The sequence below is a fragment of the Pseudomonas sp. MWU318 genome (genome assembly GCF_016756945.1).
GTDB lineage: Bacteria > Pseudomonadota > Gammaproteobacteria > Pseudomonadales > Pseudomonadaceae > Aquipseudomonas > Aquipseudomonas putida_A.
Genome location: NZ_JAESJL010000008.1, coordinates 114,015 through 221,434, shown reverse-complemented (window position 1 = coordinate 221,434; position 107,420 = coordinate 114,015). Strand labels below are relative to the sequence as shown.

The 107,420-nt window shown below is 59.4% G+C and carries 128 protein-coding genes and 10 tRNA genes (2 of these 138 cut by a window edge); 95 read left to right on the top strand and 43 right to left on the bottom strand.

The annotated features are described in order from the left end of the window. Positions 1–192 carry the 3' portion of an arylamine N-acetyltransferase family protein gene (locus tag JN524_RS19800; RefSeq protein WP_202370426.1) on the top strand. Its footprint begins 636 nt before the window's first position, so 192 of the gene's 828 nt are visible here — the last part of the coding sequence; its start codon lies off the left edge, out of view; the stop codon is at positions 190–192. Positions 193–194: 2 nt separating this feature from the next. Here the strand turns inward: JN524_RS19800 and JN524_RS19795 are convergent, their stop codons facing one another. After that, positions 195–527, bottom strand: coding sequence for a BrnA antitoxin family protein (locus tag JN524_RS19795; RefSeq protein WP_202370425.1), 333 nt, complete (start codon positions 525–527; stop codon positions 195–197). 3 nt (positions 528–530) lie between these two features. Continuing rightward, positions 531–815: a BrnT family toxin gene (locus tag JN524_RS19790; RefSeq protein ID WP_027611518.1), complete on the bottom strand. Its 285-nt coding sequence runs from the start codon at positions 813–815 to the stop codon at positions 531–533. A gap of 253 nt (positions 816–1,068) precedes the next feature. On the opposite strand from JN524_RS19790, the gene JN524_RS19785 reads away from it, so the two are divergent. Further along, positions 1,069–2,592, top strand: coding sequence for a nucleobase:cation symporter-2 family protein (locus JN524_RS19785; protein ID WP_202370424.1), 1,524 nt, complete (start codon positions 1,069–1,071; stop codon positions 2,590–2,592). Positions 2,593–2,783: 191 nt separating this feature from the next. On the opposite strand, the gene JN524_RS19780 is transcribed toward JN524_RS19785, so the two are convergent. Next, positions 2,784–2,859: transfer RNA gene (locus JN524_RS19780), tRNA-Asn, on the bottom strand. A 219-nt stretch (positions 2,860–3,078) separates the two neighbouring features. Here JN524_RS19780 and JN524_RS19775 point away from each other — a divergent pair. Then, positions 3,079–3,309, top strand: a complete 231-nt coding sequence (locus JN524_RS19775; protein ID WP_145595033.1) for a hypothetical protein — start codon at positions 3,079–3,081, stop codon at positions 3,307–3,309. Here JN524_RS19775 and JN524_RS19770 read toward each other — a convergent pair. Together JN524_RS19770 and JN524_RS19765 are read right to left on the bottom strand one after the other, a co-directional pair. Further along, positions 3,306–3,506: a hypothetical protein gene (locus JN524_RS19770; RefSeq protein WP_202370423.1), complete on the bottom strand. Its 201-nt coding sequence runs from the start codon at positions 3,504–3,506 to the stop codon at positions 3,306–3,308. The genes JN524_RS19775 and JN524_RS19770 overlap by 4 nt on opposite strands. 225 nt (positions 3,507–3,731) lie before the next feature. Next, positions 3,732–4,928, bottom strand: a complete 1,197-nt coding sequence (locus tag JN524_RS19765) for an amino acid aminotransferase (RefSeq protein WP_115986966.1) — start codon at positions 4,926–4,928, stop codon at positions 3,732–3,734. A 337-nt stretch (positions 4,929–5,265) separates the two neighbouring features. On the opposite strand from JN524_RS19765, the gene uvrB reads away from it, so the two are divergent. Beyond that, complete coding sequence (gene uvrB / locus JN524_RS19760; RefSeq protein WP_007969222.1) at positions 5,266–7,281, top strand: excinuclease ABC subunit UvrB; 2,016 nt, start codon at positions 5,266–5,268, stop codon at positions 7,279–7,281. Positions 7,282–7,396: 115 nt separating this feature from the next. On the opposite strand, the gene JN524_RS19755 is transcribed toward uvrB, so the two are convergent. Together JN524_RS19755 and JN524_RS19750 are read right to left on the bottom strand one after the other, a co-directional pair. Continuing rightward, positions 7,397–8,947, bottom strand: coding sequence for an MDR family MFS transporter (locus tag JN524_RS19755; protein ID WP_202370422.1), 1,551 nt, complete (start codon positions 8,945–8,947; stop codon positions 7,397–7,399). Further along, positions 8,937–9,986 (bottom strand): HlyD family secretion protein, encoded by a 1,050-nt coding sequence (locus JN524_RS19750; RefSeq protein WP_202370421.1) that lies wholly within the window; start codon positions 9,984–9,986, stop codon positions 8,937–8,939. Before JN524_RS19750 ends, JN524_RS19755 begins: the two co-directional genes overlap by 11 nt. 229 nt (positions 9,987–10,215) lie before the next feature. Here JN524_RS19750 and gltX point away from each other — a divergent pair, with 229 nt between their 5' ends. The 10 genes from gltX (at position 10,216) to JN524_RS19700 (ending at position 16,230) form a co-directional block, all read left to right on the top strand. Further along, positions 10,216–11,697 carry a glutamate--tRNA ligase gene (gene gltX / locus JN524_RS19745; RefSeq protein WP_097088657.1) on the top strand — a complete coding sequence of 494 codons (1,482 nt, stop codon included), beginning with the start codon at positions 10,216–10,218 and terminating at the stop codon, positions 11,695–11,697. Positions 11,698–11,954: 257 nt separating this feature from the next. After that, a tRNA-Ala gene (locus JN524_RS19740) sits at positions 11,955–12,030 on the top strand. A 79-nt stretch (positions 12,031–12,109) separates the two neighbouring features. Next, positions 12,110–12,185 (top strand) — tRNA-Glu (locus JN524_RS19735). 53 nt (positions 12,186–12,238) lie between these two features. Further along, positions 12,239–12,314, top strand: a tRNA-Ala gene (locus JN524_RS19730). An 81-nt stretch (positions 12,315–12,395) separates the two neighbouring features. Then, positions 12,396–12,471, top strand: a tRNA-Glu gene (locus JN524_RS19725). 181 nt (positions 12,472–12,652) lie between these two features. Beyond that, positions 12,653–13,192 (top strand): TetR/AcrR family transcriptional regulator, encoded by a 540-nt coding sequence (locus JN524_RS19720; protein ID WP_007969225.1) that lies wholly within the window; start codon positions 12,653–12,655, stop codon positions 13,190–13,192. A 30-nt stretch (positions 13,193–13,222) separates the two neighbouring features. Then, positions 13,223–14,056, top strand: a complete 834-nt coding sequence (locus JN524_RS19715) for an alpha/beta fold hydrolase (RefSeq protein ID WP_139055557.1) — start codon at positions 13,223–13,225, stop codon at positions 14,054–14,056. A 46-nt stretch (positions 14,057–14,102) separates the two neighbouring features. Continuing rightward, positions 14,103–14,540, top strand: coding sequence for an acyl-CoA thioesterase (locus tag JN524_RS19710; RefSeq protein WP_202370420.1), 438 nt, complete (start codon positions 14,103–14,105; stop codon positions 14,538–14,540). A gap of 165 nt (positions 14,541–14,705) precedes the next feature. Then, entirely contained in the window at positions 14,706–15,665 is a 960-nt protein-coding gene (locus JN524_RS19705; protein ID WP_003226441.1) for a tRNA dihydrouridine synthase, read from the top strand. 121 nt (positions 15,666–15,786) lie between these two features. Then, positions 15,787–16,230 carry an Hsp20 family protein gene (locus JN524_RS19700; protein WP_007969230.1) on the top strand — a complete coding sequence of 148 codons (444 nt, stop codon included), beginning with the start codon at positions 15,787–15,789 and terminating at the stop codon, positions 16,228–16,230. Between the two features lie 48 nt (positions 16,231–16,278). Here the strand turns inward: JN524_RS19700 and JN524_RS19695 are convergent, their stop codons facing one another. Both JN524_RS19695 and JN524_RS19690 read right to left on the bottom strand, forming a co-directional pair. Beyond that, complete coding sequence (locus tag JN524_RS19695) at positions 16,279–19,557, bottom strand: sensor domain-containing protein (protein ID WP_202370419.1); 3,279 nt, start codon at positions 19,555–19,557, stop codon at positions 16,279–16,281. A gap of 68 nt (positions 19,558–19,625) precedes the next feature. Beyond that, complete coding sequence (locus tag JN524_RS19690) at positions 19,626–20,516, bottom strand: LysR family transcriptional regulator (protein WP_202370418.1); 891 nt, start codon at positions 20,514–20,516, stop codon at positions 19,626–19,628. A gap of 141 nt (positions 20,517–20,657) precedes the next feature. Between JN524_RS19690 and leuC the strand changes: the two genes are divergently transcribed. The 23 genes from leuC (at position 20,658) to JN524_RS19575 (ending at position 45,814) form a co-directional block, all read left to right on the top strand. Beyond that, positions 20,658–22,076 carry a 3-isopropylmalate dehydratase large subunit gene (gene leuC, locus JN524_RS19685; protein WP_027611528.1) on the top strand — a complete coding sequence of 473 codons (1,419 nt, stop codon included), beginning with the start codon at positions 20,658–20,660 and terminating at the stop codon, positions 22,074–22,076. A gap of 12 nt (positions 22,077–22,088) precedes the next feature. After that, entirely contained in the window at positions 22,089–22,733 is a 645-nt protein-coding gene (gene leuD / locus JN524_RS19680) for a 3-isopropylmalate dehydratase small subunit (RefSeq protein ID WP_007969234.1), read from the top strand. A gap of 119 nt (positions 22,734–22,852) precedes the next feature. Then, positions 22,853–23,620 (top strand): class I SAM-dependent methyltransferase, encoded by a 768-nt coding sequence (locus JN524_RS19675; protein WP_202370417.1) that lies wholly within the window; start codon positions 22,853–22,855, stop codon positions 23,618–23,620. A 55-nt stretch (positions 23,621–23,675) separates the two neighbouring features. Continuing rightward, entirely contained in the window at positions 23,676–24,758 is a 1,083-nt protein-coding gene (gene leuB / locus JN524_RS19670) for a 3-isopropylmalate dehydrogenase (protein ID WP_202370416.1), read from the top strand. A 66-nt stretch (positions 24,759–24,824) separates the two neighbouring features. After that, on the top strand, positions 24,825–25,937 hold the full coding sequence (asd, locus tag JN524_RS19665) for an aspartate-semialdehyde dehydrogenase (RefSeq protein WP_003226428.1): 1,113 nt from the start codon (positions 24,825–24,827) through the stop codon (positions 25,935–25,937). 272 nt (positions 25,938–26,209) lie between these two features. Then, positions 26,210–27,220: an aspartate-semialdehyde dehydrogenase gene (locus JN524_RS19660; protein ID WP_202370415.1), complete on the top strand. Its 1,011-nt coding sequence runs from the start codon at positions 26,210–26,212 to the stop codon at positions 27,218–27,220. A gap of 209 nt (positions 27,221–27,429) precedes the next feature. Beyond that, entirely contained in the window at positions 27,430–30,069 is a 2,640-nt protein-coding gene (locus JN524_RS19655; RefSeq protein WP_202370414.1) for a FimV family protein, read from the top strand. A 248-nt stretch (positions 30,070–30,317) separates the two neighbouring features. After that, positions 30,318–31,142, top strand: a complete 825-nt coding sequence (gene truA, locus JN524_RS19650) for a tRNA pseudouridine(38-40) synthase TruA (protein WP_047600206.1) — start codon at positions 30,318–30,320, stop codon at positions 31,140–31,142. A gap of 64 nt (positions 31,143–31,206) precedes the next feature. After that, complete coding sequence (locus JN524_RS19645) at positions 31,207–31,851, top strand: phosphoribosylanthranilate isomerase (RefSeq protein ID WP_202370413.1); 645 nt, start codon at positions 31,207–31,209, stop codon at positions 31,849–31,851. A 200-nt stretch (positions 31,852–32,051) separates the two neighbouring features. Next, positions 32,052–32,972 carry an acetyl-CoA carboxylase, carboxyltransferase subunit beta gene (gene accD, locus JN524_RS19640; protein ID WP_027611535.1) on the top strand — a complete coding sequence of 307 codons (921 nt, stop codon included), beginning with the start codon at positions 32,052–32,054 and terminating at the stop codon, positions 32,970–32,972. Then, a complete protein-coding gene (gene folC / locus JN524_RS19635; RefSeq protein WP_202370412.1) occupies positions 32,969–34,276 on the top strand; it encodes a bifunctional tetrahydrofolate synthase/dihydrofolate synthase in 1,308 nt (435 codons plus the stop codon). Before accD ends, folC begins: the two co-directional genes overlap by 4 nt. Further along, entirely contained in the window at positions 34,260–34,919 is a 660-nt protein-coding gene (locus JN524_RS19630) for an SPOR domain-containing protein (protein ID WP_202370411.1), read from the top strand. Before folC ends, JN524_RS19630 begins: the two co-directional genes overlap by 17 nt. A gap of 98 nt (positions 34,920–35,017) precedes the next feature. After that, on the top strand, positions 35,018–35,578 hold the full coding sequence (locus JN524_RS19625) for a CvpA family protein (protein WP_045122548.1): 561 nt from the start codon (positions 35,018–35,020) through the stop codon (positions 35,576–35,578). Positions 35,579–35,619: 41 nt separating this feature from the next. Further along, entirely contained in the window at positions 35,620–37,125 is a 1,506-nt protein-coding gene (purF, locus tag JN524_RS19620) for an amidophosphoribosyltransferase (protein WP_003226416.1), read from the top strand. A 73-nt stretch (positions 37,126–37,198) separates the two neighbouring features. Continuing rightward, the gene (locus JN524_RS19615; protein WP_202370410.1) at positions 37,199–38,410 is read left to right on the top strand and encodes an O-succinylhomoserine sulfhydrylase; all 1,212 of its coding nucleotides are present in this window, start codon (positions 37,199–37,201) and stop codon (positions 38,408–38,410) included. Further along, positions 38,407–39,183 carry an SDR family oxidoreductase gene (locus JN524_RS19610; RefSeq protein ID WP_202370409.1) on the top strand — a complete coding sequence of 259 codons (777 nt, stop codon included), beginning with the start codon at positions 38,407–38,409 and terminating at the stop codon, positions 39,181–39,183. Before JN524_RS19615 ends, JN524_RS19610 begins: the two co-directional genes overlap by 4 nt. Positions 39,184–39,351: 168 nt before the next feature. Next, positions 39,352–39,427, top strand: a tRNA-Val gene (locus tag JN524_RS19605). 55 nt (positions 39,428–39,482) lie between these two features. After that, a tRNA-Asp gene (locus JN524_RS19600) sits at positions 39,483–39,559 on the top strand. A gap of 94 nt (positions 39,560–39,653) precedes the next feature. Continuing rightward, positions 39,654–39,730: transfer RNA gene (locus tag JN524_RS19595), tRNA-Asp, on the top strand. Positions 39,731–40,239: 509 nt separating this feature from the next. Further along, positions 40,240–43,071: a xanthine dehydrogenase family protein molybdopterin-binding subunit gene (locus JN524_RS19590; protein WP_202370408.1), complete on the top strand. Its 2,832-nt coding sequence runs from the start codon at positions 40,240–40,242 to the stop codon at positions 43,069–43,071. Then, positions 43,064–43,603, top strand: coding sequence for a (2Fe-2S)-binding protein (locus JN524_RS19585; RefSeq protein ID WP_003226408.1), 540 nt, complete (start codon positions 43,064–43,066; stop codon positions 43,601–43,603). The genes JN524_RS19590 and JN524_RS19585 overlap by 8 nt, the downstream gene beginning before the upstream one ends. Positions 43,604–43,605: 2 nt before the next feature. Continuing rightward, positions 43,606–44,841 (top strand): c-type cytochrome, encoded by a 1,236-nt coding sequence (locus tag JN524_RS19580; protein WP_202370407.1) that lies wholly within the window; start codon positions 43,606–43,608, stop codon positions 44,839–44,841. Between the two features lies 1 nt (position 44,842). After that, positions 44,843–45,814: an XdhC family protein gene (locus tag JN524_RS19575; protein ID WP_202370406.1), complete on the top strand. Its 972-nt coding sequence runs from the start codon at positions 44,843–44,845 to the stop codon at positions 45,812–45,814. A gap of 144 nt (positions 45,815–45,958) precedes the next feature. Here the strand turns inward: JN524_RS19575 and JN524_RS19570 are convergent, their stop codons facing one another. Then, complete coding sequence (locus JN524_RS19570) at positions 45,959–47,242, bottom strand: NAD(P)/FAD-dependent oxidoreductase (RefSeq protein WP_202370405.1); 1,284 nt, start codon at positions 47,240–47,242, stop codon at positions 45,959–45,961. A 184-nt stretch (positions 47,243–47,426) separates the two neighbouring features. Between JN524_RS19570 and JN524_RS19565 the strand changes: the two genes are divergently transcribed. From JN524_RS19565 to JN524_RS19555, 3 genes are all read left to right on the top strand, one after another. Then, positions 47,427–47,503: transfer RNA gene (locus JN524_RS19565), tRNA-Val, on the top strand. 202 nt (positions 47,504–47,705) lie between these two features. Further along, positions 47,706–47,969 carry a hypothetical protein gene (locus JN524_RS19560; protein WP_202370404.1) on the top strand — a complete coding sequence of 88 codons (264 nt, stop codon included), beginning with the start codon at positions 47,706–47,708 and terminating at the stop codon, positions 47,967–47,969. Positions 47,970–48,006: 37 nt separating this feature from the next. Then, complete coding sequence (locus JN524_RS19555; protein WP_202370403.1) at positions 48,007–48,462, top strand: DUF2214 family protein; 456 nt, start codon at positions 48,007–48,009, stop codon at positions 48,460–48,462. Between the two features lie 213 nt (positions 48,463–48,675). On the opposite strand, the gene csrA is transcribed toward JN524_RS19555, so the two are convergent. Then, complete coding sequence (gene csrA, locus JN524_RS19550; protein ID WP_003179932.1) at positions 48,676–48,870, bottom strand: carbon storage regulator CsrA; 195 nt, start codon at positions 48,868–48,870, stop codon at positions 48,676–48,678. A gap of 250 nt (positions 48,871–49,120) precedes the next feature. Here csrA and JN524_RS19545 point away from each other — a divergent pair, with 250 nt between their 5' ends. Continuing rightward, a complete protein-coding gene (locus JN524_RS19545) occupies positions 49,121–49,489 on the top strand; it encodes an SPOR domain-containing protein (protein ID WP_202370402.1) in 369 nt (122 codons plus the stop codon). Between the two features lie 86 nt (positions 49,490–49,575). Beyond that, positions 49,576–50,487 carry a siderophore-interacting protein gene (locus JN524_RS19540; protein ID WP_202370401.1) on the top strand — a complete coding sequence of 304 codons (912 nt, stop codon included), beginning with the start codon at positions 49,576–49,578 and terminating at the stop codon, positions 50,485–50,487. Positions 50,488–50,542: 55 nt separating this feature from the next. Here the strand turns inward: JN524_RS19540 and JN524_RS19535 are convergent, their stop codons facing one another. The 3 genes from JN524_RS19535 to JN524_RS19525 all read right to left on the bottom strand — a co-directional run bounded on the left by JN524_RS19535 (position 50,543) and on the right by JN524_RS19525 (position 52,793). Continuing rightward, a complete protein-coding gene (locus tag JN524_RS19535; RefSeq protein ID WP_064588319.1) occupies positions 50,543–51,232 on the bottom strand; it encodes an endonuclease in 690 nt (229 codons plus the stop codon). Positions 51,233–51,236: 4 nt separating this feature from the next. Further along, the gene (locus JN524_RS19530; protein ID WP_003226395.1) at positions 51,237–51,527 is read right to left on the bottom strand and encodes a DUF1654 domain-containing protein; all 291 of its coding nucleotides are present in this window, start codon (positions 51,525–51,527) and stop codon (positions 51,237–51,239) included. Positions 51,528–51,704: 177 nt separating this feature from the next. Next, a complete protein-coding gene (locus tag JN524_RS19525; protein WP_027611548.1) occupies positions 51,705–52,793 on the bottom strand; it encodes an asparaginase in 1,089 nt (362 codons plus the stop codon). Positions 52,794–53,142: 349 nt separating this feature from the next. On the opposite strand from JN524_RS19525, the gene JN524_RS19520 reads away from it, so the two are divergent. The 8 genes from JN524_RS19520 to JN524_RS19485 all read left to right on the top strand — a co-directional run bounded on the left by JN524_RS19520 (position 53,143) and on the right by JN524_RS19485 (position 60,782). Then, the gene (locus JN524_RS19520) at positions 53,143–53,598 is read left to right on the top strand and encodes a hypothetical protein (protein ID WP_027611549.1); all 456 of its coding nucleotides are present in this window, start codon (positions 53,143–53,145) and stop codon (positions 53,596–53,598) included. Positions 53,599–53,800: 202 nt separating this feature from the next. Beyond that, positions 53,801–54,757 (top strand): sugar ABC transporter substrate-binding protein, encoded by a 957-nt coding sequence (locus JN524_RS19515; protein WP_202370400.1) that lies wholly within the window; start codon positions 53,801–53,803, stop codon positions 54,755–54,757. Positions 54,758–54,814: 57 nt separating this feature from the next. Beyond that, complete coding sequence (locus JN524_RS19510; protein WP_202370399.1) at positions 54,815–56,368, top strand: sugar ABC transporter ATP-binding protein; 1,554 nt, start codon at positions 54,815–54,817, stop codon at positions 56,366–56,368. Next, positions 56,365–57,342: an ABC transporter permease gene (locus JN524_RS19505; protein ID WP_007961238.1), complete on the top strand. Its 978-nt coding sequence runs from the start codon at positions 56,365–56,367 to the stop codon at positions 57,340–57,342. The genes JN524_RS19510 and JN524_RS19505 overlap by 4 nt, the downstream gene beginning before the upstream one ends. A gap of 3 nt (positions 57,343–57,345) precedes the next feature. Continuing rightward, positions 57,346–58,365 carry a LacI family DNA-binding transcriptional regulator gene (locus JN524_RS19500; protein ID WP_027611551.1) on the top strand — a complete coding sequence of 340 codons (1,020 nt, stop codon included), beginning with the start codon at positions 57,346–57,348 and terminating at the stop codon, positions 58,363–58,365. Positions 58,366–58,389: 24 nt separating this feature from the next. Then, on the top strand, positions 58,390–59,307 hold the full coding sequence (rbsK, locus tag JN524_RS19495; RefSeq protein WP_202370398.1) for a ribokinase: 918 nt from the start codon (positions 58,390–58,392) through the stop codon (positions 59,305–59,307). Next, positions 59,304–59,708 (top strand): D-ribose pyranase, encoded by a 405-nt coding sequence (gene rbsD, locus JN524_RS19490; RefSeq protein WP_027611553.1) that lies wholly within the window; start codon positions 59,304–59,306, stop codon positions 59,706–59,708. Before rbsK ends, rbsD begins: the two co-directional genes overlap by 4 nt. Positions 59,709–59,753: 45 nt before the next feature. Further along, positions 59,754–60,782 (top strand): nucleoside hydrolase, encoded by a 1,029-nt coding sequence (locus tag JN524_RS19485; RefSeq protein ID WP_202370397.1) that lies wholly within the window; start codon positions 59,754–59,756, stop codon positions 60,780–60,782. A 33-nt stretch (positions 60,783–60,815) separates the two neighbouring features. Here JN524_RS19485 and JN524_RS19480 read toward each other — a convergent pair whose 3' ends face one another. Next, a complete protein-coding gene (locus JN524_RS19480) occupies positions 60,816–61,028 on the bottom strand; it encodes a hypothetical protein (RefSeq protein ID WP_202370396.1) in 213 nt (70 codons plus the stop codon). Between the two features lie 132 nt (positions 61,029–61,160). Here JN524_RS19480 and JN524_RS19475 point away from each other — a divergent pair, with 132 nt between their 5' ends. Both JN524_RS19475 and JN524_RS19470 read left to right on the top strand, forming a co-directional pair. Continuing rightward, positions 61,161–61,466, top strand: coding sequence for a hypothetical protein (locus JN524_RS19475; RefSeq protein WP_096796177.1), 306 nt, complete (start codon positions 61,161–61,163; stop codon positions 61,464–61,466). A 168-nt stretch (positions 61,467–61,634) separates the two neighbouring features. Then, positions 61,635–61,952, top strand: a complete 318-nt coding sequence (locus JN524_RS19470; protein ID WP_007961248.1) for an I78 family peptidase inhibitor — start codon at positions 61,635–61,637, stop codon at positions 61,950–61,952. 72 nt (positions 61,953–62,024) lie between these two features. On the opposite strand, the gene JN524_RS19465 is transcribed toward JN524_RS19470, so the two are convergent. Together JN524_RS19465 and JN524_RS19460 are read right to left on the bottom strand one after the other, a co-directional pair. Next, positions 62,025–62,237 carry a cold-shock protein gene (locus JN524_RS19465; protein ID WP_003179963.1) on the bottom strand — a complete coding sequence of 71 codons (213 nt, stop codon included), beginning with the start codon at positions 62,235–62,237 and terminating at the stop codon, positions 62,025–62,027. 292 nt (positions 62,238–62,529) lie between these two features. Continuing rightward, the gene (locus JN524_RS19460) at positions 62,530–62,829 is read right to left on the bottom strand and encodes a hypothetical protein (RefSeq protein ID WP_139055543.1); all 300 of its coding nucleotides are present in this window, start codon (positions 62,827–62,829) and stop codon (positions 62,530–62,532) included. A gap of 382 nt (positions 62,830–63,211) precedes the next feature. Between JN524_RS19460 and thrS the strand changes: the two genes are divergently transcribed. The 9 genes from thrS (at position 63,212) to JN524_RS19415 (ending at position 70,664) form a co-directional block, all read left to right on the top strand. Then, positions 63,212–65,134 (top strand): threonine--tRNA ligase, encoded by a 1,923-nt coding sequence (thrS, locus tag JN524_RS19455; RefSeq protein ID WP_003226368.1) that lies wholly within the window; start codon positions 63,212–63,214, stop codon positions 65,132–65,134. Further along, positions 65,134–65,685, top strand: a complete 552-nt coding sequence (gene infC / locus JN524_RS19450) for a translation initiation factor IF-3 (protein WP_170929410.1) — start codon at positions 65,134–65,136, stop codon at positions 65,683–65,685. Before thrS ends, infC begins: the two co-directional genes overlap by 1 nt. Before the next feature lie 60 nt (positions 65,686–65,745). Then, a complete protein-coding gene (rpmI, locus tag JN524_RS19445) occupies positions 65,746–65,940 on the top strand; it encodes a 50S ribosomal protein L35 (protein WP_002553160.1) in 195 nt (64 codons plus the stop codon). Positions 65,941–65,968: 28 nt separating this feature from the next. Next, entirely contained in the window at positions 65,969–66,325 is a 357-nt protein-coding gene (gene rplT, locus JN524_RS19440; RefSeq protein ID WP_002553161.1) for a 50S ribosomal protein L20, read from the top strand. A gap of 109 nt (positions 66,326–66,434) precedes the next feature. Continuing rightward, entirely contained in the window at positions 66,435–67,451 is a 1,017-nt protein-coding gene (gene pheS / locus JN524_RS19435; protein ID WP_003226365.1) for a phenylalanine--tRNA ligase subunit alpha, read from the top strand. Between the two features lie 26 nt (positions 67,452–67,477). Then, a complete protein-coding gene (gene pheT, locus JN524_RS19430; RefSeq protein WP_202370395.1) occupies positions 67,478–69,856 on the top strand; it encodes a phenylalanine--tRNA ligase subunit beta in 2,379 nt (792 codons plus the stop codon). A 3-nt stretch (positions 69,857–69,859) separates the two neighbouring features. Next, positions 69,860–70,162, top strand: coding sequence for an integration host factor subunit alpha (gene ihfA / locus JN524_RS19425; RefSeq protein WP_002553164.1), 303 nt, complete (start codon positions 69,860–69,862; stop codon positions 70,160–70,162). Beyond that, positions 70,143–70,499 (top strand): MerR family transcriptional regulator, encoded by a 357-nt coding sequence (locus JN524_RS19420; RefSeq protein WP_003179985.1) that lies wholly within the window; start codon positions 70,143–70,145, stop codon positions 70,497–70,499. The genes ihfA and JN524_RS19420 overlap by 20 nt, the downstream gene beginning before the upstream one ends. An 88-nt stretch (positions 70,500–70,587) precedes the next feature. Beyond that, a tRNA-Pro gene (locus JN524_RS19415) sits at positions 70,588–70,664 on the top strand. Positions 70,665–70,753: 89 nt separating this feature from the next. On the opposite strand, the gene JN524_RS19410 is transcribed toward JN524_RS19415, so the two are convergent. From JN524_RS19410 to JN524_RS19360, 11 genes are all read right to left on the bottom strand, one after another. Further along, complete coding sequence (locus JN524_RS19410) at positions 70,754–71,866, bottom strand: tyrosine-type recombinase/integrase (protein ID WP_202370492.1); 1,113 nt, start codon at positions 71,864–71,866, stop codon at positions 70,754–70,756. Further along, positions 71,866–72,078: a hypothetical protein gene (locus tag JN524_RS19405; RefSeq protein ID WP_202370394.1), complete on the bottom strand. Its 213-nt coding sequence runs from the start codon at positions 72,076–72,078 to the stop codon at positions 71,866–71,868. Before JN524_RS19405 ends, JN524_RS19410 begins: the two co-directional genes overlap by 1 nt. Before the next feature lie 40 nt (positions 72,079–72,118). Then, entirely contained in the window at positions 72,119–72,484 is a 366-nt protein-coding gene (locus JN524_RS19400) for a hypothetical protein (RefSeq protein ID WP_202370393.1), read from the bottom strand. A 51-nt stretch (positions 72,485–72,535) separates the two neighbouring features. Further along, a complete protein-coding gene (locus tag JN524_RS19395) occupies positions 72,536–73,261 on the bottom strand; it encodes a hypothetical protein (protein ID WP_202370392.1) in 726 nt (241 codons plus the stop codon). Continuing rightward, a complete protein-coding gene (locus JN524_RS19390; RefSeq protein ID WP_202370491.1) occupies positions 73,258–73,503 on the bottom strand; it encodes a hypothetical protein in 246 nt (81 codons plus the stop codon). The genes JN524_RS19395 and JN524_RS19390 overlap by 4 nt, the downstream gene beginning before the upstream one ends. A 49-nt stretch (positions 73,504–73,552) precedes the next feature. Then, complete coding sequence (locus JN524_RS19385; protein WP_202370391.1) at positions 73,553–74,323, bottom strand: hypothetical protein; 771 nt, start codon at positions 74,321–74,323, stop codon at positions 73,553–73,555. Beyond that, positions 74,320–75,102, bottom strand: a complete 783-nt coding sequence (locus JN524_RS19380) for a hypothetical protein (protein ID WP_202370390.1) — start codon at positions 75,100–75,102, stop codon at positions 74,320–74,322. Before JN524_RS19380 ends, JN524_RS19385 begins: the two co-directional genes overlap by 4 nt. Positions 75,103–75,148: 46 nt before the next feature. Next, complete coding sequence (locus tag JN524_RS19375) at positions 75,149–75,724, bottom strand: hypothetical protein (RefSeq protein ID WP_202370496.1); 576 nt, start codon at positions 75,722–75,724, stop codon at positions 75,149–75,151. Beyond that, positions 75,721–76,035, bottom strand: coding sequence for a DUF4406 domain-containing protein (locus tag JN524_RS19370; RefSeq protein ID WP_202370389.1), 315 nt, complete (start codon positions 76,033–76,035; stop codon positions 75,721–75,723). The genes JN524_RS19375 and JN524_RS19370 overlap by 4 nt, the downstream gene beginning before the upstream one ends. Continuing rightward, on the bottom strand, positions 76,032–76,619 hold the full coding sequence (locus tag JN524_RS19365; protein ID WP_202370388.1) for a hypothetical protein: 588 nt from the start codon (positions 76,617–76,619) through the stop codon (positions 76,032–76,034). The genes JN524_RS19370 and JN524_RS19365 overlap by 4 nt, the downstream gene beginning before the upstream one ends. 225 nt (positions 76,620–76,844) lie before the next feature. Continuing rightward, on the bottom strand, positions 76,845–77,768 hold the full coding sequence (locus JN524_RS19360) for a DNA cytosine methyltransferase (protein WP_202370387.1): 924 nt from the start codon (positions 77,766–77,768) through the stop codon (positions 76,845–76,847). An 81-nt stretch (positions 77,769–77,849) separates the two neighbouring features. Here JN524_RS19360 and JN524_RS19355 point away from each other — a divergent pair, with 81 nt between their 5' ends. After that, positions 77,850–78,029 (top strand): hypothetical protein, encoded by a 180-nt coding sequence (locus JN524_RS19355; RefSeq protein WP_202370386.1) that lies wholly within the window; start codon positions 77,850–77,852, stop codon positions 78,027–78,029. A gap of 66 nt (positions 78,030–78,095) precedes the next feature. Continuing rightward, positions 78,096–78,692: a DUF6338 family protein gene (locus JN524_RS19350; RefSeq protein ID WP_202370385.1), complete on the top strand. Its 597-nt coding sequence runs from the start codon at positions 78,096–78,098 to the stop codon at positions 78,690–78,692. Positions 78,693–78,825: 133 nt separating this feature from the next. On the opposite strand, the gene JN524_RS19345 is transcribed toward JN524_RS19350, so the two are convergent. From JN524_RS19345 to JN524_RS19305, 10 genes are all read right to left on the bottom strand, one after another. After that, positions 78,826–79,200: a hypothetical protein gene (locus tag JN524_RS19345; RefSeq protein ID WP_202370384.1), complete on the bottom strand. Its 375-nt coding sequence runs from the start codon at positions 79,198–79,200 to the stop codon at positions 78,826–78,828. Between the two features lie 81 nt (positions 79,201–79,281). After that, entirely contained in the window at positions 79,282–79,746 is a 465-nt protein-coding gene (locus JN524_RS19340) for a hypothetical protein (RefSeq protein WP_202370383.1), read from the bottom strand. Then, on the bottom strand, positions 79,743–79,985 hold the full coding sequence (locus JN524_RS19335) for a hypothetical protein (RefSeq protein ID WP_047297523.1): 243 nt from the start codon (positions 79,983–79,985) through the stop codon (positions 79,743–79,745). Before JN524_RS19335 ends, JN524_RS19340 begins: the two co-directional genes overlap by 4 nt. After that, positions 79,982–81,604: a YqaJ viral recombinase family protein gene (locus tag JN524_RS19330; protein ID WP_202370382.1), complete on the bottom strand. Its 1,623-nt coding sequence runs from the start codon at positions 81,602–81,604 to the stop codon at positions 79,982–79,984. The genes JN524_RS19335 and JN524_RS19330 overlap by 4 nt, the downstream gene beginning before the upstream one ends. Next, positions 81,601–82,404, bottom strand: coding sequence for a phage recombination protein Bet (gene bet / locus JN524_RS19325; protein ID WP_202370490.1), 804 nt, complete (start codon positions 82,402–82,404; stop codon positions 81,601–81,603). Before bet ends, JN524_RS19330 begins: the two co-directional genes overlap by 4 nt. Before the next feature lie 168 nt (positions 82,405–82,572). Continuing rightward, positions 82,573–82,698 carry a hypothetical protein gene (locus tag JN524_RS27355; protein ID WP_272929691.1) on the bottom strand — a complete coding sequence of 42 codons (126 nt, stop codon included), beginning with the start codon at positions 82,696–82,698 and terminating at the stop codon, positions 82,573–82,575. Continuing rightward, the gene (locus JN524_RS19320) at positions 82,695–82,898 is read right to left on the bottom strand and encodes a hypothetical protein (protein ID WP_202370381.1); all 204 of its coding nucleotides are present in this window, start codon (positions 82,896–82,898) and stop codon (positions 82,695–82,697) included. The genes JN524_RS27355 and JN524_RS19320 overlap by 4 nt, the downstream gene beginning before the upstream one ends. Further along, positions 82,895–83,128: a hypothetical protein gene (locus tag JN524_RS19315; protein WP_202370380.1), complete on the bottom strand. Its 234-nt coding sequence runs from the start codon at positions 83,126–83,128 to the stop codon at positions 82,895–82,897. The genes JN524_RS19320 and JN524_RS19315 overlap by 4 nt, the downstream gene beginning before the upstream one ends. Further along, positions 83,125–83,361 carry a hypothetical protein gene (locus tag JN524_RS19310; RefSeq protein WP_202370379.1) on the bottom strand — a complete coding sequence of 79 codons (237 nt, stop codon included), beginning with the start codon at positions 83,359–83,361 and terminating at the stop codon, positions 83,125–83,127. The genes JN524_RS19315 and JN524_RS19310 overlap by 4 nt, the downstream gene beginning before the upstream one ends. Before the next feature lie 540 nt (positions 83,362–83,901). Then, positions 83,902–84,444, bottom strand: a complete 543-nt coding sequence (locus JN524_RS19305) for a hypothetical protein (protein ID WP_202370378.1) — start codon at positions 84,442–84,444, stop codon at positions 83,902–83,904. A 411-nt stretch (positions 84,445–84,855) separates the two neighbouring features. Here JN524_RS19305 and JN524_RS19300 point away from each other — a divergent pair, with 411 nt between their 5' ends. Beyond that, positions 84,856–85,179 carry a DUF1654 domain-containing protein gene (locus JN524_RS19300; RefSeq protein ID WP_202370377.1) on the top strand — a complete coding sequence of 108 codons (324 nt, stop codon included), beginning with the start codon at positions 84,856–84,858 and terminating at the stop codon, positions 85,177–85,179. 58 nt (positions 85,180–85,237) lie between these two features. Here the strand turns inward: JN524_RS19300 and JN524_RS19295 are convergent, their stop codons facing one another. The 4 genes from JN524_RS19295 to JN524_RS19280 all read right to left on the bottom strand — a co-directional run bounded on the left by JN524_RS19295 (position 85,238) and on the right by JN524_RS19280 (position 87,494). Continuing rightward, a complete protein-coding gene (locus JN524_RS19295) occupies positions 85,238–85,675 on the bottom strand; it encodes a DUF6941 family protein (protein WP_202370376.1) in 438 nt (145 codons plus the stop codon). Beyond that, positions 85,672–86,055: a helix-turn-helix domain-containing protein gene (locus tag JN524_RS19290; RefSeq protein WP_202370375.1), complete on the bottom strand. Its 384-nt coding sequence runs from the start codon at positions 86,053–86,055 to the stop codon at positions 85,672–85,674. Before JN524_RS19290 ends, JN524_RS19295 begins: the two co-directional genes overlap by 4 nt. A 28-nt stretch (positions 86,056–86,083) precedes the next feature. Continuing rightward, on the bottom strand, positions 86,084–86,506 hold the full coding sequence (locus JN524_RS19285; RefSeq protein ID WP_202370374.1) for a hypothetical protein: 423 nt from the start codon (positions 86,504–86,506) through the stop codon (positions 86,084–86,086). Between the two features lie 133 nt (positions 86,507–86,639). Further along, positions 86,640–87,494 (bottom strand): XRE family transcriptional regulator, encoded by an 855-nt coding sequence (locus JN524_RS19280; RefSeq protein ID WP_202370373.1) that lies wholly within the window; start codon positions 87,492–87,494, stop codon positions 86,640–86,642. 88 nt (positions 87,495–87,582) lie between these two features. On the opposite strand from JN524_RS19280, the gene JN524_RS19275 reads away from it, so the two are divergent. From JN524_RS19275 to JN524_RS19135, 28 genes are all read left to right on the top strand, one after another. Beyond that, entirely contained in the window at positions 87,583–87,759 is a 177-nt protein-coding gene (locus tag JN524_RS19275; RefSeq protein WP_009048019.1) for a Cro/CI family transcriptional regulator, read from the top strand. Positions 87,760–87,821: 62 nt separating this feature from the next. Then, a complete protein-coding gene (locus JN524_RS19270; protein ID WP_237143817.1) occupies positions 87,822–88,016 on the top strand; it encodes a hypothetical protein in 195 nt (64 codons plus the stop codon). A 315-nt stretch (positions 88,017–88,331) separates the two neighbouring features. Then, complete coding sequence (locus JN524_RS19265; RefSeq protein WP_202370372.1) at positions 88,332–89,093, top strand: phage antirepressor KilAC domain-containing protein; 762 nt, start codon at positions 88,332–88,334, stop codon at positions 89,091–89,093. Further along, a complete protein-coding gene (locus JN524_RS27275) occupies positions 89,093–89,875 on the top strand; it encodes a DNA replication domain protein (RefSeq protein ID WP_112997837.1) in 783 nt (260 codons plus the stop codon). The genes JN524_RS19265 and JN524_RS27275 overlap by 1 nt, the downstream gene beginning before the upstream one ends. After that, positions 89,865–90,671 (top strand): ATP-binding protein, encoded by an 807-nt coding sequence (locus JN524_RS19250; protein ID WP_202370371.1) that lies wholly within the window; start codon positions 89,865–89,867, stop codon positions 90,669–90,671. The genes JN524_RS27275 and JN524_RS19250 overlap by 11 nt, the downstream gene beginning before the upstream one ends. A 1-nt stretch (position 90,672) precedes the next feature. After that, positions 90,673–91,110 carry a hypothetical protein gene (locus JN524_RS19245; RefSeq protein ID WP_202370370.1) on the top strand — a complete coding sequence of 146 codons (438 nt, stop codon included), beginning with the start codon at positions 90,673–90,675 and terminating at the stop codon, positions 91,108–91,110. Next, complete coding sequence (locus JN524_RS19240; protein WP_202370369.1) at positions 91,107–91,577, top strand: hypothetical protein; 471 nt, start codon at positions 91,107–91,109, stop codon at positions 91,575–91,577. Before JN524_RS19245 ends, JN524_RS19240 begins: the two co-directional genes overlap by 4 nt. Then, a complete protein-coding gene (locus JN524_RS19235) occupies positions 91,574–92,179 on the top strand; it encodes a recombination protein NinG (RefSeq protein WP_202370368.1) in 606 nt (201 codons plus the stop codon). The genes JN524_RS19240 and JN524_RS19235 overlap by 4 nt, the downstream gene beginning before the upstream one ends. Continuing rightward, positions 92,176–92,853, top strand: coding sequence for a hypothetical protein (locus JN524_RS19230; RefSeq protein WP_202370367.1), 678 nt, complete (start codon positions 92,176–92,178; stop codon positions 92,851–92,853). The genes JN524_RS19235 and JN524_RS19230 overlap by 4 nt, the downstream gene beginning before the upstream one ends. A 550-nt stretch (positions 92,854–93,403) precedes the next feature. Then, positions 93,404–93,586: a Com family DNA-binding transcriptional regulator gene (locus JN524_RS19225; protein WP_083368582.1), complete on the top strand. Its 183-nt coding sequence runs from the start codon at positions 93,404–93,406 to the stop codon at positions 93,584–93,586. 11 nt (positions 93,587–93,597) lie between these two features. Then, positions 93,598–93,924, top strand: a complete 327-nt coding sequence (locus JN524_RS19220) for a hypothetical protein (RefSeq protein WP_202370366.1) — start codon at positions 93,598–93,600, stop codon at positions 93,922–93,924. 121 nt (positions 93,925–94,045) lie between these two features. Continuing rightward, positions 94,046–94,918: a putidacin L1 family lectin-like bacteriocin gene (locus tag JN524_RS19215; protein WP_202370365.1), complete on the top strand. Its 873-nt coding sequence runs from the start codon at positions 94,046–94,048 to the stop codon at positions 94,916–94,918. 236 nt (positions 94,919–95,154) lie between these two features. Further along, positions 95,155–95,493, top strand: coding sequence for a hypothetical protein (locus JN524_RS19210; protein WP_025110102.1), 339 nt, complete (start codon positions 95,155–95,157; stop codon positions 95,491–95,493). After that, positions 95,490–95,837 (top strand): hypothetical protein, encoded by a 348-nt coding sequence (locus tag JN524_RS19205; protein WP_202370364.1) that lies wholly within the window; start codon positions 95,490–95,492, stop codon positions 95,835–95,837. The genes JN524_RS19210 and JN524_RS19205 overlap by 4 nt, the downstream gene beginning before the upstream one ends. Before the next feature lie 52 nt (positions 95,838–95,889). Then, complete coding sequence (locus JN524_RS19200; RefSeq protein ID WP_202370363.1) at positions 95,890–96,081, top strand: hypothetical protein; 192 nt, start codon at positions 95,890–95,892, stop codon at positions 96,079–96,081. After that, a complete protein-coding gene (locus JN524_RS19195) occupies positions 96,078–96,329 on the top strand; it encodes a hypothetical protein (RefSeq protein ID WP_202370362.1) in 252 nt (83 codons plus the stop codon). The genes JN524_RS19200 and JN524_RS19195 overlap by 4 nt, the downstream gene beginning before the upstream one ends. A 9-nt stretch (positions 96,330–96,338) precedes the next feature. Next, positions 96,339–96,863, top strand: a complete 525-nt coding sequence (locus tag JN524_RS19190; RefSeq protein WP_202370361.1) for a hypothetical protein — start codon at positions 96,339–96,341, stop codon at positions 96,861–96,863. 1 nt (position 96,864) lies between these two features. Beyond that, positions 96,865–98,352 carry a terminase gene (locus JN524_RS19185; protein ID WP_202370360.1) on the top strand — a complete coding sequence of 496 codons (1,488 nt, stop codon included), beginning with the start codon at positions 96,865–96,867 and terminating at the stop codon, positions 98,350–98,352. Between the two features lie 8 nt (positions 98,353–98,360). Beyond that, positions 98,361–99,776, top strand: a complete 1,416-nt coding sequence (locus JN524_RS19180; protein WP_202370359.1) for a DUF4055 domain-containing protein — start codon at positions 98,361–98,363, stop codon at positions 99,774–99,776. After that, positions 99,769–100,812 (top strand): phage head morphogenesis protein, encoded by a 1,044-nt coding sequence (locus JN524_RS19175; RefSeq protein ID WP_202370358.1) that lies wholly within the window; start codon positions 99,769–99,771, stop codon positions 100,810–100,812. Before JN524_RS19180 ends, JN524_RS19175 begins: the two co-directional genes overlap by 8 nt. A 44-nt stretch (positions 100,813–100,856) precedes the next feature. Then, positions 100,857–101,138 (top strand): hypothetical protein, encoded by a 282-nt coding sequence (locus JN524_RS19170; protein WP_202370357.1) that lies wholly within the window; start codon positions 100,857–100,859, stop codon positions 101,136–101,138. Positions 101,139–101,227: 89 nt separating this feature from the next. Then, a complete protein-coding gene (locus JN524_RS19165; protein ID WP_127650549.1) occupies positions 101,228–101,938 on the top strand; it encodes a hypothetical protein in 711 nt (236 codons plus the stop codon). Positions 101,939–101,950: 12 nt separating this feature from the next. Further along, positions 101,951–102,919, top strand: coding sequence for a major capsid protein (locus tag JN524_RS19160; protein ID WP_047297589.1), 969 nt, complete (start codon positions 101,951–101,953; stop codon positions 102,917–102,919). Between the two features lie 50 nt (positions 102,920–102,969). Further along, positions 102,970–103,554, top strand: a complete 585-nt coding sequence (locus JN524_RS19155) for a hypothetical protein (protein WP_202370356.1) — start codon at positions 102,970–102,972, stop codon at positions 103,552–103,554. 40 nt (positions 103,555–103,594) lie between these two features. Beyond that, positions 103,595–103,984 carry a protein singed gene (locus tag JN524_RS19150; protein WP_202370355.1) on the top strand — a complete coding sequence of 130 codons (390 nt, stop codon included), beginning with the start codon at positions 103,595–103,597 and terminating at the stop codon, positions 103,982–103,984. Positions 103,985–103,987: 3 nt separating this feature from the next. Beyond that, on the top strand, positions 103,988–104,347 hold the full coding sequence (locus tag JN524_RS19145) for a hypothetical protein (RefSeq protein ID WP_202370354.1): 360 nt from the start codon (positions 103,988–103,990) through the stop codon (positions 104,345–104,347). After that, on the top strand, positions 104,347–104,922 hold the full coding sequence (locus tag JN524_RS19140) for an HK97 gp10 family phage protein (protein WP_202370353.1): 576 nt from the start codon (positions 104,347–104,349) through the stop codon (positions 104,920–104,922). Before JN524_RS19145 ends, JN524_RS19140 begins: the two co-directional genes overlap by 1 nt. After that, the gene (locus JN524_RS19135) at positions 104,919–105,314 is read left to right on the top strand and encodes a phage tail terminator-like protein (RefSeq protein WP_202370352.1); all 396 of its coding nucleotides are present in this window, start codon (positions 104,919–104,921) and stop codon (positions 105,312–105,314) included. Before JN524_RS19140 ends, JN524_RS19135 begins: the two co-directional genes overlap by 4 nt. A 2-nt stretch (positions 105,315–105,316) precedes the next feature. Here the strand turns inward: JN524_RS19135 and JN524_RS19130 are convergent, their stop codons facing one another. Next, on the bottom strand, positions 105,317–105,526 hold the full coding sequence (locus tag JN524_RS19130) for a hypothetical protein (RefSeq protein WP_202370351.1): 210 nt from the start codon (positions 105,524–105,526) through the stop codon (positions 105,317–105,319). A gap of 70 nt (positions 105,527–105,596) precedes the next feature. On the opposite strand from JN524_RS19130, the gene JN524_RS19125 reads away from it, so the two are divergent. From JN524_RS19125 to JN524_RS19115, 3 genes are all read left to right on the top strand, one after another. Next, positions 105,597–106,757 carry a phage tail tube protein gene (locus tag JN524_RS19125; RefSeq protein ID WP_202370350.1) on the top strand — a complete coding sequence of 387 codons (1,161 nt, stop codon included), beginning with the start codon at positions 105,597–105,599 and terminating at the stop codon, positions 106,755–106,757. Positions 106,758–106,837: 80 nt separating this feature from the next. Beyond that, on the top strand, positions 106,838–107,323 hold the full coding sequence (locus JN524_RS19120) for a hypothetical protein (protein WP_202370349.1): 486 nt from the start codon (positions 106,838–106,840) through the stop codon (positions 107,321–107,323). Between the two features lie 2 nt (positions 107,324–107,325). Next, positions 107,326–107,420, top strand: the 5' portion of a protein-coding gene (locus tag JN524_RS19115) for a hypothetical protein (RefSeq protein WP_202370489.1). The gene runs 145 nt beyond the window's last position; 95 of the gene's 240 nt are visible here — the first part of the coding sequence; its start codon is at positions 107,326–107,328; the stop codon falls past the right edge of the window.

Below are 107,420 nucleotides of genomic sequence, written 5' to 3'. Positions count from 1 at the left end.
ACTGGCGATGGCTGGCGGCGGACCCTGAACAACGGCAGCTTCGCGATTCATCATATGGGCGCCGACAGCGAGCGCCGCGAGGTGGCGGATGTCGATGAGCTGATTGCGCTGCTGGAGCAGGAGTTCAATCTGCGCCTGCCTGACCAGCCGCATGTGCGCCAGTCGCTGGCGCGGATGCTTGTACCGGCCTGATCTCAGGGCTTGGCCTCCGGTTCCAGTACCCGGCGGATTTCCCCGACCGCCGCCGACAGCTTTTTTTCCAGGCTCTTGAGGTCGGCGGCGGTGATGCCTGTCTTGAATTGCCCGGAGTGGTGCGGCTCGACGTCTTGCGTTTTGCTGCCAGCCTCCAGCAGGGCATGGCGCAGAGTGTTGTTGATCACCGTCTGATAACCGAAGCCTTCGTTTTCCGCCACGCTGCGGGCGGCTTCGATGACCGCGTCATCAAGCATGATGGTGATGCGGGTCTTGCCCTTGGCGGGCGCCAAGGCACCGCGCTTGCCGCGCGAGAAATCGTATTCGTCTTTCATTGATCAAGCCTCCAGAAAATATGCGCGACGTTCGCTCGGTGTGGCGACACGTGCGGAAATGATTCGTACGACGTTGGCCTCGCGATAACTGTACGCAACCACCAGCAAACGCCCTTTGCCGTCGAGGCCGAGGGTGATCCAGCGCTGTTCGTCATGGTCGTTGTCCTCGATCGTCAGCGCGCGTTCGTCATGAAAGACCGGCTCGGTCTCGGCAAGGCTGACGCCCCTGTGCTTGAGTTTGTTGGCTGCGTTCTTGCTTTTGTCGTACTGAATTTCGAATGACTTCATTATGCATACTTTATATGTATAAAAAAGAGCGCCAGTGCACCGCTGGTCGCCATGAACAATTCAGCCTAGTGCGATAAAAACCGGGGGCAGGAGGGGATGTGTTGCCGGATTTGTGGGAGATGGAGGTGGCGAGATAGAAGCTTGGGTGGCTACCTATCCATTATGTGACTGATAAGTTGTATACAACTCTATGGACATTTGTCACGAGTATTGAATACAGTGTGCGCATAACAAAAACCAGGGAACCCCCCACATGAAAACGCCCCATGTTTCACACCAACGGCCCGAGGACGAAAATCTCGGGGTCGGCGCGAATATGGCTTACGGCCTGCAACATGTTCTGACCATGTACGGCGGTATCGTTGCGGTGCCACTGATCATCGGCCAGGCGGCCGGGCTGTCGCCGGCGGACATTGGTTTGTTGATTGCTGCTTCATTGTTTGCGGGGGGGCTGGCGACACTGCTGCAAACCCTGGGTCTACCGTTTTTTGGCTGTCAGTTGCCGCTGGTGCAGGGCGTGTCGTTCTCCGGTGTGGCGACCATGGTCGCGATCGTCAGCAGTGGCGGGGAGGGCGGCTTTCAGTCGGTGCTGGGGGCGGTGATTGCCGCATCGTTGATCGGCTTGCTGATCACCCCGGTGTTCTCGCGAATCACCAAGTTTTTCCCTCCACTGGTCACCGGCATCGTGATCACTACCATCGGCCTGACGCTGATGCCGGTGGCTGCGCGCTGGGCCATGGGCGGCAACAGCCATGCGCCGGACTTCGGCAGCATGCAGAACATCGGTCTGGCGGCCGTGACGCTGGTGCTGGTGTTGCTGCTGAGCAAGGTCGGCAGCTCGACCATCTCGCGTCTGTCGATCCTGTTGGCCATGGTGATCGGCACGGTGCTGGCGGTATTTCTCGGCATGGCGGATTTCTCCGGTGTCACCCAAGGGCCGATGTTCGGCTTCCCGACGCCGTTCCACTTTGGCATGCCGACCTTCCACTTCGCCGCGATCCTGTCGATGTGCATCGTGGTCATGGTGACCCTGGTGGAAACCTCGGCGGACATTCTGGCGGTCGGTGAGATCATCGGCACCAAGGTCGACTCCAAACGCCTGGGCAACGGTCTGCGCGCGGACATGCTGTCGAGCATGTTTGCCCCTATCTTCGGTTCGTTCACCCAGAGCGCCTTCGCGCAGAACGTCGGGCTGGTGGCGGTGACCGGGATCAAGAGCCGTTTCGTGGTGGCCACAGGCGGTATCTTCCTGGTGATTCTCGGTCTGCTGCCGTTCATGGGCCGGGTGATCGCAGCAGTGCCGACGTCGGTGCTGGGCGGCGCCGGTATCGTGCTGTTCGGTACGGTGGCGGCGAGCGGGATTCGCACGCTGTCGAAGGTCGATTACCGCAATAACGTCAACCTGATCATCGTCGCCACCTCGATCGGCTTCGGCATGATCCCGATTGCCGCGCCGAACTTCTACGATCATTTCCCGAGCTGGTTCGCGACCATTTTCCACTCGGGCATCAGCTCGTCGGCGATCATGGCGATTGTGCTGAACCTGACCTTCAACCACTTCACTGCCGGCAATTCGGACCAGCAGTCGGTGTTTGCCGCCGCGGAAGAGCGCACCCTGCGTTATCGCGACCTGGCGGCGCTGCGTGAGGGCGATTACTTCAGTGACGGCAAGCTGCACGATTGCGATGGCAAGGAAGTGCCGGTGATCGAGCCTGATGATCACGATCATGGGCATGGTGCGCCGAAGACCCAGATGAAGAGCAGCGAACACGTTTGATCGCTGATTGAGTAAAAAAGGCCGAACTGTAGTTCGGCCTTTTCGTTTGAAGATCAAAAGATCGCAGCCTTCGGCAGCTCCTGCAGGGGAACGCATTCCACATGTAGGAGCTGCCGCAGGCTGCGATCTTTTGACTTTTCGAGCGCCCACAAAAAAGCCCCTGAATCTTTCAATTCAGGGGCTTTGCTATTTGGCTCCACAACCTGGACTCGAACCAGGGACCCAATGATTAACAGTCATTTGCTCTACCAACTGAGCTATTGCGGAATTGGTGCGTATGTTACTGATTCAAAAAGAGAAGTCAAGCAATGGATGTAAATTTTCTGGTGTGGGCAGGACGGACGGTGATTTGTCAGTGATTGGCGGTTACCAGAAAACCATCGGCGGTCTACCATGGGGCCCCGGAAGTGGTCACACGCGCTGCCGGCCATTCGCCGAAAAGGTATGCGCCATGAAGCCTGCAATCCGCAACAACGAGGTGCTCGCATGAGCATCGCGCAAATCAGTCTGCCCAAGGGCGTTGGCCCCCACGCCGAGAAACTCTTCGACGCAATCACTCAGGCCGGTACAGCTGAGGAACTCAATCGCGCTGGCGGCAAGGCCGAAGGTTTCGTGCTCGGCCTGGAAAGCACCAAGGCGATCAAAAGCCAGATCGCCGAATCGCTGTACGTCGTGTATGACGATGCCGCGAGTCAGCGCGCGAGCGAACTGGCTTAACTGCCGAAGGTAATCGTTCCGAGCAGCAATTTGGCGTACGCCGCGGTGGCCGCCAGTTGCACCAGCCACAGGGCGAAACCGCCGAGAAACACCCCGGCGGCGACTTGCAGCACCAGGCTTTTTTCGCGTTTGGCCGGGGCGCGGGGGATGAAGTCATCCAGGTCGTCACGGTCGGCGCGCAGGTTGTCGTTTTTCATTTGGGTTCTCATAAAATTCTTGGATAAACACAAAACTCTGTAGGAGTGAGCCTGCTCGCGATAGCGTCTTGTCAGCCTAAGCATCATTGCTTGATCCACCGCTATCGCGAGCAGGCTCACTCCTACAGGTTGATTTGTGTGCAGTCTAGAGGGTGTGGACATCATTCCGGGACAAATAAAAAACGGGAAGCCCCAAGGCTTCCCGTTTTTCATTGCCAGGCGAAATCAGATGACCTGAACGATCGCATCCGTTACCGCTTTGATGTTGCTCTGGTTCAGTGCCGCGACGCAGATGCGGCCGGTGTCCAGGGCGTAGATGCCGAACTCGTTACGCAGGCGGTGCACCTGTTCGGTGGTCAGGCCGGAGTAGGAGAACATGCCGCGTTGACGGCCAACGAAGCTGAAGTCACGCTGCGGGGCTTTCTCGGCCAACAGGGCAACCATCTGCTCGCGCATGCCGCGAATGCGCAGGCGCATTTCTGCCAGTTCCGCTTCCCACTGGGCGCGCAGTTCCGGGCTGTTCAACACAGCGGCGACGATGCTTGCACCGTGGGTCGGCGGGTTGGAGTAGTTGGTGCGGATCACACGCTTGACCTGCGACAGCACGCGCGCGCTTTCTTCTTTCGATTCGCTGACGATCGACAATGCACCAACGCGCTCGCCGTACAGCGAGAACGACTTGGAGAACGAGCTCGAAACGAAGAAGGTCAGGCCCGATTCAGCGAACAGACGCACAGCCGCGGCGTCTTCGTCGATGCCGTCACCGAAACCCTGGTAAGCCATGTCGAGGAACGGCACGTGACCTTTGGTCTTGACCACGTCCAGCACGTTTTTCCAGTCGGCCGGGGTCAGGTCGACGCCGGTCGGGTTGTGGCAGCAGGCGTGCAACACAACGATCGAGCCGTTCGGCAGGGCGTTGAGGTCGTCGAGCATGCCGGCACGGTTCACGTCATGGGTGGCGGCGTCGTAGTAACGGTAGTTCTGCACCGGGAAGCCAGCGGTTTCGAACAGCGCGCGGTGGTTTTCCCAGCTCGGGTCGCTGATCGCCACGACGGCGTTCGGCAGCAGTTGCTTGAGGAAGTCGGCACCGATTTTCAGCGCGCCGGTACCGCCGACGGCCTGAGTGGTGACGATGCGACCGGCAGCGATCAGTGGCGAGTCGTTACCGAACAGCAGCTTTTGCACCGCCTGGTCGTAGGCCGCGATGCCGTCGATCGGCAGGTAGCCACGGGAGGCGTGCTGGGCAGCGCGAATGGTTTCGGCTTCGATCACCGCGCGCAGCAGGGGAATTCGCCCCTCTTCGTTGCAGTAAACACCTACACCCAGGTTGACCTTGGTGGTCCGGGTATCGGCGTTGAATGCTTCGTTGAGGCCCAGGATTGGATCGCGGGGTGCCATTTCGACAGCGGAGAACAGGCTCATTATTACGGCGGCTCTGAATGGAGAGTGGAGGGACGTGTCGCGCTCCAGCCGAATGCACTAGAGCGGTGCACAAACGGGGAGCTAGTATAGAGGCCATCACTGAGCAATGGCGACAGGCGATTCAGCTTTTCAGGCAAGTTTTTCCGATTATTTCTTGACCGTTAGTCGATTGACTCTGTCAGAGACTTTACCGGATGTAGGACGTTTGCCTTGAAAGGCGAGGCAATCGGCTCCACATTGAGCACAATCTTCGTTTTTCCTTGAGCGACAACGGTCGTTTGCGGTCATCCCCGCGGCTCGGCTGTTTTCTGCGCGAGCCGCGATCCCAGAGGTGTGTATGTCCGAATTCCAGCTAGTCACCCGCTTCGAGCCCGCCGGCGATCAGCCAGAAGCGATCCGCCAATTGGTCGAGGGCATCGAAGCCGGGCTGGCGCACCAGACGCTGCTCGGTGTGACCGGCTCGGGCAAGACCTTCAGCATCGCCAACGTCATCTCGCAGGTACAACGCCCGACGCTGGTGCTGGCGCCGAACAAGACCCTCGCCGCGCAACTGTATGGCGAGTTCAAGGCGTTCTTCCCGAATAACGCGGTCGAGTATTTCGTTTCCTACTACGACTACTATCAGCCCGAAGCCTATGTGCCGTCGTCCGACACCTTCATCGAGAAGGACGCGTCGATCAACGACCACATCGAGCAGATGCGCTTGTCCGCGACTAAGGCGTTGCTCGAGCGCAAGGACGCGATCATCGTCACCACGGTGTCGTGCATCTACGGTCTTGGTAGTCCGGAAACCTATTTGAAGATGGTGCTGCACGTCGATCGCGGCGACAAACTCGATCAGCGCGCCTTGCTGCGGCGTCTGGCCGACCTGCAATACACCCGCAACGACATGGATTTTGCCCGGGCGACTTTCCGCGTGCGCGGCGACGTGATCGACATCTATCCGGCGGAGTCCGATCTGGAGGCGATCCGCATTGAGCTGTTCGATGACGAGGTCGAGAGCATCTCCGCGTTCGACCCGCTGACCGGCGAAGTCATCCGCAAGATGCCGCGCTTCACCTTCTACCCGAAGAGTCACTACGTGACGCCGCGCGAGACCCTGCTCGACGCCATCGAACACATCAAAGTCGAATTGCAGGAACGCCTCGAATACCTGCGCAGCAACAACAAACTGGTCGAGGCCCAGCGCCTCGAACAGCGCACCCGTTTCGACCTGGAAATGATCCTCGAACTGGGTTATTGCAACGGCATCGAAAACTACTCGCGCTACCTGTCCGGACGTCCGGCCGGTGCCGCGCCGCCGACGCTGTACGACTATCTGCCAGCCGACGCCTTGCTGGTGATCGACGAATCCCACGTCAGCGTGCCGCAAGTCGGCGCGATGTATAAGGGCGATCGTTCGCGTAAAGAAACCCTGGTCGAATACGGCTTCCGCCTGCCGTCGGCGCTGGACAACCGGCCGATGCGCTTTGACGAGTGGGAAGGGGTCAGCCCGCAGACCATTTTCGTCTCGGCGACGCCGGGCAACTACGAGGCCGAGCATGCCGGACGTGTGGTCGAGCAAGTGGTGCGTCCGACCGGTCTGGTCGACCCGCAAGTCGAGGTGCGTCCGGCGCTGACCCAGGTCGATGACCTGCTCTCGGAAATCACCAAACGCGTGGCGGTCGAGGAGCGGGTGCTGGTCACCACGCTGACCAAACGCATGGCCGAAGACCTCACTGATTATCTCGCCGACCACGGCGTGCGCGTGCGTTACTTGCACTCGGACATCGACACCGTCGAACGGGTCGAGATCATCCGCGACCTGCGTCTGGGCACCTTCGATGTGCTGGTGGGGATCAACCTGCTGCGTGAAGGTCTGGACATGCCGGAAGTGTCGCTGGTGGCGATTCTCGATGCCGACAAGGAAGGCTTCCTGCGTTCCGAGCGCTCGCTGATCCAGACCATCGGCCGGGCCGCGCGGAACCTCAATGGCCGGGCGATTCTCTACGCCGACCGCATCACCGGCTCGATGGAACGGGCGATTGGCGAGACCGAGCGTCGTCGCGACAAGCAGATCGCCTTCAACCTGGAAAACGGCATCACCCCGAAAGGCGTATTCAAGGACGTCGCCGACATCATGGAGGGCGCCACCGTACCTGGCTCGCGCAGCAAGAAGCGCAAGGGCATGGCCAAGGCTGCCGAAGAAAACGCCAAGTACGAAGCCGAACTGCGCTCACCGAGCGAAATCACCAAACGCATTCGCGCGCTGGAAGAGAAGATGTACCAGTTGGCGCGGGATCTTGAGTTCGAAGCGGCGGCGCAGATGCGCGATGAGATTGCCAAACTTCGCGAGCGGCTGTTGGCGGTCTGATGCCTGATGTTAAACCTGTAGGAGCTGCCGAAGGCTGCGATCTTTTGATCTTGTTTTTTACAATCAAAAGCAAAAGATCGCAGCCTTCGGCAGCTCCTACAGGGTGGTGTTCAGTTTAATGCGCTTCCCCAGCCTTCAGCCCTTGCGGCAATTTCCTGGTCAACAAGATCGCCAGCATGCTGACCCCCAGCGCAATCCCGACGAAATGAAACGCGTCGTTGTAGGCCATGATCAACGCCTGCTGATGCACGATCTCACTCAACTTGCCGAGCGCCGCCGTGTCACTGCCAAAGCGGTCGGTCATTGATGCCAGTCGCTCGGCCACTTGCGGATTGGTCGGCACCACCGCTTCACGCAAATAATCGAAGTAAGTCTTGGTGCGTGCATCCAATAGCGTGGCGAGCAGGGCGATGCCGATCGCGCCCCCCAGGTTGCGCAGGATGTTGAACAGGCTCGATGCCGACCCCGCGTCCTGCGGCAGGATGTACGCGGTGGCGATCAGCGAAATGGTCACCATGATCAGCGGCTGGCCCAGTGCCCGGATGATCTGGATCTGATTGAACTGCGGCCCGGCGAAATCCGGGTTGAGCACCCCCGACGAAAAACTCGCCAGCCCGAACAACCCGAAGCCCAGGGTGCACAGCCACTTCGGCGAAACGAACTTCATCAGCTTCGGCACCAGCGGAATCAGGAACAGCTGCGGCACGCCCATCCACATGATCACTTCGCCGATCTGCAGGGCGTTGTAGTTCTGGATCTGCGCCAGGTACAGCGGCAGCAGATAAATCGAGCCATACAAGCCGACGCCCATGCCCAGGCTGGAAATGCTCGACAGGCCGAAGTTGCGATTGCGCAGGATGCCGAGGTTGATCAGCGGGTTGGGTTTGGAAATCTGCACGATGACGAAGGTGATCAGGCTCAGCAGGGCAATGCTGCCCAGGGTCACGATCAGGTTCGATTCGAGCCAGTCCTTGCGGTGGCCTTCTTCGAGAAAGACTTGCAGGCAGCCGAGGCCGACACCCAGTGTGAGAATTCCGGTGTAGTCGGTGCTTTTCAGCAGCTCCCAGTGCGCTTCTTTCTTCTCCAGTCCGTACATCAGTCCGGCGATCATGATCAGCCCCGGCGGGATGTTGATGTAGAAGATGTATTCCCAGCCCCAGTTTTCCGTGAGCCAGCCGCCAAGGGTCGGGCCGATGGAGGGGGCGAAGGTCGCGGTCATGGCGAACATCGCCATGCCTTTGGCGCGGTGGTGTTCGGGGAGTTTGATCAGGGTGAGGGTGAACGCCAGCGGGATCAGCGCGCCGCCGGTGAAGCCCTGCATGGCGCGAAAGACGATCATGCTTTCGAGGCTCCAGGCCATCGAACACAGCAACGAGGACACCAGAAACCCCAGCGACACCCACACCGCAAGGCGCCGTGCCGAGAGCAACTGCACCAGCCACGCGGTCAGCGGAATCATGATGATTTCCGCGACCAGATACGAGGTGGAAATCCACGAGCCTTCTTCCAGCGTCGCCGACAGCGCGCCTTGAATGTCTTTGAGCGAGGAGTTGGTGATCTGGATGTCGAGCACCGCCATGAAGGCGCCGAGCATCACGCTCATTACCGCAATCCAGTCCCGCCGGGTCGGTTCGCCGACCGGGCGGATCAGCGAATCACCGGCCATTGTCTGGGGTGTCTTTGATGTTCACGGTGGCGGTGACCGACATGCCCGGGCGGATCTTGCCGTGCAGCGGGTTATCGGCCTTGAAGGTCAGCTTCACCGGAATCCGCTGCACGACTTTGGTGAAGTTGCCGGTGGCGTTATCCGGCGGCAACAGGCTGAACTGCGCACCGGAGGCGGCGAACAGGCTGTCGACTCGCGCTTCGATCGGCGTGTCGCTGTAGGCATCGAAGGTCAGCTCGGCTTTCTGTCCGGGCTGCATGTGGCCGATCTGGGTTTCCTTGAAGTTGGCCTGCACCCAGATGTCTTCGTCCGGGACGATCGACAGCAGATACGCGCCGGCCTGCACCACTTGGCCATTGCGTGCGGCGCGCTGGCCGACCATGCCGCTGATCGGCGCGTGGATTTCGCTGCGAGTGAGGTTGAGTTCGGCCTGGGCGATGTCTGCACGGGCGTTGGCAATCTGCGCGTCGAGGCGTTTGATCTCGGCCGTCAGTGCGTTGACCTGCTGGCGCTGGCTCTGTGCATCGGCCTGGGCCTTGGCCACTTGCGAGCGGGCGATATGGGCGTCAGCGGAGAGGGTGGTCACTCGTTCTTCGGAAACGTAGCCGGGTTTGCGCAGGGTTTCAGCACGCGATAAATCCATCTGCGAGCGGCCAAGCGTGGCTTGAGTGGTCGCCACTTGCGCGTCACTGGCGGCGATCAGGCTCGATTGTTGAGTCAATTTGCTTTGTGCCTGTAAGCGCTCGGCTTCGCGAGTGGCGAGGGCGGCATTGGCGCGATCGACGGCGAGGCGGAAATCATTGGGTTCGAGGCGCACCAGCAACTGGCCTTTTTCCACGTGCTGGTTGTCCTGCACCAGCACTTCGTCGATGCGCGCGCTCAACTGGCTGGAGACGCGGGTGATCTCGCCCTGGACATAGGCGTTATCGGTGCTTTCATAAAAGCGCCCCTTGAAAAACCAATGGGCGAAGAAGCCCCCGGCAATCAACAGCACCAGGAGCAGGAAAATAAACAGGCGACGCTTGAGTTGGGCAGGCATGAGGCAAACTGTAGTCGAGGAATTGTAAGGAAAGTTATCTGCGGCTGAATCTGGCATACCGCCGATAAACGGTAAATGCCGATGGCTGATATTCAGCCCGTCACCACGGTCTATGGGCGTTACAGACGCAAACTTGGCTTAAATGCCCTGCCCGCTGGAGCGGGGCGGGTGTCGCCTGTTACCATTCGCCGCTTGATTGTTTTGCTTTTCATTCTTTTCGAGACATGCCATGACCACCGTCCGCACTCGCATCGCGCCATCGCCTACCGGGGACCCCCACGTAGGTACCGCTTACATCGCATTGTTCAACTACTGCTTTGCCAAGCAGCATGGCGGTGAGTTCATCCTGCGCATCGAAGACACTGACCAGTTGCGTTCGACCCGCGAGTCCGAACAGCAGATCTTCGACGCCCTGCGCTGGCTGGGGATCGACTGGAGCGAAGGCCCGGACGTTGGCGGCCCGCACGGCCCGTACCGGCAGAGCGAGCGTGGCGATATCTATCAGAAGTATTGCCAGCAACTGGTCGACATGGGCCATGCGTTCCCATGCTTCTGCACCGCTGAAGAACTGGATGAGATGCGCGCCGAGCAAATGGCGCGCGGCGAAACCCCGCGTTACGACGGCCGCGCGCTGCTGCTGTCGAAGGAAGAAGTCGCGGCCCGTCTGGCCGCCGGCGAACCGCACGTTATCCGCATGAAAGTGCCGACCGAAGGCGTCTGCGTGGTGCCGGACATGCTGCGTGGCGATGTCGAGATCCCGTGGGATCGCATGGACATGCAAGTGCTGATGAAGACCGACGGCCTGCCGACGTACTTCCTCGCCAACGTGGTCGACGACCACCTGATGGGCATCACCCACGTGCTGCGCGGCGAAGAATGGCTGCCATCGGCGCCGAAACTGATTTTGCTTTACGAATATTTCGGCTGGGAACAACCGGAGCTGTGCTACATGCCGCTGCTGCGTAACCCGGACAAGAGCAAGCTGTCCAAGCGCAAGAACCCGACCTCGGTGACCTTCTACGAGCGCATGGGCTTCATGCCCGAAGCGATGCTCAACTACCTCGGTCGCATGGGCTGGTCGATGCCCGACGAACGCGAGAAGTTCTCGCTGCAGGAAATGGTCGATAACTTCGACCTCAAGCGTGTGTCCCTCGGCGGGCCGATCTTCGACATCGAGAAACTGTCGTGGCTCAACGGCCAGTGGCTGCGTGACCTGCCGGTGGAAGAGTTCGCCGCACGCGTGCAGAAGTGGGCGTTCAATTCCGAGTACATGATGAAGATCGCACCGCTGGTTCAGGGGCGCGTGGAGACCTTCAGCCAGGTTGCACCGCTGGGCGGCTTCTTCTTTGCCGGTGGCGTGAACCCGGATGCCAAGCTGTTCGAATCGAAAAAGCTTTCCGGTGATCAGGTGCGTCAGTTGATGCAATTGATCCTGTGGAAGCTGGAAAGCCTGCGTCAGTGGGAGAAGGACAGCATCACCGCAACGATTCAGGCGGTGGTCGAATCCCTCGAACTGAAGCTGCGCGATGCGATGCCGCTGATGTTTGCCGCGATCACCGGGCAGGCGAGTTCGGTGTCGGTGCTCGATGCGATGGAAATCCTCGGCCCGGATCTGACCCGTTTCCGTCTGCGCCAGGCGATTGACCTGCTGGGTGGCGTGTCGAAGAAAGAAAACAAAGAGTGGGAAAAGCTGCTGGGCGCCATAGCCTAAGCACTTGCGGCTTTGTGTAGGAGCTGCCGAAGGCTGCGATCTTTTGATCTTGTTTCCTGAAGCAACGTCAAAAGATTGCAGCCTGCGCCAGCCCCTACAGGTCGGCGGTGTGCGTAAACCTCCCGGATTTTCGGGGGGAGGGCGGTAAGTGATTGTTATGCCGACAAAAAACTTTGAAATTTTTCAAAAATAAGTTTGACAGGCTTTCGATACGCCCTTAAGATTCGCCCCGTCCTCAGCGATGACATCAACGATGAGGGGCTATAGCTCAGCTGGGAGAGCGCTTGCATGGCATGCAAGAGGTCGACGGTTCGATCCCGTCTAGCTCCACCAATTTACACTTCGAAGCTTGGCCACACCGGCTCCGAAGCGATCAACACTCAGCGTTGATCAGTTGTATAGAAGGGTTTGCGTCCCCTTCGTCTAGTGGCCTAGGACACCGCCCTTTCACGGCGGTAACAGGGGTTCGAGTCCCCTAGGGGACGCCAGTTTTACAGAAGTGATGTTGCAAGATGTCACTCCGCCGCGAGGCGAAAAATCCGGGGCTATAGCTCAGCTGGGAGAGCGCCTGCATGGCATGCAGGAGGTCAGCGGTTCGATCCCGCTTAGCTCCACCAATTTTACAGTTCAAGGTCTGGCCACACCGGCCTTGAATCAGATCAGATCTCAGCACTGATCAGCTGTATAGAAGGGTTTGTGTCCCCTTCGTCTAGTGGCCTAGGACACCGCCCTTTCACGGCGGTAACAGGGGTTCGAGTCCCCTAGGGGACGCCACGATTACCCGCTCTGCGGGATTTATAAGGGTCATTCAATTATTGAATGGCCCTTTTGTTTGTCTGGCGTTTGGCCAACTCTCCTTTTTCCTTACACTGTGCTTCAGACCAGCGGTCATATCCTCGACTTGCGGAATATTATTATGCGAATAATATTCTAGTCGTAATATTCGGAGGCAACGATGAACGATAAAAAAGCTCAAACCCGCGAACGCATCCTCAAGGCTGCCAGCGCCGCACTGATGCAGCGTGGCCCGGCGGATCCCAGCGTGGGCGAAGTGATGGGCGCCGCCGGCCTGACCGTCGGTGGTTTCTACGCACACTTCGAAAGCAAGGACGCCATGATGCTCGAGGCGTTCAAGCAACTGCTCAGCCGTCGACGCGACCTGATTGCCGACATGGATTCCGAGCTGACCGGTGAAGAGCGTCGCGCCCTGGTCGCTGCGTTCTACCTGTCGCGCAAGCACCGTGATTCCAGCGATGCTGCGTGTCCGATTCCGGCCTCTATTGGCGAACTTGGGCGTCTGCCGGAATCCTTCCGCATTGCGCTGAACGAACACCTGGAACTGATGATTGCGCAGTTGGCGTCCAGCCCCGAGGACACCGACAAGGCGTTGGCCGATGTGGCGTTGATGGTGGGTGGTCTGGCGCTGGCACGCGCGCTGGGCCCGGGCGATTTATCCGATCGATTGCTGCGCGCTGCCAAGTCGGCGGTGCGTTGACCTGAAGGCAACACGCCTGAGGAGAAAGCGATGAACACGTTGAAGTGGGTTCGTGGCGTTAATGGCACCTTGGGCTGGATTGCACCGCAACGAGTAGCAAGCAAAATGCGTCAGGCGTTCATGACGCCGCGCACGTTGCCGCTGCGTGATTGGGAGCTGCCGCTGCTGGCGAGTTCAGAACGCATCACGCTGCGCTTCGGCCTATCGGCGCTGCGCTGGGGGCAGGGACCGGCGGTGCTGTTGATGCACGGTTGGGAAGGGCGGCCCACCCAGTTTGCGGCGTTGATCACAGCGTTGGTCGAGGCCGGTTACACCGTCGTTGCCCTTGATGGCCCGGCTCATGGTCGTTCGCCGGGGCGTGAAGCCAACGTCGTACTGTTCGCCCGCGCCATGCTCGAAGCGGCCGCCGAATTGCCTCCTCTTCAAGCCGTCATCGGCCACTCCATGGGCGGCGCCAGTGCCATGCTCGCGGTGCAACTGGGCCTGCGCACCGAAACCCTGGTCAGTATCGCTGCCCCCGCACGGATCCTCGGCGTGCTGCGCGGTTTCGCCCGCTACGTCGGCATGCCACCGCGGGCCCGATCGGCGTTCATCCGCCAGGTCGAGCAGGACGTCGGCATGCGCGCCGCGACCCTTGATGTCGCGCACTATCAACTGGATATGCCGGGCCTGATCGTGCATGCCGAGGACGATACCTTCGTCTCGGTCAAGGAATCGCAATTGATCCACGAATCCTGGTTCGACAGTCGCCTGCTGCGCCTGGAAAGCGGCGGCCACCAGCGGGTGCTGGCCGACCCTCGGGTGGTTGATGGTGTGTTATCACTGTTGGCGGGGCGCAGCCTTCAAGCGCGGCAATCGGCCTGACATCCGTTACACTGCCCCGGTTGAATCATCTGACCGGGAGTGGGGCATGGGCTGGGATCGGGCAACGCCGTTCACCATTGATCTGCAAGTAGGCGCCGAGGACATCGACGGGCTGGGCCACGCGAACAACGCGGTGTACGTGACCTGGCTCGAACGCTGCGCCTGGCGCCACTCGCAGCGTCTGGGGCTGGACCTGGTCGAGTACCGGCGCCTGGATCGGGCGATGGCCGTGGTGCGTCACGAAATCGATTATCTCGCGGCTGCCTACGAAGGCGACGAGCTGCAACTGGCGACCTGGATCGTCGATTGGGATCAGCGCCTGAAAATGACCCGGCACTTCCAGCTGATCCGCCCCAGCGACAACGCCACCCTGCTGCGTGCCCAGACCACTTTCGTCTGCATCGAACTGTCCAGCGGCAAGCCCAAGCGCATGCCGGCGGAGTTTATCGAGGGCTACGGCCCGGCAATCCTGTCCCCAGCCTGACCCGATCCCTGTAGGAGCTGCCCAAGGCTGCGATCTTTTGATCTTGATCTAAAAAAAGCAAAATCAAAAGATCGCAGCCTTCGGCAGCTCCTACAGGGATCTGCGGATTTGCGCGATATCCAGTAAACTGCCGCACGTTTTTTCTTCCTGAGTAGTGTTTTCCCCATGCAAATTGCCCTGGCGCCCATGGAGGGGTTGGTCGACGACATCCTGCGCGACGTGCTGACCCGCGTTGGCGGCATCGACTGGTGCGTGACCGAATTCATTCGGATCAACGATCAGTTGCTTACCCCGGCCTACTTCCACAAGTTCGGCCCGGAGCTGCTCAACGGCGCCCGCACCCGTTCCGGCGTGCCGCTGCGTGTGCAATTGTTGGGTTCCGATCCGGTGTGCCTGGCGGAAAACGCGGCGCTGGCCTGCGAGCTCGGCTCGGAAGTGATCGACCTGAACTTCGGCTGTCCGGCCAAGACCGTCAACAAGTCCCGGGGTGGGGCGGTGCTGCTCAAGGAGCCGGAGCTGCTCAACTCCATCGTCGAGCATGTGCGTCGCGCCGTGCCGGCACATATTCCGGTCACCGCGAAAATGCGCCTCGGTTTCGACAGCCCGGACGGCTCATTGGTCTGCGCCACCGCGCTGGCCGAGGGCGGCGCCGAACACATTGTGGTTCACGCCCGAACCAAGGTTGATGGCTACAAGCCGCCGGCGCATTGGGAGTGGATTCCGCGGGTGCAGGACGTGGTCAAGGTGCCGGTGTTCGCCAACGGTGATATCTGGAGCGTCGAAGACTGGCGCCGCTGCCGCGAGATCAGTGGCGTCGAAGACATCATGCTCGGACGCGGTCTGGTATCGCGCCCGGATCTGGCCCGGCAGATCGCTGCCGCGCGCGCCGGTGAAGAAGTGGTCGAGATGAGCTGGGCCGAGCTGCTGCCGCTGATCCAGGACTTCTGGTTGCAAGCCAAGGCGCAGATGACCGCACGTCAATCGCCGGGTCGCTTGAAGCAATGGCTGGCGATGCTGACGCGCAATTATCCCGAGGCGACCGAGCTGTTTACCGTGCTGCGTCGCGAGACAGAACCGGATCAAGTCTCGCGTTTGCTGGGTTTGCCGGTCGCCGAAGCAGCCTGAAAAAAATCTGCAAATACTCTCTTGAAATCATTTTGGCGGTCCCTATCTAAGGGTTACGCGATGCCGAATTCGGGTCGCGGAGTCAAAAAACCTTGCTGATTGTTTTCAGGAGATTTGAACCATGAGTACTGCATTTTCCCTGGCACCACTGTTCCGTTCCTCGGTGGGTTTCGACCGTTTCAACGACCTGTTCGAAACCGCGCTGCGCAACGAGCCAGGCAGCACCTACCCACCCTACAACGTGGAAAAACACGGTGACGATCAATACCGTATCGTCGTAGCGGCCGCCGGTTTCCAGGAAGAAGACCTGGAGCTGCAAGTCGAGAAGGGTGTGCTGACCATCAGTGGCGGCAAGCGTGATGCCAACGAAGGCGTGACCTTCCTGCATCAAGGCATTGCCCAGCGTGCTTTCAAGCTGTCCTTCCGCCTGGCCGATCACATCGAGATCAAGGCCGCCGATCTGAGCAACGGTCTGCTGAGCATCGACCTGTTGCGGGTGATCCCGGAAGAAGCGAAAGCCAAGCGCATCCCGATCAACGGAGCGCAGAAGCCGGTTCTGCAATAAGGCCGAGCAAGAAAAAAGGGCGCCACTGGCGCCCTTTTTTTGTGCTCGTCATTCGAGCATTTTTTTCAACGCCTCCAACGCCACCGGCCGACTGTGCAGATAGCCCTGATACAAATGGCAGCCCAGCCCCTGCAGGAACGCCAGTTGCTCCGGCGTCTCCACGCCTTCGGCAATCACCTCCAGTTCCAGGCTGCGGGCCATGGCGACGATGGCGCGGATGATCTCGGCGTCGTTGGGGTCGGTGGTTGCGTCGCGGATGAACGACTGGTCGATTTTCAGGGTGTCCACCGGCAGGCGCTTGAGGTAGGTCAGCGATGAATAGCCGGTGCCGAAATCGTCCATGGCGAAGCTCACACCAAGTTTTTTCAGGCGACGCATTTTGCTGATGGTGTCTTCCAGGTTCTGGATGACGATGCCTTCGGTGATCTCCAGTTTCAGCAGCGAGCAGGGCAGGCCGTGGCTGCTCATGCTGTGTTCGATGCGTTCGACGAAGTCGTTCTGGCGGAACTGCCGTGGGCTGATGTTTACGCACAGGCTGAAGTTGAGCGGGTCGACCAGTTTCAGTGCGATCAATTGTTTGAACGCCTCGCAGGCCTCATCGAGGATCCAGGTGCCGACTTCCAGAATCAGGCCGCTGTCTTCCAGCACCTTGATGAATTCGGTGGGCGATTGCGCGCCGAGTTCCGGGTGATTCCAGCGCACCAGGGCTTCGGCACCAATGATGCGGTTGTCCTGCGCATCGACCTGCGGCTGGTAGTGCACGTTGAACTCGCCGCGCGACAGCGCCAGACGCAGGTCGGTCTCCATGCGCAGCCGCTCGCTGGCCGCTTTCTGCATGGTGTTGTGGTACATCTGCGTGGTGTTGCGCCCGGAATCCTTGGCCCGGTACAGGGCGATGTCGGCGCGTTTGAGCAGGTCGGTCGGGGTCGAGCCGTGATCGGGAATCAGTGCCACGCCGATGCTCGGTGTCACCTGCAGGCGCTGGCCGTCGAGGAACATCGGCTCCGACAATAGTTCGCGAATGGTGTCGGCCAGTTCCCGCACTTGTGCACTGACCTCGTTGCGCGTGCCTTCCAGGCCACTAAGCAGCACCACGAATTCATCGCCACCCAGGCGCGCAACGGTGTCCTCCATGCGCACGCTGGCTTCAAGCCGCGCGGTGATGATTTTCAGCACCGTATCGCCGACCGGATGACCCAGCGAGTCGTTGATGTGCTTGAAGTGGTCAAGGTCGAGGAACAGCAGCGCACCGCGCAGGTTGTGGCGCTTGAGCAGGGCGATCTGCTGGCTCAGGCGATCCATCAGCAAGGCGCGGTTGGGCAGATTGGTCAGCGGATCGTGATAGGCCAGATGGCGGATCTGCGCTTCGGCGTTTTTCAGCAGGCTCACATCCCGGGCGGTCAGCAGCAGGCACGCGGTTTCGTTGAGGGTGATCGGTTCGATCGAGACTTCCACCGTCAGCAGTTCGCCGCGCTTGTTGCGCCCGAGCATTTCCTGATGGTGCACGCGGCCCTTGATCTGCAGTTCGGCAAGCAGAGCCGAGCGTTGTTTCTCTTCGGCCCAGATGCCGATCTGGTACACGGTTTTGCCCACCACTTCTTCAGCACGATAACCGGTGAGGCGGCAGAAACCGTCGTTGACCTCCAGATAGCGCCCGGTGTCACGTTCGGTGATGGTGATCGCGTCGGGGCTGGAGTGGAACGCCTTGGCGAATTTCTCTTCGCTGGCCTTGAGTGCGGCCTCGGAGCGCTGTTGTTGCGTGATGTCGCGCAGGGTGGTGACGATGCACGGCTGATTGCCGACGCTGATCTGCCGGCTGGAAATCACGCACGTCAGCGACTGGCCGTCCTTGTGCTGGACGATGATCGCGACATTGCTCAGACCCTGTTCGCGGATGACGCGTTCGATGCGTTGCAGACTCTTCGCCGAGGCGTCCCACAGGCCGATGTCTTCGGCGGTGCGCCCGATCACATCGGCGGCGCTCCAGCCGAAGGTCTGGGTGAAGCTGTTGTTGATTTCGATGAACTCGCCGCTGTCCTGACGGGTAACGCAGATCGGGTCGGGGCTGACCTGGAACAGCGTGGCGAATTTCTCTTCGGAGGCGACCAGGCGTTGCTCGCGCTCGACCTGATCGGTGATGTCCAGCAAGGTCCCGGCCATGCGCAGCGGCGCGCCGTTTTCGTCGCGATACAGGCGGGCGCGGCTTTCCAGGTAGCGTGAGCTGCCATCCGCCAGTTGCACGCGATAGGTCAGTTGATAGTTGCCGGCCGGGCCTTCGCGCAGGCTGCGGTAGGCGTCGCGCATGCTGTCGCGTTCTTCGCCGGGCACGCCTTCGAAAAACTCTTCGAACGATTCGTGAAACGGGATCGGCTCCAGCCCGTGCAGTTGCGCGGCCCGCGCCGAGCCGTAGAGCATGCCGCTGGGAATGTGCCAGTCCCAGGTGCCGAGTTGCGCCGAGTCCAGCGCCAGATCAAGGCGTTCCTGACTGTCTTTCAAGGCGTGTTCGGCGGCTTTGCGTTCGGTGGTGTCGAGAAACGTGCTGAGCAGATACGGCTGGCCTTCGAGTTCGACCTTCTGCGCGCTGAGAATGCCGTCATGAATCTGCCCGTTGCTGGCGCGAAACTGCACTTCCATGCTGACCAATTCACCTTTGGCCTTGGTCTTTTTCACCAGTTCTGCGCGTTGCTCGGGGTGTACCCACAGGCCCAGTTCCAGTGTGGTGCGGCCAATGGCGCTCTGTACCGGCCAGCCGAACAGGCTTTCGAAATACTGGTTGGCTTCGGTGATCAGGCCGTCTTCCTGGCGCGTCAGCAGCACCATGTTCGGGCACAGGTGAAAAAGTGTGGCGAAACGTTTCTCCGAGCTGCTCAGAGCCTGTTCACGTTGACGCTGGTGGGTGATTTCGCGAATCACCCCGATCATTCGGGGCCGGCCGTGTTTGTCCGGCAGCAGGCTGCCGCTGATTTCCAGCCAGTGCAGGCTGCCGTCGGGCCAGCGGATGCGATGGTGCATCGCCTGTTCCAGCGGCGCGCCGGCAATCACTGCGTGGAAGGCGCGCACGGTTTTCGCCCGATCCTCGGGCGGCAGCAGGTCGAGATATTCCAGGTCCTGGGGCAGCGGTTGCCGTGGATCGAAGCCGAACAGCGCCTGGGTACCCCGTGACCAGCTGATCTGCCCGCGCTCGATGTCCCAATACCAGGCACCGAGCCGGGCGCCGTTGAGTGCGGCGAGCAATTGCGGCGCACTCTCCCAGCTCTGCTCGGAACGTCGCGGATCAATGGCCTGAATACGCGGCATCGGCGGAATTCGGTCAACAGATTTCGGCATTGTTAACGGGCCTTGAGCTGATGGTGGCGTTAGGCACAGGGACAGCGGCTCTATAGGAGTAGCACAAGTTAGCCTGGAGTCCCTGGCAGATCGATTTGCGCATCCAGCAAGGCCATGAAAGCCCTTGCCGCATTCGACAGCGTCCGTTCGGTGTGCACGATATAGCCTAGCTGGCGACTGAGCTGTATGCCTGGCAAAGGTATGCGCGCGACCTGTTCATCAAGCATGGTGCGTGGCAGAACACTCCAGGCCAGACCAATGGAGACCATCATCTTGATGGTTTCCAGGTAGTTGGTGCTCATGGCGATGTTCGGCGTCAGCCCCTGGGCTTCGAACAAGCGTTGGACAATGTGATGAGTGAAGGTGTTGCCTCCGGGAAAAACCGCCGGATGACCGGCAATGTCCGCCAGGCTCACTGCGCCCTTGCTGATCAGCGAATGTTCCGGCGCCACCACGAAATCCAGCGGGTCGTCCCACACCGGCGTGGCCTTGACCAGCGTGTGCGGTTCCGGCGCCAGGGTGATCACTGCCAGTTCCGCACGGCCATGGAGGATTTCTTCGTAGGCCACTTCCGAATCGAGGAACTGAATATCCAGCGCCACTAGCGGGTAGCGGCGGGTGAATTCCCTCAAAAGTGGCGGCAAACGGTGCAGGCCGATGTGGTGACTGGTGGCCAGGGTCAGCCGGCCGCTGACTTCGCCGGTCAGGTTGGTCAGGGCGCGGCGGGTGTCGTCCAGCACGTTGAGAATCTGATATGCCCGAGGCAGCAGGGCGCGGCCAGCCTCGGTCAGCCCCACTTCACGACCGAGTCGGTCGAACAGCCGCACCTTCAATTGCTGCTCCAGTCCGGCGATGCGTTTGCTGATCGCCGGTTGCGTCAGATGCAGGCGTTCCCCGGCGCCGGAGAAGCTGCCGGTCTCGGCGATGGCGATGAAAGCATTGAGGTTGGCCAGATCCATGGTTCGTATTCCAGTTGGTTATCCAAAGCATAAAAAATATGAATTTGAGTTATTTAATGTAACCCCATAGGATCGGCCTCACAAGCCAAAGGGTTATTGATAAGCCCAGGGCATAGAAACAAGCTGATGAGGAACCGTCTAATGGCCGGCAAAACGCTCTACGACAAGCTCTGGGATTCGCATTTGGTCAAACAGCGCGACGATGGCTCGGCGCTGATCTATATCGATCGTCACATCATCCACGAAGTGACCTCGCCGCAAGCCTTCGAAGGCCTGCGTCTGGCCGGGCGCAAGCCGTGGCGCATCGATGCCAACATCGCGACCCCGGACCACAACGTACCGACCACGCCAGAGCGCAAGGGCGGCATCGCAGCCATTGCCGACCAGGTCTCGCGTTTGCAGGTTCAGACCCTCGATGACAATTGTGATGAGTACGGCATTGTCGAGTTCAAGATGAACGACATCCGTCAGGGCATCGTCCACGTTATCAGCCCGGAGCAGGGCGCGACCTTGCCGGGCATGACCGTGGTCTGCGGCGACTCGCACACCTCGACCCACGGCGCTTTCGGTGCCTTGGCACACGGGATCGGCACTTCCGAAGTGGAGCACGTGCTCGCCACCCAGTGCCTGGTCGCGAAGAAAATGAAGAACATGCTGGTGCGCGTCGAAGGCCAGTTGCCATTCGGTGTGACGGCCAAGGACATCGTCCTCGCGGTAATCGGCAAGATCGGTACCGCCGGCGGTAACGGCCACGCCATCGAATTCGCCGGCAGCGCGATCCGCGACCTGTCCGTCGAAGGCCGCATGACCATCTGCAACATGTCCATCGAGGCCGGCGCCCGCGTGGGTCTGGTGGCCGCGGATGAAAAAACCGTCGAGTACGTCAAGGGCCGTCCGTTCGCACCGACAGGCGCGCAGTGGGATCAGGCGGTTGAAGCCTGGAAAGACCTGGTCTCCGACGCTGATGCCAAGTTCGACACCGTAGTTGAACTCGACGCGGCGCAGATCAAGCCGCAAGTCAGCTGGGGCACTTCGCCTGAAATGGTGTTGGCCGTTGATCAGAACGTGCCGGATCCGGCCAAAGAGATGGATCTGGTCAAGCGCGATTCGATCGTCCGCGCCTTGAAATACATGGGTTTGACCGCCAATCAGGCGATCACCGACATTCAGCTGGATCGCGTGTTCATCGGCTCCTGCACCAACTCGCGCATCGAAGATTTGCGCGCTGCGGCCGTGATCGCCAAGGGCCGCAAAGTCGCTTCGACGATCAAGCAGGCGATTGTCGTACCGGGTTCGGGTCTGGTGAAGGCGCAGGCGGAAGCCGAGGGTCTCGACAAGATCTTCCTCGAAGCCGGTTTCGAATGGCGTGAGCCGGGTTGCTCGATGTGCCTGGCGATGAACCCGGACCGTTTGGAGTCCGGCGAGCATTGCGCCTCGACCTCCAACCGTAACTTCGAAGGCCGTCAGGGCGCCGGTGGCCGTACCCACCTCGTGAGCCCGGCCATGGCCGCTGCGGCGGCGGTGAACGGTCGTTTCATCGACGTTCGTGAATTGATCTAAAAGGAGCGCAGCATGAAAGCTTTTACCCAGCACACTGGTCTTGTCGCGCCTCTGGATCGTGCCAACGTCGACACCGACCAGATCATTCCCAAGCAGTTTTTGAAGTCGATCAAGCGCACCGGTTTCGGCCCGAACCTGTTCGACGAGTGGCGTTACCTGGATGTCGGCCAGCCGTACCAGGACAACTCCAAGCGCCCGTTGAACAAGGAATTTGTGCTCAACGCCGAGCGTTATCAAGGCGCCAGTGTGTTGCTGGCCCGCGAGAACTTCGGTTGCGGCTCCAGCCGTGAACACGCCCCGTGGGCACTGGAAGAATACGGTTTCCGCAGCATCATCGCGCCGAGCTACGCCGACATCTTCTTCAACAACAGCTTCAAGAACGGCTTGCTGCCGATCATCCTGAGCGACGCTGAAGTCGATGAATTGTTCAAGCAGGTCGAGGCCGAGCCGGGCTATCAATTGCAGATCGATCTGCACGAGCAGACCGTGACCAGCCCGAACGGCAAGGTGTACCGCTTCGAGATCGACGCGTTCCGCAAGCATTGCTTGTTGAACGGTCTGGACGATATCGGCCTGACCTTGCAGGACGGCGATGCGATTGCGGCGTTCGAGGCCAAGCATCGTGTGAGCCAGCCGTGGCTGTTTCGCGACGCGTAATGATTTGCGGCGACACGGAAAAGATCGCAGCCTTCGGCAGCTCCTACATGGGCCGCGTAAACCTGTAGGAGCTGCCGCAGGCTGCGATCTTTTGATCTTGAAAATGAAAGGAAACCGCCATGACCAGCACCGCCCAGCACACCCAGGTTGTACAAAAGCAATTCGGTGAACAGGCCGCCGCCTACCTGAGCAGCGCCGTTCACGCGCAAGGCACCGAATTCGCGCTGCTACAGGCTGAGCTGGCAGGGCAGGGCGCGGCCCGGGTGCTGGACCTGGGGTGCGGCGCCGGTCATGTGAGTTTTCATGTGGCGCCGCTGGTCAAGGAAGTGGTGGCCTACGATCTGTCGCAGCAAATGCTCGACGTGGTGGCCGCTGCGGCTGTGGATCGCGGTTTTGCCAATATCTCCACGGTCAACGGTGCCGCCGAGCGCCTGCCGTTTGCCGATGGTGAATTCGATTACGTGTTCAGCCGTTATTCGGCGCACCATTGGAGCGATCTCGGGGTGGCGCTGCGCGAAGTGCGTCGGGTGCTGAAACCGGGCGGTGTGGCAGCGTTCATCGACGTGTTGTCACCGGGCAGTCCGTTGTTCGACACTTACCTGCAAAGCGTCGAAGTGCTGCGCGACACCAGCCACGTGCGCGATTATTCCGCCGGCGAGTGGCTGCGGCAGGTCAGCGAGGCCGGGCTGCATACCCGCAGCACCAGTCGTCAGCGCCTGCGTCTGGAATACAGCAGTTGGGTCGAGCGCATGCGCACGCCCGAGGTGATGCGCGCAGCGATCCGCCAGTTGCAGCAGTCGATGGGCAACGAAGTACGAGAATATTTTGAGATTGATGCCGACGGCTCGTTCAGTACAGATGTAATCGTACTGATGGCTGAACGCTAAGCATTTTTCCGGGCGCGCCTGTCAGAGGCGCACCGATTGAAGACACGAGGAAAGCATGAGCAAGCAGATTCTGATTCTCCCAGGTGACGGTATTGGTCCGGAAATCATGGCCGAAGCGGTCAAGGTGCTGGAGCTGGCCAACGACAAGTACAGCCTGGGCTTCGAGCTGAGCCATGACGTGATCGGTGGCGCCGCCATCGACAAGCATGGCGTGCCGTTGGCCGACGAAACCCTCGAGCGTGCCCGTGCTGCCGATGCAGTCCTGCTGGGCGCCGTGGGCGGCCCGAAATGGGACACCATCGAGCGTGACATCCGCCCTGAGCGTGGTCTGCTGAAAATCCGTGCGCAACTGGGCCTGTTCGGCAACCTGCGTCCGGCGATCCTCTACCCGCAACTGGCCGACGCTTCAAGCCTGAAGCCGGAAATCGTTGCCGGTCTGGACATCCTGATCGTGCGTGAGCTGACCGGCGGCATTTACTTCGGCGCGCCACGCGGCACTCGTACCCTGGAAAGCGGCGAGCGTCAGTCCTACGACACCCTTCCGTACAGCGAAAGCGAAATCCGCCGCATCGCCCGCGTCGGTTTCGACATGGCCATGGTTCGCGGCAAGAAGCTGTGCTCGGTGGACAAGGCTAACGTGCTGGCGTCCAGCCAACTGTGGCGTGAAGTGGTCGAGCAGGTCGCCAAGGATTACCCTGAAGTCGAACTGAGCCACATGTACGTCGACAACGCCGCCATGCAACTGGTGCGCGCACCGAAGCAGTTCGACGTGATCGTCACCGACAACATGTTCGGCGACATCCTCTCCGACGAAGCCTCGATGCTCACCGGTTCGATCGGCATGCTGCCGTCGGCCTCGCTGGATTCGAACAACAAGGGCATGTACGAGCCGTGCCACGGTTCGGCGCCGGACATCGCAGGCAAAGGCATTGCCAACCCGTTGGCGACCATTCTGTCGGTGTCGATGATGCTGCGTTACAGCTTCAATCTGCACGATGCGGCCGATGCCATCGAGAAGGCCGTCAGCGTGGTGCTGGATCAAGGCTTGCGTACCGGTGACATCTATTCGGCCGGTTGCACTAAAGTCGGAACGCAGGAAATGGGTGACGCAGTAGTCGCCGCGCTGCGGAATCTGTAATCTCTCGGGCCCGCTGCGAAATTCAATACAAAGCAGCGGCCCACTTTTCAAGAAGGTGTAGTTGCGATGAAACGTGTAGGTCTGATCGGTTGGCGCGGCATGGTCGGTTCCGTGCTCATGCAGCGGATGCTGGAAGAGCAGGATTTCGATCTTATCGAGCCGGTGTTTTTCACCACTTCCAATGTCGGTGGCCAAGGCCCGTCCGTGGGCAAGGACATTGCTCCGCTCAAGGACGCTTACAGCATTGAAGAGCTGAAAACCCTCGACGTGATCCTGACCTGCCAGGGCGGCGACTACACCAGCGAAGTGTTCCCGAAGCTGCGCGAAGCCGGCTGGCAGGGTTACTGGATCGACGCGGCTTCCAGCCTGCGGATGAACGATGACGCGGTCATCATTCTCGACCCGGTCAACCGCAAGGTCATCGACCAGCAACTGGACGCGGGCACCAAGAACTACATCGGCGGCAACTGCACCGTCAGCCTGATGCTGATGGGCCTGGGCGGTCTGTTCGAGGCCGGTCTGGTCGAGTGGATGAGCGCCATGACTTATCAGGCGGCCTCCGGTGCCGGCGCGCAGAACATGCGTGAACTGATCAAACAGATGGGCGCGACCCACGCTGCGGTGGCCGATCAACTGGCCGATCCGGCCAGCGCGATCCTCGACATCGACCGTCGCGTGGCCGAAGCCATGCGCAGCGACGCGTACCCGACCGAAAACTTCGGCGTGCCGCTGGCCGGCAGCCTGATCCCGTGGATCGACAAGGAACTGCCGAACGGCCAGAGCCGTGAAGAGTGGAAGGCTCAGGCCGAGACCAACAAGATCCTCGGCCGCTTCAAGAGCCCGATCCCGGTCGACGGCATCTGCGTGCGCATCGGCGCCATGCGTTGCCACAGCCAGGCGCTGACCATCAAGCTGAACAAAGACGTGCCGATCGCTGATATCGAAGGGCTGATCAGCCAGCACAACCCTTGGGTCAAACTGGTGCCGAACAACCGCGACATCAGCATGCAGGAGCTGAGCCCGACCAAGGTCACCGGCACCCTGAACGTACCGGTGGGTCGTCTGCGCAAGCTGAACATGGGCTCGCAATTCGTCGGTGCCTTCACCGTCGGCGACCAACTGCTGTGGGGCGCGGCCGAACCGCTGCGTCGCATGCTGCGGATTTTGCTGGAGCGTTGATCGCTTGATGCAATGAAAGAACCCGTGCCTTGTGAGAGGTGCGGGTTTTTTTATGCCTTGGATTTTCGGGTATCAGGTCTGGCCTCATCGCTGGCAAGCCAGCTCCCACAGTTTTCAGGTATGTACAAACATCTGCGTCCCACATCGACCACTGTGGAGCTGGCTTGCCAGCGATGAGGCCGGTACAGGCGCCACAAATCCCCGACAGAAATTGCCTGCATGCCAGTCACCCGGTAAAGTGCCGCTCCCCCCGTTTCGCCAGAGGTAGAACCATGACCCAGACCCTTGATATTGCCGTCGTCGGCGCCACCGGTACTGTCGGCGAAACCCTCGTACAGATTCTCGAAGAGCGCGACTTTCCGGTCGGCAACCTGCACTTGCTGGCGAGCAGCGAATCCGCTGGCAGCTCGGTGCTGTTTCGCAACAAGAACGTGCGCGTGCGTGAAGTCGACGAGTTCGATTTCAGCAAGGTAAAACTGGTGTTCTTCGCCGCTGGCGCTGCCGTTTCCCTGAGTTACGCGGCGCGTGCTCATGCGGCCGGTTGCTCGCTGATCGATCTGTCCGGCGCATTGCCGGCCGAGCAGGCGCCGCAAGTGGTGCCGGAGGCCAACGCTGAGGTGATCGCCGGTCTGAAAGCACCGTTCAAGGTCAGCAGCCCAAGCCCTTCGGCGACGACGCTGGCCGTGGTGCTGGCGCCGCTTCTCGATTTGATTGAGCTGCAATACGTCAACGTCACCGCCAATCTGGCCGTGTCCGCCCAGGGTCGCGAGGCTGTGACCGAGCTGGCGCGACAGACCGCCGAGTTGCTGAACATGCGTCCGCTGGAGCCGACTTTTTTCGATCGGCAGATGGCCTTCAACCTGTTGGCCCAGGTCGGCACGCCCGACGCTCAAGGCCACACGCTGCTGGAAAAACGTCTGGTGCGCGAGTTGCGTCAGGTGCTGAAGCAGCCTTTATTAAAGATTTCCGTCACTTGCGTTCAAGCCCCGGTGTTTTTTGGCGATAGCTATAGCGTGACCTTGCAGTCAGCGAGTGCGATTGACCTGGCAAAGGTCAACGCTGCGCTTGAGGATGCGCCCGGTATCGAGCTGGTTGAAGCCGGCGATTATCCGACCGCGGTGGGTGACGCGGTGGGGCAGGACGTTGTCTATGTCGGTCGGGTGCGCAGCGGTGTCGACGACCCGGCGGAACTTAATCTGTGGCTGACGTCAGATAACGTACGCAAAGGCGCGGCCCTGAATGCTGTGCAGGTCGCTGAATTGTTGATAAAAGACCTGCTGTAAAAGATACTTGGCAACAATTTGTCGACTGATTCTAGGTGAGCGCTATGCTTGCCCGGAGCACTCGATAACGTGTCACCCTCCGGGACTTTCCGGGGCATCAAAGAAATGATCGCGCGCGGCAGTCTGTCGTCGTCGCGCGCAATGCCTTACGGCAGCGGCAATCAACATCTTCTCGCTGGCCGAGGAACGTTCAAACAAAGGATGAGGCTATGGTTCAAGTTCGCAAACTGGTGTTAGCAATAGCGGCCGCCTCGGCGCTGTCCTCCGGTATGGCGCATGCCCTCGGGCTCGGGGAGCTGACCCTGAAGTCGACCCTGAACCAGCCGCTGGTGGCCGAGATCGAGCTGCTCGACGTCAAGGATCTCACTGCTGCCGAAGTGGTGCCGAGCCTGGCTTCACCCGAAGATTTCGCCAAGGCCGGCGTCGATCGCCAGGCCTTCCTCAACGACCTGACGTTCACCCCGGTGCTCAACGCCAGCGGCAAAAGCGTGCTGCGCGTGACTTCGAGCAAGCCGCTGTCGGAGCCGATGGTGAAATTCCTCGTGCAGGTGATGTGGCCCAACGGCCGTCTTCTGCGCGATTACAGTGTGCTGCTGGATCCGTCGAAATTCTCGCCACAGACCGCTGACGCCGCCGCGCAACCGGCGCCGTCGCAGACCATCACCGCACCGACCACCGGCGCGACTCACCCGAATCAATACACCACCACGCCGCGCGATACCTTGTGGGAAATCGCCGCGAAGGCGCGCACCGGCGGTTCGGTGCAGCAGACCATGCTGGCGATTCAGGCGCTCAACCCGGATGCGTTCATCGACGGCAACATCAACCGGCTGAAAACCGGTCAGGTGCTGCGCCTGCCGGACTCGGTGGAAAGCACCGCGCTGCCGCAATCGAAAGCGATTGCCGAAGTCGCCGCGCAGAACGAAGCCTGGCGTCAGGGTCGTCGCTATGTGGCCAAGCCGGGTACCGGCCAGCAGCAGCTCGATGCCACCAAGCGTGGTCGCAGCAATGTCGGCGCCGGCCAGAATGCCAAGGACAACCTGAGTCTGGTCTCTGCCGAAAACGCCAAAGGGCGTGGCAAAGGCCCGGCCGGCGATGCCAAGGCCTTGAGCAACAAGCTGGCGGTGACTCAGGAAAGCCTCGACACGACCCGTCGTGACAACGAGGAACTGAAAAGCCGCATGGCCGATCTGCAAAGTCAGTTGGACAAGCTGCAACGCCTGATCGAGCTGAAGAACAATCAACTGGCGAAGATGCAGGCCGAAGGCCCGGGCGCTGCGCCAGCCGCCACTGCTGCCGTACCGGCGATCACCGCCGAATTGGCTGCAACCCCGCCAGCCACCCCGGCAGAAGCTGCGCCAACGCCAGAGTCGGCGATTGCGCCACCGGTCGAGACGCCTGCCGAAACACCGGTGGTCGCGCCGAAACCGGTTGTTGACGAGGATAAAACCTTCAACGAACTGCTGACCAATCCGATCCTGCTGGGTCTGATCGGTGGCGGTGCGGTGGTGTTGCTGCTTCTGCTGTTGCTGCTGGCCCGTCGCCGCAAAGCCCAGCAGGAAGCCGAGAAACACCTGCGCATGGCCCGCGCCCTGGCGGAAGAACAAGAGTTCTCTGCCGAGCAGGATCTGCCGGAAAGCAGCTTCGAAGGCCTGGAAACACCTGCAGCCAGCGTCAAACTCAACACCCCGGCACCCGCACCCGCGCCAGCGCCTGCTGCGGTAGTGGCTCCGGTGGTCATGGCCGAGCCGATTGCCGCGCCATTGGTCGCGCCGTCCGCCGAGCGTTCCGATGACGTGCTGGACAAAGCGCAGTCGCACATCAATGCCGGTCGCCTGAATCAGGCTGCAGCTCTGCTGGAAGAGGGCGTCAGTCTTGAGCCACAACGCAGCGACCTGCGCCTGAAGCTGATGGAAGTCTACGGTCAACAAGGCGACCGCGATGCGTTCGTCGCTCAGGAGCGTCAGCTGGTGGCCAACGGCGATAACTTCGCCAAGGTCGAAGAGCTGAAAAAACGCTTCCCGGCCATGGCGGTAGTCGCTGTCGCGGGTCTGGCCGCTGCTGCGGCCGCCGCCGAGCTGGACGCGCAATACGTCAAGGAGCTGCTGCTCGACGAGCCTGAGGCGCCTGCGCCTGAGTCTGCGGCAGACGACCTCGACAGCGCGTTCGACCTGAGCCTGGACGATCTCGACAACATTACTCCGGTTGAGCCTGCCCCTGTCGTCGCACCTGAAGCACCGGTAGAGTTGGACGAATTCCCGGCCGACGACGATCTGAGCTTTGAGTCGGTGCTGCAACAGCAGACCGAGATCAAAGAGAACCTCGACGACCTGTCGGACTTCGACCTTGATCTGGATCTGGGTGCCGAGCCTGCGCCACCTCCGGCGGCGGATCTGGCGGATGATGATTTCCTGCTGGATCTGGACGAAGGCGTGAAAGATCTGGCGCCGGCCGAGCCTGTGGTCGCCAACGAAGTGCCACAGGACGATCTGGAGCTGCCGGCGGATTTCGATCTGTCGCTGGCTGACGAGATGGATACGACCCCGGCCGAACCGGATGCCTTCGCGGCAGAGCTGGATGACGTCAACGCCGAGCTGGATCGCCTGTCGCAGAGCATCGCCGAGCCGACCTTCACCGAAGCCGATGCGGCATTGGGTGATGATCTGGGTGAAGACGACTTCGACTTCCTCGCCGGCACCGACGAAGCCGCCACCAAACTCGATCTGGCCCAGGCCTACATCGATATGGGCGACAGCGACGGCGCACGCGACATCCTCAACGAAGTGTTGACCGAGGGTGACGAGAAGCAGCGTGGCGAGGCCAAGGAAATGCTTTCGCACCTGGCATGAGCCAGCGGTAAATAAAAACGGCAGCCCACTGAGGCTGCCGTTTTTGTTTGCTTTTTAAAATCAAAAGATCGCAGCCTGCGGCAGCTCCTACATGAGATTGCGTTCCTCTGTAGGGGCTGCCGAAGGCTGCGATCTTTTGATCTTTTGATCTCGAAACTGGCATCCCCGACTCACGGCCTTATAATGCCCGCCTTTGTACCTCAGCAGGCTGTCCCTCCTTGGCAAACATAGATAACCCGGTCGCCGAAATGGCACCCGACGGCTTTTACCGCGTCGCGCTTGGCGTCGAATACAAAGGTTCGCGCTACAGCGGCTGGCAGCGTCAGTTGACCGGCGTGGCCACGGTGCAGGAAGAGCTCGAAAAAGCCTTGTCGAAAGTCGCCAACTCGCCGGTTTCACTGCAGTGCGCCGGACGTACCGACGCGGGCGTGCACGCTTGCGGACAAGTGGTGCATTTCGACACGCAAGTCGATCGTTCGCTAAAAGCCTGGGTGATGGGCGCCAATATCAATCTGCCCCACGACATCAGTGTCAGCTGGGCGCGGGTGATGCCGGCGCATTTTCATGCACGGTTCAAAGCCATCGCCCGGCGTTATCGCTATGTCATCTACAACGATCAGATTCGTCCGGCGCATCTCAACGAAGAAATCACCTGGAACCACCGCCCGCTCGACGTCGAGCGCATGGCTGAAGCGGCGCAATACCTGATCGGTACTCATGATTTCAGTGCGTTCCGTGCAGGGCAGTGCCAGGCCAAGTCGCCGATCAAGAAGATGCATCATCTGCGCGTGACCCGTCACGGCAAGATGATCGTTCTCGATATCCGCGCCAACGCCTTTTTGCACCACATGGTGCGCAACATTGCCGGTGTGCTGATGACCATTGGTGCCGGCGAGCGCCCTGTCGAGTGGATGAAGGAAGTGCTGGAAAGCCGCGAGCGCCGTTCCGGTGGCGTGACAGCGCATCCGTACGGGCTATACCTGGTGCAGGTCGAGTATCACGACGAATTTCCGTTGCCCGAGCGTTTTATCGGGCCACATTTCCTTACGGGTTTCTCGGAACTTGACGGCTGACGCCCTCGAACGCATTTGTTACCATCCGGGACTTTCCCGAATTTGACGCGGAGTTTTTCTCGATATGTCAGCCGTTCGCAGCAAGATCTGCGGGATTACCCGCATAGAAGATGCGTTGGCAGCGGTCGAGGCCGGGGCGGATGCGATCGGGTTCGTGTTCTACGCCAAGAGCCCGCGTGCAGTGAGCGTGCAGCAGGCAAGGGCGATCATCCAGGCTTTGCCACCGTTCGTGACGACGGTGGGCCTGTTCGTCAACGCCAGCCGCTGCGAGCTGGGGGAAATCCTCGATGCCTTGCCGCTGGATCTGTTGCAGTTCCATGGCGACGAGACCGCTGAAGAGTGCGAAGGTTGGCATCGTCCGTACATCAAGGCATTGCGGGTCAAGGCTGGCGACGACATCGCCGCTGCCGTCGATGCCTATCCGAGTGCCAGTGGGGTGCTGCTCGACACTTACGTCGAAGGCGTGCCGGGCGGAACCGGCGAGGCGTTCGACTGGTCTTTGATTCCGCAAACTTTGAGCAAGCCGCTGATCCTGGCCGGTGGCCTCACCCCGGAAAACGTCGCCGACGCCGTGGCGCGGGTCAAACCTTACGCGGTCGATGTCAGCGGCGGGGTAGAAGCGAGCAAGGGCATCAAGGATCATGCGAAGATCCGCGCGTTCATCAATGCCGTACGTAGCCGCTCGCAGGGAGCGTCTACTTCGATGTGACGGCTGGCGAACTGCCGCCGTCCATCAATGCACTTGCACAAAGCAGGCGAGGCTGAGGGTTTCTGGAGTTGCACGCAGGTCATGTTTCGCGCTGACCGCGGTGTTCCGTCAACCATCGCCACACACATGAATTTAGCTGAAGGGCATACGCGGGGCTGCGAACCAGAGCGTTCGGGCCGCCGGTACTGGAGAAAGAAAGCATGAGCAACTGGTTGGTAGACAAACTGATCCCTTCGATCATGCGTTCGGAGGTCAAGAAGAGCTCGGTGCCTGAAGGTCTGTGGCACAAATGCCCGTCCTGCGAGGCTGTGCTGTATCGCCCTGAGCTGGAAAAGACCCTGGACGTTTGCCCCAAGTGCAACCACCACATGCGCATCGGCGCACGGGCGCGTATCGACATCTTCCTGGATGCCGAAGGCCGCAACGAGCTGGGTGCAGACCTGGAGCCGGTTGACCGTCTGAAATTCCGCGACGGCAAGAAGTACAAGGATCGTCTGGTCGCTGCGCAGAAGCAGACTGGCGAAAAAGACGCGCTGATCTCCGTCAGCGGCACCCTGCTGGGTATGCCGGTGGTGGTTTCGGCGTTCGAATTCAGCTTCATGGGTGGTTCCATGGGCGCCATCGTCGGTGAGCGTTTCGTGCGCGCCGCCAACTACGCCCTGGAAAACCGTTGCCCGATGATCTGCTTCGCCGCCTCCGGTGGTGCGCGCATGCAGGAAGCGCTGATCTCGCTGATGCAGATGGCCAAGACGTCGGCCGTGCTGGCGCGTCTGCGTGAAGAAGGCATTCCGTTCATCTCGGTGCTGACCGATCCGGTCTACGGCGGCGTTTCCGCCAGCCTGGCAATGCTCGGCGACGTGATCGTCGGTGAGCCGAAAGCCCTGATCGGCTTCGCCGGTCCGCGCGTGATCGAGCAGACCGTGCGGGAAAAACTGCCGGAAGGCTTCCAGCGCAGCGAGTTCCTGCTGGAGCATGGTGCGATCGATCTGATCATCGATCGTCGTGAACTGCGTCCACGCCTGGGCAATCTGCTGGCGCAACTGACCGGCCAGCCGACTCCGACCTACGTCGCCGCTCCTGTCGAGCCAATCGTCGTTCCACCGGTGCCTGCCAACGTATGACCGAGCGTACCCTTGGCGAGTGGCTCGCCTACCTTGAGCAGTTGCATCCATCGGCCATCGACATGGGGCTGGAGCGTTCGCAACAGGTAGCGTCCCGCATGGGACTGGGCCAGCCGGCGCCTCGGGTGATTACGGTCACCGGCACCAACGGCAAGGGTTCGACCTGCGCATTCGTGGCTTCCTTGCTGCGGGCGCAGGGCCTGAACGTGGGTGTCTACAATTCTCCGCACCTGCTGCGTTACAACGAGCGGGTGCAGCTCAATGGCGTCGAAGCCACTGACGCTCAGCTGTGCGAGGCCTTCGCTGCGGTGGAGGCCGGGCGTGGCGACACTTCCCTGACTTATTTCGAAATGGGCACCCTGGCGGCGTTCTGGCTGTTTCAACAGGCAAAACTTGACGCTGTGGTGCTGGAAGTCGGTCTGGGCGGGCGTCTGGACACGGTCAATGTGGTGGACGCCGATATCGCGCTGGTCACCAGCATTGGCGTCGATCATGCCGAATACCTGGGCAATACCCGCGAATCCGTGGCCTTCGAGAAGGCCGGGATTTTTCGTCAGGGCAAACCAGCCTTGTGCGGCGACCTGAATCCTCCGCAACCGCTGCTCGACAAGGTCCGTGAACTCGCGTGCCCGTTCTCGCTGCGCGGACGCGACTTCGATCTGGGGATCACCGATCACAACTGGCAATGGCGCGGCACTGACGCGCAGGGTCAGGTGGTCGAATTGCATGATTTGCCGCTGCTCGATCTGCCGATGGAAAACGCCGCGCTGGCATTGCAGGCATATCTGCTGCTCGGCTTGCCGTGGAATCCGTCGCAAATTGTTGCTGCGTTGCAGGCCACCCGTGTGGTGGGCCGGCTGGATCGTCGCTCGTTCGAATTCAACGGCAAGCGCCTGAACCTGCTGCTGGACGTGGGGCATAACCCGCACGCGGCGGAGTATCTGGCGCGGCGTCTGACTACTCGGCCGCCGGTGGGCAAGCGTCTGGCGGTGTTCGGCCTGTTGGCGGACAAGGATCTGGATGGTGTTGTCGGCGAATTGAATGCTAGTGTCCAGCACTGGGCGGTAGCGCCGCTGGATTCGCCGCGCGCGCGTCCGGTCGGTGAATTACACGCGGCATTGCAGAACCTTGGCGCCTCTGTCACGTCCTATGACAGTGTCGCGGCTGCGCTGGAAGGGCAGTGCGCGATCGCAACCAGCGACGACGAGATTCTGTTGTTCGGATCATTTTATTGTGTCGCCGAGGCCCTTGAATGGTTGGTCCGGCGCTCCACGGAGGAAGCGGCAAATGGCTTTGCTGGATAAAGCGTACAAGCAGCGCATGGTCGGTGCCCTGGTGCTGGTGGCGCTGGCGGTGATTTTCCTGCCGATGCTGTTTTCCCGTCAGGACGAGCAGCGTCAGGTCACGGTCGATGCTCCGGCTGCGCCGCAAGCACCTGCCGTGGCGCAAGTGCAGCTCGAGCCGGTGGCCGTGCCGGAGCCACAAGCGCTGCCGCAGGAACCGGTACCGAGCGATGAAGAAGTCGCCGAGCAATCGGCGCCGTCGATGCCGATTGCATCGGCTCCAGCACCAGCGCCTGCTCCCGTCGCCAAACCGGTTGCTCCAGCACCGGTGCCGGCGGCCAAGCCGACAACGGCGCCGGCTCAGCCGATCGCAGCGGCCCCGACCAAGCCTGACACCACGCAAAGTCGCGTCGATGCCAACGGTCTGTCGGTCAGCTGGTCGGTGCAACTGGCCAGTCTGTCGAGTCGCGCCAGCGCCGAAAGCCTGCAGAAAACCTTGCGCAGTCAGGGTTACAACGCTTATATCCGTTCCGCCGACGGCAAGAACCGGGTGTTCGTGGGGCCGCTGATCGAGCGTGCCGAGGCCGATCGTCTGCGTGATCTGTTGAGTCGCCAGCAGAACCTCAAGGGTTTTGTCGTGCGCTTCCAGCCCGAGCGCGGCTAGGATCTATCGATTCGATTGAAATGCACTGAAAATCGCAGCTTACCGACAGCGGTGCGCTCTGCTAAAATGCGCCGCCTTATCCGTCTGTAGGCTGCACTGTGCCATTTACCATGGTTGACTGGGCGATCGTTGCAATCATCGCCATCTCCGCTTTGATCAGTTTGAGCCGCGGCTTCGTCAAGGAAGCATTATCGCTGGTGACCTGGATCATCGCAGGAGCTGTTGCCTGGATGTTCGGTGGCTCACTGTCCGAGTACCTCGCCGGATACATCGAAACCCCATCGGCTCGCGTGATCGCGGGCTGTGCCATCATGTTTGTCGCCACACTGATCGTGGGCGCAATGATCAATTATCTTATCGGCGAGTTGGTGCGCGTGACCGGATTGTCCGGCACCGACCGATTCCTGGGCATGGCCTTCGGCGCAGCGCGTGGCGTGTTGCTGGTGGTCGTGGCAGTCGGGCTGTTGAGCCTGGGGCCGGTACAGCAGGACGGGTGGTGGAAAGAATCACAGCTCGTGCCAAAGTTTCTATTGGTCGCCGACTGGTCCAAAAACCTGATTCTCGGGTGGAGCAGTCAGTGGCTTGCCAGCGGAATCAGCGTACCCGCTGATATTCCGTTCAAGGAGCAACTCTTGCCGTCGGCCAAAACGCCTCAGTGAGTGTTGTTCAGTTCAGATCCATTAAGTAGGGGTTGCGTCGCATGTGTGGCATCGTCGGTATCGTCGGTAAGTCGAACGTCAATCAGGCGCTGTATGACGCGCTAACCGTGCTCCAGCACCGCGGCCAGGACGCTGCCGGTATCGTGACCAGCCATGATGGCCGGTTGTTCTTGCGCAAGGACAATGGTCTGGTGCGTGACGTGTTTCAGCAGCGTCACATGCAGCGCCTGGTCGGCCACATGGGTATCGGTCACGTCCGTTACCCGACTGCCGGCAGCTCGACCTCGGCCGAAGCGCAGCCGTTTTACGTCAACTCGCCTTACGGCATCACCCTGGCGCACAACGGCAACCTGACCAACGTTGAACAGTTGGCCAAGGAAATCTACGAATCCGACCTGCGTCACGTCAACACCAGTTCCGACTCGGAAGTGCTGCTCAACGTGTTCGCTCACGAACTGGCCCAGCGCGGCAAGCTGCAGCCGACCGAAGAAGACGTGTTTGCCGCCGTGACCGACGTGCACAACCGTTGCGTCGGTGGTTACGCGGTGGTGGCGATGATCACCGGTTACGGCATCGTCGGTTTCCGTGACCCGCACGGCATCCGTCCGATCGTGTTCGGTCAGCGTCACACCGACGAAGGCGTCGAGTACATGATCGCTTCCGAAAGCGTTTCGCTGGACGTGCTCGGTTTCACCCTGATCCGCGATCTGGCCCCGGGCGAAGCGGTCTACATCACTGAAGACGGCAAGCTGCACACCCGTCAGTGCGCGACCAACCCGTCGCTGACCCCGTGCATTTTCGAACACGTCTACCTGGCGCGTCCGGATTCGATCATCGACGGCGTGTCGGTGTACAAGGCGCGTCTGCGCATGGGCGAGAAACTCGCCGAGAAGATCCTGCGCGAGCGTCCGGAGCACGACATCGACGTGGTCATCCCGATTCCGGACACCAGCCGCACCGCCGCGCTGGAGCTGGCGAACCACTTGGGTGTGAAATTCCGCGAAGGCTTCGTCAAGAACCGTTACATCGGCCGGACCTTCATCATGCCGGGCCAGGCGGCGCGCAAGAAGTCGGTTCGCCAGAAGCTCAATGCGATCGAGCTGGAATTCCGCGGCAAGAACGTGATGCTGGTCGACGACTCGATCGTGCGCGGCACTACCTGCAAGCAGATCATCCAGATGGCCCGCGAAGCTGGCGCGAAAAACGTCTACTTCTGCTCGGCGGCTCCGGCCGTGCGCTTCCCGAACGTTTACGGCATCGACATGCCGAGCGCTCACGAACTGATTGCGCACAATCGTTCGACTCAGGATGTGGCGGATCTGATCGGCGCTGACTGGCTGATCTATCAGGACCTGCCTGACTTGATCGAAGCGGTCGGTGGCGGCAAGATCAAGATTGAAAACTTCGATTGCGCGGTGTTCGACGGCAAGTACGTCACCGGCGACGTCGACGAGGCTTACCTGGACAAGATCGAGCAGGCACGCAACGATGCCTCCAAGGTCAAGACCCAGGCGGTCAGTGCGATCATCGATCTGTACAACAACTGAGTTTCTACCGGCCCTGAGGGGCCGGTTTTGTATCTGACTTTTAATTTTCAAGAACAGGGCAAGGAGTGACAGCATGAGTCAGGAATGGGATGCCGGTCGGCTGGACAGCGACCTCGAAGGCGTAGCGTTCGATACCCTGGCCGTACGTGCCGGTCAGCACCGTACGCCGGAAGGCGAACACGGTGATCCGATGTTCTTCACCTCCAGCTATGTGTTCCGCACCGCCGCCGATGCGGCTGCGCGGTTTGCCGGAGAAGTGCCGGGCAACGTGTACTCGCGCTACACCAACCCGACCGTGCGCGCGTTCGAAGAGCGCATTGCCGCGCTGGAAGGCGCCGAGCAAGCGGTCGCCACCGCCACGGGCATGGCCGCGATCATGGCGGTAGTGATGAGCCTGTGCAGTGCCGGCGATCACGTGCTGGTGTCGCGCAGCGTGTTCGGTTCGACCATCAGCCTGTTCGAGAAGTACTTCAAGCGTTTCGGTGTGCAAGTCGACTACGTGCCGCTGGCCGATCTGTCGGGTTGGGATGCGGCGATCAAGCCGAACACCAGGCTGCTGTTCGTCGAGTCGCCGTCCAACCCGCTGGCTGAACTGGTGGATATCACCGCGCTGGCGGAAATCGCTCACGCCAAAGGCGCGATGCTGGTGGTCGACAACTGCTTCTGCACGCCTGCCTTGCAGCAACCGCTGAAACTCGGTGCGGACATCGTCGTGCACTCGGCGACCAAGTTCATCGACGGCCAGGGCCGCTGCATGGGCGGTGTGGTGGCCGGTCGCAGCGAACAGATGAAGGAAGTCGTCGGCTTCCTGCGCACCGCCGGGCCGACACTGAGCCCGTTCAACGCGTGGATCTTCCTCAAGGGCCTGGAAACCCTGAATCTGCGGATGAAGGCGCACTGCGCCAACGCCCAGCAACTGGCCGAATGGCTGGAGCAGCAGGACGGTATCGAGAAAGTCCATTACGCCGGTCTCAAGAGTCATCCGCAGCACGAACTGGCCCAGCGTCAGCAGAAGGGCTTCGGTGCGGTGGTGAGTTTCGAGGTCAAGGGCGGCAAAGAGGGCGCTTGGCGCTTTATCGATGCCACCCGCTTGATCTCGATCACCGCCAATCTCGGTGACAGCAAAACCACCATCACCCATCCGAGCACCACCTCCCACGGCCGTCTGGCGCCGCAGGAGCGTGAAGCGGCAGGGATTCGTGACAGCCTGATCCGTATCGCGGTCGGTCTGGAAGACGTGGCGGATCTGCAGGCTGACCTGTCGCGCGGCCTGGCGGCGTTGTGATCGAGTTGTCTACTTCGAAGGCGGGCACCCATGGCCGCGTGGCACTGGTTACCGGCGCTGCGCGCGGCATCGGTCTGGGCATCGCGGCCTGGTTGATCAGCGAAGGCTGGCAAGTGGTGCTGACCGATCTTGATCGGGTGCGCGGCTCGAAAGTGGCGAAGGTGCTGGGCGAGAATGCCTGGTTCATCGCCATGGACGTGGCGGATGAAAGTCAGGTCGCGCTCGGCGTTGCCGAGGTGCTCGGCCAATTTGGTCGTCTCGATGCGCTGGTGTGCAACGCGGCAGTCGCTGACCCGCACAACATCACCCTGGAAAGTCTTGATCTGGCGTACTGGAATCGAGTGCTGGCGGTAAACCTCAGTGGGCCGATGCTGCTGGCCAAGCACTGTGCGCCGTATCTGCGCGCGCACAACGGCTCGATCGTCAATCTGGCCTCGACCCGTGCACGGCAGTCAGAGGCTGATTCCGAGGCGTATGCGGCGAGCAAGGGCGGGTTGTTGGCGCTGACTCATGCGTTGGCGATCAGCCTTGGGCCGGAGATTCGCGTCAATGCGGTCAGCCCTGGCTGGATTGATGCCCGGGATCCTTCTGCGCGGCGAGCAGAGCCTTTGGCCGATGCCGATCATGCGCAGCATCCGGCGGGCAGGGTAGGGACGGTCGAAGACGTCGCGGCGATGGTCGCGTGGTTGCTGTCGCGCAATGCCGGGTTTGTCACCGGGCAGGAATTCGTCGTGGATGGCGGCATGACCAAGAAGATGATTTACACGGACTAAGAAGCGAAGCCGCAAACCTGGAGGAGTGAGCCTGCTCGCGATAGCGGTTTCAGGGTTGTTGCTTTCTTCAGGGAATGAAGCAATTTTGTCTTTTTCAGAAAAACTTCAATCCTGCTATTGACTTAGGTTCGCTACCTGCGTAAATTTCGCGGCCTCGGAGATGCAAACGGGTGATTAGCTCAGCTGGGAGAGCGTCTGCCTTACAAGCAGAATGTCGGCGGTTCGATCCCGTCATCACCCACCACTCCCCGAGAAACTTGCGAAAGCAAGAGGTAGGCTGAAAGTGCCTCCACCGACGCGCAGCGGTAGTTCAGTCGGTTAGAATACCGGCCTGTCACGCCGGGGGTCGCGGGTTCGAGTCCCGTCCGCTGCGCCATATTTTACGAGTCAGACATTGTCTGGTTCGCGATTGCAAAGCACCGAAGCTTTCAGTCAAAACGAGTTACTTGAGCGCAAGCTCAAAGCGATACGCAGCGGTAGTTCAGTCGGTTAGAATACCGGCCTGTCACGCCGGGGGTCGCGGGTTCGAGTCCCGTCCGCTGCGCCATATCTGTTTCAAGGACCACTGAACGCCTTGAAACACCGAAAGCAGCCGTTGGTTGTTTCGGAATCGATAGCAAAGACCCTGGTCGAAAGACCGGGGTTTTTTGTGTCTGAAATTTGACCCGCTCTCCCTTCATTACCCAGTCCTGCACAAATCCCTGCAGGAGCTGCGGCACGCTGCGATCTTTTGATTTTGATCGTAGAAGCAGGATTAAAAGATCGCAGCCTCGTTTCACTCGACAGCTCCTACATGGAGTGGGCAACCGCATTCGAATATGTATGGCGGGGGCAATCGACCTCATGCGGTACCACGTCGCATTGATTTTTTGATTCTTTAGTCAAATTTTTGTAACTGGTTGTTTGCCGGACGCTCAGAAACCTTTAAAGTTAACCTTTCGGTCAGCTTTGCACTGTCAACACGCCCTTTGTTTCGCCAAGAAGGGCTTCTGCAAGACTCGAGATTCCCAGTAGATAACCAGAAGGGCGGACACATAACCGCCCAGAGGATGATCCATGTCCAACCGTGATATATCCCGGCGCTCGTTCCTCCAGGGCGGGCTGGTGGCGGGTGTGAGCGTCACGCTCACGCCGCTCAGCAGTCAGGCGCTGGCTGCCTTGATGGAAAACAGCGTCACCGTGCCGTCCGAGAAGTGGCTCGGCAACAACGGCAAGGCACGCCAACGTAACGACGCCCTGTCCAAGGTCTGCGGCAACAAAGTGTTTGCCCGCGACATTCGTTCCAAGGACATGCCGGGCTGGCCTGAGCAGCAAGGCCACGCCATGCTGCTGAAAACCATCAAGGCTGACCGAATCTACGAAGGCTACGACCTGTCGTGGCTGGGCGCCGACCTGCAACCTGACCGCATTGTCACAGCGGCCGATCTGGACAAGGACGGCATCGTCTTCCCTGAAGAACACGCGCCGGATCCATTGCTGCCGGAAGGCAAAGTGCCGATGTTCATCGGTCACCCGGTGGCGATCCTGATCTGGAACGATTTCGAGCGTTTTCGTCAGGCCAAGAACAAACTCAAATTCAATGACAAGGCGATTCGTTACGGTGCACAAGTGCCGTACTACGAAGGCGACCCTTATGGCAGCTTCCGCTACGTGCGCGTAGGTGGCCCGACTTCGGCCGACGAAGACGAATTCGCCAGCCTGAAAGACTCGATCCTGTTCCCGATGCTGAAAAACCGGCGCCCGGTGTGGAATTCCCAGCCGAACCTGCACGGCAACCTGACCGAGCGCGGCCTGTTCTACGCTGACCGCATGAAGCAGCAGATCGACACGCCGCCGGACAACTGGCTGGTGTTCGACGAACGCTACAAAAGCCCGTCGATCGAACCGGCCGCCATGGAGCCGGACAACGGTAACGGCTGGTACGACCCGAAAACCAAGACCCTGCATTTCGTGGTCGCCACTCAGTGCCCGCTGGAAGCTGCGACCGAGACCGCGAAAATGATCGCGCCGTCGCGCTTCGGCCTGGCCAACCTGAACATGCACCCGGGTTACACCGTGGGTTACGGTTCCAAAGACCACAACATCTTCGTCTACTACGCGGCCCTCGCTGCGCTGTATGGCGCCGGTGTGCCGATCCGTCTGGCGAATGACCGCTACGAGCAGTTCCAAAGCGGCATCAAGCGCCACCCGTTCGATATCCGCTATCAACTTGCAGTGGACAAGAACGACTACAGCTTCAAGATTTTCCGTGCCGAGATGAGCGTCGACGGTGGCGGTCGCATCAACTACAGCCCGTCGGTAGCGGCAGTCGGCGCCACGGCAGCGCAGTCGATCTATTACATGCCGCAGAACGATTTGCAGGTCACCGCTTACCACTCGCGTGGTGTTGAAGCGGGTTCGATGCGCGGTTACGGCACCCTGCAAAGCATGGCCTCGACCGAAATGATGGTCGACGAAATCGCCAATCGTCTCGGCGTTGATGCGATTGATCTGCGTCGCAAGAACGCCCTGCGTTCGGGCATGAAAAACACTCAGGGCGCGATCCCGGCGGGTGCTCTGCGCCTTCACGAGATTCTCGACAAGGCCTCGGTGCACGAAGTCTGGAAAAACCGCGACGCGATCAAGAAACAGCGCGAAGCTGCCGACCCGGACAACTGGTACGGCGTGGGTTTTGCCATTTGCCAGAAAGACTTTGGCACTGGCTCCGAAGCGCCGATGGCCAGCATCGAATTCACCGCTGAAGGTCGCATCACTCTGCGCCACATCGGTATCGAAATCGGCACCGGCATGTCCACCTCGCAGGCACTGGTCGTTGCTGATTTCCTCGGCAGCCCGGCGCACGACGTGAAGACCGGCGAAACCGAATGGAAGGAAATGCAGCTGATCACCAGCGGCAACCCTTACATCATGAGCCAGGCCGAACAGGACAACCTGCTGCGCAACCCGCGCTGGGTTGGCAAGCTGGCCTCGGCGTCGTCCGCGACCAACTCGGCCTACTACTTCAGTCACGCCACCCGTGAAGCGGCGCGCGTGCTGTTCAACAACGGTTTGTGGCCGGCGGCCATGGAAATCTGGCGTCAGGGCCCTTACGGCGGTCAAGCCAACCCTTACGTGGTGAGTCGTGAAGATGCGCATTGGGTCGACGGCAAACTCACTGCCAACGGCATGCAGCCATTGAGCTTCGAAGAGCTGGCCAAACGCGCTCACGAACGTGGTCTGGTCACCGGCGCCACCGTTCACGCGTTCAACCGCTGGAGCTGGGCCGAGGCCGAATACAGCATCGACGGCGTGCGCGAGCGTCTGCCGCTCGACGGTCTGGCAGTGAAGTACGGTGATGGCGCGCCGAAGGCGAAGAAAGCGCTGATGAGCACAGCGGGTTTCCACCTGTTGGATCGTCAGAACATCAACTACCCGGTGGTCCAGTTGAACAACGCTGCGGTGACTTACTACAGCCCGGTGGCCACGTTGGTCGAGCTGAAGGTCAATAAAGGCTCGGCGGAAGTCGAGGTGCTCAACCACCATTCGTGGGTCGAGTGCGGTCGGGTGCTGGTCGAAGAACTGGTCAAGGGCCAGCTCGAAGGCGGGATCGCCATGGGCATCGGTCATGCATTGATGGAAGAGATGCCGCTGTACGAAGGCGGACCGGGGGAGGGTGACTGGAACTTCAACCGTTATCGCCTGCCGATGGCCCGCCACGTGGCGGTGTGGAAGCAGACCGCGGAGATTCTGCCGCCGCTGTCGCCTAGCGATCCGTCCAAAGGCATCGCCGAAGTGGTGATGATCCCGGTGGTCGGTGCCATCGGTAACGCCGTGGCGCATGCCATCGGTAAACGTGTTCGCGATCTGCCAATCACTGCTGCGCGCATCAAGGAGGCCCTCAATGGCTAACCGTCCGCTTCAACTGACCCTCAATGGTCAATCCGTCGGCCCGGTGGACATCCCTGATGACCTGCCGATGATCGACTATCTGCACGAATACAAGAACCTCACCGGTTCGCGCCTGGGCTGCGGCCAGGGCATCTGCCATGCCTGCGTGGTGATCGTCGACAACCCGGACGGCACCAGTGAAGAAGTGCGCACCTGCATCACCGGCGCGCATTACTTCGAAGGCAAAAAAGTCCGCACCATCGAAAGTCACGCCAAGCGTGATGAAAGCGGTCAGGTTACCGAGCTGAACCCGATTCAGCAGCGCTTCGTCGACGAATTCGCCTTCCAGTGCAGCTACTGCGCGCCGGGCTTCGTCAACGCCGCGACGGTGCTGGTAGAGAAGCTGCAGCGCCAGCCGATCGTCAAAAGCCAACTGGAAAAAGTCATCGAGGACAGCCTCGGCCACCACATCTGCCGTTGCACCGGGTACGTGCGGTACTACAACGCCACGCGCAACGTGCTGACCGATCTCGGCCTGGTCAAGGAGGGTTGAGCATGAAGCATCTATTGACCCGCCTGACCCTGGCGGTCGGGCTGGCTGCACCGGTGTTGTTTGCTCACGCTGATGATCAGGTCAAGCGCGGCGAATACCTCGCCCGCGCCGCCGACTGCATGGCGTGCCATACCGCACCCGGTGGCGCGCCGTTTGCCGGCGGGCTGCCGATCGTCTCGCCATTCGGCACGATCTACGGCACCAACATCACCCCGAGCAAAGAGCACGGCATCGGCTTGTACAGCGATGACGAATTCTTCGCTGCGCTGACCGAAGGCAAGCGTCGCGACGGGGCGAATCTGTATCCGGCGATGCCGTACACCTCGTATCACCTGGTCCCGCGGGAAGACTCGGATGCGATTCACGCGTATCTGAAAACCATCGAGCCGATCGAGCGCGCCGCGCCGGTCACGAGTCTGAGCTTTCCGTTCAACGTGCGTCCGGGCCTGATCGGCTGGAACATGCTGTACGGCAAGGCCTTGAAGCTGGAATCTGCCGAAGGCAAAAGCGAAGCCTGGAAGCGCGGCCAGTACATGGTCGAAGTGCTCGGTCACTGCGGCGAATGCCACACGCCACGCGGCCTGCCGGGCGCGATGCAATTGGACAAGCGCCTGACCGGCGGCATCCTCAACGGTTATCTGGCACCGAGCCTGCTCGCCACCGATCTGGCGGCGCGCGGCTGGAATCAGCAGGATCTGAGCACGTTCCTCAAGCACGGCATGAGCGCCCAGGGCACGATGTTCAACGAGATGTTCCCGGTGTTCCACAACAGCACCCAGGGCCTGAACGATCAGGATCTGGCGGCGATGGCGACGTTCCTGCTTGGCGACAAGCCGCCAGCGGCGAAAGAGCTGACTGAAGTGTCGCTGGAAAAACTCAGCCCGAGTGCGCAGCGCGGCCGTCAGGAATATTTGAACGTCTGCGCCGGTTGTCATGCCGCCGGTGGTGAAGGCAAACCGCACATCGCCGTGGCCATGCGTGGCAATACCACGCTGCGCCTGGAAGATCCGCGCAACCTGGTGCGGGTGATCGAGGACGGTATCGGTGAGCAGAAGTTCGCTGGATTCGAACACATGCAACCGATGCCGGGTTTCGCCGACAAGCTCAAACCTGAGCAACTGACTGATCTGCTGAACTACCTGCGTCAAGGCTGGGGCGGTCAATCGGCTGAACTGGCGGTGAGCGACGTGCAGAAACTGCAGGCTGACGCTCCGGCCGTCGAGCACAAGGCGCACTGACATGCAGCATCTCGATCTACAGGTTGTGCGGCGGGCACTGGAGTGGTCGGTAGCGGGGCAGCGCATTTGGCTCTGCACCGTGCTGACCACTTACGGCTCGGCGCCGCGTGCGCCGGGTTCGTTGCTGGCGGTGAACGATAACGGCCAGTGGATCGGGTCGCTGTCCGGTGGTTGCGTCGAGGAAGACTTTCTCGAGCGCGTCGCTGAAGGTGCGTTTCTCGATGCGGTCAACGTGGTGCGCTACGGCGAAGGTGACGATCCGCGCTCGCGAGTCAGCCTGCCCTGTGGCGGCATTCTCGACGTACTGGTAGAGAAATTTGACGCCGACTGCGAGGTGCAGGCGCATCTGCGTGAACTCGAATCGGCATTGCTCGGCCAGCGCCGTTTGATTCGCGAGGTTGATCTGGCCAGTGGTGCGCGCAGTCTGTTCGCTGATCGCGAGCAGGGTGCGCGCATCGAGCGCGAGATCGATCGGGTGCGGATTCGCATTGGTGCCGCTCAGCGCTTGCTGCTGGCGGGTTACTCCAGCGTGGCGCAGGCCTGTGCCGAGTTCGCGGTGGGTCTCGGCTTCGAAGTGATTCTCTGCGATCCACGTGATGAAGTGCTCGAAGGCGTGGTGCTCAATGGTGTGGAGATTCGTCGGCAACTGCCGTCAGTGTTCATCGCCGATGGCGGCTGTCATCGCGATACCGCGGTGGTGGCGCTGACCCATGATCCGCGCATCGACGATCTGGCGATGATGGAAGCGGTGCGAACCGAGGCGTTTTACATCGGCGTCATGGGCTCGCAGCAGACTTCGCAGAAACGCTTCGAGCGCCTGCGCAGGATTGGTGGGCTGGGGGAGGTCGACCTGGCGCGGATTCATGCGCCGATCGGGCTTAACCTGGGCAGCAAGACGCCGGCGGAGATTGCTTTGGCGGTGCTGGCGGATATCTTGCGGATTCGTAGCGGGATTAGCCGAGACCAGCTCTGATAAGGGCTTGTAAATATTAATGTGGTGAGGGGATTTAGCGAAACGTCGCACCGCCCCGATGGACTGCGCAGCAGTCCCCTTATTTTTAGGGGGGGCTGTGGGACCCGTCGGGGATAAATCCCCTCACCACAAGTGTTTCTGCAGTCAGAACCCCAGCTTGTCACGCAACCCGTAATACCACGCACCCAATGCCGCAAACGGCGTGCGCAGCAACTGCCCGCCCGGGAACGGATAGTGCGGCAGATCGGCAAACGCATCAAAACGTTCAGCCTGACCGCGCAACGCTTCGGCCAGTACCTTGCCGGCCAGATGCGTGTACGTCACGCCGTGGCCGCTGCAGCCTTGCGAATAGTAGATGTTGTCGCCCAGGCGCCCAACCTGCGGCAAGCGCGACAGGGTCAGCAGGAAGTTGCCCGTCCATGCGTAGTCGATCTTCACGTCCTTCAGTTGCGGGAACGCCTTGAGCATTTTCGGGCGGATGATCGCTTCGATGTTCGCCGGATCCCGCGCACCGTAAACCACGCCGCCGCCGAAGATCAGACGCTTGTCGCCGGTCAGTCGGTAGTAGTCGAGCAGATAGTTGCAGTCTTCGACGCAGTAATCCTGTGGCAGCAGGGTTTTCGCCAGATCATCGCCCAACGGTTCAGTGGTGATCACCTGAGTACCGCACGGCATCGATTTGGCCGCCAGTTCCGGCACCAGATTACCGAGGTAGGCGTTACCGGCGACGATGATGAATTTGGCCCTGACCTTGCCTTGCGGCGTGTGCACCACGGGGTTGGCGCCGCGCTCGATACGCACGGCTGGCGATTGCTCATAGATTGTGCAGCCGAGTGACTCGACCGCAGCGGCTTCGCCGAGGGCCAGGTTCAGCGGATGAATGTGGCCGCCACTCATGTCGAGCATGCCGCCGACGTATTGATCGCACGCCACCACTTCGCGAATGCGGCGCTGGTCGAGCAGTTCCAGTTGCGTATGGCCGAAGCGCTCCCACAGGCGCTTCTGCGATTCCAGGTGACCCATCTGCTTGGCGGAGAGGGCGGCGAACACGCCGCCGTCCTTCAGGTCGCACTGGATGTTGTACCTGGTCACGCGCTCCCGAATGATCCGTCCGCCTTCGAAGGCCATCTGCCCGAGCAGTTGCGCCTGCTTGGGGCCAACCGTGCGTTCGATGACGTCGATATCGCGGCTATAGCTGTTGACGATCTGCCCGCCATTACGCCCCGACGCACCGAAGCCGACCTTGGCCGCTTCCAGTACCGTCACGCGAAAACCGTTCTCCAACAGAAACAACGCCGACGATAGCCCGGTATACCCGGCGCCGATCACACAGACATCCGTCTCCACATCATCCTGCAAGGCCGGACGTGGCGGTACGGCATTGGCCGACGCAGCGTAATAAGACTCTGGGTAAGGGGTGTTCGCCATCCTGCAGCCTCTGTTTAATATATTTTACGAGTGCTTCGATCCTACCCGAGTTGAAAAACCTCCGCCAGCCACCGGAAAAATCTTCTTCACCGGCCCGAAATTAAATATTTTGCATATTCATAGGGTTAGGTGAAAAAAAGGTGTTGACACCCCTCCGGAATTCCGTAGAATGCCGCCTCACAGCAGGCACGTAGCTCAGTTGGTTAGAGCACCACCTTGACATGGTGGGGGTCGTTGGTTCGAGTCCAATCGCGCCTACCAAACAAAATCCGCTCTGCTGGGCGGTCTAGAAGGGCTCACCGAAAGGTGGGCCCTTTTTTGTTGTCTGCGATTTGCAAAACCCCCACCTCAGCGCACCCCTCGACAATTCGCCGCTTCCGTTACCCAAGCGCTTAGCGTGTTTCGAAATAACACGGCCTGCTGATATGGCGTTCTGTTCTTTTTTTGGATCCGTCGAAAAAGTGTGGATATTGAACGGGTTACCGATATTTTTAACCGTCCGGTTATCAAAAAAATGTTGTTGCTGATCGTGAACTTCAGTAACATCCGTCCCGCGTTCACCACCACGGTTTATGCATTTTTAAATCCCAAGCTTCCATCAGCTGCTTGGGATTTTTTTTGCCTGCAATTTGGCGGATTCCCCGCTCTGTCTCCTTGCTTCCTGCGCGAAGCTTTCCAGTCCCACTGCTGTGTGCAGGCGAATCCGGTTTTTTTCGACTACTACTGACTGGCGTTTTCCAGGGCTTTCTCAAAGGAGTTCGTCGATGCTGGTTCATTGGTTGCTTGCCGCTATTCATCTATTGGCTTTTGCCTTGGGCTTCTGGGCTGTGTTGACCCGCGGCACGGCGTTCAATCGTCTGGCGGCGGGCGTCGGCGAGGCCAGGCGAGTTTTGCTTGCCGATAATCTTTGGGGGATTGCCGCGCTGGTGCTACTGGTCACCGGAGGCATACGCGCCTTCGGTGGCTTCGAAAAGGGCACTGACTACTATCTGCATCAGCCGCTGTTTCATTTGAAGATGACGTTGTTCGTGCTGATTCTGCTAGCAGAGCTGGCGCCGATGATCACGCTGGTCAAATGGCGGATTGCATTGGCGCGGGGCAGGGCGCTCGATACCGCGCGTGCAAAGCTGTTCGCGCGGATCAGCCATGTCGAGGCGCTGCTGTTGGTGCTGATGGTGATTGCAGCTAGCGGCATGGCGCGCGGCGTGACGTTCGGCTAACAAGGAGCAATTCCCTGTGTTCTCTCGGAAACGTCTGACAGCCAGCCTGTGTAGTCGCAGGTAGTATCGCGCTGCAGCAGAAGAGGGGGTAAAGGCGAGGAGAGTGTCAGGCGCCGTGCCCAGCGGAGTGGGGCGCGGATGGCAATACGGCGCGTGAATCTTTAGCCAGTCTTACGCGAAGGCAAACGGACTGGCTACTGACTGCGGGGTGGCTCAGGGCGTTTGTGGCTTGTCCGGGGCGGTCAGGCCAGCCTGAATGCGTTGATAGATCTCTTCACGGTGCACAGCAACGTTTTTCGGGGCGTTGATGCCGATACGGACTTGCTGACCGCTTACGCCGAGGATGGTGATCGTAATGTCATCACCAATATTTATGCTTTCACCGACTTTGCGGGTGAGTATCAGCATGGTCTTCTCCTTGATTGCTTTGTAGGGCACCTGATTCAGACAGTGCAGAGGTCGGTGGTACGTATAGATTAGTGCGAAGTCTCACGGTTTGGGTGCCTCTTTCTGACGCGCAGATGCGGCATTAATTCCCAGGGCGTAACTATACAGAGGCTGCAATCATCAATCTCGTTGTTTTGTGCCCATTTTGCGGGCCTCGCGAAGTATTTATGAATGTTAAGATCGCCGCTTTGTGATTTTCGAGGAAAGCGTTGTGCGCAAACTGGTCTGGATGGTCGCGGCACTGGCATTGGCGGGATGTGGTGAAGGCAAGAGTGTAGACGTGCAGAAGCCGAAAACGGCCGTCGCGGCCGCACCTGCGGCAGCGTCCACCCCGCAATGGGACCTCGAAGTACGCGGCGAAACGCCTCAGGCTGTCAGTGACCTGAGTGGCTGGTTGATCGAGCATGCGTTTGTGCCGACCGTGATCAAGGACAGCAGCGGCAAGACGCGGATCCTGATTGGTCCGTTCAACTCCCAGGCCGACGCGCAAGCGCGCAAGGTAGAGGTGGATGTGGCATTGGTGAAGGCGAAGAAGCAGAACGTCGAGTCGGTGATCGTCGAGCATCCGCTCGCGCCGTAAGCAGCGCTTTCAGCGGAGCGGCCTAAAGGATATCGCCGGTGACTCGTCTTATACGAGTCAATCACGATTTCCCGAAGGAGCTCCGCATGGCCTCCGCCGCTCCCTACAAACTCTTCAATGCGGTTTTGCACCGCAAGACGCTGGTGAGTCCGCACATGATGCGGATCACGCTCGCCGACCCTTCGATAGGTGGCATGGCCACTTGGGCGCCGGATCAGCGCGTCAAACTGTTCTTCCCTGCCGAAGATGGAACGCCCGCGAATCTCGCGCAGGAGGAGGGCTGGTACACCCGATTTCGTTCGATGCTGGCGAGCCGGCGGCCAGCAATGCGCACTTACACCATTCGTCATTTGCGCGTCGAGCAAGGCGAAGTAGACATCGATTTTGTCCTGCACGGCGAGACCGGTCCCGCGTCGCGCTGGGCGCTGCGTGCGCAGCCGGGAGCGTCGATGCAGATTCTTGCCCCCGACAGTAATTTCTCGGCACAGGACGCCGGCGGGTTCGAATGGAAACCGCCGCAGGTGCTCAAGGAGGTTTTGCTGGTGGCCGATGCCACGGCATTGCCGGCCGCCATGGGCATTCTTGACGAGTTGGCTGCCATGGCTGAACCGCCTCAGACTCAGGCTTACTTTGAAGTGGACAGCGCACCAGACATGCTCCCGGTGCCGGATTGGCCTGGGCTGTCGGTGCAGTGGCTGGTTCGCGATCAGGCGCCAGAAGTAGTGGCTGGGGCGCTGATGGTAGAGGCAGTACAGCAGGCGTTCCTGCCGGCAGAGGATTCCTCGGTCGGGCAAGCTGCCGAACTCGCCGAAGTCGATATCGACAAAGACATACTCTGGGAGATCGCCAACACGGCCCCTGAAGGATTTTATGGCTGGATTGCCGGAGAAAGCGCGGCAGTCATGCGTCTGCGCAAATACCTGATCAAGGAATGCGGTATCTCCCGTGAGTCACTCAATCTGATGGGCTACTGGCGCTACAACAAGGCTGGCAGCTAAAAACAAAAAAGGCCTCGAACATCACGTTCGAGGCCTTTTCTTTTGCGCTGAAGAATCAGCCGCAGGCTTTCAGGTTTACCGGGCCGACAAATTCATTGCCGCGTCCCATCACGCACGCCACGCTCTGATTGCGTTGACGTTCCCAGTCCTGCACCGGGTAAGTCTTGTCCCACGCTTCGTACAACTGCCGATCCTGTTTCGACAGGCGCAAGCCGTACTGCTTGCTCATGTAGAAATAGGTGCGCGCGATCATGCCGCGAATCGACGGACGCGGCATGACCTTCTTGGCCTTGAAATCGACTTGAGTCAGGCACGAGCCGTACTGCCCGGATTGCACCGGTAGCCAGCCATAACTGAAGTTGCTGCGGTCACCGTTGACCTCACCAATGCTCGGCACCAGGTTGTGCAGGTCGGCTTCGGCTTTCTGGTAACTCGGGTCATAGCGGGTGCAGTTCTTGCGCCCGCCCGACTGCCAGCATTGACGCTGGTGACCGAACTCCCACGCCGGAACAATGTGCTCCCATTCGATGCGCGAGGCGCGCTTGGCGTTTTTACGTGGTACGTAGCCGCAAGCCTTCAAGTCCACCTTGTTGCCGGTGTATTTGCAGCCGCAGTAAAACTCGGTGGACTGCGGTGCATAGAGTTTCCAGGCGACTTTCTTGGCCTCGGTAAAGGTGCGGGGGGCGCCAGCCTGGGCGCCAAAAGCGATGAACAGCAGCAGCAAAGCAAAACAGCGGACACTCATTGAATCAATCTTCCTTCGGCACAACCCAAAAAATCTGCACGCCGCCATCGTCGCGATAGGCGAGTGTGACGTTGTCGTTCTCGTCGATTTCCTCGAGCAGTTGCTCCCATGCATCCACAGGCTCGTCCGGCAGACGAAAGATCAGCGCGGCTTTGGCTTTTTGTGCGGTAGGGGAATTGATGATTTTCTGAACGCGCATGCCCATGCGTTCGTAAGCGTCAGGAGCATCAGGAGAGGTGGCCACGAGGTTATCCTTATTAAGCTGTACGTGCATACAGTATTTAACTGTAAGCATTTTCGCAACTGCTTAAAATTCAAGAAAATCCTCTGACAGCGCTTTTCCGCTTTTGGTGTAAGTCGGGTCGATTATTTTGTACGAAAAAGTCGCGCTCAGCGTAAGTGGCAGCACCACCCGCCGCGCGGGCGAGTGGTGAGCAGGTTGCCCGACCCGAAAGGGTCAGGCGAGGGGCAATCAATATTCCCAGAACATCCGTTGCAGTTCTTTGCTGTCGTTGGTTTTGGTCAGGGCGACCATGGCCAGGATGCGGGCCTTTTGCGGGTTCAGGTCGTGAGCGACCACCCAGTCGTACTTGTCGTCAGGCTGTTCGGCGTTGCGCAGGACGAAGCCGCCGGCGTTGACGTGGGACGAGCGGATGATCTGCACGCCGTCTTTACGCAGGGCTTGCAGGGATGGCACAACGCGGGAGGACACCGAACCATTACCGGTACCGGCATGGATGATCGCTTTGGCGCCGGCCTGGGCCAGAGCCTTATAGGCGGTGTCGTCGACGTTGCCGTAGGAGTAGGCGATTTCTACGTCAGGCAGGCTCTTGATGTTCTTGATGTCGAATTCCGAATCCATGGTGTGACGCTTGGCCGGCAAGCGGAACCAGTAGGATTTGCCTTCGACCACCATGCCCAGCGGGCCCCAAGGGCTTTTGAACGCCTCGGTCTTGATGTTGATCATCTTGCTCACGTCGCGACCGGACTGGATCTCGTCGTTCATGGTCACCAGCACGCCTTTGCCGTGCGCTTCTTTGCTGCTGGCGACGGCGACGGCGTTGTACAGGTTGAGCATGCCGTCCGCCGACATGGCGGTGCCCGGACGCATCGAGCCGACCACGATGATCGGTTTGTCGGTTTTTTCCACCAGGTTCAGGAAGTACGCGGTTTCTTCCAGGGTGTCGGTGCCGTGGGTGATGACGATGCCATCGACGTCTTTGCTGTCGGCCAGTTCGGATACGCGGCGACCCAGTTGCAGCAGGTTGTCATTGGTGATGCTTTCCGAAGCGATCTGCATGACTTGTTCGCCACGCACGTTCGCCAGTTTGCTCAGTTCGGGGATGCCGGCGATCAGTTGTTCAATGCCGACCTTGGCCGCTTGATAGGTGGCGCTGTTGGCTGCGCTGGCGCCGGCACCGGCAATGGTGCCGCCCGTGGCAAGCACCACGACGTTGGCGAGTTTGGTCTGGGTTTCGACTTCTTTTGCCTGAAGGGCAGTGGGCAGGAGCAGGAGGAGGGCCAAAGCGCCCGGAACCAAGGTGTTGAAAGCAGATTTCATTATTTTTCTCTCTAGTAGTGAGACGGTGCTGATGCAGGTTCATCTAGATGCGCCCCGAGCCGATCTGAATGCCCGGGGTGCAGGCTAGGGAGCAGGATCTGTACCAGCGCTACTTTGCTTTAGAGAAATGTTTAACCTGATGATTTATATCAATATTTTTTAAGTTTTCGGATTCTTGAACGAATGGCTTATCCGGGTTTCCGAACAAAGGAAGCTTTCGTGTTCGGTTCACCGAAAGGGACTGCACCTCCTGGCGACCGCAACGGCTTGTCGGTTTCAGGTTTTCTGCTAAAGAAAACCGTCAGCAAGCCGATGGCTGTGGAAGGAAACGTTTATTTAGGGAGTTCACATGTCACTGACGATCGGTTTTTCAAATCCCGGCTCAGTCACCATTGGCGGTAAAACCGCAGCGACAATCAATGCAATGAACCAGGCGGAAGCGGATGCGGCCGACGAGGCGCTTGGCGTTGAAAAAGAACCGAGCAATCAAGTCCGCACCGGTGGTCCTGCGCAAGAAGCCAGCAAGGCGGATAGCGCTGACAGCGGCGACAGTCTGAGCGTTACCGTGAAAATGCTGCTCAAACGCATGCAGGAATTGCAGAAGCAACTGCAGGAGCAGCAACAGCAACTGGCGGCGGCTCAGGCGGCGAGCTATCCGACGCCCGAGGCCAAGTCACAGGCGGTGATGTCCGTTCAGGGGCAGATCGCGCAAACCAGCGGCGCGCTGATGGAAGTCGCAGCGGCACTGGTCAAGGAAATGTCCAAGGATTCCACCAGCGGCAACCTGGTCAGCACCACGGCTTAAGCGGTAAAGGGCGAATCAGACGATTGCGCCCCGCAATACAACGACGATTTCTGATTGTTGACAAATGTCGACGGGATTCGCATAGTTCGGTCTACGCAAACGTTTGCGCGGCTTCCCCGGTGCACTATTATCCGGAAGAGAGCGCTGAAGCTTACGCCAGCGCGAGCGTTGCTCACAATAATCATAAGATCGGAGTGAACCCATGAAGCTGCCATTCGCTGGACGTCTTCTTGCTGTCGCTATGTTGGCTGCCGCAGCCGCCGCACTACCTGTCTCTTCGGCTTTCGCCGAGTCCCCGGAAAAACCCAAAGTCGCACTGGTCATGAAATCCCTGGCCAACGAATTCTTCCTGACCATGGAAGATGGCGCCAAGGCCTACCAGAAAGAACACTCCGCCGACTTCGACCTGATCTCCAACGGCATCAAGGACGAGACCGATACCGCCGGCCAGACCCGTATCGTCGAGCAGATGATTCTGGCCAAGGTCAACGCGCTCGTTATCGCACCGTCCGATTCCAAAGCCATGGTGCCGGTGATCAAGAAAGCCGTCGATGCCGGCATCACCGTGATCAACATCGACAACCAGCTCGATCCGCAGATCGTCAAAAGCAAAAACATCAGCGTGCCATTCGTAGGCCCGGACAACCGCAAAGGTGCGCGTCTGGTCGGCGAATACCTGGCCAAGCAACTGAAGGCCGGTGACGAGGTCGGCATCATCGAAGGCGTATCCACCACCACCAACGCCCAGCAACGCACCGCAGGCTTCAAGGATGCGATGGAGGCGGCGCAGATCAAGGTTGTCTCCTTGCAATCCGGTGATTGGGAGATCGACAAGGGCAACAAGGTTGCGGCTTCGATTCTCAGCGAATACCCGGATGTGAAAGCGCTGCTGGCGGGTAACGACAGCATGGCCGTTGGCGCTGTTTCCGCTGTGCGTGCTGCCGGCAAGGCGGGCAAGGTGCAAGTGGTCGGTTACGACAACATCAATGCGATCAAGCCGATGCTCAAGGATGGTCGTGTATTGGCGACGGCCGATCAGTTCGCTGCCAGGCAGGCCGTGTTCGGTATCGAGACTGCGCTGAAAATCCTCAAGGGCGAAAAAGTCGAGAGCGGCGTCAATGGCGTGATCGAAACGCCAGTCGAGTTGGTCACTAAGTAAGTCTTCCGGCGACACAACGGCGCTCGTCCGTCCGGACGAGCGCATGGAGAGTTTTTTATGTCAGTTTCCGCCCCGAACGCTGTCCTCTCGGTCAGCGGTATCGGTAAGACCTATGCGCAACCGGTGCTCACGGGCATCGACTTGACGCTGATGCGCGGTGAAGTGCTGGCGCTGACCGGCGAGAATGGCGCCGGTAAAAGCACGCTGTCGAAGATCATTGGGGGGCTGGTTACGCCCACCACCGGTCAGATGCAATTCCAGGGCAAGGACTACCGTCCGGGCAGCCGCACCCAGGCCGAAGAGCTTGGCGTGCGCATGGTCATGCAAGAACTCAATCTGCTGCCGACCCTGTCGGTGGCGGAAAACCTGTTTCTCGACAACCTGCCGAGCAACGGCGGCTGGATCAGTCGCAAGCAATTGCGCAAAGCCGCGATCGAAGCCATGGCGCAGGTCGGCCTCGATGCCATTGACCCGGACACCCTGGTCGGCGAACTGGGCATTGGCCATCAACAGATGGTCGAAATCGCACGCAACCTGATCGGCGATTGCCATGTGCTGATCCTTGATGAACCGACTGCGATGCTCACCGCCCGCGAGGTGGAAATGCTCTTCGAGCAGATTACTCGTTTGCAGGCGCGTGGCGTCTCCATCATCTATATCTCCCACCGTCTCGAAGAGCTGGCGCGCGTCGCGCAGCGCATTGCTGTGCTGCGTGATGGCAATCTGGTCTGCGTCGAGCCGATGGCCAACTACAACAGTGAGCAACTGGTCACCTTGATGGTTGGCCGCGAACTGGGCGAACACATCGACATGGGCCTGCGCAAGATCGGCGCCCCGGCACTGACGGTCAAGGGCCTGACCCGCTCCGACAAGGTGCGCGATGTTTCCTTCGAAGTGCGTGCCGGCGAGATCTTCGGGATTTCCGGGCTGATCGGGGCAGGGCGCACCGAATTGCTGCGACTGATCTTCGGCGCCGATCTGGCCGACAGCGGCACGATTGCTCTGGGTTCGCCGGCGCAGGTGGTCAGCGTGCGTTCGCCGGTTGATGCGGTGAACCATGGCATTGCCTTGATCACCGAAGACCGTAAGGGCGAAGGCTTGCTGCTCAGTCAGTCGATCAGCGCCAACATCGCCCTGGGCAACATGCCGGAGATTTCCAGGGCAGGAATCGTCAATGCCAGCGACGAAACTTCCCTGGCGCAGCGTCAGATCAACGCCATGCGCATCCGCAGTTCCAGCCCGACTCAATTGGTGTCGGAATTGTCTGGCGGCAACCAGCAGAAAGTGGTGATCGGCCGCTGGCTGGAGCGCGATTGCTCGGTGCTGTTGTTCGACGAGCCGACCCGCGGCATCGATGTCGGTGCCAAGTTCGATATCTACGCCTTGCTGGGCGAGTTGACGCGTCAGGGCAAGGCGCTGGTGGTGGTGTCCAGTGACCTGCGCGAGCTGATGCTGATCTGCGATCGGATCGGTGTGCTGTCGGCAGGGCGTTTGATCGATACCTTCGAGCGCGACAGCTGGACCCAGGATGATTTGCTTGCCGCCGCGTTCGCCGGCTACCAAAAACGTGATGCGTTGCTCAATGAAGCGGCGCCTAGGGATCTCCCATGAAAACTGCATCTTCCGCCGGCAAACGTAGTGGCAATTTCTACGGTCTGGGCACCTATCTGGGCCTGGCCGGGGCCTTGTTGGCGATGGTGGCGCTGTTCTCGATGATGAGCAGCCACTTTCTGTCCTATGACACTTTCAGCACGCTGGCCAACCAGATTCCCGATCTGATGGTGCTGGCGGTGGGCATGACCTTTGTACTGATCATCGGCGGCATCGACCTGTCGGTCGGTTCGGTGCTGGCGCTTGCCGCCTCGACAGTCAGCGTGGCGATTCTCGGCTGGGGCTGGAGCGTGTTGCCGGCCGCGTTGCTGGGTATGGCGGTGGCGGCACTGGCGGGAACGGTGACCGGTTCGATCACCGTGGCGTGGCGCATTCCGTCGTTCATCGTTTCGCTCGGTGTGCTGGAAATGGCCCGTGGCCTGGCGTACCAGATGACCGGTTCGCGCACCGCCTACATCGGTGATTCGTTTGCCTGGCTGTCGAACCCGATCGCCTTCGGAATCTCGCCGTCGTTCATCATTGCCTTGCTGGTGATATTCATTGCGCAAGCTGTGCTGACCCGCACGGTGTTTGGTCGTTACCTGATTGGTATCGGCACCAACGAAGAAGCGGTGCGGCTGGCCGGGATCAATCCAAAGCCTTACAAGATTCTGGTGTTCAGCCTGATGGGCCTGCTCGCGGGGATCGCTGCGCTGTTCCAGATTTCCCGTCTGGAAGCGGCAGACCCGAATGCCGGCTCCGGTCTCGAATTGCAGGTGATTGCCGCTGTGGTGATCGGTGGCACCAGTCTGATGGGTGGCCGTGGTTCGGTGATCAGCACCTTCTTCGGTGTGTTGATCATTTCGGTACTGGCCGCCGGTCTGGCGCAGATCGGCGCGACCGAACCAACCAAACGCATCATCACCGGCGCGGTGATTGTCATCGCGGTAGTGCTCGATACCTATCGCAGCCAACGCGCCAGTCGACGGGGCTAACAGATGGCAACGATCAAGGATGTGGCGGCGCTCGCGGGGATTTCCTACACCACGGTTTCTCACGTGGTGAACAAGACGCGCCCGGTCAGCCAGGAAGTTCGGTTGAAGGTCGAGGCGGCCATCAAAAGCCTCGACTATGTGCCGAGTGCGGTGGCGCGTTCGCTGAAAGCCAAGACCACTGCGACCATTGGCTTATTGGTGCCCAACAGCCTCAACCCGTATTTTGCCGAGTTGGCACGGGGCATCGAGGATTACTGCGAGCGTAACGGCTACTGCGTGATCCTCTGCAATTCTGACGACAACCCGGAAAAACAGCGCAGCTATTTGCGCGTGCTGCTGGAGAAGCGCATTGACGGCCTGATCGTCGCCTCCGCCGGTGGCGACATCGGGCTCGCGCAAGGGCTGGCCGGGGTGAAGACGCCAATGGTCATCGTCGACCGCGGGCTGGATGGCGTCGACGCCGACCTGGTGCGCATTGACCATGAATATGGCGCTTATCTGGCGACGCGGCACCTGCTGGAGCTGGGCCATCGTGACATCGCCACCATCGGTGGTCCGTCGAGCACCAGCGTGGCGCAAATGCGTCAGGCCGGTTTTTGTCGGGCGCTGCAGGAGGCGGGCATCAAGGTACGCGCCGAGCGCATGCTGGAAAGCGATTTCACCAGTACTGGCGGTTACAACGCGGCGGCGATCCTGCTTGAAAGCAATCCGCCGAGTGCGATCTTCGCCGGTAACGACATGATCGGTATCGGTGTACTGCGCGCGGCGGCCGAGCGCAATGTGCGCGTGCCAAGCGAGCTGTCGGTGATCGGCTTCGACGATATCCAGATGAGTCGCTACGTGTACCCGGCGCTGACCACCGTTGGCCAGTCGATCCTGCAGTTGGGCGAGATGGCGGCCGAAGTGTTGTTGCGAAGGATTGCTACCCCGAGTCTGGTCACCGATCAGCGGATCGTGACCCCGAGTATTGTCTTGCGCGAATCGACTGCGCCGCTGTCCGGCGTATTCACCGAGTACCGCTGAAACCGAATTGACGAGTAGTGATGTATGCCAGCAAATGTAGTGGTTATAGGCAGCCTGAACATGGATCTGGTCACCCGGGCACCACGGCTGCCCAAGGGCGGTGAAACGCTGATCGGTCATTCCTTTGCCACGGTGTCCGGTGGCAAGGGCGCCAATCAGGCAGTCGCTGCTGCGCGCCTGGGTGCGCAGGTGGCGATGGTCGGCTGTGTTGGCAACGATGACTACGGCTTGCAATTGCGTGACGCATTGCTGGCTGAACAGATCGATTGTCAGGCGGTGAGCACGGTTGAAGATTCCAGTGGCGTGGCGCTGATCGTGGTCGATGACAACAGTCAGAACGCCATCGTGATCGTTGCTGGCGCCAACGGTGCAATGACCCCGGCAGTGATCGACCGATTTGATGCGGTGCTGCAAGCGGCCGACGTGATTATCTGCCAGCTCGAGATCCCGGATGCAACGGTAGGGCATGCGCTCAAGCGTGCACGTGCGTTGGGCAAGACGGTGATCCTCAATCCGGCGCCGGCCAGTCGTCCGCTACCGGCAGACTGGTTTGCCGCCATCGACTACCTGATCCCCAACGAAAGTGAAGCATCCGCGTTGAGCGGGTTGCCGGTCGATTCGCTGCAAAGCGCAGAAAGCGCTGCCAACCAGTTGATCGCAATGGGCGCGGGCAAGGTCATCATTACCCTCGGTGCGCAAGGTTCACTGTTTGCCAATGGCAAAGGTTTCGAGCACTTCCCGGCGCCAAAGGTGCAGGCGGTAGATACCACCGCCGCGGGCGATACCTTCGTCGGCGGTTTTGCGGCGGCGCTCGCCAGTGGCAAATCCGAGGCCGAGGCGATCCGGTACGGGCAAGTCGCGGCAGCGCTGTCTGTGACCCGGGCCGGCGCACAACCTTCCATTCCAACCATGTCCGACGTACAGGCGTTCAAACCCGCATGAAAAAGACTCCTCTGCTCAACGTCGCGTTGTCGCGGCTGATCGCCTCCCTGGGCCATGGCGACATGGTGGTCATCGGTGACGCCGGACTGCCGGTGCCACCAGGTGTTGAATTGATTGATCTGGCGCTGACCCACGGCGTTCCGGATTTTGTCAGTACCCTGAAAGTCGTGCTCAGCGAGATGCAGGTGGAAAGCCATGTGCTGGCCAACGAAATTCTCGACAAGCAGCCGACCGCCCTGGTCGCGCTGGACGAGTTGCAAGAAGAGGGTGCCCTCGGTCGGCGCGATCTGCTGACGCATGAGCAATTCAAGGTTCTCAGCCGACAGGCGCGGGCGATTGTTCGTACAGGCGAATGTCAGCCGTACTGCAACATCGTGCTGGTGGCCGGGGTAACGTTCTAATCGGGTTTCCGACCCTTTCATTTTCATCAGCACAAGGAATGCGCCATGCACCGCTATGCTCAAAAACTCCACCAATTGCTTCGGAGTCTGCTGCTTTTGTCTTTTATTACCGCCACCGGCGCTCAGGCTGCTGAAAAGATCGACCTGATCATCGACACCGACCCGGGTGCCGACGACGTAGTCGCTTTGCTGTTCGCCCTGGCTTCGCCGGATGAACTGAACATTCGTGCACTGACCACCGTGGCTGGCAACGTGCGCCTCGACAAGACATCGCGCAACGCTCGCCTGGCTCGCGAATGGGCAGGGCGCGAAGACGTTCCGGTCTATGCCGGTGCGCCAAAGCCATTGATGCGTACGCCGATCTACGCCGAGAACATCCATGGCAAGGAAGGCCTGTCGGGTGTCACCGTGCATGAACCGAAAAAAGGCCTGACCGAAGGCAATGCGGTCAACTACCTGATCGACACCCTGAAAAAAGCCAAGCCGCACAGCATCACCATCGCCATGCTTGGCCCGCAGACCAACCTGGCGCTGGCGCTGATCCAGGAGCCGGAGATCGTCAATGGCATCAAGGAAGTGGTGATCATGGGCGGCGCACACTTCAATGGCGGCAACATCACCCCGGTGGCCGAATTCAACCTGTTCGCCGACCCGCAAGCGGCGGAAGTGGTGCTCAAGAGCGGCGTGAAACTGACCTACCTGCCGCTGGACGTGACTCACAAGATCCTCACCAGCGACGCACGCCTGAAACAGATCGCTGCACTGAACAACAACGCAAGCAAGATTGTTGGCGACATCCTCAACGAGTACATCAAGGGTGACATGGAGCACTACGGCATCCCGGGCGGCCCGGTGCACGACGCTACCGTTATCGCTTACCTGCTCAAGCCTGAGCTGTTCACTGGTCGTTCGGTCAACGTTGTGGTGGATAGTCGCGAAGGTCCGACTTTTGGCCAGACCATCGTTGACTGGTATGACGGTCTGAAGGCGCCGAAGAACGCCTTCTGGGTGGAAAATGGGGATGCTCAAGGCTTCTTCGATCTGCTGACTGAGCGTCTGAAGCGCTTGAAGTAAGGCTGGGACCCGCAGGTGCCAGCCTGCGGGTTTTTATTTTCTCTCGGTGTCCTGCGTGTTCTCGTCGTCATGCTGGTACCGCTCGAACACCTGGGCGATAAACGTTTGTGCGCCCTGGGTTCCCATCGTCTTGACCAGCAGATCGATGCTGATCAACGCCAGCTCCTCCGCACTGCCCGGGCTGTACGAGCTATGCCCCTTCGGCCAATGAACCTTGATGTCGGCGGAGATGCTTACGGTGTTCATGAGTGCGCTCGAAAAGTCGGGAATGTCTGAAAGCGAGTTAACCACTTTGGCGGGCGTTTGGCACTGCGACTTAGGCATGAGCGCTTTGCTATGCGACACTTGGTCTTTTCCGGCTGATCCAAGGAATGTGCTGTGCAGATCGATTTGAACACCCCCGACGGCCTGACACTCGATGCTGTGCGCCAGTTGCTGGCGTCGGCCAGCGATGATGAGCACACGCAACTGCGCGTGACCAAGGGTGGGATTGCCTATATTTCTTCCGGTGTGACCGGCGGGCAGGATATTGATGGCCTGCTGTTTCGCCTGGAGACCTGGGCCAAGGGTTCGGGGTATGTCGGCAACGTCGCGGCCAGCGATGAAGTCTGGGTGATGCAGATTTTCAACGCACTGAAAGACAATTGGCCGAATCCGCCGCTCGATTACATCGACGTCTATTGAGCTTCGTTAATATTCGGTGACGATTGCGTGAGGATGCGGTGCGCGCACTTCAGGCAGACTCAGCGTTTTTCCGGGTCGTGGGGCAGGGTGATGGCACCGGCTGTGAAACCAAACGCCGAATTGGCGGTCGCACGATCTCAGCTTAACCATTTGAAAAAAGGAGGCTTCATGCCTTTGAAGTTCGCGTCTCTGGGTGCACTTATGGCCGTTGCCATGTTGGCCGGTTGCAGCACAACCTCCAGCGAGTCGGCAAAGGATCCTGTGGCGACCGATGCCGGTCATAGCCGCTGTGAAGCAAAGGCAGCGGAGTTTGCCATCGGTAAAAAGGCTTCGCCGGAACTGCTCGATCAGGCTCGTGCCAAGGCCGGCGCGCAAAACGCCCGCTTCCTCAAGCCAACCGACATGATCACTCTGGAGTACCGTTCCGATCGCTTGAATCTGAACACCGACAACAACCTGGTGGTCACTCGCGTCAACTGCGGCTGATCGCAGACCGCTTTTGTTGCTGGCATAAAAAACCCCGTCACATGGACGGGGTTTTTTTAGTGCGCCAGGAAATTACTCTGGGCGAACTTGTGCAGCTTGCATACCCTTTTGGCCTTTCTCAGCCACGAAAGAGACGGTCTGGCCTTCTTTCAGGCTTTTGAAACCGTCGGATTCGATAGCTTTGAAGTGTACGAACAGGTCGTCACCGCCACCTTGAGGAGTGATGAAGCCGAAGCCTTTTTCATCGTTGAACCATTTAACGGTGCCGGTTTGGCGATTAGACATGGTGTATCTCCAAGAAACATATATTTTCAGTAGTACTGTGCTGCTCAGGCCAACTGGGCACACCGGAGTATCATAGTCGAAATGTTCGCTTTGGTAGCCCCCCGGACGTGCTGTTTGCTTTCATATTGCATCGATTTCAACCTCTGAAATGTCTGCAAGCCCCGGTTTCAGTGGCTTTCAGCCGAAAGAAGAGGGTGTAAAAAAAGCTATAAAACCTGCGTAAATTATCGATTTCGGGGTCTTTTTGGCGGTTTTCAGCCTGCTGGACGCCCGAAAAAACATTCGTCAGCGCTTATTTCTGCACGCGGCAAACCGAGATTTCTTTCAAGGCGCGCTGACCCAATTCACCACTTGGCGGGGTGTTCTTGTCCATCAGTTGCGCGATTTCTTGCGTGGTGAATTTCTTCTCCAGAACATCAGCACCGCACGTGCAGTGTTGTTTGGCTACGGTTGGATTAACACTTTGGGCAGCAGCTTTGGTGCAGTCGTTCATGTACTGGGCTTTGACGCCGGCAGGCCAGGCCGCATTGGCGCTCAGCGGCAGCAGCAGGGCCAGCGGGGCCGCGAAAGCAAAAAGTCGGATAAGGCGCATGTCGGAAACTCCTTGGGTTGATATCGGCGACGATTCTCAGCCTATTTGAGGCAAAGCGTATATCCCAAGTTCACTTCGCGCCGCAAAAATGCGCAAATCAGCAACACCTCAATTCGATGACGTCGATGACCGCTCATCTGTGCTAGCATGCCGGGCTCAAGCGTTCTCAGGCTCCGGATGGCCTTCAGCCCCGGCAGCGGTCAGCGTGCGAAAAATTCTGATTTGAATCCCAGTCACTCTGGTTCGGTTTTCCGGTTGGCCGCAAGGCTCCTGCCGCTGTAAGGCAGGCGTTCGTCATTGAATGGCCTGGATCGGATCTTGTACTGGCTCATCCCAACCCACGTGACCTTTGGTAGGGGTCACCACTAGGAGAGGAGGCGCCATGCCAACTATTACTCTTCCCGACGGCAGTCAACGTTCATTCGATCACCCGGTTTCCGTAGCCGAGGTCGCCGCATCCATTGGTGCAGGCCTGGCCAAGGCCACCGTGGCCGGCAAGGTCAACGGCAAGCTGGTCGACGCCTGCGACATCATCGACAGCGACGCGACGCTGCAAATCATCACGCCAAAGGATGAAGAGGGGCTGGAGATCATTCGCCACTCTTGCGCGCACCTGGTTGGCCACGCGGTCAAGCAGCTGTACCCGACTGCGAAAATGGTCATCGGGCCGGTCATCGACGAAGGCTTCTATTACGACATCGCCTTCGAGCGTCCTTTTACGCCGGACGACATGGCCGCCATCGAACAGCGCATGCATCAGCTGATCGACAAGGATTACGACGTCATCAAGAAAGTCACTCCGCGCGCCGAAGTGATTGAAGTGTTCAAGGCCCGCGGCGAAGACTACAAGCTGCGTCTGGTCGAAGACATGCCGAACGAGCAGGCCATGGGCCTGTACTACCACGAAGAATACGTCGACATGTGCCGCGGCCCGCACGTGCCGAACACTCGCTTCCTGAAATCCTTCAAGCTGACCAAGTTGTCCGGCGCCTACTGGCGCGGCGATGCCAAGAACGAGCAATTGCAGCGCGTTTACGGCACAGCTTGGGCTGACAAGAAGCAGCTGGCGGCTTACATCCAGCGCATCGAAGAAGCGGAAAAGCGCGATCACCGCAAGATCGGCAAGCGCCTGGGCCTGTTCCACACCCAGGAAGAAGCGCCGGGCATGGTGTTCTGGCACCCGAACGGCTGGACCCTGTATCAAGTGCTCGAGCAGTACATGCGCAAGGTGCAGCGTGACAACGGCTACCTCGAGATCAAGACCCCGCAAGTGGTTGACCGCAGCCTCTGGGAGAAATCCGGGCACTGGGCCAACTACGCCGACAACATGTTCACCACTGAGTCGGAAAGCCGCGACTACGCCATCAAACCGATGAACTGCCCCTGCCACGTGCAGGTGTTCAACCAGGGCCTGAAGAGCTACCGCGAGCTGCCGATGCGTCTGGCCGAGTTCGGTGCGTGCCACCGTAACGAGCCGTCGGGTGCGTTGCACGGGATCATGCGCGTGCGCGCGTTCACTCAGGACGACGCCCACATTTTCTGCACCGAAGAGCAGATGCAGGCCGAATCCGCTGCGTTCATCAAGCTGACCATGGACGTTTACCGCGACTTCGGCTTCACCGACGTCGAGATGAAACTGTCCACTCGTCCGGAAAAACGTGTAGGTTCCGACGAGCTGTGGGATCGCGCCGAAGCGGCACTGGCGGCAGCCCTTGACAGCGCTGGCCTGCCGTACGATCTGCAGCCGGGTGAAGGTGCGTTCTACGGTCCGAAAATCGAGTTCTCGCTGAAAGATTGCCTCGGTCGCGTCTGGCAGTGTGGTACCTTGCAGCTCGATTTCAACCTGCCTGTCCGTCTCGGCGCCGAATACGTCTCCGAAGACAACAGCCGCAAACACCCAGTGATGCTGCACCGCGCGATCCTCGGCTCCTTCGAGCGTTTCGTCGGGATTTTGATCGAGCATTACGAAGGTGCATTCCCTGCGTGGCTGGCGCCAACCCAGGCAGTGATCATGAATATCACTGATAAACAGGCAGATTTTGTTGCAGAAGTAGAAAAAACTCTCAACGAAAGCGGATTTCGTGCCAAGTCTGACTTGAGAAATGAAAAGATCGGCTTTAAAATCCGCGAGCATACTTTGCTCAAGGTTCCCTATCTTTTGGTTATCGGAGATAAGGAAGTCGAGATGCAGACTGTCGCTGTGCGTACTCGTGAAGGTGCTGACCTGGGCTCGATGCCCGTCGCCCAGTTCGCTGAGTTTCTCGCGCAAGCGGTTTCCCGGCGTGGTCGCCCAGATTCGGAGTAATTATTATTAAGCGTGAAATGAGACAAGATAAACGAGCTGCACCGAAAGCCCCGATCAACGAGAATATCTCGGCACGCGAGGTTCGGTTAATTGGCGCTGATGGCGAGCAGATTGGCATCGTCTCGATTGATGAAGCGCTTCGTATTGCTGAAGAAGCAAAGCTTGATCTGGTAGAAATCTCTGCTGACGCAGTCCCACCGGTTTGCCGGGTGATGGACTACGGCAAATCGATCTTCGAGAAGAAGAAGCAGATTGCAGCAGCGAAGAAAAACCAGAAGCAGATTCAGGTAAAAGAAATCAAGTTTCGTCCAGGGACGGAGGAAGGGGATTACCAGGTAAAACTGCGCAACCTGGTACGTTTCCTGAGTGACGGGGACAGGGCCAAGGTATCCTTGCGATTCCGCGGCCGTGAGATGGCCCACCAGGAGCTGGGGATGGAACTCCTCAAGCGGGTTGAAGCTGACCTGCTCGAGTACGGTTCGGTCGAACAGCATCCTAAGATGGAAGGACGCCAGCTGATCATGGTCATCGCCCCGAAAAAGAAGAAGTAATCAACAGGGCACGGCAGGCCTTCTGATTATGTTTATCAACTGAATGCGGAGTATCCGAACATGCCAAAAATGAAAACCAAAAGTGGTGCTGCTAAGCGGTTTCTGAAAACTGCTAACGGTATCAAGCACAAGCACGCTTTCAAGAGCCACATCCTGACCAAAATGTCGACCAAGCGTAAGCGTCAACTGCGCGGTAGCAGCTTGCTGCATCCGTCTGACGTGGCAAAAGTCGAGCGCATGCTGCGCCTTCGTTAATTTTAGTCAAGAATAGAGGAAGTAACTCATGGCTCGTGTAAAGCGTGGCGTCATTGCCCGTAAGCGTCACAAAAAAATTCTGAAACTTGCTAAAGGCTACTACGGCGCACGCTCCCGCGTATTCCGTGTTGCCAAGCAAGCGGTAATCAAGGCAGGCCAATACGCCTACCGTGACCGTCGTCAGAAAAAACGTCAGTTCCGCGCTCTGTGGATCGCTCGTATCAACGCTGGTGCTCGTGTTAACGGTCTGTCCTACAGCCGTTTCATCGCTGGCCTGAAAAAAGCGTCCATCGAGATCGACCGTAAGGTTCTGGCTGATCTGGCAGTGAACGAAAAAGCGGCGTTTGCTGCGATTGTCGAGAAAGCTAAAGCCACCTTGGCTTAAGTACCCCCGACAGTCACCCGGCCTCACCTCTGTGGGGTCAGGTGTTAAACGTCATAAATAGGGGAAGAGCCTTCAAGCTCTTCCCCTATTTTGTATCTGGAGTCTGTACATGGAAAACCTGGATGCGCTGGTCTCTCAAGCACTAGAGGCTGTGCAAAGCGCTGAAGATATCAATGCCCTGGAGCAAATCCGGGTTCAATACCTTGGCAAAAAGGGTGAATTGACTCAGGTGATGAAGACCCTGGGGAATTTGCCGGCAGAAGAGCGTCCGCAAGTCGGCGCCCTGATCAACGTTGCCAAGGAACGTGTCACAGGCGTTCTCAATGCGCGCATGGCTCTGTTTGAAGAAGCCGAACTGGCTGCCAAACTGTCTGCCGAATCCATTGACGTGACGTTGCCGGGCCGCGGCCAGACCTCCGGTGGTCTGCATCCGGTGACCCGGACTCTGGAACGAGTCGAGCAGTTCTTCACCCGCATCGGCTACGGCATCGCCGAAGGCCCTGAGGTCGAAGACGACTATCACAATTTCGAAGCGCTCAACATCCCAGGCCACCACCCGGCCCGGTCGATGCATGACACCTTCTATTTCAATGCGAACATGTTGCTGCGCACCCATACCTCGCCGGTACAGGTCCGCACCATGGAGTCCAAGCAACCGCCGATCCGCATCGTCTGCCCGGGCCGTGTGTATCGCAGCGACTCCGATATCACCCATTCGCCGATGTTCCACCAGGTCGAAGGCCTGCTGGTTGATCGCGACATCAATTTCGCCGATCTCAAAGGCACCATCGAAGAATTCCTGCGGGTGTTCTTCGAAAAAGAGCTGGCCGTCCGTTTCCGTCCTTCTTACTTCCCGTTCACCGAGCCATCCGCTGAAGTCGACATGGAATGCGTGATGTGCAGCGGTAAAGGCTGCCGCGTCTGCAAGCAGACCGGCTGGCTGGAAGTCATGGGCTGCGGCATGGTTCACCCGAACGTGCTGCGCATGTCCGGCATCGATCCGGAAGAGTTCTCCGGCTTTGCCTTCGGCATGGGCGTCGAGCGTCTGGCCATGCTCCGTTACGGCGTAAACGACTTGCGTCTGTTCTTCGACAACGACTTGCGGTTCCTCGCGCAATTTCGCTAGTCGTAACGAATTCTTAGGAGAGCAGGATGAAATTCAGTGAACAATGGCTGCGTGGCTGGGTTAGCCCGCAGGTAAGTCGCGACGAGCTGGTTGCTCGTCTGTCGATGGCGGGTCTGGAGGTCGATAGTGTGACCCCGGCCGCCGGTGTATTCAGCGGCGTGGTCGTGGGCGAGGTGCTGAGCACCGAGCAGCACCCTGATGCCGACAAGTTGCGTGTATGCCAGGTCAGCAATGGCGCGGAAACCTTCCAGGTCGTGTGCGGTGCGCCAAACGTGCGTCCGGGCCTGAAGATTCCGTTCGCCATGATCGGTGCCGAACTGCCGGGCGACTTCAAGATCAAGAAGGCCAAGCTGCGTGGTGTCGAGTCCAACGGCATGCTGTGCTCGCAAGCCGAACTGCAGGTCGGTGAAGGCAACGACGGTCTGATGGAGCTGCCGGCCGATGCGCCGGTGGGCGAAGATTTCCGTGTGTATCTGGATCTGGAAGACGCCAGCATCGAGGTCGACCTGACCCCGAATCGTGGCGACTGCCTGTCGCTGGCCGGTCTGGCCCGTGAAGTGGGTGCGCTGTACGACACGCCGGTCGCTCGCCCGGTGGTCATGACCATTCCGGCTGTGCACGACGAAGTGCGTCCGGTAGAAGTGCTGGCGCCTGCCGCCTGCCCGCGTTATCTGGGTCGTGTCATCCGTAACGTTGATCTGTCCAAACCAACCCCGCTGTGGATGGTTGAACGTCTGCGCCGCGCCGATGTGCGCAGCATCGACGCCGCGGTCGACATCACCAACTACGTGATGCTCGAGCTGGGCCAGCCGCTTCACGCCTTCGATCTCGCCGAAATCAATGGTGGCATCCGTGTGCGCATGGCGGAAGAGGGCGAGAAACTGGTGCTGCTCGACGGTCAGGAAGTCAGCCTGCGTAGCGATACGCTGGTGATCGCCGACCACACCCGCGCTCTGGCGATTGCCGGCGTAATGGGTGGCGAGCACAGCGGTGTGTCCGCAACCACTCGCGACGTTTTCCTGGAAAGTGCCTTCTTCGACCAGATCGCTGTGGCGGGCAAGGCTCGTTCCTACGGCCTGCACACCGATGCGTCGCACCGTTACGAGCGTGGCGTGGACTGGCAACTGGCCCGTGAAGCCATGGAGCGCGCCACCGGCCTGCTGCTGGAAATCACCGGTGGCGAAGCCGGCCCGATCATCGAGACCGTCAGCGAGCAGCACCTGCCGTCGATCGCGCCGATCACCCTGCGTGCGCAGCGCATCACCCAGATGCTGGGGATGGAAATGGATTCGGCGCAGGTCGAGCGTCTGCTCAGCGCGCTGGGTCTGAAGATCTCCGCTGACGGCGCAAGGCAGTGGCGCGTAGAAGTGCCAAGCCATCGCTTTGATATCAGCCTGGAAGTCGATCTGATCGAAGAGCTGGCGCGTCTGTACGGCTACAACCGTCTGCCAGTTCGTTACCCGCAAGCGCGTCTGGCGCCGCAAGCCAAAGCTGAAGCGCGCAGCGAATTGCCTGAACTGCGTCGTCTGCTGGTAGCTCGTGGTTATCAGGAAGCGATCACTTACAGCTTCATCGATCCGAAACAGTTCGAACTGTTCAATCCGGGCGTTGAGCCGCTGTTGCTGGCCAACCCGATTTCCAATGACATGGCTGCCATGCGTTCCTCGCTGTGGCCGGGCCTGGTCAAGGCGTTGCAGCATAATCTGAACCGCCAGCAAGATCGCGTGCGTCTGTTCGAAAGCGGTCTGCGCTTCGTCGGTCAGTTGGAAGGTCTGAAGCAAGAACCGATGCTGTCTGGTGTTGTTTGCGGCAGCCGTCTGCCGGAAGGTTGGGCGCAGGGTCGCGACACCGTCGATTTCTTCGACGTTAAAGCTGATGTTGAAGCGGTGTTGGGCTTTGCCGGTGCACTGGATACCTTCACTTTCACTCCGGGCAAACACCCGGCGCTGCACCCGGGTCAAACCGCGCGCATCGAACGTGACGGGCGTGAAGTCGGCTTTATCGGTGCGATTCACCCTGAGCTGTCCAAAGCCTTGGGCCTGGATCGTCCGGTCTTCGTCTTCGAGCTGGTTCTGGCTGAAGTCGCTTCCGGAAAAATGCCGCAATTCCACGAGTTGTCGCGTTTTCCTGAAGTGCGTCGTGACCTTGCACTGATCGCGCACAAAGACGTCGCGGCCTCGGCTGTACTGGACGTAATCCGTGAAAATGCAGGCGAATGGCTCACGGATCTCAGGCTGTTTGACGTGTATCAGGGTAAAGGTATTGATCCTGATAGAAAAAGCCTTGCAGTTGGCTTGACCTGGCAGCATCCATCGCGCACTCTTAATGACGATGAGGTGAATTCGACGACGCAAAATATCCTCACCTCGCTCGAACAAAGGTTGAACGCCACGTTAAGGAAGTGACGTATGGGGGCTTTGACGAAAGCTGAGATGGCGGAACGTCTGTATGAAGAGCTGGGCCTGAACAAGCGGGAAGCTAAGGAATTGGTTGAACTGTTTTTCGAGGAAATCAGGCACGCTCTTGAAGACAACGAGCAGGTCAAATTGTCCGGTTTCGGCAATTTCGACCTTCGGGACAAACGCCAGCGGCCTGGCCGCAACCCGAAAACGGGGGAAGAAATCCCGATCACGGCTCGCCGTGTGGTCACCTTTCGTCCAGGGCAGAAGTTGAAGGCCCGAGTTGAGGCTTATGCTGGAACCAAGTCATAACGACGAACTACCCGTCATCCCGGGCAAACGCTACTTCACCATTGGTGAAGTCAGCGAGCTGTGTGCGGTAAAACCGCACGTGCTGCGCTACTGGGAGCAGGAGTTTCCTCAACTCAACCCCGTCAAACGCCGCGGAAACCGCCGGTATTATCAGCGCCAGGACGTGCTGATGATCCGGCAGATCCGCGCGCTCCTTTACGATCAGGGGTTCACCATCGGCGGTGCACGTCTGCGCTTGTCCGGTGATGAAGCCAAAGACGACACCACCCAATACAAGCAAATGATCCGCCAGATGATCGCTGAGCTTGAAGATGTGCTGGTGGTGCTCAAGAAATAAAAAGCTGCGTTTGAATACTTCCAGTTTTCAAAAGCTTGCGATATATTCTTGAGCGCTCTTCGAGATGAAGGGCAGGTTTCAAACCAGTCGGGGCGTAGCGCAGTCCGGTAGCGCACTAGCATGGGGTGCTAGGGGTCGAGTGTTCGAATCACTCCGTCCCGACCATATTTCCTGAATAAAATCAGACACTTAAGCCGATCATATAGATCGGCTTTTTTGTGCCTGCGCAAAACCCGCGCAAAACTTGCGCAAAACTACCCTGTAATTTCGCTGATATTCAGGTCAGGGATTGCCTCTGACCAGACGATTTCTGCGTGGTCTTTCTGGTAGTTCTTCGTCATGGTCTCGCTGGCGTGGCCGGCGATCTTCTGACCGTCTTTCCCGGCTTTCTGATACAGGTGCAGCGATAGCGCTCGCACTTCGTGGAAGCCCGGCATTTCCTCTTCTTTCCATCCCTTGTAACAGCCTGCCGCTTCCCGGGCCTCTTTGAAGGCTCGCGTCAAATATCGCTCTTCCACCTGAGTCCAGTGTTCCTTCGTCTGCGCCTGCTTCTGCTTTTTGCGATCGGGCCGACGGTGTATCAGGTACGGTGAGACGATGTCATCCCGGCAACGGCTGATCACCGCCTGGAGCTCTTCGGTCACTTTGAACCGGATCCACGCCGCGTCGCTAGCCTTGGCCGTCTTCTGCTGAACCACATACAAAAACCCTTCCCGAACACCATCGAACCGCATGTTCAAGATGTCCGTCCGACGCTGCGCGGTAATCAGTGCCAGGTCGATTGCGTTCTGCAACCAGAACGGTGACTTCTCCCGGATGGCCTTCAGGCCTCCGACGGTGTGTCGCTTGCGCTGCTTCTTCTCGATCCTGTTGATGGTGCTGGCCGCCGGGTTGTCCGGGCACAGGCCTTTGGCCGCTGCGTGATTGAAGATATCGATCAGCAGGGCTCGGCATTGGTTGGCAGTGCGCGGCGTGAGGGCGTCCAGCATCTCCGCGACCATGCGGATCGTGATCTGGTCGACGGCTTTGCCTTCGAACTGTTTCCGGAAGCGACGGAAGTGCACGGCGTAGAGGCCCAGTGTTCCTTTTGCCAGTTCCCTCGGCGGCAGCACGTCGCGTTCGTATGCGTCGAGGAAGCCGGCAAACGATTCTGATGTGCAGCCCATCACGGCGCCTACTAGGTCAGCGCCGCGCATGAATTCCAGATTCAACTGCTTCGCGGCGTCGATCGCTTTGATCCGGTCGGAGCCGAACTGGAACCACTTACCGTCGGTGGGCCGGCGGTAGCGATAGGTTGAGCGCCGCGAATCGAAATACAGGTTCTGCGGTAGGCTCTTGTTCGCCTTGTTGCGCGGCCGTGGGACCATCATGCAGCTCCTTTCAATACCATCGCGACCAGATCATTGCCGTCTGACCGGCTGAACGCTGTCCAATCAACGTACCAGAGTTTGCCGATTTGCTCGCCGGGCAACTGGCCGTTGCGGATGTAGTTGCGGATCGCTTGGGGGCAGGGTGGTGTACCGTTCTCACCCCAGCGCCGGCGCTGGAATTCACTGATCTTGATCAGCTCTTTTTTCATTGTGATGCTCCATGCCGCGCGTGGCGGCAGAAGGTGGTGATCAGTTAGTCGGAGTGGCCGTGAAGTCTTGGCCGAGTTTCCACGCGATGTAGCAGCGGGTCAGTGCCGCAGAAGGCGTCCCCGTAAATCCCACGTGTCCGAATCCTTGAGCCTCGAACTGCGCGCCATGTCCGAACAGGGTCAAGATTCCTGCCTGCGTCATCTCTTGGATCAAAATCGCTGAGTCCCCGAGGTTCGAGTCAGGTCGGAAAGGGAAGGGTTCACCGCCGGGGCCTGTATCGCGGTAAAGGCATGGGCCGGAGGCGTACAGCTTGATTCCCTTCCTTTCTTCGACACCCTGAGCTCGGGCAGCCCACAGAGCCAGGTCGGCGCCTTCCAGGTCTTGGATGGTTACTTTTTCGCGCATACGAATACCTCGCCCGCCGTACACCGGCAGGCTGTTGAGTTGGGGGAGGGGTTACAACGCGAGTTCGGTCTGGGTTTCGCGCTGCCAGATCGGCGAGCTGTTGTGCGATTCGATGCGGTCGGCGATTACGTTGGCCCGCTGGCCGGCGGTGGGTGGGGCGTACATGCCGAAGCGGCTGATACTGCCGCCGTTTACCGCGGCGTTCGTGGAGTCGGCTGAAGCGAGGGGCAGGTGCTGGAAGATCGCGGGGTCGAGCATGCGCAGCCCATGGAGTCGGCACACCGGCCGCCCGTGTTCGTCACACACAGCGTCCATCGCGGCGCCCATCCGCTTCCACCATGATACGGTGCCCGGCGCAGCCCATTGTCCAGAACTGCCGAGGGCCACCGTTCGCCACCACCTCGCCAACCGCTGCAGTCGCTCAATCGATTCGTGTAAGTGCCAGACTGGCACCCCGCGAAGTTCCTCTGGCCATTGCCGAACAAGGTCGTCGTTGGCCTCTTCGTCGCCATCAATGACGTCCGGAATGAGCGCCCAAGTGAACCCAGGGTGCCGGTGCCAGTCTTCGACCCAGCGTGTGTAGCCGTCGACGTCTACCTGACCACCTTTCTTCCAGACTGTGAATGCGCCGTTATCGAAAACAAATGATTTGCACACATCGGCGACAATCCCGAGATCGTCCTTGCGTGGGAACGGCACCAGCGCGTGCCGGCCGGCCAGGAACTTAGCGGCGTCCTCGCGCTTACCGCCGATAGGCGTGCCGTGGTAATGGATCATCCGCTGAGCCTCAATGTCTCGATCTCGATGCCCTGGTGCGTGGCGATAATGGTCTGATCGCCACCGAGCGTTTCGGAAAGGCTGTCAGCGATCTGCTCATGCCAACCCTGCTTGATCAGCGCTGTCGCTGTTTTGATGTGTTCGACGTGGATCATCGATGTCGAGCGCAGCTCAAGGCGATAGATGATCGTTTCGCCGTCGGCCGGGCAGACGGCTGCGAAGGTGTGTCGATAAATGTTCATCGCCACGGCCCCCTGTAGATCAGGTAGGCCATGTAGAGCGGGGCGAAGATCATGGCTGAACCCTCTTGAACTCGACGACCCAGACCCACGGGTTGGCGCCCCAGTCGCCGCCGGTGGAGTTCCACAGATTGCCGAAAGCGTTCCGGGCGGAACCCAGGCACTGTTCGTGACTGGTCGTCTCGGCCCACATCCAGCCTTCTCGCTGCGGGTGATGTTCTGTAGGCGCTGGACAGTCGCCGACCTCACTCCATCCTTTGCCACCATGGCCACACTTTCGGCCGTAGTCGGTGAAGAAGCAGCCTTCTGCCTGGGCCTGTTCCTCGCTGATGTCCTGCAACCGCTCGACGCAGACGTCGGTGATCTCCAGCAGGATGCGGCTGGCCCAGCGCGGCATGTGGATGGAGGGCACAGCTTTTTGCCCGCGCGCTTTATCAACCCTGCGTGGGTTGCCGTTCACGCTGTAGCTGGCACCTGGCGCCCGGGTACTTTGAATCCACCAATAACCGAGCTCCGGCGTTCTCGGGACATCGTGGCGGAAGGTGCCTGGCTGAGTAGGATCCTCTGGACTGAGCAATTTGCTGTAAATGCCGCTCTCGCGAACCCACAGCCGGTCGCCGGGCTTGCCGTATGGGCAGCGGATAATTGGGCCGCCGACGTTCCAGCAGACGCTGTTCAGTGGTGATTCGTCAGCGGCGGTTGTCACTGCGAAGCTGGTCGACAATCCTTTGACCGGTCGGCGCGTGACCGTCTTCCTGCCATCCAGAATGGCGCGCACCATTGGGGCCGAGAACAGGATCGGACGTTCCTTGATATTGATCATTGTGATAACTCCAGTTCGGCCGGCGCTGTGGCGGCCAGGGTTTCGACGGCCAATGCGTAGACGTCCGGGTGCTGCTTGTCGAAGGCCGGCATGTGTTCAGTTTCGATCCAGGTACCGCGAACGGCTCCCTTGGCCAGCCATGCCGGTTTGCTTCCCGGTGCCTGTGTCCATGCGGTGACGCCGATGCCGTGGCTGGCGATCTGTTTGGCGGTGATGAAGCCTTGGTGCCGGAGCTGGGCCAGTACCTTCAGTGCTGACTCCTTCCACGGGGTCAGGCGAACAGGAGAGGGCACACCCGCAGGCAGGTTTGTGACCAGCACCGGCACCTGGCAGCGTTCGGGCGGGTTCCAGTCGAACATGTACCAGTCATAAAACGGCTTGTGGCCGCTCACTTCCAGCAGGGAATGGGCGAGGCTGAAGGTGAAGCAGTCACCGCGGCTCGTCCAGCTCGAACGCGGCATCAGCACCCTCACGCCAAGGTGTTCCAGCATCTTCACGATGCCTTTGCTGGCGTCGGTGATTTTGCTCACGATCACCAGCCGGTAATCCGGCCCAGCGCGCCCGTAAAGTTCGTCGCCGCGGCAGGGCAGGATCTGATCAGCCACCTTGGCGTTCAGCTGCATCTTTGCCTCGACGCCGATCTGCCGGCCGTCTTCATGAACGACCAGCACGTCGAAGCCGGCGGCCTCGGGGTAGCACGTCCAGCCGGGCAGCTCGTTGAACTCCTGGATGAACAGCGCGCAGAGGTCAGCCTCCTTTTCGATTTTCTCGATAGGCATTTCTCGTCCTTGCCGCTATAGCGGCTGACTTTGAAGGGGGAGGGAGTTACTGCTGGTTTGTGTGCCTGGCGTACTGACGTGCCGCCTGCATTTCCGCATCGGTGGCCTTGCGCCCTGACACCCACATTCCATCTGGATGTCGCTTGAAGGTCCACCCGTAGTGGCTGTTCGCCTCGTCGATCATGATGGCGAACTTGCCGCCGCGGGCCTCGATCATCCCCTTGATGCACTCAGGCATCTTGCCGAGCTGGTCTTCGAGGAACTGCTCGGTGAAAGGCTGAGCGGACTTCTCGGCGGTATCGTGCTCATCCACGCCATCTGCTTTCTTGAGTGCTGTAAACACTTCGCCTCGCATCGCATCAATCGCGGAAGACGGCACCGCGCCCGGGTCACCCTGGATTGCATAGAACAGCTCGTTGGATCGGAGCAATAGCGCGGTCAGCTCATCAATCCGCTGATCTGCTGCGTTCAGGCGCTCCTGCAGGGCGTCACGCTCGGCGGTGACGCGGTCGAAGTCACGAAGCAAGTCCTGCGCAATGCTGTGGAACTGTCGGCGCGATAACTCGCTCTCCATCGCCATCTCAAGTGGCATGCCGATCACGCCTCTGGTGATTTCGCTCATCCTGCAATCTCCATCGATACCAGATCATGGGCATTCACGACCTTCATGCCGAGCTCCTTTCCGATGTGCACTTCCAGGCTGGCGCCGCGGGAATCCTGCCAGCCGGGCAGGGTGGCCACGGTGTCGCATTCCATTAGCGCTTTGATGTCACGGCGCATGCATTCGCTCCAGGTGCCTGGGTCTGGATTGAGCTCGGCCGGGTTGATGACGCTGTGCCCGGCGGCGCGCAGGCTGGCGGCCGTTGAATGGAACAGTGGGAAGTTGAGGTCCAGCATGTTGGTCATGGGACCGCTGAGGTAGATGCGCTTCATGCGGCCTCCTTCGGCGTGTAGGTCAGCGTGCCGTCGAGGATCGCTTCCTTGATGGCTTCGAACTCCCAGGCGTAGTACTGCGATTCGACGTAGACGCGCATCTCGCCGTAGTCATGCTGCTTGCGCCGAATGAACGCCTCAGCAGCATCTCGGGTGAAGTGACTGTTCACAATCTCCCAGCGCGTGTTCCAGCCGGTGACGGTGTGGTCATCGCACTCGGCGAGGTATTCCCACTGGTCGTCCTCGTCCATATCCATAAAGCTGCATTCCCGATCAGCCATCAGAGCTTGGTCGATTTCTGCACGCTCCTCGTCGTCGAGGTCTTCCCAGTATTCTTTCGGACTGAACCACCGCCAATCCTCCAGGCAGACAACTCGGCCTTCCGCGTAGTCGATTTCGTAGCCGTAATCGAATCGCTTGGTCTGCACAGTGAAAATGGCGGCCGCTGTGTGGTGCCATTTAACGCCGGCGCCGTTGCAGTGATAGCGGAGGCGCTCAACGAAGTCGGTCCAGGTTGAAGCATCAAGCGCGGCGCCGGTCGCCAATGTCGGCAGCGGCTCGGCCGGTTTGTTTTCTGTGGGCATGGGGCGTCCTATGCCGGGGCATGCCCGGGCGGTGGATAAGTAGGAATTCAAGCGTTTTATTGCCGGCGCAGGAGTCGTGACGGAATGATCTGGCTATCAAACAAGCCGGAGCCCCACCGAATGAAGCGACTCATTGCTGAAGTGATGTACCAGGTACTTATCGAGCTGCTGAGCCAGATCCTGATGCGCTTGGCTGACTGGCTAACGGCGTGGCCGTTGCTGTGACTACGCCGCGGCTTTCAGTGCCTCGATGATGCGCTGCCCGGCGAGTGGCGGTACCGCGTTGCCGGTCATGTGCATGGTCAACTTGTGGTTGTCCGGCCGGAGCGTGTCTTTCGGGAACGACTGCGCGGCCATGGCTTCGTCAGCGCTGATCATCCGCATCATGTCGCCGTCAACGACTGCCCAGCGATCCAGCGTGGTTATTGTGCCGATCGGGCGGTCAAGGCTGCGACCAGTGAGGCCCGAGCCTGAGCCGTAGTAGGGCATCACGAAGCGATCACCGAAGCGCTCGCGACCATTCTTCACACGGATCAGTGTCGACGCGGCGCGGCCTGGCTTGTTGATCGGTGACCACTTGCCGGCTTCGAAGTCGATAATCTCGCGGGCCGGCACGTGCTGGTAGCGGGGGAGTTGCAGGTGTAGCGGGGCCTTGCTGCGCGAGCAGACCATGAACAAGCGCACGCGGTGTTGTGGTACGCCCAGATCGGCGCAGTCCACTATGTGCGGCGCTAGTGCGTAACCCAGCCGCTGCATTGCGTCAGCCCACGCCGGGTACAGAATCCAGTCCATGAACTCCGGTACGTTCTCGATCACCGCGAAGTCCGGCCGGTTGACCTCGGCGTTCTGTACCGGTGCCCATGCAGTTGAGCGCGAGTTGTCGTGCTGAGGGTTGCCGGCAGCCTTGCCGCGAGCCTTGGTGTGCCCTTGGCAGCACGGCGAGGCGAGCATGACATCGTGCTTCGGCACGTCCGCCCAGTTCGCCTGGTGCAGATCTTGACAGGCGTGGATCGTGTCCGGGTTATTGCGGGTGTGCCACTCGACCGCCTCGGGCCAGTGGTTCGCCGCCCAGAGGACATTGAGTCCGGCGTCCTTGCCGCCGCGCGTCCATCCGCCGAAACCAGAAAACAAGTCAATTGCTGTGAGCATGCGGGATCCTCGCCGGCTGGCGTGAAGTAAGTTTGTGGGCTATTGCTTGATATCCCGGCATGCCGCCGGAAGGAGATCGACATGTCCTTAAAAAGCGACACTGAGGCACTTAAGGCTATTGAAGAGGAGGCGCAACGACTTCTGAAATTGACCGAGGAAAAGCTCAAGGTGGAAATTCAGGACGGGCTTAAGCTGATAATCGCCATAGCCACCTACAGAACAAATCTGCTCGACCCTGATGCAATCCGAGACCCGCATTAGCCAACTGGCGTGATTCCTGGAAGTGGGGTATAGGGAAAGCTGAACTATAAAAATGGAATTGCAGCTTTGGACGAATTAGTTAAAGAAGTTATCCCGCTGCTGCAGTATTTGATTCCGGGGTTTCTCACGGCGTGGATTTTTTACTCTCTTACTGCGTTTAAGCGCCCTGATACGTTCGGTCAGATCGTGCAGGCGCTCATCTTCACGTTCGTGATCCATGGGGCAGTCCTTATCGTAAAGGCTGCCCTTTTGTGGATAGGATCAAATTGGTTCATGATTGGTCAGTGGGATGTGAAAGCCGAAGCGTCCTGGTCTTTTGTAATCTCAGTCCTGCTGGGTTTGCTTTCTTGTTACTGGGCGACAAACGACAAGCTGCATACGTGGCTTCGGAATAGGGACATTACTAAGCAGACCTCTTATCCCAGCGAGTGGTACAGCACCTTCGCGCGTCATGAGCGCTTTGTTGTTTTGCACTTGAACGATGAACGTCGTCTTTATGGTTGGCCTTCTGAGTGGCCTTCAGACCCATCGAGTGGGCAGTTTGTGATCGAAGGGCCTAGCTGGTTGGAGAGCAAGGGGGAGAGGCCTTTCGGTGCTGACTTTGTTGTAATCGATTCCTCAAAGGTACAATGGGTTGAATTCACACATGCCGTATCGGAGTAAGCCATGACCAGCAAAGCGCCACAGCCGATGCCTTCAAGCGGAAGATGGGTTATCGCACAAGACGAGAAGTGCAAAAAAAATCCGGCCAATGTGCGGCCTAAGGCACCGGCACCACCACCGCCACCTCGCAATCCTAAGCAGTAACTAACTGCGGTTCGACTATTTCGTCTCCGCTTTCGCCGGGATCCTTAGACAGGTACAACAGCCCGGCATCCCTCAACTGTCGCAACACCTTTTCGCTTGGCTCGTAAGGTGTCGCGACACTCCGAAGCATCCAAGCCTGGGTTTCGAAGTCGGCGGCGATCAGGTTCCTAAGCAGGTTCTGATACACCTCCTGCTGGTTGTTGAATCCGTGGGCGGCCATGACCCGCTTGAGGTCAGGCTTGAACACGCCGGCGACCTCAACAGTAAACTTCTCGACGCCCAACGCAGCGTCCTTCGCTGCTGCCTTCTCGCGCTTTTTCTTCTGCTTGATGGCTTCCTTCGTCGGCTCCTGTACTTCGGCCATGGCCTACCTCTTCAATTCCGCTGGCCGGCAAGTCCAGCCAGGTCTGTCGACGGCGCGTGGCCGCCCGGTTGATGGTTCGTTTCACGCTGCAACCTTCACCTGATGCCAGGCGCCGGCGGCGTAGAACAGCTTCGCGGCTTTGGCTTCTTCCATCGATATCTCGTCCGGAATCGCGATCCAGCCCGACGCGACCAGGTGGTTAGGATTCGCGCTGTTGCGCAGCTCCAAGTAGTAATGCTCGATGGCATCGGTCAGACGCTCGACCTTGTAGATGCCCTCGGGCGAGATCTCCACCGACTTGATGTACTCGGCGCCGCGCTCGTCGCGACACATGGCGCCGATGTAGATCGTCCAGCGGTAGGAGAAATCGAATATCGCGTTGGCGATCGCCAGACTGCGGATCTGCTTGCAGCTCTTCCAGTTCGCCATGATCTGGCAGCCGCTGGGGTCGATGTTCACGACCGCAACGTGGTTGGTGCGCAGCAGCGCCCGGCAGCTGCGTTCGGCCCGGGCGAAACCGTTGTTTGGTTTGCGTTTCGACTTCATAGCGAGTCCGCCATTTTGCGCAGCGCCTTGCGGTCGGCGGCCGAAATCGGCTTCGGGCGCCGCTTGAGGACCGTTTCAGGGTCTATTTTGTTGGAGCGGGGCGGTGGCAGAGGATTGCGTGGCGGGCTTTTCAGTTGATCGATCCGCCCGCCAGCGGCCAGGTACTGGGCGACTCGTTCAGAGATCGCCTCAGCGTCCGGCCGGTGCTGCTCCACCAGATTGAGGTGGTTGCTGATCATGCCGCCACCTTGACCAGCTTTACGCCGGCCATGCTGAACTTGGCGCCTTGGGCGGCGACCATCGCGTCGAGTGCCTCCCAGTCCACGGTCAGCACCGAAATAGGGGCTTGGCCGTAGGCGACAGCTTTGATCAGCGATTCCAGATCGAACACTTCAGCCTGTAGGTTCACCGGTGCCGCGGTAGCGGTTGAGGGTTTCGAGACAGGCAGAACCGGCGCCGCAGCTTTCACGGGTGCCGGACTGGCAACTGGAGCCTGTTCGACCAGCGCCTTGGCCTTTGCCTCGTCCTCGATTCGCTTCAGTTCCTGCTGGCGGATCTGCTCGCGCTGGGCTTCGGCTTTCTGCTCTTCAGATTTCTGGTGTTCCGAAATCCGCAATTTGATCAGCGTGATCAGATCGTCGTTCGCCTTCGTCACCAGATGCTGAATATCGTTGAACAGGAAAGGATAGTCGGCCGCCAGCTCGGCCAAGCTGGCCAGATTCAGGCGAATTGCGTCGGCGGCTTGGCTCGCGGCGATTTTCGCCCGGGCCAGCTCGGTATCGACGGCGTCCTGCAAGCTGGCGATCGTGCGCTTGTTCTTCATGGCGCCGGCGAAGTCTGCGGCGACTACCGGCATGGTGACCCGGCCCAGCGTCTTGTTGATCGCCGCGATATGGTCTGTCAGCGACTGCTCTGCTTTCTGCTTGATGTTGGTCTTCACCAGCAGCTCTTGAGCCTTCACCAGTTTGTCGACCTTCAGTCGAGTCTCGCGAGCGTGAGCGCTGATCCGATCCAGTGAGGAAAACAGGTCGTCAATGGTCTGGGTTTGAGATAGTGCCTGTTTCTTCGCCGTCGCCACGGCCTCTTCAACATCGCCGCACCATTTCACGGCCTTCTTGGCGTCGGCGAAGTCCTGATCTGTAGTCAGCTCGGTCTTCACGGAGTCGATCACCGCCAGTGCCGATTCCTCGAACACTTTTAGGTTGCTCGCGGTGACCATGCCAGTCAGTTCGATCCGTAGCGCTGGCAGCTCGTCCGGGGCCTTGCCGACGACAATAGAAGGCGCCTCGGCCAATTCGAAGTTGGCCAGGTCGGCCTCGAACTGTTTCCAGCCTTCCACCAACTGCGCGGCCCGGCCAGCGACAGGCCGATACTCCATGTGCACGAAGTTTTCAGGGGTACCGTCTGAGCAAACAAAGATCACACGCTCGGCGCCGCTCACCAGCAGTTGCTGTTCAAGCTGCCAGTAGTAATGCGGCTCCAGATTTTCGGCACGAACCTGGGCAGCCAGCGATTCATTCCAGAGCTTGTGCTCGAAAAGCGTCTCGCCGAGCATAGTTGCGCCGTCCATGGACGCGAGCAGGTTGCCGTCGGTGCCTACGACTGGGTACAGCTCTTCGCCGATCATCACTTCAACCAGTGGCCGGGCCAGCGCTTCAGTGGCGTGGCCTTTGTCGAAGATGTACTGCTGAGCTTGGTTGACTTCCGGCGCAATGCCGGTTTTTTTCAGCGTCAGCAGCTCGGAACGGGTTTGGTACTTCGAGGCTCCCATCATTGCTGGGGCCTCGGAGGCGGTGAAGTGCTGGGCGCGGAGTGCATGCCACTCGGCGGAGCCTTGAGCTACGTTGTGAATTTTCATGCTTTGTCTCCGTCGATGGCTTTGAGGTTCTGGATTTTTTCGATCTGGGCCGGGCTCAGCGTGTATTTGCTGCTGATGGTCGCGATCAGGTGTTCTGGGCTGGTGCGGTTGGCATCAACCAGCGGCTGCCATTTGGCGATGTTCTCTTTCAGAAGATCATCGGAGTAGGGCGGAAGAGCTTCGGGCTCAGGCTCTTGCTGACTCTGCGGACTCACATCGCGCGGCGCCTCTTCGAATGTTTTGCCTTCCATCTCGTCGGCTGTTGGCGCTGATCCGACCTCGGGAAAGGCCTTGCGCAGTGCCTGAGCCTCGGCACACTTCGCCAGTTGAGCGAAGGCGCGGCGCTTCCACATGGAGTTCGGCGCAATGGTGTCTTTGGCTGCCGTGGCGTAGTTTTCGAGCCAGCGCTCGTTGGCGGTGAACTCGGCGACAAGGCCGTTCGACATCTGGCGCTTGACGGTCACCCGGCACCACTCTGGATAAGTGACTTCAACGCCGCCCAACTTTGCTGTGATCGATGGCCCGTACTCCGGATCGCTGATTCCGGCGTATTGCCCGGTGCGCGCAGCCTGAATGCGGTAAAGGCCGATACCGGGCATGACCGTGTCGACCATTCCGCGCCCTTTTTGGTAGATGGGAACGATGTGCACCGGCTTGAGCATCGGGTCGAGCTGAGCCGCCTTGCAGTAGGCCAGCACCATCACTACAGAGTTGTGCGCCGCGCCTGGATACAGGCTTCCGCTCAGCACTTCGACGAGCGCGTCCTCGGAGATGGCTGGCAGATGGTCAGCCTGTTTCATTACTGCGGACATGGGGAATCCTTGCCGCGCCCAGCGCAGCGATTGAATGCTTGGTTTATTGAGTGATGCGGTCGGCGAGGGCGCTGAGCAGCATCAGGAAGGTGAAAACGCCGAGAGAAGAGAACGAGCCGCGCCAGATCAGTACGCGACGCGCCCATTGGCGACCGGTCACCGGAACACCCGGTAGGTGATCGAGTGCGGTACCTGGCAGACAGCGGACGAGTCGCGCACCGCGCTGTAAGCAGCCAGCACCACAACGAGGCCGGCAGCGAGACACCAGAACATGATTTTCATGCCTTCACCTCATACGCGACTGTCCATTCCCCGCACATGCAGGCTCGACCGCTCCAGGCATGGACGTTCGGGATGCCCGCATCGTGAGCCAGTGAAAGAGCGCCCAGCCATTTGGTGTGGGTGAAGGCCAGAATCATGCGATCGGCGGGCAGTTCTTCGATCTGCTCGTCGCTCAACGATTTAACCGGTGGCGTTGTCATGCTGCAGCTCCTTGCTTGATCGAGGCGTTGTAGGAGTCGTAGATCTCGTCGATGCGCGCACGGAGCCGCCGGTGTTCATCGTCATCAATGGCGCGCAGCAGGAAGGCGAGGGTGATGCAGGAGGTCGCGGCCGCGCTGGCGTTGGGCTTGCCGAGGTCGCGCTTCATGTTGTTGATCTCACCCTCGATCCAGGTGATCGCTGTCTGGTGGTCTCGCTGCTGGATGTTCATTTCAGCCCCCAGAATTCGCCGTAGGCGACGACAGCTGCTGCGACGCGCTTGGCTCGGGCCTTGCGTTCGATCAGCACCTGCGCTGCGGCCTGCTCCTGCAACTGAGTGCACTTCAGCGCCGCGGCCTCGTAGTCGTGGAAGTCTTCAGGCCTTGGCGCTTTCGGGCGCCCCCAATCGTCGTAGCGCCTGTCCCACTCTCGGGCCTGCGCACTGTCTGCATAGCTGGTTGCCATGGTCGCCTCCGTGGTGGCGGGGTGTTGATCCAACAAAACTCGGATGCACTCATCCGCTCCGCTGGTTGCCGTTGGGCGCGGAGGGGAGTGCATTCGAGATTGGTCGGGGAGGGTGGCCCGGTCTCGCTGCTGGCGACAGACCGGGTTTGCAGCATCAGATTGTCGACGTGCGTGGGGTGGCCTACCTCATTCGGCCGATGCGCGGTGACATCGACGGCCTACTGTCCGCTGCCTGTATGAGTGATGGGCGCCGGTCTTCAGGCTTGCCGCGCCGCGCGAGGTGGGTCAGGTCAGCTATTTCATGACGGTCATCCTCCAGTGCGCGCCGTTGGCATCTTGGCGGGCGATCGCCGGTCTCTGGTGTTGCTGAGTGCAGGTGTCCAGCGTCTGCTGGGTTGGCGTCCGCATCGGACTGCTCTCAGGCTTCCGGTGGAGGTTCTTGAACGATCTCAAGCCTGCCGTGAAAGATGGAGAGCAGTCCGATGCGCTCTCATAGAGAAGATCGGGCAGTTAACGACAGGCTGTCGTGGCGCTGGTTGTTCAATACGGCTTTTCAACCTTGCCTTGGTCTTGCAGGCTTTTGATTTTGAAAAGGTCGTTCAGCATGTGGTCCATCTGATTGGCAAGCTGATTGCGCAAGCCGTCTTTCAGGGCGCCGGTTACGTTCGCCACGCTTTGCTGCATTTGCTTGCTGAAGTCTTCGGCGCAGATCTTGGTCATGAGCCACTGAGCCCGGGTGACTGAGTTGTAATCGCTAGATGCAGGCTTGCCATCCCCGGGGTTTACCTTGCCGTTCCAGTAGGCGGTTACCGTTTTTTCCAGCTCCTTGCGCAGCGTGGTAGATGGCCCTTCCTGATCGCCCCACTGATTAACGCGGCGATATTCACGCTCAAATGAACCATTGATCGTTTCGTCGATGGCCTTCTGGATCTGCGAGGTCACGCGCTCATCGAAGATTTTGTCGATGCGCTTTTTCACCTCTTTCGCCACCATCTCAGAGAGGTCTTCATCCTCTCGCAGCAACTGATCGGCGACATTCGACACGATGGATTTCTTCAGTTCAGCTTCGTTGATGTTGAGCATTTTGTGACTCCCGTTGATTTCCAATGCCGCCTCATCGAAGCGGCATCAGTAAATCTGTGGTCTTGTTCTCCGCCCCATGCTCGGCGCCGCGGTTTCCCCACCTGGCCGGCGTCACACATTTCGTGTTCGGTGTTCTTCGCCGGCTGGCTTGCATGGTTTGGCGTCCTCCCATATGGGGAGTCCGGCAGGTTCCAGAGCCTGCATGGGGATCGAAGTTTGTGTTTCGCGCTATGCCCGTTTCCGGGGATCGATCCGCGAAGATTCCTGACTGTTAAAGAGCGGCGGGTCTCTTGAGGCCCTGTCCAAGTACAAGTGGACTTGCATTAATAAAAGCATGCTGGTGTTTTGAATGCAAGCAAACTTGTATTTATTTTTAATACTGTATGCGCATCCAGTAGTCAGGAGTTGGGTATGAGTAGCCAAGAAAAGAGCCGGTCGCAGAAGGATCGCCAAGTGTTAACCGGCCTGGAGCGGCTATCGCTCAGGGTGTCGTCGATGATCAATCACCCGGTCGCGCAGATTCAGCGATGGGTGACTATCCATCGGCTGGACACGGATGGAGAAAGGGAGTGGGAGGAGGTGATGGGATTGCTGTCAGAGACAGAGTGCATCGACATGACGTTCAACTATGACGAGTCAGTGACGCTTAGGTGGGACCCTCAAGGCGAGGAGGAGCGAGTCGCTGAGGTGGAAAATTTGTTTGAAGTGGCGATGGAGGAGCCTGCTCCATTTTGATAGGTACAAAAAAGCCCGCTCATCGGCGGGCTTCTTCTTTAGCGTGCTCACTAGCAAATTAAATAATTTGCATGCCCTCTGGAGCTGGCGATATCTGCATGCCATTGCATTCCAGATCTACTCCGTCAGCGATCACGGAAATTTTGATTTTGCCTGGCTCTTGGATATGCAATGGCGAAAGCACGAACATAGCTTGCGCGGAAAGCCCTTTGGCATCATCGATTTGATTCGCAGCCTGCTCGTGCATTTGCTCCAACTGTTCCTTCTCTAAGGCAACGTCAAATAGGACCGTTTCACCGAGGGTGCCTTTGAACTGGAGAGCCTTGAACGGATTGTCGTGCGTTGTATTTGCAGTTACCGAGACGCACAATTTTGGCAGTACAGCGGGGAACGTTGGAATGTACATGAGGTTGCCCATGATCCCAATGTACGAGCTTTTGTTATTGACCTCATACCGAATGTCATCGCAGAAAATAGAGTAGGCAAACCGGTTCATTTTTTAGCCTTCGCTTGATAAATTTTTTCTTGCCGATCAAGCATCTCGTCAAGCTCATCCGCTGAGACGCCGAGAACCTCACGAAGCCTCTTGCAAGTCGATCGCTGTAGATCAACATTTCCTTTTTCTATTCGTGCAACCTGAGCCTGAGTTGTGCCCAGTAGTTCGGCGAGCTGCGTCTGATTTAAGCCTTTTTTCAAGCGCAGTGTTCTGACCGTTTTGCCTTCGTCAACCAGAAGATCGTCAGCCAGCCACGATCGGGCGCCAGCAATGCCCTCTTTGTGTTCAGCGCTTCCCTCAAGACGAGCCATAAGGCGCGAAAAAGCAGTGTTCTTCTGGGCCAGTGGTGCAGGAAGGACAGAGGTCTCAAATTGCAGCACGACCCCTACACTGGCGGTGCCTACCGTTTCACCACCCTTCGGCCTCAAGCTTGTTATAGGCATCAAGGACGCGCTGTGTAATAGGGTGTTTCGGATCATAGTCAAATGCTCTCTCGACGACAGCTAGCACGAAATATAGGTCTTGTGCAGGGATATAGGCGTAGATAATCCGATACTCAAATCCCTCTCGGGATAGCTCGAAATCCCTCAGCCTCCAAATATTCTTACCCGTTCTGTACAGGGAGTAGACTTTTGATACGCTGAACGTTGCTCCCTTCTCCGGCAGATGCGGCTTGCCGCCGTACTGATCCCAAGATAGCTTCTCGAGCAAATCCTGATCGCACTCCAGCTCTTGCAGAAATACGCCTAGGCGATAGGCCGCTGGCGCATTTATCTCAAGGATCTTTTCGATATCCTCGGTGGCGTCATCGCCAACTATTAGCTCGTACAATATATCTTCTCAGGTATATTCCCGCAAGGCGAGATGGCGTTGATCGGCGCAAATCGGGGTTCGAACGCTTGCCATTAAAATGCCATATTACACCGAGCCGCTCTGTCATGGCCGTTTGCCTTCCGCCTTTTCATCAAAGCAGTTGAGCGTTCCAAGCGAGCAGAACTCGAGCCTGAATATAGGTGTCGCTCGCTCTGATCGTTTGCGGCTGATGGCGATCATTATCGGAAATCATCTTGATCTGATCATCACCAATCCACTGAAGCCGCTTGATGTAGAGATGGCCTTCCCATGAAAACATGTAGATCCCATCTCCCACGAATTCCCGGATGCTGATGTCGACCAGCAGCGGGTCTCGGTGCTTGATCGTCGGCGCCATCGACTGACCCCAGCCGGTCACCATTTTCAGATGGAAATGCTCTTTGAACTCGACACCCATCTCGCGAAGATGCTGGGGACTTACTCGGACATCCTGCAGCATCTCTGGATAGTCATGTGGTATCTGGCCGCCACCCATGGCCGCGCGGACGTCGTAGTGCGCGATCCACACCTCATCACCCACGGCGCCCGGACGGTAATAATCGACCTCAGCCGCATCCTCTAGGACTACGTGCTGGGCAGCATCTTTCACTGCGTCAGCAATCTTCGTCCTAGCTTCATCGCTTAGGTTTTTTCCGTGCTTGGCCAGCATCGCGCTTACCAGGTCAGCGGATGATTTTGCCTCGGCAACTTCTCGATCCTGGGCGCCATTCTTGCGCCGAGGTGGGTCGCCTTTTCCTGACAAAAGCCAATCGACCGTCGTGTCGTACCCGTCGGCAAGCGCGATCAGGTTCTCGTTTTTGATGTTCTCGGTATCGCCGGCGAACCACTGCCGCACAGCCTCATAACTGATGCCGCAGGTGGTCGCGATGTCTCGCTTCACACTCCGCACGCCAATGTCCGGCTTTCGGGCAAGAACAAGTTTTGTGATTCGTTCAGTCGTTTTCATGGATGCAATCTACAAGAGTGCTTGTCAAGCATGCTTGTTTTGAATACACAAGCATGCTTGAATATGAGGAAGAGCAAAGGAGGTCGGTATGACCAAGTCGCAAGCAATCAAGCATTTCGGCTCCATCTCCGCCCTGGCAAAGGCCCTCAGCGTCACCTATGAGGCAGTCCGTCAGTGGGAGGTGGTGCCCGAGTTGCGCCAGTACCAGATCGAGCGAATCACCAAGGGCGCCTTGAAAGCCAGTCAGCAAGACGCTGCTGCGTAGTCATACCGCCGGTTCGATAGTCGTTTTTCCATTTCTGAAGCCAGGAGCATCGAAGCATGTACATGGACCCCAATCAAAAGCGCGCCATCCCGGTGAAGGTTCGATTCGAACCAGTGCTTGATCGGATTCTGCGTAAGGCCGCGACCAAAACCCGTATGCAGCACGCCACCTACCTCTACGAAATCATCGAGTGGGCAGTGGCCAATGGCGTGATCGAGGAACTGATGCAGGACAAACAAGAAGATATCGCGGGCTGAAGCCCCTTTGGAGGGCCAAATGACCGTAGAGCTTGAAAGGCTGCCTCCACCGACTCGAAAGCGAGTGGAGGAATTGATGCGCGTAAACGGCTGGAGTTTCAGCCATGCCGTCAACGCAATGATGGAAACCGCGATTGCATGCGGTGCGCTCTCAGAAGTGGGGCGAAAGAAAGCCAAGGTGCTGAAGTTGGTGCCCCCAATGAGGGCCTCTGGCAGGGACTCTTAAGGGTAATCCAGAGGGCCTCTGCCAAATTCGAGACGAAAAAAAGCCGGGGTAGTGACCCGGCTCTCTTACAACGCGTTGTGGAGCAAATCATGCACCAATCAAACCAAACGATCAATACCCCGGCCAGTGTCGCGACACAATTTGGCAACGGTGAAAACGTGTCGCGCATTGTTTCAACCATCGCCCTCCGCGACATGATCAACGAAGCGCGACAGCAGGCAGGCGAGCCAAGGGTCCGCAATGACCATTTCCTTTCCCGGGTTGAGGACGAGTTGGGCGACGATCTGGAGGGGGTGCAAAAATATTACACCCCTCTGCACGGTAACCAGGTGGCGACTTACGGGCTGACTCTCGACCAATGCATGCTGGTAGGGATGCGCGAATCGAAAGCCGTGCGCCGTTCCGTTCTCCAGAAACTCAAGGAGCTGGAAGGTCCTCGGGTTATCGCCACACTTCCAGACTTTTCCAATCCTGCAGCGGCTGCCCGAGCGTGGGCTGAGCAGTTCGAACTTCAGCAAGCGGCCAATCAGGCCCTGATTGAGGCCGCGCCGAAGATTGCCTTCGTCGAGCGCTACGTCGAATCAACCGGCCTCAAGGGCTTTCGCCAGGTGGCGAAGCTGCTCAAGGCCAACGAGTCGCGATTCCGCGAGTTCCTGCTCGATAAAAAGATCATGTACCGCATGGGCGGCGAGTGGCAGGCCTACCAACCTCACATCGACGCTGGCCGCTTTGAGGTAAAGGCAGGCACCACTGACACCGGTCACGCCTACAACCAATCCAAATTCACTCCCAAGGGCGTCAACTGGATTGCCGGTCTGTGGGCGCAATACCAACTGAGGGAGGCCGTGTAATGGCCGGGGACTGGATCAAAATGCGAATCGACCTTCAGACACATCCGAAAGTTTTCCGCATGGTGTCCGCATTGAAAGCGGACAGACTGCGGATCATCGGCGGACTGCACATTGCTTGGAGCATCTTCGACACTCATTCAGACGACGGCGTGCTGCACGGTTACAGCGTCGATGCGATGGACGCTGTGGTGGGCTGGCCGGGCTTTACCCAAGCCATGATCGAGGTGGAATGGGCGTCCGTGCAGGACGACGGAAGCCTTGTAATGCCTCGCTTTGACGAGCACAACGGTGCCAGTGCGAAGCGTCGCGCCAACGACAGCGAGCGCAAGCGTAACGACCGAAAAAACAACTCTGTCCGCAATGTGTCCGCAAGCGATGCGGACAAAACGCGGACCAGAGAAGAGAAGAGAAGAGAAGAGAAGAAAGAGCAAGATCAAAAGCAAGGTGCTGGCGCACCGGCGAAGGCTGGCAAGTTCGATCCGCTCACTGCAAAGCCTGAAAACGTGTCCGAGAAGGCATGGGCCGATTGGTGCCAGCACCGCAAGGAAATCCGCAAGCCACTGACCGCCAAGAGCTGCGAGCAGCAGGCCAAGGCTTTGCTGGGCCACGCCGCGCCGGATCAGGTGCTCGCCACTTCGATCTCCAACGGCTGGACCGGGATCTTCCCGGAGAAGCGTGCCAGCAACGTGCACCCGTTCCCGCAATCCCGTCACACCGGCTTCGCTGAACGCGATTACCAGGCCGGCCTGATCCAGCGGGAGGACGGCAGCTATGCGCTCTGAGCCAGTCCAATCGACACCAGAACTTCCACCGGGAACCCGGATCCAGCCTGCTGACTGCGAAACCCATGGCGCCTACGACCAGAAGATATTTGCACTGTTGGGCAAGGAGCTGAAGAGCGGTTGCCCAGAGTGCGGGCGTCTCGCTCGCGAGAAGACCGAGGCCGCTGAGCTGGCGAACAAGGCGATGGAGCTGCGCATGGCCATGGAGCGAAAGCTCGGCGCCGCGCTGATCCCAAAGCGCTTCGCCAGCAAGACGCTCGACGGATACATCGCGACCACCACGGAGCAGCGCAAGGCGCTCAACACGTGCCGCCGCTACGCCGCCGAGTTTCCGCAGATCGCACCCACGGGGCGCTGCCTGTTGCTGCTTGGCAAGCCTGGCACTGGCAAAACGCACCTTTCCGTGGCGATCGCCAACGAGATCATGGCCAAGTCATCTGCCACGGCGGTGTACCGCACCATCGGCGCCGTGCTGCAGTCGATCCGTGCTTCGTATGACCGCGCCACCGAACAGACTGAAAGTCAGATCCTGTCGAGCCTGATCAGCCCCTCGCTGCTCATCCTGGACGAGATTGGCGTGAGCAAGGAGAAGCCGAGCGACTTCGAGCTGACGACGCTGTTCGCGATCATCAACGGCCGGTACGAGGAGATGCGACCGACGATCATCGTTTCAAACTTGAGCGCCAAGGCGCTCCCGGAGGCCATCGGCGATCGCTGCGTGGATCGCTTGCGGGAGGGCGGCGTGATTGTGCTTCCGTTCGAGTGGGAATCTCAGCGCGGAAAGGAGGGCTTCTGACATGACCATCGACAAACAGAAACTCCAGTCCCTGCTGTGGAGCGAGGTCGCTGCCTGGAAGGCCGACTGCGCCGAGTGGAAGCGCAACACCGAGGCGCTGCAGGAATTCCTTGGAGATAAGACCGTGGAGGAGGTGGCGCTTGAGCTGCTGGCCGAAAACGAGGCGCTGCGCGCCGAAGCCTTGAAGTGGAAGAACGAGAGCGTCGGCGACAGCCAGGAAATCTACGGTCTGACCAGCAGCCTTGCTCAGCGCACCGGCGAAGTGCGGGAGTTGGCTGTGGTAGTGGACGACTTGGCGGCGCTGATAAAACGTTTTGTCCACCGGCTTCGCAAAGCCGCACCCGGCAACGATCTTCCGGAACAAGCGCTGGACTACTTGGCCCGCAAAGGTCTTCAAGGTAGTCCGATGCGCTCCATCGTTGAGGCGCGGCTTCCATGACCGACAAGATCAGCGTCAACTGCCAGGCCAAACTATCCGAGGCCATCACGCGGCTCAGCGCCATGTTCCGCGACAAGAAGTTCGTCGTAGTGTCGCTGCGCCCTGGCAAGGACCGTACGCTCGACCAGAACCGGCTGTGGTTCGCGATGTACAAGCGCATTTCCGAGATGACCCAGATCGGCGACGCGGCCGACGCCAGGTGCTACTGCAAGTTGCACATCGGCGTGCAGATCCTGCTGAACGAGGATGCCGGGTTTCAGGCTGAGTGGTACCGGGTGATGCGTCACCTCCCGTACGAGACGAAGCTCGACTTGATGGGGGAGTGCAAGCTGTTCGGCCCTGATGGGATGCCGGTGACGAGCTTGTTCAATCGAGCCCAGGGCGTTGCCTACACCGACCGCATTGTCGCGCGCTTCGCACCGCAGGGCGTTCACTTCGATGATCTGCTGAGCCAGGAGGCTGCATGACGATCGAGCGAAAACCGCCCCGTGCCAAGAAATGCCGCGTGCCAACGTGCAGGGCCTCATTCGTCCCCGCCCGATTGGGGCAGGCCGTGTGCAGCCCAGCCTGCGCGCTGAAGGACGCGCCCCGGAATGAACAGAAGGCAAAGAAGGCAATCGCTCAGCGCGATCGCCGCGAGATCAAAGTCCGCAAAGAGAAGCTGAAGACCAGGGCTGACCACCTGCGCGAAGCCCAGGCGGCGGTGAACGAGTATGTCCGCCTGCGTGACGCGCACCTGCCGTGCATCAGCTGCGACTCCATGCCGAACGACAACGACCTCATGACCGGCAGCCGATGGGACGCTGGCCATTACCGATCCGTTGGTGCGTGCCCGGAGCTGCGTTTCGATCCGTTGAACATCCACCGTCAGTGCGTGAAGTGCAACCGCAACCTGTCCGGCAACGCGGTCGAGTACCGCATCCGGTTGGTGCAGCGCATAGGCGCCGACAAGGTGGCTTGGATCGAAGGGCCTCATCAGCCCCAGAAGCTTACCGTCGAAGAAATCAAAACCATCAAGGCCGAATATCGAGCCAAGACCCGCGAACTGAAAAAGGGGCAGGCAGCATGAAATTGATCAACGCACGTCAAGCGTGGACAGACGCACAGCATGAGTCGAACGCCTCAATCAGTGCTGCAGCAGCTGACCGGGCAAAATCCGCGACTGTCGTCCGGAAGGAAAAGGCCGCGCTTCGAGAGGTCATCTTTGCCGCCCAGGGCGAGGACAAGGAAGAGCGCATCATGGCTGTGCGCCAGAAGATCCACATTGCCGAGACGCGCCGCACGCCTATCGGTCGTTCGACACATCGAGCCGCTCACCTTGTGACCATGGGGAAGGTGCAAAAGGCAATCGAGTCGCTGCCGTTCCAGGTACAGCAGTTGGGACACTACCTCTACCACCCATGCATGACCGTCGTTCACATGCTCAACGCCGAGAAGCTGATCTGGAACGATGTGGACTTTTCTTCGCTCACTGATGCCAAGGCATCGAAGGTGCATTGCCTGATCACCTGCGCTCTGCAGTCCTACAAGGCCGAGGCGAACGGGGGTGATGCGTGGGGCCCTGCTCGAGTGTCTGACGCCATGATGAAGCTTTACGGAATCGCTATCCAGCCCAAGCACTGGGATCGCGATTGGCTCGAAATCTGGAATTTCCTGCGAACGGCCATTGCGGAAGTGGATATTCAGGCTCAACAACCTGTGTGGCAGGTTATTCACGCAGAAAATTCAGAGGATGCGGCATAAAGGTGTTGCCATGGTGGGGAATTTGATGTACTTTTCCCACACTGCGCAACTTACCTCCAGCGCACGACAACATCGAAACCCGGCCATCGTGCCGGGTTTTTTATTGCCTCGAATTTACCTGTAGCCAGGACAGCCCTCGGGAAGGCCTAGACGTCGATAGCCGGATAGTGCGACGTACGGAATCAACGCCGGCAGCCCGTGCACCCTGACCTCAAACTTGCTTTCGGGGTGGCGCGAGACTTGATCAGCGAGATCGATGCATAGGGGCGTCGACGTTGAGAAGGCCTTTGGCAGACAGCTCGGAAAGACGAGCGCACCTATTCAGGGCCTCTGCACTTGCAGGGGCTTTTTTAAACCCGCCATAGACAAAAAAGCCCCGAATCTGTCGGGGCTTTTCGTTCAGGCGCGGAGATAAGAGAGGGCGACTCCAGAGGGTGCTGTAACACCCCAAGGAGACGCCAGATCGCAGATATAGCCTGCAAGCCAGCCAAGGCCCTCACTGCTCGCGCGAGCGGGACGGAGCCTAGCAGAAAACCAAATGGACTTGCAGATGTTAAAAGAATGCAGATGCGGAAAATGCAACAGACTTCTCGCCCGCGTGGGTGAGTTTACCGAGCTCCAGATCAAATGTTCCCGATGCGGGACGTTGAATCATGAGAAGGCCACGAGCCTCGAGCGATCGCCTTTGAGCGACATGAAAGCGGAAATCTCCGCGAACAATCATTCGACTTAAAAGGTGTAAACATGGAACCAGTAACCCTAGGTAAAAACTTTTATAACAGTTCGTCATTGAGTCCGACCGTGATCATCAAGCCTGAAGATAACGTTGCAGGTGTCGTGATCCGCACGTGTACAGCCTTTGGGCCATTCAACGCCGCGCTTATCACCGGCACCACTAAACCGACCGATGCCAGTGACTTTTACACAAAGCCTGCCCTGCTCACTTTGGGAGGCGAAACTATCCAGCTACCGTACCCTGTTCAACTTCCGGCCGGCTTTGGGCTGTGGGCTATTGCGGTGAATGGCAACATTCGCGTGAGCTTGACCTACGACCTGTTGCCTAAGTCGTAATAGGGCGCACCCAGCTCTCCAAAGCTTTATCAGAAGGTCAGGAGCCTCCCCCCATCGCCCTTGAGCGACATGAAAGCGGAATCCTCCGCGACAAATCATTCGACTTAAAAGGTGAAAAAAGATGGCACCAAGTGGACCACCACGCGTTCAATTTACAAACAACGGCAGCCCAGTGTTGCCTCCTCGTAACTCCATGAGCCCTGGTCAGTTCTTGGAGTCGCCGAACAAGCGATTCAAACTGATCCTTCAGCCGGATATGAATCTGGCGCTGTATGACAACGGAGTTGCTGTTTGGGTTGCTGACACCAACACTCCATATTCACAGACGCAGACAAACCCGGTTGCTGCGGTGCCTAACTCGTTTTACGTGTTCGAGTCTGGCGTTCTCGTTGATCATACCCGTAGCCGGACCTGGTTTACGGTAAACAGTACCCCACCAGACAGCGTTAGTGCTGCTGCGTATCGCAACTTTCTCCAGGTTCAGAACGACGGGAATATTGTGATCGTCGATTCTCGGGCTATCTGGAACGGTACCCCGGGCATTCCGCTTGACCCGGGCGGGACTGCATTCCTATTCGGTGGCACTACCGAGCTCCAGATGGGTATGCCTTACTTCGCCGGTGATGGTGCTTTGATCTTTCAGGGGGACGGCAACGTTGTGAACTATGGCCCGAACTGGAGTGTTCGCTGGGCCAGCTACACCCAGAACAAGGGTGCGGTTCGAGCGGTGTTCCAGAATGACGGCAATTTCGTCGTGTACGCGGCGAATAACGTTCCGATCTGGCAGTCGGGGACTGGTGGCAACCCTGGCGCTACTCTGCGCTTGCAGCCAAATGGCAGCCTTGCGGTTGTTCAGGAAGTACCAGTCTGGGCTCGCTTTGGCTACACCCCAACGATTCGTCGTCGGAAGATCTATTACCCCGACAACACGAGCGCCGAGCATAACGGTACGGACCCATATCCGACCTATGGCCACATCGGCTGGGAGTTTTAACCGCTCCCAACTTGAGCTGGAGGCCTAGCGCCCCGGCTGTGCCCGCGTAAAAGAGGCGGGATTAGCAAAAGGGTCGTGCCTGTCTGGGCGACCCTCTTACAAGCGAGAAGTCTCGCACCTATTCAAGGCCTCGACATTGTTCGGGGCTTTTTTGTTTTCGGCTCCCCACACCCATAGCTCTGAGCTGGGAGTGCAGCGGGGCCGACCTATTCACATGCACCCACGGAGTCGAGCGCATGGATTCTTTACACCGCCTGCTCGAGCTCATCGACAGGTTCGGATTGCTGATCGCGGGATTGGTCGGCGCCGTTGTCGCCAGTTGGTGGCACAAGGACGACCTAACGGATTGGCGTGCTTGGATTGTCTTTCTGATTACGGGAGTTGCCTGCTCGATTTATTTGACGAGCATGGTCAGCGCCTACCTGGGCGTAACCGAGCCGAAGATCGTTGCAGGTATCGGCTTCTTGCTTGGGGCATTCGGTGGGTCGCTCCTTGCAGCCATCAACCGTGCAATCAAGTCCGCTGACCTCTGGGCGCTCATTCGCCAGCGGTTCGGGGGAGGCAATCCACCATGAATTTTGAACTGATCAACTCTATCGCCTGCGGCTTGATTGCCTTGTGGGCGACCTGGTGTGTTTTGAGCGGTCGAGTGCGGGACGGCGTCATCGGCAAGCTGATCTATTCGGCGATCGCGATCAGCGGTTTCGTTGTGATGAGCCGCAACCAGAACATTTTCATCATTGGCCCAACCACTGCCGGTATCACGTTGCACGTATCGCTGGCCCTTGCCGGTATGCGGCACATCTTCATGGTCATCTGGTGGCAGCGGGTGAAAGCCTGGCTCTGCCGGACGTTGAACTGTGAGCACTGCATGCGGTGTGACAAGGCACCGGGCGGGGTCGAACGTCGATCCAAGTAAGTCGCGACACGTTTCGCGAATCAGCAAATTGTGTCGCGACACTGGAGTATGCATGACCAACGTAACCCGCCTGCGCCACGCTTTGCCCCTGAGCCAGGGCGTCAACAAGGCACTGACCGAGTTGGATGGTGCGATCGCCAAGGCTATCGATGCTGCCAAAGCTGCCGGCCTGCCTCAGGGCCTTATCGTCGCTGAGCTGCACGGGCACGCCCACGCACAGACCCACAACATGGTGAAGGCATGACCGCAAAACTCGTTGAGTTCAAGTGCGAGGGCTGGCGCGATGCTGCCAAGACCCTGCGCAAGATCGCAGATGACCTCGACGCCGGCGTGCATCCGGAATGCACTGTAGGCGCACTGACCCTCATGGGGCCGAAAGGCGAAGTGACGGTGTTCGGGCTGGGACCCAAGTGCGACGACCTGCAATGTCTTGGTGCCATGCGCTTGGGTGAGCAGAAGCTGATTGATGTGCTGCTCGACATCGAAGATTAAGGATTCCCCATGACAACCAAGCAACCCGACTGGGAGGCGATCGAACGAGCCTACCGGGCCGGTTCGCTTTCCCTGCGTGCCATCGCTGACAAGTACGACACCAACGAGGGCACGATACGCAGCAGAGCAAAGAAACACGGCTGGTTGCGTGACCTCACTGAGCAGGTACGCACCGCAACGAAAGAAAAGCTTTCACGCGAAGTTTCACGCACTGACGTCACGCAGCCGGATGTGCGTGAAGATGCGCAAATTGTTGAGGAGGCGGCCACGGAAGCTGCTTCTGTAGTGCTGGCGCATCGATCGGACCTCGCCCAATGGCGCGGCATCGCGAAGAAGCTCGGCGCATTCCTCGGTGGCGTAGATGTCACCGCTGAGAACCATGGTGACTTTGCCCGTTCGCTCAACGCTGGTGTCGATGCCCAGCTCAAACTCATCAAAGGCGAGCGACAGGCTTATAACCTGGATGCGGAAGGTGGTCCGACTGATGCTGACGAGTTCACCAAGCTTCTGGATGAGCTAGAAAAGGAAGGCTGACATGAATCCCGAGCACTTGAACCTGCTCCGGGATAAGCGTTGGCGGTTGAACAATCTCTACTTCATCACCGACAAGCAGGGCAAGAAAGTCCGCTTCCGGATGACGGACGAGCAGATCGAATACTTCGACGGGATGCACACCCGGAACATCATCCTGAAGGCTCGGCAGCTCGGCTTCACCACTGAGTGCTGCATCATCCAACTGGATGCCGCTCTGTTTGAGTCGGCCAGGTGCGCACTGATCGCCCATACCCTGAACGACGCCAAGCGCTTGTTTCGGGAAAAGGTGAAGTACGCCTACGACAATCTTCCGGCGTTCATACGCAGAAAGAACCCAGCAAAGAATGACGCAGCGGGCGAGCTTGTATTCAGTCGTGGAGGCTCGGTCTACGTGTCCACCTCGTTCCGGGGCGGCACGCTGCGTTACCTGCACGTGTCCGAGTTCGGGAAGATCTGCGCCAAGTTTCCGCACAAGGCGCGCGAGATTGTCACCGGTGCCTTCGAGGCGGTGGCCACCGATTGTTTCGTCACCATCGAGTCGACGGCGGAGGGGCGTGCGGGCTACTTCTTCGACTACTCACAGAGCGCCGAGAAGCAGCTGCTGTCTGGCACACCGCTCGGCAAGCTGGACTGGAAGTTCTTCTTCTTCAGCTGGTGGAAGAACAAGGCCTACTGGCTCGATCCGGCCGAGGCGGTCATCCCGCAGCGCCTGACCGACTACTTCAACGAGCTGTTCGCCAAGCACGGCATCGACACCAATCCCGGCCAGCGCGCCTGGTACGCCGCCAAGGAGAAGACCCTCGGCGACGACATGAAGCGGGAATACCCGTCGATCCCTGCCGAAGCCTTCCAGCAGTCGATCGAGGGCGCCTACTACGCCCAGCAGTTCACCAAGCTGTATGCCGCTCAGCGCATCGGCACGCTGCCAGACAACAGCCACCTGCCGGTGATGACCTTCTGGGACATCGGTGTCGGCGACTCTACGGCCATCTGGTTCGTGCGGCAGGTCGGCAACGAGTACCACGTCATCGACTTCTACCAGAACAGCGGTGAAGGCCTGCGTCACTACATGAAGGTTCTCAAGGACAAGGGTTACACCTACTCCGAGCACTGGGGGCCGCATGACATCGACAACCGAGAGTTCGGCAGCGATGCCAAGACGCGCCGGGAAATGGCGCGAGAAGGCTATGAGATTGACGGCCAGCACTACCGCATGACGTTCCAGGTCGTGCCTAAGATCGGCGTGGACGACGGCATCGACCAGGCTCGCGAGATCCTCGCCCACTGTGCCTTTGACGAGGCCAAGTGCGAGGAGGGCATCACCGCGCTGGAGAACTACCGCAAAGAGTGGGACGACAAGAAGGGCTGTTGGAAAGACCGGCCGCTTCACGACTGGGCATCTCACCCTGCCGACGCATGGCGCTACTTCGCTGTCGCGAAGAGCAAGCGCGTAGCAGTCACGCACATTCCTGTCACATTCAGCTTCTGAGGCCATCCATGGCGAATTTCAGCACTCCCCGGGCAGAGTACGCACAAGCCCTGCCTGGCTGGCAGCTGGTGAAACGCTGCGTAGCCGGTGCGCGAGAGGTGCGCAAGCACGACGAATATCTGCCGATGCCAGACCCGGAAAACAAATCACCGGAGAACCTGGCTCGCTACAAGCAGTACAAGAAGCGGGCGATGTTCCTCAATATCACCGGCCGGACCCGCACCGGTCTGATGGGGGCGGTCTTCCGCAAGACTGCCGAGCTCTCGCTGCCGACTGCGGTTGAGTATCTGAAGGAGAACGCCAGCGGCGACGGTACCAGCCTTGAGCAGCTATCGAAGGAGTCGGTTGGCGAGTGCCTGGACAGCGGCCGAGGTGGCTTTCTGGTCGACTTCCCGACCGTGGCCACTGAAAGCGGTGTCAGCTCGATGGCTGATCTCGCCACCAAGCGCGCCTTGATCCACCACTACGGCGCCCTGTCGATCATCGACTGGGATGAGCAGGTGATCGATGGCGTGAAGCGTCTGGTGTACGTGAACCTGCGGGAATGCGTGTCTGAGTTCAACGCTACCGATCTGTCCCGCGAGACGTACACGCAGAACCGGGTCCTGCTGCTGGTCGATGGGCGATACATTCAGCGCGTCTATAGGGAAGGCGAGGAAAGCGTCGAGGAGACGCAGCCTACCGACAAGGCGGGTCAACCATTCGATCACATCCCGTTCAGCTTCTACGGCGCCCAGAACAACGACGCCAGCATCGACAAGTCTCCGCTGGAAGACCTAGCCGACGTCAACATCCTGCACTACGGTAACAGCGCCACGGTGGAGGAGAGCGGTTTCATCAGCAGCCAGCCGACGCTGTTCATCACCACCAGCATCGAGGCTGACGAGTTCGCAAAGCTGAACCCGAACGGCATGCACATCGGCTCGCGACGCGGACACAACCTCGGAAAGTCCGGATCCGCAGTCATGCTGCAGGCAACCGAAACCCAGCTCGCCCGAACCCTGATGAAGGACAAGGAAGAGCAGATGCTGATGATCGGCGCCCGTGTCGTCCAGAAGGGCAGCGGTGCCGAGACGGCAGAGGCTGTTCGAATCCGGTACAGCTCGGACAACAGCGTGCTGGGCACTATCGCCGGCAACGTATCCGAGGCGCTGAAGCGAGCGATCCTCGACGCCGAGCGCTTCATGATGGATGCGCCGGACGAGAAGGGCACGGTGTTCTGGCTCAACCAGTCGTTCTTCGACGAGACGATGACCGCGCAAGACATCGTTGCCCAGGTGCAACTGTGGCAGCAGGGCTTCATTGCGAAGTCGGATGTCCGGGTAAACCTGCGTCAGGGTGGTGTGCTTGAAGCTGATCGCACCGACGACAAGATCGACGAAGAGCTGGCCAGCGCGCCACCGGTAGGCGGGAACAATGAGTAATGAAGGCTTTCTTGAGGACGCCGCCACGCGGCACCAGATTTACGTCCAGCGGTATGCTGGTGGAAATCTGAAGCGCGTGGCGTCGTTCATCAGCAAAGCCATCAAGACCGCTAAGCAGCGCGTTTCGGAAGGCTTGAGCGCTTACGGTACGCGTCGGTACAACTCTCAGATTGAAACGCTTCAGGCCGACCTGCGGGGTATCTACGACGACCTCAAAGGGCGCGCTCACCTGGATCTCGGCGAGTTCGCAACCTACGAGGCGCAGTTCAACGCGACGATGCTGGGCAAAGTGGTCCGGGCGGTGGTTCAGCTCAATGTTCCATCGGCTGAGATGATCTCTGCCGCAGCCCTGGCCGATCCGCTGCAGCTCGAAGCACGCAAGGGCATCCAGCGCATCAGCATCAGCGGTGCGCTCGACCAGTTTGGAACCAAGAAGGCCGCCGAGATCATCGGCGAGATTCAGATCGGTTCGAGTCTGGGCGAAACCAGCCAGCAGATCAGCCGGCGCCTGACCAGCATTCACCAATTGCAGCAGGATCAGGCCGGCGCCCTGGTTCGCACCATGACCAACCACATCGCCAGCACGGCGCGAGTGGAAACGCTGAAGGCGAACGACGACATCCTCGCGGGAATGCGCAGGGTGGCAACCCTGGACTCGAAAACGACGCTGTTCTGCATGAGCGTCGACCAGACGGTTATTCCGCTGGACGGGCCGAAGCCTCCGTATCACTGGGGCTGCCGCACGACGCTGATTCCGGTGCTGAAGGACGAGTTTGCACGCGAGATCAAAGGCTCGACGCGGCCCTCAATCGGCCCTGACGGGGTGACTCTGGTGTCGAGCAAGACGAGCTATCAGGAATGGCTGGCACGGCAGCCGGCGGCGTTTCAGCGAGACATTCTCGGGCCGAACCGGTATGCGCTATTCAGCAAGGGTGAACTGACCTTGGATAAGTTCATCGATGACAACGGCAAGACACTGACGCTTAATCAGCTGCGTGACCGTGAAGCTGTGGCCTTTCAACGGGCGTCTATGTAGAGTTCTGCTGGCTGAATTGCTTAGAACTTTACGAGGCCTGAAGAATGGAAGATATCTACGTTGCAAAGCTGAATGAAGCTATCCAAGAGGTGGCTCGTCAAGTAGCCGGCTGGGATGGAAAAGATCAGACTTTCTCTGCTGACCTGATGCTAAAGGACATGCCGGCTTCGCTTGATTTTCGCGACCAATTCATCAAGAAATTGTCCCGTGCTGTGAATGAAAATCATCCTGGGATCTTTAATGCTGAAAGCTCCAGCACGAGCCAAGCGCCGGGATTGGAATACAGCGACATCCGGTACAGCTTTATAGTGCGGCGTTTCAACTAGTCAGTACTTTTTTCGGATAAACCCCGGCATATGCCGGGGTTTTTTTATGCCCGCAGGCAGGGCCTGCACTACGTCTCTGGGAGACAGCAATGACCTTGAAATTCCAACTGGACAGCCTCGAAGGCGTCGACGAATCCATCCAGGCCCTTTACGTCGAGAAGGACGGCAAGTTTGTCCTCGGCATTGAAGGGCTGCCGCAGCCGGAAGATGTTTCTGGACTGAAATCGAAAGTCCAGGAGCTTCTGGACGAGAAGAAGGCAGAGGCCGAGAAGCGCAAAGCCGCAGAAGACCAGGCCCGCCTGGATCGAGAAGAAGCGCTGCGCAAGTCCGGCAACGTCGAAGAGCTCGAAAAGTCCTGGTCCGAGAAGTACGCACGCCGCGAAGCTGAGCTGACCGGCCAACTCGAAAGTACGAATAGCACCCTGCAAGGCCAGATCCGGGATCTGACCGTGGGTCGTACTGCGACCGAGATCGCGACCACTCTGGCCATCCCCGGCAGCGCCAAGGCATTGCTTCCCCATATCGAACGCCGGCTTAGCGTTGAGCAGCGCGACGGTAAACCAACCGTCGTCGTACTGGACGCGGCCGGCAAGCTCTCGGCGGCAACGCTGGACGAGCTGAAAGCAGAATTCACCAACGATCCGGCCTTTGGCCCGCTGATCGCTGGTAGCAAGGCATCGGGCGGCGGGGCCGGCGGTGCTGGGAAAGGCGGCGGGGCCGCAAAAGGAAACATCGGCGGCACCAAAGAGGAACGACAGGCCGCAATCGCGAGCCGGTTCCCAGACCTCCCTCAGAAATAAGGAAAATCACTCATGTCCCTGTCGCAAATGCAGGTCTTCAACGAATACGTAATGCCGGCGACCATCGAGACGCTGGACCAGATGCTGGTGGCGTTCAACGCTGCCAGCCGTGGTGCCATCCTGCTGTCGCCTGACGGCTTCACCGGCGACTTCCTTCAGGAGTCGTTCTTCCAGACCTTGGCTGCTGCCCAGCGCCGCGTTGATCGCTACGCCGCCAACGGTGCAGCGCCGATCACCGACCTGACCGAGCTGAAAAACTCCTCGGTGAAGGTGGCCGGCGGCTTCGGTCCGATCCGCTACGAGCCATCGCAGATGACCTGGCTGGAGCGACCAACCGCTCAGGGCATTGAAGTCGCTTCGCGCGCGTTCGCCGAGATCCTGCTGAAGGATCAGTTGAACACGGCGATCGCCGCACTGGTTGCCGCGATCACCGCTCAGGCGGCAGCCGTCAACGACGTCTCTGCAACCGCTGGCATCAGCCAGGCTGCACTAAACAATGCCCACGCGAAGTTCGGCGATGCGAGTCAGTCGCTGGTCACCCAGATCATGCAGGGCACCACCTACCACAAGCTGGTCGGCCAAGCGCTCACCAACAGCGAACAACTGTTCCAGGCGGGTAACGTCCGCGTGGTGGACATCCTCGGCAAGATCTCGGTTGTCACCGACGCGCCGGCGCTGATGCAGACCGGTACGCCGAACAAGGAAATCGTTCTGTCCCTGGTGCAGGGCGCCGCGATGGTCCACGACGGCCGCGACATCATCAGCAATGTCCAGACCACCAACGGCAAGGAGCGCATCGAAACTACGCTCCAAACCGATTACACCTTTGGCCTGGGCCTCAAGGGTTACACCTGGGACACCACCGCCGGCGGCAAGTCTCCGACCGACGCTGAATTGGCGACCGGCACCAACTGGGACAAGACCGCCACCAGCATCAAGCACACCGCCGGTGTTGCTCTGATCGGTGACGCCTCCAAGTAACCCCTGACTGTTGAGCCGGGCTTTTTGCCCGGCTCCGCGAGGACATGATCATGAGCAACAAAATCTGGTATCTGCCCGGTCCGTTCCACCAGTACCGGGAAAACGTAAAGGCGCTGGCCAAGGAGCGCGGCTTGCGCATCGTCGACGCGAACGTCACCGAAGACCGCGAGGGTGAAGCCTTCGATGTGCCTGAAGTGACACTGCGACAGGCTGCTCCCGCGACGGTTCTGGTGATCGATGGCCAAAGCGGTGTTGAAGGCGCAGCGCTGCAGGAGCTGATCGGCAAGTTGAATGCAGAGCGCGACGGCATCGTGCTGCTGATCGAGGCGGCCGAGGGTCTCGCTCCACTGGAACATCCTGGCGCCGGCGAACTGCCGATTCGCCTGTTCGATGCATTGACCTCTATTCACGAAGGCATCGCCTTACTGAAGAGCAAGCGCGATGAGCTGCTGGGTGAAGTTGATTCGCTCCGCGCAGAAGTCGCGCGGCTGACTCCTGGACCGCAGAACAACGGCTCAGCTCTCGATGATCTGACCGTCGTGCAGATCAAGGAACAGCTCGACGCCAAGGGCGTGACCTACAAGGTCAACGACTCGAAGCCTGAGCTGCTCGCGCTGCTGAAGGCCAACCAGTAACACCAGGGGCTTCGGCCCCACTCATTCAAGCGGAGGCCTGATGGCTACCTACATCACCGTGGCGGACGTGGACGCCATCCTCGGGGCTTCGTGGGCTCCAGATGACAAGAAAGCCCGGGCGGTGTTGCAGGCGAATGCCTATCTGACTTCGCTCAACCTGGTCGGCATCGACATGGACGACATGCCCGAAGATGTGAAGCAGGCCGGCGCCGAGCTGGCGGTCGTTGCTTCTGAGGGAAAGTTGTACCAGCAGCAGACCGAGGGATCACTGGAAGCCAAGACGGTGAAGGCCGGATCGGTGACCACAAGCAAGACGTTCGCCTCGATCGACACCAGCAAATCCACTGCGCTGCCCGATGGGGTCCAGTTCGCGCTGGGGCTGCTCGCGCCATGGCGTGCCAGCGGCTTCAGCTTCAACGTGTACAGGTGACCAATGGGCCTACGTGAGGAGATCCAGGCAGATCTGGCCGAGGCCTTCGACACTGACCTGGCGGACGCTGTGCAGCCCTTCAGCGGCGGCGTGACGCTGCCGGGAACGTGGGATCCGGTCAACGAGATAGCGGGCGCCCCTGTTGTCATCGCCTACACTGGCCGGGGTGTGTTCGACGCCTTCAAGATTGCACAGGTCGACGGCGTGAACATCCGCGCCACCGACCAACTGCTGATTGCTCTGACCAACGAAACGATCGGCGGGGTGCCGGACATCGGCCACAAGATCAACGATTTCGACGTGGTCAACGTCCAGACCGACCCAGCCTGTGCCCATTACGAGATCCAGTTGAGGAAAGTCTGATGGCCAACAAAGCGGGCTGGAGCCATAGCCTCACGGACTTCGCCGATCAGGCTGGCGAGGACATCACCCAGATGGCGCGCGTTATCGCGACCGCCATGCTCACCGAGGTGGTGAACCGGTCGCCGGTCGGCAACCCTGACCTATGGCAGGCCAACGTGGCGTTGCGCACGAAGAACGTAGCGCTGGCTGATGCCTATGACGCGAACGTCGACGCACGCAACGCTGTGCGCACAGGTGGCAAAGCCTTCAAGAAGCTTACCAAGCGGGAGCGCGAAGAAAACTACTTCGTCAAAGCGCAGGCAGCTGGGAAGGGGTACATCGGCGGCACATTCCGAGGCAGTCACCTAGTCTCAATCGGCGCTCCGGACATGACCGTTACCGACAACATCGACCCGTCTGGCCGCGAAACGATCAGTAAGGGCAGCATGCTCATCAAGGCATCGGGCAAGTTTCCCGTGATCTATATCCAGACCAACAGCCCCTACGGTGAGATGCTGGAGCTTGGGCATTCCACGCAAGCTCCGGGCGGGGTCTACGACCTTGCTTTCATCGGCGTATCCGAGGCCTACACATGACCTTCGAGCAGATCAGGTCGCTCATCACCGCGCGCATGGTCGCCTTCACTGGCATTGACCAAGCGCGGATCGATTACCCGAACCAGCCGGCAGTGTTCACCCCCCCAGCAACCGGCCTCTGGTGCCGCCTGAATATCCAGTACGCCTCGGCATTCATGGCTGGCATGGCCGACCGGCCCCACACCCGCAAGCCCGGACAGATCAGCATCCAGTGCTTCGCCCGGGAGCGCACCGGCACCAAGGCCATCAACGAACTGGCCGACGCGCTCGAAGCGCACTTCGCCTACTGGATGTCCGGCGACCTCGAGTGCATGGAGGCCAGCCAAGTGGTGGCCGGCGAGTTCGAGGGTTTCTACCAAATCAACGTCAACATCCGGTTTCGCGCCGGCTGAAGTTACCGCGAAACAAGCCGGACGCCGATCGCGCCAAACGGGGCGATCTCAAATCCATCCTCGCCAGCCCATTCAGCAACTCGATCGATATCGGCATCGGTTATGTGATCGAGATCGATAAGCAGGCCAGGCTTGTCTTTTAGCCGGAGCTCGCTTTTGCCCTGTACGTAGTGCTCGTTTAGCCAAGCGTTTCTCACACAGATCTGTTTCATGTGACGCCCTCAAAAAACCAAGTGTAACCCGCCTTCGCGGGTTTTTTATTACCGCGAATAGGAGGCTCCAATGAGCTCTGGCGCAAAAGTCGTTTCACACATCATCCCCGAGGTGACGCCGGGCGTTACCCCGACCGGCACCTGGGACACGCTGCGCCTGACCGGCAATGCGCTGACCCCGACGGTCAACACCCAAGTCAGTGACGAGATCACCGACACCCGTCTGAGCCAAGGCTCGGTGGCCACCAGCATCGATATCGGCGGCGACCTGACGGCGGAGTTGTCGTTTGGCTCGTTCGATCAGCTGCTGGAGGCCGCGTTCTACGGCAATTGGACCGGTAACGTGCTGAGCGTCGGTGACACCCGCCACACCTTCAGTATCGCCAAGGGTTACGACGACGTCGGCGTCTACGGAGTGTTCAAGGGGGCGCACGTTTCGACCTTCGCGCTCGATATCCCGTCTGACGGCAAGATCACCGCCACCTTCAACATGGCGTGCCTGGACTACACCGACAGTGAAACATCGATCGTCGTTTCGCCGAACGCACCGACCACCACCCCGTTCCTGTCGAACAACAACGTCGGCACGATCCTGGTGAATGGTCAGTCGCTGGAGGGCGTAGCCTGCGTTTCGGCCATGACCGTCAACCTCGACAACAGCCTACAAACGCAGCGGTGCCTCGGCTCTGACAGTCTCGGGCCGGGTGCGCACATCGCCACCGAAGCAGCCATCACCGGCAGCATCACACTGGCCTGGTCGAAGCGGGCCTGGGAGATCTGGAAGAACACCTTCACCCGCGCCCCGATTGGCGTCGTGTTCCCGATCACCGACAGCCTGGGCAACAAGTACACCTTCAACTTCCCAGCGGTGGAAGTGGACGGCGAACTGCCGAATGGTGGCAAGCGCGATCTGATCGAGGTGACGCTGAACTACACCGTTGCCAAGGTCAGCCCGACCATCACCCGCGTTCCGTTCGTGCCGGTGACCAGCGTATCGGTGGCGCCTACGACCGCCTCCATCGCGGTTGCCGCGACTCGTCAGCTCACTGCGTCGGCATTGCCGGCCGAAGCCGCGCAAAACGTCACTTGGTCCAGTTCGGCGCCGAGCGTTGCCACTGTCAACTCCTCCGGCCTGGTCACCGGCGTTTCCGCTGGCTCCGCGACTATTACCGCCGCCAGCGTGTCGGACGTCACCAAAACCAGCACGGCGGCGATCACCGTCACTGCATAAACCTGCTCGACCTTTGGCCGCCCCGGCATTCACGCCGGCCGGGGGCGGCCCTTTTATTGGCGCGGCGTTGAGGAATTACCATGGCTCTGCAACTGGGCAAGAAGAAACCTGCAGTCACCGGCGAGCGCTGGGCGAACTTCGACAAGGACACCAAAGTGCTGCTGGCCGGCATCGACAACCCTGAGTATCAGGTCGCTCTGGAGCGCATGCGCCGCCGCATTCAGCGCAACGATGCGCGGTTTGAAGAGGGGCAAGTGGGCGTGGTCGCCGGCGAGAAGACCGAGCACCAGAACCACTCGATGCTGCTGGCAAGCTTCATCGTGAAGGACTGGGATGGCGTACTGGACGCCGAGGGCAACCCGATCAAGTACAGCCCGGCGATCGCCGCCGAGCTCCTGGAAACCAACATCGAGTTCTTCGTCTTCGTCCTGCGTGAGGGTGCTGCTGCAGCCAACGACGCCGCTGAAGAGCGAGCTGAGTCGGTGGGAAAGCCGTCTGCCGCTTCGAGTGGGAGCAAGAGTGGGGCGGGGAAAGCGAGAAGCGCCGCGCGGTCTACGCGCGCCTGAAGCTGGCGGTACCGGATGAGCCGGAGAACGATCCGATCACGGCATACCTGCTCAACCTGTACAGGAACGTGTCTCGCGGCCGCCGGTACATCGCCGG

Excerpts from the sequence above, each read along its gene's own strand:
- JN524_RS19795 (WP_202370425.1), bottom strand. The coding sequence starts at position 527 with ATGAAAGACGAATACGATTTCTCGCGCGGCAAGCGCGGTGCCTTGGCG.
- JN524_RS19790 (WP_027611518.1), bottom strand. The coding sequence starts at position 815 with ATGAAGTCATTCGAAATTCAGTACGACAAAAGCAAGAACGCAGCCAAC.
- JN524_RS19785 (WP_202370424.1), top strand. The coding sequence starts at position 1,069 with ATGAAAACGCCCCATGTTTCACACCAACGGCCCGAGGACGAAAATCTC.
- JN524_RS19775 (WP_145595033.1), top strand. The coding sequence starts at position 3,079 with ATGAGCATCGCGCAAATCAGTCTGCCCAAGGGCGTTGGCCCCCACGCC.
- JN524_RS19770 (WP_202370423.1), bottom strand. The coding sequence starts at position 3,506 with ATGAAAAACGACAACCTGCGCGCCGACCGTGACGACCTGGATGACTTC.
- JN524_RS19765 (WP_115986966.1), bottom strand. The coding sequence starts at position 4,928 with ATGAGCCTGTTCTCCGCTGTCGAAATGGCACCCCGCGATCCAATCCTG.
- uvrB (WP_007969222.1), top strand. The coding sequence starts at position 5,266 with ATGTCCGAATTCCAGCTAGTCACCCGCTTCGAGCCCGCCGGCGATCAG.
- JN524_RS19755 (WP_202370422.1), bottom strand. The coding sequence starts at position 8,947 with ATGGCCGGTGATTCGCTGATCCGCCCGGTCGGCGAACCGACCCGGCGG.
- JN524_RS19750 (WP_202370421.1), bottom strand. The coding sequence starts at position 9,986 with ATGCCTGCCCAACTCAAGCGTCGCCTGTTTATTTTCCTGCTCCTGGTG.
- gltX (WP_097088657.1), top strand. The coding sequence starts at position 10,216 with ATGACCACCGTCCGCACTCGCATCGCGCCATCGCCTACCGGGGACCCC.
- JN524_RS19720 (WP_007969225.1), top strand. The coding sequence starts at position 12,653 with ATGAACGATAAAAAAGCTCAAACCCGCGAACGCATCCTCAAGGCTGCC.
- JN524_RS19715 (WP_139055557.1), top strand. The coding sequence starts at position 13,223 with ATGAACACGTTGAAGTGGGTTCGTGGCGTTAATGGCACCTTGGGCTGG.
- JN524_RS19710 (WP_202370420.1), top strand. The coding sequence starts at position 14,103 with ATGGGCTGGGATCGGGCAACGCCGTTCACCATTGATCTGCAAGTAGGC.
- JN524_RS19705 (WP_003226441.1), top strand. The coding sequence starts at position 14,706 with ATGCAAATTGCCCTGGCGCCCATGGAGGGGTTGGTCGACGACATCCTG.
- JN524_RS19700 (WP_007969230.1), top strand. The coding sequence starts at position 15,787 with ATGAGTACTGCATTTTCCCTGGCACCACTGTTCCGTTCCTCGGTGGGT.
- JN524_RS19695 (WP_202370419.1), bottom strand. The coding sequence starts at position 19,557 with ATGCCGAAATCTGTTGACCGAATTCCGCCGATGCCGCGTATTCAGGCC.
- JN524_RS19690 (WP_202370418.1), bottom strand. The coding sequence starts at position 20,516 with ATGGATCTGGCCAACCTCAATGCTTTCATCGCCATCGCCGAGACCGGC.
- leuC (WP_027611528.1), top strand. The coding sequence starts at position 20,658 with ATGGCCGGCAAAACGCTCTACGACAAGCTCTGGGATTCGCATTTGGTC.
- leuD (WP_007969234.1), top strand. The coding sequence starts at position 22,089 with ATGAAAGCTTTTACCCAGCACACTGGTCTTGTCGCGCCTCTGGATCGT.
- JN524_RS19675 (WP_202370417.1), top strand. The coding sequence starts at position 22,853 with ATGACCAGCACCGCCCAGCACACCCAGGTTGTACAAAAGCAATTCGGT.
- leuB (WP_202370416.1), top strand. The coding sequence starts at position 23,676 with ATGAGCAAGCAGATTCTGATTCTCCCAGGTGACGGTATTGGTCCGGAA.
- asd (WP_003226428.1), top strand. The coding sequence starts at position 24,825 with ATGAAACGTGTAGGTCTGATCGGTTGGCGCGGCATGGTCGGTTCCGTG.
- JN524_RS19660 (WP_202370415.1), top strand. The coding sequence starts at position 26,210 with ATGACCCAGACCCTTGATATTGCCGTCGTCGGCGCCACCGGTACTGTC.
- JN524_RS19655 (WP_202370414.1), top strand. The coding sequence starts at position 27,430 with ATGGTTCAAGTTCGCAAACTGGTGTTAGCAATAGCGGCCGCCTCGGCG.
- truA (WP_047600206.1), top strand. The coding sequence starts at position 30,318 with ATGGCACCCGACGGCTTTTACCGCGTCGCGCTTGGCGTCGAATACAAA.
- JN524_RS19645 (WP_202370413.1), top strand. The coding sequence starts at position 31,207 with ATGTCAGCCGTTCGCAGCAAGATCTGCGGGATTACCCGCATAGAAGAT.
- accD (WP_027611535.1), top strand. The coding sequence starts at position 32,052 with ATGAGCAACTGGTTGGTAGACAAACTGATCCCTTCGATCATGCGTTCG.
- folC (WP_202370412.1), top strand. The coding sequence starts at position 32,969 with ATGACCGAGCGTACCCTTGGCGAGTGGCTCGCCTACCTTGAGCAGTTG.
- JN524_RS19630 (WP_202370411.1), top strand. The coding sequence starts at position 34,260 with ATGGCTTTGCTGGATAAAGCGTACAAGCAGCGCATGGTCGGTGCCCTG.
- purF (WP_003226416.1), top strand. The coding sequence starts at position 35,620 with ATGTGTGGCATCGTCGGTATCGTCGGTAAGTCGAACGTCAATCAGGCG.
- JN524_RS19615 (WP_202370410.1), top strand. The coding sequence starts at position 37,199 with ATGAGTCAGGAATGGGATGCCGGTCGGCTGGACAGCGACCTCGAAGGC.
- JN524_RS19590 (WP_202370408.1), top strand. The coding sequence starts at position 40,240 with ATGTCCAACCGTGATATATCCCGGCGCTCGTTCCTCCAGGGCGGGCTG.
- JN524_RS19585 (WP_003226408.1), top strand. The coding sequence starts at position 43,064 with ATGGCTAACCGTCCGCTTCAACTGACCCTCAATGGTCAATCCGTCGGC.
- JN524_RS19580 (WP_202370407.1), top strand. The coding sequence starts at position 43,606 with ATGAAGCATCTATTGACCCGCCTGACCCTGGCGGTCGGGCTGGCTGCA.
- JN524_RS19575 (WP_202370406.1), top strand. The coding sequence starts at position 44,843 with ATGCAGCATCTCGATCTACAGGTTGTGCGGCGGGCACTGGAGTGGTCG.
- JN524_RS19570 (WP_202370405.1), bottom strand. The coding sequence starts at position 47,242 with ATGGCGAACACCCCTTACCCAGAGTCTTATTACGCTGCGTCGGCCAAT.
- JN524_RS19555 (WP_202370403.1), top strand. The coding sequence starts at position 48,007 with ATGCTGGTTCATTGGTTGCTTGCCGCTATTCATCTATTGGCTTTTGCC.
- csrA (WP_003179932.1), bottom strand. The coding sequence starts at position 48,870 with ATGCTGATACTCACCCGCAAAGTCGGTGAAAGCATAAATATTGGTGAT.
- JN524_RS19540 (WP_202370401.1), top strand. The coding sequence starts at position 49,576 with ATGGCCTCCGCCGCTCCCTACAAACTCTTCAATGCGGTTTTGCACCGC.
- JN524_RS19535 (WP_064588319.1), bottom strand. The coding sequence starts at position 51,232 with ATGAGTGTCCGCTGTTTTGCTTTGCTGCTGCTGTTCATCGCTTTTGGC.
- JN524_RS19530 (WP_003226395.1), bottom strand. The coding sequence starts at position 51,527 with ATGCTTACAGTTAAATACTGTATGCACGTACAGCTTAATAAGGATAAC.
- JN524_RS19525 (WP_027611548.1), bottom strand. The coding sequence starts at position 52,793 with ATGAAATCTGCTTTCAACACCTTGGTTCCGGGCGCTTTGGCCCTCCTC.
- JN524_RS19520 (WP_027611549.1), top strand. The coding sequence starts at position 53,143 with ATGTCACTGACGATCGGTTTTTCAAATCCCGGCTCAGTCACCATTGGC.
- JN524_RS19515 (WP_202370400.1), top strand. The coding sequence starts at position 53,801 with ATGAAGCTGCCATTCGCTGGACGTCTTCTTGCTGTCGCTATGTTGGCT.
- JN524_RS19510 (WP_202370399.1), top strand. The coding sequence starts at position 54,815 with ATGTCAGTTTCCGCCCCGAACGCTGTCCTCTCGGTCAGCGGTATCGGT.
- JN524_RS19505 (WP_007961238.1), top strand. The coding sequence starts at position 56,365 with ATGAAAACTGCATCTTCCGCCGGCAAACGTAGTGGCAATTTCTACGGT.
- JN524_RS19500 (WP_027611551.1), top strand. The coding sequence starts at position 57,346 with ATGGCAACGATCAAGGATGTGGCGGCGCTCGCGGGGATTTCCTACACC.
- rbsK (WP_202370398.1), top strand. The coding sequence starts at position 58,390 with ATGCCAGCAAATGTAGTGGTTATAGGCAGCCTGAACATGGATCTGGTC.
- rbsD (WP_027611553.1), top strand. The coding sequence starts at position 59,304 with ATGAAAAAGACTCCTCTGCTCAACGTCGCGTTGTCGCGGCTGATCGCC.
- JN524_RS19485 (WP_202370397.1), top strand. The coding sequence starts at position 59,754 with ATGCACCGCTATGCTCAAAAACTCCACCAATTGCTTCGGAGTCTGCTG.
- JN524_RS19480 (WP_202370396.1), bottom strand. The coding sequence starts at position 61,028 with ATGAACACCGTAAGCATCTCCGCCGACATCAAGGTTCATTGGCCGAAG.
- JN524_RS19470 (WP_007961248.1), top strand. The coding sequence starts at position 61,635 with ATGCCTTTGAAGTTCGCGTCTCTGGGTGCACTTATGGCCGTTGCCATG.
- JN524_RS19465 (WP_003179963.1), bottom strand. The coding sequence starts at position 62,237 with ATGTCTAATCGCCAAACCGGCACCGTTAAATGGTTCAACGATGAAAAA.
- JN524_RS19460 (WP_139055543.1), bottom strand. The coding sequence starts at position 62,829 with ATGCGCCTTATCCGACTTTTTGCTTTCGCGGCCCCGCTGGCCCTGCTG.
- thrS (WP_003226368.1), top strand. The coding sequence starts at position 63,212 with ATGCCAACTATTACTCTTCCCGACGGCAGTCAACGTTCATTCGATCAC.
- rpmI (WP_002553160.1), top strand. The coding sequence starts at position 65,746 with ATGCCAAAAATGAAAACCAAAAGTGGTGCTGCTAAGCGGTTTCTGAAA.
- rplT (WP_002553161.1), top strand. The coding sequence starts at position 65,969 with ATGGCTCGTGTAAAGCGTGGCGTCATTGCCCGTAAGCGTCACAAAAAA.
- pheS (WP_003226365.1), top strand. The coding sequence starts at position 66,435 with ATGGAAAACCTGGATGCGCTGGTCTCTCAAGCACTAGAGGCTGTGCAA.
- pheT (WP_202370395.1), top strand. The coding sequence starts at position 67,478 with ATGAAATTCAGTGAACAATGGCTGCGTGGCTGGGTTAGCCCGCAGGTA.
- ihfA (WP_002553164.1), top strand. The coding sequence starts at position 69,860 with ATGGGGGCTTTGACGAAAGCTGAGATGGCGGAACGTCTGTATGAAGAG.
- JN524_RS19420 (WP_003179985.1), top strand. The coding sequence starts at position 70,143 with ATGCTGGAACCAAGTCATAACGACGAACTACCCGTCATCCCGGGCAAA.
- JN524_RS19410 (WP_202370492.1), bottom strand. The coding sequence starts at position 71,866 with ATGGTCCCACGGCCGCGCAACAAGGCGAACAAGAGCCTACCGCAGAAC.
- JN524_RS19405 (WP_202370394.1), bottom strand. The coding sequence starts at position 72,078 with ATGAAAAAAGAGCTGATCAAGATCAGTGAATTCCAGCGCCGGCGCTGG.
- JN524_RS19400 (WP_202370393.1), bottom strand. The coding sequence starts at position 72,484 with ATGCGCGAAAAAGTAACCATCCAAGACCTGGAAGGCGCCGACCTGGCT.
- JN524_RS19395 (WP_202370392.1), bottom strand. The coding sequence starts at position 73,261 with ATGATCCATTACCACGGCACGCCTATCGGCGGTAAGCGCGAGGACGCC.
- JN524_RS19390 (WP_202370491.1), bottom strand. The coding sequence starts at position 73,503 with ATGAACATTTATCGACACACCTTCGCAGCCGTCTGCCCGGCCGACGGC.
- JN524_RS19385 (WP_202370391.1), bottom strand. The coding sequence starts at position 74,323 with ATGATCAATATCAAGGAACGTCCGATCCTGTTCTCGGCCCCAATGGTG.
- JN524_RS19380 (WP_202370390.1), bottom strand. The coding sequence starts at position 75,102 with ATGCCTATCGAGAAAATCGAAAAGGAGGCTGACCTCTGCGCGCTGTTC.
- JN524_RS19375 (WP_202370496.1), bottom strand. The coding sequence starts at position 75,724 with ATGAGCGAAATCACCAGAGGCGTGATCGGCATGCCACTTGAGATGGCG.
- JN524_RS19370 (WP_202370389.1), bottom strand. The coding sequence starts at position 76,035 with ATGAAGCGCATCTACCTCAGCGGTCCCATGACCAACATGCTGGACCTC.
- JN524_RS19365 (WP_202370388.1), bottom strand. The coding sequence starts at position 76,619 with ATGCCCACAGAAAACAAACCGGCCGAGCCGCTGCCGACATTGGCGACC.
- JN524_RS19360 (WP_202370387.1), bottom strand. The coding sequence starts at position 77,768 with ATGCTCACAGCAATTGACTTGTTTTCTGGTTTCGGCGGATGGACGCGC.
- JN524_RS19355 (WP_202370386.1), top strand. The coding sequence starts at position 77,850 with ATGTCCTTAAAAAGCGACACTGAGGCACTTAAGGCTATTGAAGAGGAG.
- JN524_RS19345 (WP_202370384.1), bottom strand. The coding sequence starts at position 79,200 with ATGGCCGAAGTACAGGAGCCGACGAAGGAAGCCATCAAGCAGAAGAAA.
- JN524_RS19340 (WP_202370383.1), bottom strand. The coding sequence starts at position 79,746 with ATGAAGTCGAAACGCAAACCAAACAACGGTTTCGCCCGGGCCGAACGC.
- JN524_RS19335 (WP_047297523.1), bottom strand. The coding sequence starts at position 79,985 with ATGATCAGCAACCACCTCAATCTGGTGGAGCAGCACCGGCCGGACGCT.
- JN524_RS19330 (WP_202370382.1), bottom strand. The coding sequence starts at position 81,604 with ATGAAAATTCACAACGTAGCTCAAGGCTCCGCCGAGTGGCATGCACTC.
- bet (WP_202370490.1), bottom strand. The coding sequence starts at position 82,404 with ATGAAACAGGCTGACCATCTGCCAGCCATCTCCGAGGACGCGCTCGTC.
- JN524_RS27355 (WP_272929691.1), bottom strand. The coding sequence starts at position 82,698 with ATGAAAATCATGTTCTGGTGTCTCGCTGCCGGCCTCGTTGTGGTGCTG.
- JN524_RS19320 (WP_202370381.1), bottom strand. The coding sequence starts at position 82,898 with ATGACAACGCCACCGGTTAAATCGTTGAGCGACGAGCAGATCGAAGAA.
- JN524_RS19315 (WP_202370380.1), bottom strand. The coding sequence starts at position 83,128 with ATGAACATCCAGCAGCGAGACCACCAGACAGCGATCACCTGGATCGAG.
- JN524_RS19310 (WP_202370379.1), bottom strand. The coding sequence starts at position 83,361 with ATGGCAACCAGCTATGCAGACAGTGCGCAGGCCCGAGAGTGGGACAGG.
- JN524_RS19305 (WP_202370378.1), bottom strand. The coding sequence starts at position 84,444 with ATGCTCAACATCAACGAAGCTGAACTGAAGAAATCCATCGTGTCGAAT.
- JN524_RS19300 (WP_202370377.1), top strand. The coding sequence starts at position 84,856 with ATGAGTAGCCAAGAAAAGAGCCGGTCGCAGAAGGATCGCCAAGTGTTA.
- JN524_RS19295 (WP_202370376.1), bottom strand. The coding sequence starts at position 85,675 with ATGAACCGGTTTGCCTACTCTATTTTCTGCGATGACATTCGGTATGAG.
- JN524_RS19280 (WP_202370373.1), bottom strand. The coding sequence starts at position 87,494 with ATGAAAACGACTGAACGAATCACAAAACTTGTTCTTGCCCGAAAGCCG.
- JN524_RS19275 (WP_009048019.1), top strand. The coding sequence starts at position 87,583 with ATGACCAAGTCGCAAGCAATCAAGCATTTCGGCTCCATCTCCGCCCTG.
- JN524_RS19270 (WP_237143817.1), top strand. The coding sequence starts at position 87,822 with ATGGACCCCAATCAAAAGCGCGCCATCCCGGTGAAGGTTCGATTCGAA.
- JN524_RS19265 (WP_202370372.1), top strand. The coding sequence starts at position 88,332 with ATGCACCAATCAAACCAAACGATCAATACCCCGGCCAGTGTCGCGACA.
- JN524_RS27275 (WP_112997837.1), top strand. The coding sequence starts at position 89,093 with ATGGCCGGGGACTGGATCAAAATGCGAATCGACCTTCAGACACATCCG.
- JN524_RS19250 (WP_202370371.1), top strand. The coding sequence starts at position 89,865 with ATGCGCTCTGAGCCAGTCCAATCGACACCAGAACTTCCACCGGGAACC.
- JN524_RS19245 (WP_202370370.1), top strand. The coding sequence starts at position 90,673 with ATGACCATCGACAAACAGAAACTCCAGTCCCTGCTGTGGAGCGAGGTC.
- JN524_RS19240 (WP_202370369.1), top strand. The coding sequence starts at position 91,107 with ATGACCGACAAGATCAGCGTCAACTGCCAGGCCAAACTATCCGAGGCC.
- JN524_RS19235 (WP_202370368.1), top strand. The coding sequence starts at position 91,574 with ATGACGATCGAGCGAAAACCGCCCCGTGCCAAGAAATGCCGCGTGCCA.
- JN524_RS19230 (WP_202370367.1), top strand. The coding sequence starts at position 92,176 with ATGAAATTGATCAACGCACGTCAAGCGTGGACAGACGCACAGCATGAG.
- JN524_RS19225 (WP_083368582.1), top strand. The coding sequence starts at position 93,404 with ATGTTAAAAGAATGCAGATGCGGAAAATGCAACAGACTTCTCGCCCGC.
- JN524_RS19220 (WP_202370366.1), top strand. The coding sequence starts at position 93,598 with ATGGAACCAGTAACCCTAGGTAAAAACTTTTATAACAGTTCGTCATTG.
- JN524_RS19215 (WP_202370365.1), top strand. The coding sequence starts at position 94,046 with ATGGCACCAAGTGGACCACCACGCGTTCAATTTACAAACAACGGCAGC.
- JN524_RS19210 (WP_025110102.1), top strand. The coding sequence starts at position 95,155 with ATGGATTCTTTACACCGCCTGCTCGAGCTCATCGACAGGTTCGGATTG.
- JN524_RS19205 (WP_202370364.1), top strand. The coding sequence starts at position 95,490 with ATGAATTTTGAACTGATCAACTCTATCGCCTGCGGCTTGATTGCCTTG.
- JN524_RS19200 (WP_202370363.1), top strand. The coding sequence starts at position 95,890 with ATGACCAACGTAACCCGCCTGCGCCACGCTTTGCCCCTGAGCCAGGGC.
- JN524_RS19195 (WP_202370362.1), top strand. The coding sequence starts at position 96,078 with ATGACCGCAAAACTCGTTGAGTTCAAGTGCGAGGGCTGGCGCGATGCT.
- JN524_RS19190 (WP_202370361.1), top strand. The coding sequence starts at position 96,339 with ATGACAACCAAGCAACCCGACTGGGAGGCGATCGAACGAGCCTACCGG.
- JN524_RS19185 (WP_202370360.1), top strand. The coding sequence starts at position 96,865 with ATGAATCCCGAGCACTTGAACCTGCTCCGGGATAAGCGTTGGCGGTTG.
- JN524_RS19180 (WP_202370359.1), top strand. The coding sequence starts at position 98,361 with ATGGCGAATTTCAGCACTCCCCGGGCAGAGTACGCACAAGCCCTGCCT.
- JN524_RS19175 (WP_202370358.1), top strand. The coding sequence starts at position 99,769 with ATGAGTAATGAAGGCTTTCTTGAGGACGCCGCCACGCGGCACCAGATT.
- JN524_RS19170 (WP_202370357.1), top strand. The coding sequence starts at position 100,857 with ATGGAAGATATCTACGTTGCAAAGCTGAATGAAGCTATCCAAGAGGTG.
- JN524_RS19165 (WP_127650549.1), top strand. The coding sequence starts at position 101,228 with ATGACCTTGAAATTCCAACTGGACAGCCTCGAAGGCGTCGACGAATCC.
- JN524_RS19160 (WP_047297589.1), top strand. The coding sequence starts at position 101,951 with ATGTCCCTGTCGCAAATGCAGGTCTTCAACGAATACGTAATGCCGGCG.
- JN524_RS19155 (WP_202370356.1), top strand. The coding sequence starts at position 102,970 with ATGAGCAACAAAATCTGGTATCTGCCCGGTCCGTTCCACCAGTACCGG.
- JN524_RS19150 (WP_202370355.1), top strand. The coding sequence starts at position 103,595 with ATGGCTACCTACATCACCGTGGCGGACGTGGACGCCATCCTCGGGGCT.
- JN524_RS19145 (WP_202370354.1), top strand. The coding sequence starts at position 103,988 with ATGGGCCTACGTGAGGAGATCCAGGCAGATCTGGCCGAGGCCTTCGAC.
- JN524_RS19140 (WP_202370353.1), top strand. The coding sequence starts at position 104,347 with ATGGCCAACAAAGCGGGCTGGAGCCATAGCCTCACGGACTTCGCCGAT.
- JN524_RS19135 (WP_202370352.1), top strand. The coding sequence starts at position 104,919 with ATGACCTTCGAGCAGATCAGGTCGCTCATCACCGCGCGCATGGTCGCC.
- JN524_RS19130 (WP_202370351.1), bottom strand. The coding sequence starts at position 105,526 with ATGAAACAGATCTGTGTGAGAAACGCTTGGCTAAACGAGCACTACGTA.
- JN524_RS19125 (WP_202370350.1), top strand. The coding sequence starts at position 105,597 with ATGAGCTCTGGCGCAAAAGTCGTTTCACACATCATCCCCGAGGTGACG.
- JN524_RS19120 (WP_202370349.1), top strand. The coding sequence starts at position 106,838 with ATGGCTCTGCAACTGGGCAAGAAGAAACCTGCAGTCACCGGCGAGCGC.